109 protein-coding genes and 1 pseudogene (2 of these 110 only partly in view) are annotated in these 112,846 nt (G+C 68.5%); 46 read left to right on the forward strand and 64 right to left on the reverse strand.

Going from position 1 to position 112,846, the window contains the following annotated elements; all coding sequences use genetic code 11:
- From AC5Y5E_RS06250 to AC5Y5E_RS06265, 4 genes are all read left to right on the forward strand, one after another.
- A protein-coding gene (locus AC5Y5E_RS06250; RefSeq protein ID WP_499902119.1) for a PE family protein crosses the window boundary here: on the forward strand, positions 1-525 show its 3' portion. Its footprint begins 411 nt before the window's first position; 525 of the gene's 936 nt are visible here — the last part of the coding sequence; the start codon falls outside the window, past its left edge; it ends in the stop codon at positions 523-525.
- A gap of 89 nt (positions 526-614) precedes the next feature.
- Positions 615-2,444: an acyl-CoA dehydrogenase gene (locus AC5Y5E_RS06255; protein WP_499902120.1), complete on the forward strand. Its 1,830-nt coding sequence runs from the start codon at positions 615-617 to the stop codon at positions 2,442-2,444.
- A 58-nt stretch (positions 2,445-2,502) separates the two neighbouring features.
- Entirely contained in the window at positions 2,503-3,267 is a 765-nt protein-coding gene (locus AC5Y5E_RS06260) for a DUF5666 domain-containing protein (RefSeq protein ID WP_499902121.1), read from the forward strand.
- Positions 3,268-3,279: 12 nt separating this feature from the next.
- The gene (locus tag AC5Y5E_RS06265) at positions 3,280-4,041 is read left to right on the forward strand and encodes a DUF5666 domain-containing protein (RefSeq protein WP_499902122.1); all 762 of its coding nucleotides are present in this window, start codon (positions 3,280-3,282) and stop codon (positions 4,039-4,041) included.
- Here the strand turns inward: AC5Y5E_RS06265 and AC5Y5E_RS06270 are convergent.
- On the reverse strand, positions 4,038-5,192 hold the full coding sequence (locus AC5Y5E_RS06270; RefSeq protein WP_499902123.1) for an alpha/beta hydrolase family protein: 1,155 nt from the start codon (positions 5,190-5,192) through the stop codon (positions 4,038-4,040). The two genes, AC5Y5E_RS06265 and AC5Y5E_RS06270, sit on opposite strands and share 4 nt — an antisense overlap.
- Positions 5,193-5,278: 86 nt before the next feature.
- Here AC5Y5E_RS06270 and AC5Y5E_RS06275 point away from each other — a divergent pair, with 86 nt between their 5' ends.
- Positions 5,279-5,863 carry a TetR/AcrR family transcriptional regulator gene (locus tag AC5Y5E_RS06275; protein ID WP_499902124.1) on the forward strand — a complete coding sequence of 195 codons (585 nt, stop codon included), beginning with the start codon at positions 5,279-5,281 and terminating at the stop codon, positions 5,861-5,863.
- Here AC5Y5E_RS06275 and AC5Y5E_RS06280 read toward each other — a convergent pair.
- From AC5Y5E_RS06280 to AC5Y5E_RS06310, 7 genes and pseudogenes are all read right to left on the reverse strand, one after another.
- Positions 5,860-6,207, reverse strand: coding sequence for a metal-sulfur cluster assembly factor (locus AC5Y5E_RS06280; protein WP_067014712.1), 348 nt, complete (start codon positions 6,205-6,207; stop codon positions 5,860-5,862). The genes AC5Y5E_RS06275 and AC5Y5E_RS06280 overlap by 4 nt on opposite strands.
- Positions 6,167-6,671 (reverse strand): annotated as a pseudogene (gene sufU, locus AC5Y5E_RS06285) (Fe-S cluster assembly sulfur transfer protein SufU). The gene AC5Y5E_RS06280 and the pseudogene sufU overlap by 41 nt, the downstream one beginning before the upstream one ends.
- On the reverse strand, positions 6,668-7,903 hold the full coding sequence (locus tag AC5Y5E_RS06290) for a cysteine desulfurase (protein WP_499902125.1): 1,236 nt from the start codon (positions 7,901-7,903) through the stop codon (positions 6,668-6,670). The pseudogene sufU and the gene AC5Y5E_RS06290 overlap by 4 nt, the downstream one beginning before the upstream one ends.
- A gap of 2 nt (positions 7,904-7,905) precedes the next feature.
- A complete protein-coding gene (sufC, locus tag AC5Y5E_RS06295) occupies positions 7,906-8,688 on the reverse strand; it encodes a Fe-S cluster assembly ATPase SufC (protein ID WP_499902126.1) in 783 nt (260 codons plus the stop codon).
- A complete protein-coding gene (sufD, locus tag AC5Y5E_RS06300) occupies positions 8,685-9,839 on the reverse strand; it encodes a Fe-S cluster assembly protein SufD (RefSeq protein ID WP_499902127.1) in 1,155 nt (384 codons plus the stop codon). Before sufD ends, sufC begins: the two co-directional genes overlap by 4 nt.
- A complete protein-coding gene (sufB, locus tag AC5Y5E_RS06305; protein ID WP_499902128.1) occupies positions 9,839-11,287 on the reverse strand; it encodes a Fe-S cluster assembly protein SufB in 1,449 nt (482 codons plus the stop codon). The genes sufD and sufB overlap by 1 nt, the downstream gene beginning before the upstream one ends.
- Positions 11,284-12,072, reverse strand: coding sequence for a helix-turn-helix transcriptional regulator (locus tag AC5Y5E_RS06310; protein WP_499902129.1), 789 nt, complete (start codon positions 12,070-12,072; stop codon positions 11,284-11,286). The genes sufB and AC5Y5E_RS06310 overlap by 4 nt, the downstream gene beginning before the upstream one ends.
- A gap of 56 nt (positions 12,073-12,128) precedes the next feature.
- On the opposite strand from AC5Y5E_RS06310, the gene mptB reads away from it, so the two are divergent.
- From mptB to AC5Y5E_RS06330, 4 genes are all read left to right on the forward strand, one after another.
- The gene (gene mptB / locus AC5Y5E_RS06315; protein WP_499902130.1) at positions 12,129-13,817 is read left to right on the forward strand and encodes a polyprenol phosphomannose-dependent alpha 1,6 mannosyltransferase MptB; all 1,689 of its coding nucleotides are present in this window, start codon (positions 12,129-12,131) and stop codon (positions 13,815-13,817) included.
- On the forward strand, positions 13,814-14,755 hold the full coding sequence (locus AC5Y5E_RS06320; RefSeq protein ID WP_499902131.1) for an ABC transporter ATP-binding protein: 942 nt from the start codon (positions 13,814-13,816) through the stop codon (positions 14,753-14,755). Before mptB ends, AC5Y5E_RS06320 begins: the two co-directional genes overlap by 4 nt.
- Positions 14,756-14,820: 65 nt before the next feature.
- The gene (locus AC5Y5E_RS06325) at positions 14,821-15,531 is read left to right on the forward strand and encodes an ABC transporter permease (RefSeq protein WP_499902618.1); all 711 of its coding nucleotides are present in this window, start codon (positions 14,821-14,823) and stop codon (positions 15,529-15,531) included.
- A gap of 46 nt (positions 15,532-15,577) precedes the next feature.
- Positions 15,578-16,531: a COX15/CtaA family protein gene (locus AC5Y5E_RS06330; protein WP_499902132.1), complete on the forward strand. Its 954-nt coding sequence runs from the start codon at positions 15,578-15,580 to the stop codon at positions 16,529-16,531.
- Here the strand turns inward: AC5Y5E_RS06330 and AC5Y5E_RS06335 are convergent.
- Positions 16,481-17,122: a DcsG N-terminal domain-containing protein gene (locus AC5Y5E_RS06335; protein WP_499902133.1), complete on the reverse strand. Its 642-nt coding sequence runs from the start codon at positions 17,120-17,122 to the stop codon at positions 16,481-16,483. The two genes, AC5Y5E_RS06330 and AC5Y5E_RS06335, sit on opposite strands and share 51 nt — an antisense overlap.
- Before the next feature lie 19 nt (positions 17,123-17,141).
- Between AC5Y5E_RS06335 and AC5Y5E_RS06340 the strand changes: the two genes are divergently transcribed.
- Positions 17,142-18,116, forward strand: coding sequence for a quinone oxidoreductase family protein (locus AC5Y5E_RS06340; protein WP_499902134.1), 975 nt, complete (start codon positions 17,142-17,144; stop codon positions 18,114-18,116).
- A gap of 4 nt (positions 18,117-18,120) precedes the next feature.
- Here AC5Y5E_RS06340 and AC5Y5E_RS06345 read toward each other — a convergent pair whose 3' ends face one another.
- The gene (locus AC5Y5E_RS06345; protein WP_499902135.1) at positions 18,121-19,047 is read right to left on the reverse strand and encodes a heme o synthase; all 927 of its coding nucleotides are present in this window, start codon (positions 19,045-19,047) and stop codon (positions 18,121-18,123) included.
- Positions 19,048-19,299: 252 nt separating this feature from the next.
- On the opposite strand from AC5Y5E_RS06345, the gene tkt reads away from it, so the two are divergent.
- The 6 genes from tkt to AC5Y5E_RS06375 are packed head-to-tail and all read left to right on the forward strand — an operon-like array spanning position 19,300 to position 26,146.
- Complete coding sequence (gene tkt / locus AC5Y5E_RS06350; RefSeq protein ID WP_499902136.1) at positions 19,300-21,393, forward strand: transketolase; 2,094 nt, start codon at positions 19,300-19,302, stop codon at positions 21,391-21,393.
- 15 nt (positions 21,394-21,408) lie between these two features.
- Positions 21,409-22,530 (forward strand): transaldolase, encoded by a 1,122-nt coding sequence (gene tal, locus AC5Y5E_RS06355; protein WP_499902137.1) that lies wholly within the window; start codon positions 21,409-21,411, stop codon positions 22,528-22,530.
- On the forward strand, positions 22,527-24,092 hold the full coding sequence (gene zwf / locus AC5Y5E_RS06360) for a glucose-6-phosphate dehydrogenase (RefSeq protein ID WP_499902138.1): 1,566 nt from the start codon (positions 22,527-22,529) through the stop codon (positions 24,090-24,092). Before tal ends, zwf begins: the two co-directional genes overlap by 4 nt.
- Positions 24,089-25,000 (forward strand): glucose-6-phosphate dehydrogenase assembly protein OpcA, encoded by a 912-nt coding sequence (opcA, locus tag AC5Y5E_RS06365; protein WP_499902139.1) that lies wholly within the window; start codon positions 24,089-24,091, stop codon positions 24,998-25,000. Before zwf ends, opcA begins: the two co-directional genes overlap by 4 nt.
- Entirely contained in the window at positions 24,997-25,740 is a 744-nt protein-coding gene (gene pgl, locus AC5Y5E_RS06370) for a 6-phosphogluconolactonase (protein WP_499902140.1), read from the forward strand. The genes opcA and pgl overlap by 4 nt, the downstream gene beginning before the upstream one ends.
- A 16-nt stretch (positions 25,741-25,756) precedes the next feature.
- Entirely contained in the window at positions 25,757-26,146 is a 390-nt protein-coding gene (locus AC5Y5E_RS06375; RefSeq protein ID WP_499902141.1) for an ATPase, read from the forward strand.
- A gap of 2 nt (positions 26,147-26,148) precedes the next feature.
- Here the strand turns inward: AC5Y5E_RS06375 and AC5Y5E_RS06380 are convergent, their stop codons facing one another.
- From AC5Y5E_RS06380 to AC5Y5E_RS06390, 3 genes are all read right to left on the reverse strand, one after another.
- The gene (locus tag AC5Y5E_RS06380; RefSeq protein ID WP_499902142.1) at positions 26,149-26,937 is read right to left on the reverse strand and encodes a DUF1206 domain-containing protein; all 789 of its coding nucleotides are present in this window, start codon (positions 26,935-26,937) and stop codon (positions 26,149-26,151) included.
- A gap of 16 nt (positions 26,938-26,953) precedes the next feature.
- Entirely contained in the window at positions 26,954-29,761 is a 2,808-nt protein-coding gene (gene ppc / locus AC5Y5E_RS06385; RefSeq protein WP_499902143.1) for a phosphoenolpyruvate carboxylase, read from the reverse strand.
- A gap of 191 nt (positions 29,762-29,952) precedes the next feature.
- Positions 29,953-31,191: an alpha/beta fold hydrolase gene (locus AC5Y5E_RS06390; RefSeq protein ID WP_499902619.1), complete on the reverse strand. Its 1,239-nt coding sequence runs from the start codon at positions 31,189-31,191 to the stop codon at positions 29,953-29,955.
- 230 nt (positions 31,192-31,421) lie between these two features.
- Between AC5Y5E_RS06390 and AC5Y5E_RS06395 the strand changes: the two genes are divergently transcribed.
- Positions 31,422-33,449: an APC family permease gene (locus AC5Y5E_RS06395; protein WP_499902144.1), complete on the forward strand. Its 2,028-nt coding sequence runs from the start codon at positions 31,422-31,424 to the stop codon at positions 33,447-33,449.
- Here the strand turns inward: AC5Y5E_RS06395 and secG are convergent.
- From secG to gap, 4 genes are read right to left on the reverse strand one after another with little or no spacing between them, the layout of a single operon-like run.
- Positions 33,446-33,679 carry a preprotein translocase subunit SecG gene (gene secG, locus AC5Y5E_RS06400; RefSeq protein WP_499902145.1) on the reverse strand — a complete coding sequence of 78 codons (234 nt, stop codon included), beginning with the start codon at positions 33,677-33,679 and terminating at the stop codon, positions 33,446-33,448. The two genes, AC5Y5E_RS06395 and secG, sit on opposite strands and share 4 nt — an antisense overlap.
- Before the next feature lie 30 nt (positions 33,680-33,709).
- The gene (tpiA, locus tag AC5Y5E_RS06405) at positions 33,710-34,495 is read right to left on the reverse strand and encodes a triose-phosphate isomerase (protein ID WP_499902146.1); all 786 of its coding nucleotides are present in this window, start codon (positions 34,493-34,495) and stop codon (positions 33,710-33,712) included.
- A complete protein-coding gene (locus AC5Y5E_RS06410) occupies positions 34,492-35,727 on the reverse strand; it encodes a phosphoglycerate kinase (RefSeq protein WP_499902147.1) in 1,236 nt (411 codons plus the stop codon). Before AC5Y5E_RS06410 ends, tpiA begins: the two co-directional genes overlap by 4 nt.
- 3 nt (positions 35,728-35,730) lie before the next feature.
- The gene (gene gap / locus AC5Y5E_RS06415) at positions 35,731-36,750 is read right to left on the reverse strand and encodes a type I glyceraldehyde-3-phosphate dehydrogenase (RefSeq protein WP_499902148.1); all 1,020 of its coding nucleotides are present in this window, start codon (positions 36,748-36,750) and stop codon (positions 35,731-35,733) included.
- A gap of 264 nt (positions 36,751-37,014) precedes the next feature.
- Here gap and AC5Y5E_RS06420 point away from each other — a divergent pair, with 264 nt between their 5' ends.
- A complete protein-coding gene (locus AC5Y5E_RS06420) occupies positions 37,015-37,725 on the forward strand; it encodes a beta-xylosidase (RefSeq protein WP_499902149.1) in 711 nt (236 codons plus the stop codon).
- 62 nt (positions 37,726-37,787) lie between these two features.
- On the opposite strand, the gene AC5Y5E_RS06425 is transcribed toward AC5Y5E_RS06420, so the two are convergent.
- From AC5Y5E_RS06425 to AC5Y5E_RS06435, 3 genes are all read right to left on the reverse strand, one after another.
- Positions 37,788-38,669, reverse strand: a complete 882-nt coding sequence (locus AC5Y5E_RS06425) for a L,D-transpeptidase (RefSeq protein WP_499902150.1) — start codon at positions 38,667-38,669, stop codon at positions 37,788-37,790.
- Between the two features lie 102 nt (positions 38,670-38,771).
- A complete protein-coding gene (locus tag AC5Y5E_RS06430; RefSeq protein ID WP_499902151.1) occupies positions 38,772-40,499 on the reverse strand; it encodes a DUF3556 domain-containing protein in 1,728 nt (575 codons plus the stop codon).
- A gap of 66 nt (positions 40,500-40,565) precedes the next feature.
- Positions 40,566-40,985, reverse strand: a complete 420-nt coding sequence (locus tag AC5Y5E_RS06435) for a hypothetical protein (RefSeq protein WP_499902152.1) — start codon at positions 40,983-40,985, stop codon at positions 40,566-40,568.
- Positions 40,986-41,177: 192 nt separating this feature from the next.
- Here AC5Y5E_RS06435 and AC5Y5E_RS06440 point away from each other — a divergent pair, with 192 nt between their 5' ends.
- The 4 genes from AC5Y5E_RS06440 (at position 41,178) to AC5Y5E_RS06455 (ending at position 46,147) form a co-directional block, all read left to right on the forward strand.
- Positions 41,178-41,987 (forward strand): 1-acyl-sn-glycerol-3-phosphate acyltransferase, encoded by an 810-nt coding sequence (locus tag AC5Y5E_RS06440; RefSeq protein WP_499902153.1) that lies wholly within the window; start codon positions 41,178-41,180, stop codon positions 41,985-41,987.
- A gap of 3 nt (positions 41,988-41,990) precedes the next feature.
- Complete coding sequence (gene fadD12, locus AC5Y5E_RS06445; RefSeq protein WP_499902154.1) at positions 41,991-43,610, forward strand: acyl-CoA ligase FadD12; 1,620 nt, start codon at positions 41,991-41,993, stop codon at positions 43,608-43,610.
- The gene (locus tag AC5Y5E_RS06450) at positions 43,610-44,890 is read left to right on the forward strand and encodes an alpha/beta hydrolase (protein ID WP_499902155.1); all 1,281 of its coding nucleotides are present in this window, start codon (positions 43,610-43,612) and stop codon (positions 44,888-44,890) included. The genes fadD12 and AC5Y5E_RS06450 overlap by 1 nt, the downstream gene beginning before the upstream one ends.
- Before the next feature lie 111 nt (positions 44,891-45,001).
- Entirely contained in the window at positions 45,002-46,147 is a 1,146-nt protein-coding gene (locus tag AC5Y5E_RS06455; protein ID WP_499902156.1) for a 3-ketosteroid-9-alpha-monooxygenase, oxygenase component, read from the forward strand.
- A 14-nt stretch (positions 46,148-46,161) separates the two neighbouring features.
- Here AC5Y5E_RS06455 and AC5Y5E_RS06460 read toward each other — a convergent pair whose 3' ends face one another.
- From AC5Y5E_RS06460 to AC5Y5E_RS06470, 3 genes are all read right to left on the reverse strand, one after another.
- On the reverse strand, positions 46,162-47,412 hold the full coding sequence (locus tag AC5Y5E_RS06460; protein WP_499902157.1) for a cytochrome P450: 1,251 nt from the start codon (positions 47,410-47,412) through the stop codon (positions 46,162-46,164).
- A gap of 17 nt (positions 47,413-47,429) precedes the next feature.
- A complete protein-coding gene (hsaA, locus tag AC5Y5E_RS06465) occupies positions 47,430-48,614 on the reverse strand; it encodes a 3-hydroxy-9,10-secoandrosta-1,3,5(10)-triene-9,17-dione monooxygenase oxygenase subunit (protein WP_499902158.1) in 1,185 nt (394 codons plus the stop codon).
- A gap of 175 nt (positions 48,615-48,789) precedes the next feature.
- A complete protein-coding gene (locus AC5Y5E_RS06470) occupies positions 48,790-50,178 on the reverse strand; it encodes a WS/DGAT/MGAT family O-acyltransferase (protein ID WP_499902159.1) in 1,389 nt (462 codons plus the stop codon).
- Positions 50,179-50,469: 291 nt separating this feature from the next.
- Here AC5Y5E_RS06470 and AC5Y5E_RS06475 point away from each other — a divergent pair, with 291 nt between their 5' ends.
- On the forward strand, positions 50,470-50,796 hold the full coding sequence (locus AC5Y5E_RS06475) for a hypothetical protein (protein WP_499902160.1): 327 nt from the start codon (positions 50,470-50,472) through the stop codon (positions 50,794-50,796).
- A gap of 1 nt (position 50,797) precedes the next feature.
- Here the strand turns inward: AC5Y5E_RS06475 and whiA are convergent, their stop codons facing one another.
- Genes whiA through uvrC form a run of 4 tightly spaced genes read right to left on the reverse strand, consistent with a single transcriptional unit; the run spans position 50,798 to position 55,609 of the window.
- A complete protein-coding gene (whiA, locus tag AC5Y5E_RS06480; RefSeq protein WP_499902161.1) occupies positions 50,798-51,775 on the reverse strand; it encodes a DNA-binding protein WhiA in 978 nt (325 codons plus the stop codon).
- Positions 51,772-52,797, reverse strand: coding sequence for a YvcK family protein (locus AC5Y5E_RS06485; protein WP_499902162.1), 1,026 nt, complete (start codon positions 52,795-52,797; stop codon positions 51,772-51,774). Before AC5Y5E_RS06485 ends, whiA begins: the two co-directional genes overlap by 4 nt.
- On the reverse strand, positions 52,794-53,669 hold the full coding sequence (gene rapZ, locus AC5Y5E_RS06490; protein WP_499902163.1) for an RNase adapter RapZ: 876 nt from the start codon (positions 53,667-53,669) through the stop codon (positions 52,794-52,796). Before rapZ ends, AC5Y5E_RS06485 begins: the two co-directional genes overlap by 4 nt.
- The gene (uvrC, locus tag AC5Y5E_RS06495; RefSeq protein ID WP_499902164.1) at positions 53,666-55,609 is read right to left on the reverse strand and encodes an excinuclease ABC subunit UvrC; all 1,944 of its coding nucleotides are present in this window, start codon (positions 55,607-55,609) and stop codon (positions 53,666-53,668) included. Before uvrC ends, rapZ begins: the two co-directional genes overlap by 4 nt.
- A 185-nt stretch (positions 55,610-55,794) precedes the next feature.
- On the opposite strand from uvrC, the gene AC5Y5E_RS06500 reads away from it, so the two are divergent.
- Positions 55,795-56,091 carry a YlcI/YnfO family protein gene (locus AC5Y5E_RS06500; protein WP_499902165.1) on the forward strand — a complete coding sequence of 99 codons (297 nt, stop codon included), beginning with the start codon at positions 55,795-55,797 and terminating at the stop codon, positions 56,089-56,091.
- Positions 56,091-56,402, forward strand: coding sequence for a type II toxin-antitoxin system PemK/MazF family toxin (locus AC5Y5E_RS06505; protein WP_499902166.1), 312 nt, complete (start codon positions 56,091-56,093; stop codon positions 56,400-56,402). The genes AC5Y5E_RS06500 and AC5Y5E_RS06505 overlap by 1 nt, the downstream gene beginning before the upstream one ends.
- 173 nt (positions 56,403-56,575) lie before the next feature.
- On the opposite strand, the gene AC5Y5E_RS06510 is transcribed toward AC5Y5E_RS06505, so the two are convergent.
- From AC5Y5E_RS06510 to AC5Y5E_RS06525, 4 genes are read right to left on the reverse strand one after another with little or no spacing between them, the layout of a single operon-like run.
- On the reverse strand, positions 56,576-57,244 hold the full coding sequence (locus AC5Y5E_RS06510; RefSeq protein ID WP_499902167.1) for a hypothetical protein: 669 nt from the start codon (positions 57,242-57,244) through the stop codon (positions 56,576-56,578).
- An 18-nt stretch (positions 57,245-57,262) separates the two neighbouring features.
- Entirely contained in the window at positions 57,263-57,727 is a 465-nt protein-coding gene (locus AC5Y5E_RS06515) for a PH domain-containing protein (RefSeq protein ID WP_499902168.1), read from the reverse strand.
- Positions 57,724-58,206: a 6,7-dimethyl-8-ribityllumazine synthase gene (gene ribH / locus AC5Y5E_RS06520; RefSeq protein WP_499902169.1), complete on the reverse strand. Its 483-nt coding sequence runs from the start codon at positions 58,204-58,206 to the stop codon at positions 57,724-57,726. The genes AC5Y5E_RS06515 and ribH overlap by 4 nt, the downstream gene beginning before the upstream one ends.
- Positions 58,203-59,480: a bifunctional 3,4-dihydroxy-2-butanone-4-phosphate synthase/GTP cyclohydrolase II gene (locus AC5Y5E_RS06525; protein WP_499902170.1), complete on the reverse strand. Its 1,278-nt coding sequence runs from the start codon at positions 59,478-59,480 to the stop codon at positions 58,203-58,205. Before AC5Y5E_RS06525 ends, ribH begins: the two co-directional genes overlap by 4 nt.
- Before the next feature lie 205 nt (positions 59,481-59,685).
- Here AC5Y5E_RS06525 and AC5Y5E_RS06530 point away from each other — a divergent pair, with 205 nt between their 5' ends.
- Entirely contained in the window at positions 59,686-60,057 is a 372-nt protein-coding gene (locus tag AC5Y5E_RS06530; RefSeq protein WP_499902171.1) for an Mtp family mycobacterial-type pilin, read from the forward strand.
- 209 nt (positions 60,058-60,266) lie between these two features.
- Here the strand turns inward: AC5Y5E_RS06530 and AC5Y5E_RS06535 are convergent, their stop codons facing one another.
- The 4 genes from AC5Y5E_RS06535 to AC5Y5E_RS06550 form a co-directional block, all read right to left on the reverse strand.
- Positions 60,267-60,563 (reverse strand): CopG family transcriptional regulator, encoded by a 297-nt coding sequence (locus AC5Y5E_RS06535; protein WP_499902172.1) that lies wholly within the window; start codon positions 60,561-60,563, stop codon positions 60,267-60,269.
- 181 nt (positions 60,564-60,744) lie between these two features.
- Positions 60,745-61,011 (reverse strand): hypothetical protein, encoded by a 267-nt coding sequence (locus AC5Y5E_RS06540; protein ID WP_499902173.1) that lies wholly within the window; start codon positions 61,009-61,011, stop codon positions 60,745-60,747.
- Positions 61,008-61,304 (reverse strand): hypothetical protein, encoded by a 297-nt coding sequence (locus tag AC5Y5E_RS06545; protein WP_499902174.1) that lies wholly within the window; start codon positions 61,302-61,304, stop codon positions 61,008-61,010. Before AC5Y5E_RS06545 ends, AC5Y5E_RS06540 begins: the two co-directional genes overlap by 4 nt.
- A gap of 178 nt (positions 61,305-61,482) precedes the next feature.
- Positions 61,483-62,100 (reverse strand): riboflavin synthase, encoded by a 618-nt coding sequence (locus AC5Y5E_RS06550; protein WP_499902175.1) that lies wholly within the window; start codon positions 62,098-62,100, stop codon positions 61,483-61,485.
- Positions 62,101-62,184: 84 nt separating this feature from the next.
- Between AC5Y5E_RS06550 and AC5Y5E_RS06555 the strand changes: the two genes are divergently transcribed.
- Together AC5Y5E_RS06555 and AC5Y5E_RS06560 are read left to right on the forward strand one after the other, a co-directional pair.
- Complete coding sequence (locus AC5Y5E_RS06555) at positions 62,185-62,892, forward strand: LppX_LprAFG lipoprotein (RefSeq protein ID WP_499902176.1); 708 nt, start codon at positions 62,185-62,187, stop codon at positions 62,890-62,892.
- On the forward strand, positions 62,889-64,451 hold the full coding sequence (locus tag AC5Y5E_RS06560; RefSeq protein WP_499902177.1) for an MFS transporter: 1,563 nt from the start codon (positions 62,889-62,891) through the stop codon (positions 64,449-64,451). The genes AC5Y5E_RS06555 and AC5Y5E_RS06560 overlap by 4 nt, the downstream gene beginning before the upstream one ends.
- Positions 64,452-64,454: 3 nt before the next feature.
- On the opposite strand, the gene ribD is transcribed toward AC5Y5E_RS06560, so the two are convergent.
- Positions 64,455-65,483 (reverse strand): bifunctional diaminohydroxyphosphoribosylaminopyrimidine deaminase/5-amino-6-(5-phosphoribosylamino)uracil reductase RibD, encoded by a 1,029-nt coding sequence (gene ribD / locus AC5Y5E_RS06565; RefSeq protein ID WP_499902178.1) that lies wholly within the window; start codon positions 65,481-65,483, stop codon positions 64,455-64,457.
- Positions 65,484-65,581: 98 nt separating this feature from the next.
- On the opposite strand from ribD, the gene AC5Y5E_RS06570 reads away from it, so the two are divergent.
- Positions 65,582-66,766, forward strand: a complete 1,185-nt coding sequence (locus tag AC5Y5E_RS06570) for an RNA-guided endonuclease InsQ/TnpB family protein (protein ID WP_499902179.1) — start codon at positions 65,582-65,584, stop codon at positions 66,764-66,766.
- 47 nt (positions 66,767-66,813) lie between these two features.
- Here the strand turns inward: AC5Y5E_RS06570 and rpe are convergent, their stop codons facing one another.
- From rpe to fmt, 3 genes are read right to left on the reverse strand one after another with little or no spacing between them, the layout of a single operon-like run.
- The gene (rpe, locus tag AC5Y5E_RS06575; RefSeq protein ID WP_499902180.1) at positions 66,814-67,503 is read right to left on the reverse strand and encodes a ribulose-phosphate 3-epimerase; all 690 of its coding nucleotides are present in this window, start codon (positions 67,501-67,503) and stop codon (positions 66,814-66,816) included.
- A 37-nt stretch (positions 67,504-67,540) separates the two neighbouring features.
- Complete coding sequence (locus AC5Y5E_RS06580; RefSeq protein WP_499902181.1) at positions 67,541-68,917, reverse strand: RsmB/NOP family class I SAM-dependent RNA methyltransferase; 1,377 nt, start codon at positions 68,915-68,917, stop codon at positions 67,541-67,543.
- Positions 68,914-69,843 (reverse strand): methionyl-tRNA formyltransferase, encoded by a 930-nt coding sequence (gene fmt / locus AC5Y5E_RS06585; protein ID WP_499902182.1) that lies wholly within the window; start codon positions 69,841-69,843, stop codon positions 68,914-68,916. The genes AC5Y5E_RS06580 and fmt overlap by 4 nt, the downstream gene beginning before the upstream one ends.
- Positions 69,844-69,990: 147 nt before the next feature.
- Here fmt and AC5Y5E_RS06590 point away from each other — a divergent pair, with 147 nt between their 5' ends.
- Positions 69,991-70,818 carry a class I SAM-dependent methyltransferase gene (locus AC5Y5E_RS06590; protein WP_499902183.1) on the forward strand — a complete coding sequence of 276 codons (828 nt, stop codon included), beginning with the start codon at positions 69,991-69,993 and terminating at the stop codon, positions 70,816-70,818.
- 6 nt (positions 70,819-70,824) lie between these two features.
- Here the strand turns inward: AC5Y5E_RS06590 and AC5Y5E_RS06595 are convergent, their stop codons facing one another.
- The 3 genes from AC5Y5E_RS06595 to AC5Y5E_RS06605 all read right to left on the reverse strand — a co-directional run bounded on the left by AC5Y5E_RS06595 (position 70,825) and on the right by AC5Y5E_RS06605 (position 74,242).
- Positions 70,825-71,313: a MarR family winged helix-turn-helix transcriptional regulator gene (locus tag AC5Y5E_RS06595; protein WP_499902184.1), complete on the reverse strand. Its 489-nt coding sequence runs from the start codon at positions 71,311-71,313 to the stop codon at positions 70,825-70,827.
- 133 nt (positions 71,314-71,446) lie between these two features.
- The gene (locus AC5Y5E_RS06600) at positions 71,447-73,399 is read right to left on the reverse strand and encodes a primosomal protein N' (protein WP_499902620.1); all 1,953 of its coding nucleotides are present in this window, start codon (positions 73,397-73,399) and stop codon (positions 71,447-71,449) included.
- A 63-nt stretch (positions 73,400-73,462) separates the two neighbouring features.
- Entirely contained in the window at positions 73,463-74,242 is a 780-nt protein-coding gene (locus tag AC5Y5E_RS06605) for a lysoplasmalogenase (RefSeq protein ID WP_499902621.1), read from the reverse strand.
- Between AC5Y5E_RS06605 and lipI the strand changes: the two genes are divergently transcribed.
- Both lipI and AC5Y5E_RS06615 read left to right on the forward strand, forming a co-directional pair.
- Positions 74,241-75,194, forward strand: coding sequence for an esterase LipI (gene lipI / locus AC5Y5E_RS06610; protein WP_499902185.1), 954 nt, complete (start codon positions 74,241-74,243; stop codon positions 75,192-75,194). The two genes, AC5Y5E_RS06605 and lipI, sit on opposite strands and share 2 nt — an antisense overlap.
- A 25-nt stretch (positions 75,195-75,219) precedes the next feature.
- Positions 75,220-76,182, forward strand: coding sequence for an alpha/beta hydrolase (locus AC5Y5E_RS06615; protein ID WP_499902186.1), 963 nt, complete (start codon positions 75,220-75,222; stop codon positions 76,180-76,182).
- 9 nt (positions 76,183-76,191) lie between these two features.
- On the opposite strand, the gene AC5Y5E_RS06620 is transcribed toward AC5Y5E_RS06615, so the two are convergent.
- Positions 76,192-77,217: an AraC family transcriptional regulator gene (locus AC5Y5E_RS06620; protein WP_499902187.1), complete on the reverse strand. Its 1,026-nt coding sequence runs from the start codon at positions 77,215-77,217 to the stop codon at positions 76,192-76,194.
- 76 nt (positions 77,218-77,293) lie between these two features.
- Between AC5Y5E_RS06620 and AC5Y5E_RS06625 the strand changes: the two genes are divergently transcribed.
- Positions 77,294-78,679, forward strand: coding sequence for a cytochrome P450 (locus AC5Y5E_RS06625; protein ID WP_499902188.1), 1,386 nt, complete (start codon positions 77,294-77,296; stop codon positions 78,677-78,679).
- Positions 78,676-80,178 (forward strand): flavin-containing monooxygenase, encoded by a 1,503-nt coding sequence (locus AC5Y5E_RS06630; RefSeq protein WP_499902189.1) that lies wholly within the window; start codon positions 78,676-78,678, stop codon positions 80,176-80,178. The genes AC5Y5E_RS06625 and AC5Y5E_RS06630 overlap by 4 nt, the downstream gene beginning before the upstream one ends.
- Here AC5Y5E_RS06630 and AC5Y5E_RS06635 read toward each other — a convergent pair.
- Positions 80,175-81,800, reverse strand: coding sequence for a GMC oxidoreductase (locus AC5Y5E_RS06635; RefSeq protein ID WP_499902190.1), 1,626 nt, complete (start codon positions 81,798-81,800; stop codon positions 80,175-80,177). The genes AC5Y5E_RS06630 and AC5Y5E_RS06635 overlap by 4 nt on opposite strands.
- 106 nt (positions 81,801-81,906) lie before the next feature.
- Between AC5Y5E_RS06635 and AC5Y5E_RS06640 the strand changes: the two genes are divergently transcribed.
- From AC5Y5E_RS06640 to AC5Y5E_RS06650, 3 genes are read left to right on the forward strand one after another with little or no spacing between them, the layout of a single operon-like run.
- On the forward strand, positions 81,907-83,148 hold the full coding sequence (locus AC5Y5E_RS06640; RefSeq protein ID WP_499902191.1) for an alkane 1-monooxygenase: 1,242 nt from the start codon (positions 81,907-81,909) through the stop codon (positions 83,146-83,148).
- Positions 83,112-83,678: a pyridoxamine 5'-phosphate oxidase family protein gene (locus AC5Y5E_RS06645; RefSeq protein ID WP_499902192.1), complete on the forward strand. Its 567-nt coding sequence runs from the start codon at positions 83,112-83,114 to the stop codon at positions 83,676-83,678. Before AC5Y5E_RS06640 ends, AC5Y5E_RS06645 begins: the two co-directional genes overlap by 37 nt.
- Before the next feature lie 58 nt (positions 83,679-83,736).
- Positions 83,737-85,413, forward strand: a complete 1,677-nt coding sequence (locus AC5Y5E_RS06650) for a PE domain-containing protein (RefSeq protein WP_499902193.1) — start codon at positions 83,737-83,739, stop codon at positions 85,411-85,413.
- On the opposite strand, the gene metK is transcribed toward AC5Y5E_RS06650, so the two are convergent.
- The 5 genes from metK to mihF all read right to left on the reverse strand — a co-directional run bounded on the left by metK (position 85,410) and on the right by mihF (position 89,338).
- Complete coding sequence (gene metK / locus AC5Y5E_RS06655; RefSeq protein WP_499902194.1) at positions 85,410-86,621, reverse strand: methionine adenosyltransferase; 1,212 nt, start codon at positions 86,619-86,621, stop codon at positions 85,410-85,412. The two genes, AC5Y5E_RS06650 and metK, sit on opposite strands and share 4 nt — an antisense overlap.
- Positions 86,622-86,711: 90 nt before the next feature.
- A complete protein-coding gene (gene coaBC, locus AC5Y5E_RS06660; RefSeq protein ID WP_499902195.1) occupies positions 86,712-87,959 on the reverse strand; it encodes a bifunctional phosphopantothenoylcysteine decarboxylase/phosphopantothenate--cysteine ligase CoaBC in 1,248 nt (415 codons plus the stop codon).
- Between the two features lie 19 nt (positions 87,960-87,978).
- Positions 87,979-88,302: a DNA-directed RNA polymerase subunit omega gene (gene rpoZ, locus AC5Y5E_RS06665; protein WP_499902196.1), complete on the reverse strand. Its 324-nt coding sequence runs from the start codon at positions 88,300-88,302 to the stop codon at positions 87,979-87,981.
- An 80-nt stretch (positions 88,303-88,382) separates the two neighbouring features.
- Positions 88,383-89,009 (reverse strand): guanylate kinase, encoded by a 627-nt coding sequence (gene gmk, locus AC5Y5E_RS06670; RefSeq protein ID WP_499902197.1) that lies wholly within the window; start codon positions 89,007-89,009, stop codon positions 88,383-88,385.
- 14 nt (positions 89,010-89,023) lie between these two features.
- On the reverse strand, positions 89,024-89,338 hold the full coding sequence (gene mihF, locus AC5Y5E_RS06675) for an integration host factor, actinobacterial type (protein WP_036355303.1): 315 nt from the start codon (positions 89,336-89,338) through the stop codon (positions 89,024-89,026).
- Between the two features lie 458 nt (positions 89,339-89,796).
- On the opposite strand from mihF, the gene AC5Y5E_RS06680 reads away from it, so the two are divergent.
- Positions 89,797-90,219, forward strand: a complete 423-nt coding sequence (locus AC5Y5E_RS06680; RefSeq protein WP_499902198.1) for a TOBE domain-containing protein — start codon at positions 89,797-89,799, stop codon at positions 90,217-90,219.
- 140 nt (positions 90,220-90,359) lie between these two features.
- On the opposite strand, the gene pyrF is transcribed toward AC5Y5E_RS06680, so the two are convergent.
- The 7 genes from pyrF to pyrR are packed head-to-tail and all read right to left on the reverse strand — an operon-like array spanning position 90,360 to position 98,972.
- Positions 90,360-91,187 (reverse strand): orotidine-5'-phosphate decarboxylase, encoded by an 828-nt coding sequence (pyrF, locus tag AC5Y5E_RS06685; RefSeq protein ID WP_499902199.1) that lies wholly within the window; start codon positions 91,185-91,187, stop codon positions 90,360-90,362.
- Positions 91,184-94,549 (reverse strand): carbamoyl-phosphate synthase large subunit, encoded by a 3,366-nt coding sequence (gene carB, locus AC5Y5E_RS06690; RefSeq protein ID WP_499902200.1) that lies wholly within the window; start codon positions 94,547-94,549, stop codon positions 91,184-91,186. The genes pyrF and carB overlap by 4 nt, the downstream gene beginning before the upstream one ends.
- Positions 94,549-95,667: a glutamine-hydrolyzing carbamoyl-phosphate synthase small subunit gene (gene carA / locus AC5Y5E_RS06695; protein WP_499902201.1), complete on the reverse strand. Its 1,119-nt coding sequence runs from the start codon at positions 95,665-95,667 to the stop codon at positions 94,549-94,551. Before carA ends, carB begins: the two co-directional genes overlap by 1 nt.
- A complete protein-coding gene (locus tag AC5Y5E_RS06700; RefSeq protein ID WP_499902202.1) occupies positions 95,664-96,173 on the reverse strand; it encodes a PH-like domain-containing protein in 510 nt (169 codons plus the stop codon). The genes carA and AC5Y5E_RS06700 overlap by 4 nt, the downstream gene beginning before the upstream one ends.
- On the reverse strand, positions 96,170-97,462 hold the full coding sequence (locus tag AC5Y5E_RS06705; protein WP_499902203.1) for a dihydroorotase: 1,293 nt from the start codon (positions 97,460-97,462) through the stop codon (positions 96,170-96,172). Before AC5Y5E_RS06705 ends, AC5Y5E_RS06700 begins: the two co-directional genes overlap by 4 nt.
- On the reverse strand, positions 97,459-98,403 hold the full coding sequence (locus tag AC5Y5E_RS06710; protein ID WP_499902204.1) for an aspartate carbamoyltransferase catalytic subunit: 945 nt from the start codon (positions 98,401-98,403) through the stop codon (positions 97,459-97,461). The genes AC5Y5E_RS06705 and AC5Y5E_RS06710 overlap by 4 nt, the downstream gene beginning before the upstream one ends.
- Positions 98,400-98,972 carry a bifunctional pyr operon transcriptional regulator/uracil phosphoribosyltransferase PyrR gene (gene pyrR / locus AC5Y5E_RS06715; RefSeq protein WP_499902205.1) on the reverse strand — a complete coding sequence of 191 codons (573 nt, stop codon included), beginning with the start codon at positions 98,970-98,972 and terminating at the stop codon, positions 98,400-98,402. Before pyrR ends, AC5Y5E_RS06710 begins: the two co-directional genes overlap by 4 nt.
- 190 nt (positions 98,973-99,162) lie before the next feature.
- On the opposite strand from pyrR, the gene AC5Y5E_RS06720 reads away from it, so the two are divergent.
- On the forward strand, positions 99,163-99,684 hold the full coding sequence (locus tag AC5Y5E_RS06720; RefSeq protein WP_499902206.1) for a hypothetical protein: 522 nt from the start codon (positions 99,163-99,165) through the stop codon (positions 99,682-99,684).
- A 289-nt stretch (positions 99,685-99,973) separates the two neighbouring features.
- The gene (locus AC5Y5E_RS06725; protein ID WP_499902207.1) at positions 99,974-100,261 is read left to right on the forward strand and encodes an excalibur calcium-binding domain-containing protein; all 288 of its coding nucleotides are present in this window, start codon (positions 99,974-99,976) and stop codon (positions 100,259-100,261) included.
- 220 nt (positions 100,262-100,481) lie between these two features.
- Here AC5Y5E_RS06725 and AC5Y5E_RS06730 read toward each other — a convergent pair whose 3' ends face one another.
- Positions 100,482-100,853, reverse strand: a complete 372-nt coding sequence (locus AC5Y5E_RS06730; protein WP_499902208.1) for a hypothetical protein — start codon at positions 100,851-100,853, stop codon at positions 100,482-100,484.
- 589 nt (positions 100,854-101,442) lie between these two features.
- On the opposite strand from AC5Y5E_RS06730, the gene AC5Y5E_RS06735 reads away from it, so the two are divergent.
- Positions 101,443-102,633, forward strand: a complete 1,191-nt coding sequence (locus AC5Y5E_RS06735; protein WP_499902209.1) for a PE family protein — start codon at positions 101,443-101,445, stop codon at positions 102,631-102,633.
- Positions 102,634-102,751: 118 nt separating this feature from the next.
- Here the strand turns inward: AC5Y5E_RS06735 and AC5Y5E_RS06740 are convergent, their stop codons facing one another.
- Positions 102,752-103,135 (reverse strand): hypothetical protein, encoded by a 384-nt coding sequence (locus AC5Y5E_RS06740; RefSeq protein ID WP_499902210.1) that lies wholly within the window; start codon positions 103,133-103,135, stop codon positions 102,752-102,754.
- Positions 103,136-103,271: 136 nt separating this feature from the next.
- On the opposite strand from AC5Y5E_RS06740, the gene AC5Y5E_RS06745 reads away from it, so the two are divergent.
- The gene (locus AC5Y5E_RS06745) at positions 103,272-103,631 is read left to right on the forward strand and encodes a hypothetical protein (protein WP_499902211.1); all 360 of its coding nucleotides are present in this window, start codon (positions 103,272-103,274) and stop codon (positions 103,629-103,631) included.
- A 20-nt stretch (positions 103,632-103,651) separates the two neighbouring features.
- Here AC5Y5E_RS06745 and AC5Y5E_RS06750 read toward each other — a convergent pair whose 3' ends face one another.
- The gene (locus AC5Y5E_RS06750; protein ID WP_499902212.1) at positions 103,652-104,815 is read right to left on the reverse strand and encodes a hypothetical protein; all 1,164 of its coding nucleotides are present in this window, start codon (positions 104,813-104,815) and stop codon (positions 103,652-103,654) included.
- Positions 104,816-105,106, reverse strand: coding sequence for a hypothetical protein (locus AC5Y5E_RS06755; protein WP_499902213.1), 291 nt, complete (start codon positions 105,104-105,106; stop codon positions 104,816-104,818).
- A 65-nt stretch (positions 105,107-105,171) separates the two neighbouring features.
- On the opposite strand from AC5Y5E_RS06755, the gene AC5Y5E_RS06760 reads away from it, so the two are divergent.
- Both AC5Y5E_RS06760 and AC5Y5E_RS06765 read left to right on the forward strand, forming a co-directional pair.
- Positions 105,172-106,377, forward strand: a complete 1,206-nt coding sequence (locus AC5Y5E_RS06760; protein WP_499902214.1) for a serine hydrolase domain-containing protein — start codon at positions 105,172-105,174, stop codon at positions 106,375-106,377.
- 4 nt (positions 106,378-106,381) lie between these two features.
- A complete protein-coding gene (locus tag AC5Y5E_RS06765; protein WP_499902215.1) occupies positions 106,382-106,921 on the forward strand; it encodes a GNAT family N-acetyltransferase in 540 nt (179 codons plus the stop codon).
- Positions 106,922-106,992: 71 nt separating this feature from the next.
- Here the strand turns inward: AC5Y5E_RS06765 and AC5Y5E_RS06770 are convergent, their stop codons facing one another.
- Positions 106,993-108,192, reverse strand: a complete 1,200-nt coding sequence (locus AC5Y5E_RS06770; RefSeq protein WP_499902216.1) for an MFS transporter — start codon at positions 108,190-108,192, stop codon at positions 106,993-106,995.
- Positions 108,193-108,358: 166 nt separating this feature from the next.
- Here AC5Y5E_RS06770 and AC5Y5E_RS06775 point away from each other — a divergent pair, with 166 nt between their 5' ends.
- Complete coding sequence (locus tag AC5Y5E_RS06775; RefSeq protein ID WP_499902217.1) at positions 108,359-109,153, forward strand: COG4705 family protein; 795 nt, start codon at positions 108,359-108,361, stop codon at positions 109,151-109,153.
- Positions 109,154-109,207: 54 nt separating this feature from the next.
- Complete coding sequence (locus tag AC5Y5E_RS06780) at positions 109,208-109,432, forward strand: hypothetical protein (protein ID WP_499902218.1); 225 nt, start codon at positions 109,208-109,210, stop codon at positions 109,430-109,432.
- Positions 109,433-109,438: 6 nt separating this feature from the next.
- Here the strand turns inward: AC5Y5E_RS06780 and AC5Y5E_RS06785 are convergent, their stop codons facing one another.
- The 3 genes from AC5Y5E_RS06785 to nusB all read right to left on the reverse strand — a co-directional run.
- Entirely contained in the window at positions 109,439-112,273 is a 2,835-nt protein-coding gene (locus tag AC5Y5E_RS06785; RefSeq protein ID WP_499902219.1) for an aminotransferase class I/II-fold pyridoxal phosphate-dependent enzyme, read from the reverse strand.
- 178 nt (positions 112,274-112,451) lie between these two features.
- Positions 112,452-112,838, reverse strand: a complete 387-nt coding sequence (locus AC5Y5E_RS06790; RefSeq protein ID WP_499902220.1) for an antitermination protein NusB — start codon at positions 112,836-112,838, stop codon at positions 112,452-112,454.
- Positions 112,835-112,846: the final stretch of a transcription antitermination factor NusB gene (gene nusB, locus AC5Y5E_RS06795; RefSeq protein ID WP_499902221.1), read on the reverse strand. It continues 447 nt past the right edge of the window; 12 of the gene's 459 nt are visible here — the last part of the coding sequence; its start codon lies off the right edge, out of view; the stop codon is at positions 112,835-112,837. The genes AC5Y5E_RS06790 and nusB overlap by 4 nt, the downstream gene beginning before the upstream one ends.

Here is a 112,846-nt window from a genome sequence, read left to right on the forward strand (position 1 = left end):
TTCGGCAACGGCGGCAACGGTGCGGCCGGCAACGGGTCCGTCCCGGCCGGCGGCAAGGGCGGCGACGCCGGACTGTTCGGCAACGGTGGCTTGGGCGCCGCCGGAGGGCCCGGCGGGACCGGCGGGGCCGGCGGCAACGGCGGGTTCCTGTGGGGCAACGGCGGCGGCGGCGGCGCGGGCTTCGAGGGCGGCGGCGCGGGGGGCAGGGCGTGGCTGCTGGGTAACGGTGGCCTCGGCGGTAGCTCGCTGTCGTTCGGTGGCGGCGGCAATGGCGGAGCCGGCGGGTTCTTGGTCGGCGACGGCGGCACCGGCGGCGGCGGCGGAACGAACAGCAACGGCGGGCTCGGCGGCCAGGCCGGCCTGGTGGGCAACGGCGGGGACGGCGGCAACGGCGGGACGGTGACCGGCACCGGTGGCAACGGCGGTAATGCGCTGCTGGTTGGCAACGGCGGGCACGGCGGAACGCCTGGCGGCACCGGTGGCCAGCGCGGGCTCCTGTTCGGCATGAACGGCGCGAACGGGTAGCGACCCTACTTACGGTTGCGTACGTTTTCCCCACTCGGAGAGACTGAGCCCGACGAACGGGTTGATCGGCCTAAGTGGAGGGGAATGCGTTGGGCCACTACATCGCTAACGTCCGCGATCTCGAGTTCAACCTGTTCGAGGTTCTCGAGCTAGGTGCCGTGCTCGGCACCGGAAGTTTCAGCGACCTTGACGAGGACACCGTCCGAACGATCCTGGCCGAGGCCGCGCGCCTGGCGGAGGGGCCGGTCGCCGAGTCCTTCGCTGCCGCCGACCGCAATCCGCCGGTGTTCGACCCGGCCACGCACTCGATCAGCGTGCCCGACGAGCTGGCCAAGACGGTGCGGGCGATCAAGGAGGCGGGGTGGTGGCGGCTGGGCCTGGCGGAGGAGATCGGCGGCATGCCCGCGCCGCCGCCGCTGGCCTGGGCGGTCAACGAAATGATCCTGTGCGCCAATCCGTCCGCGAATTTCTTCAACTTCGGCCCGTTCATGGCCCAGGCGCTCTACGAGGAGGGCAACGAACAGCAACGCCAGTGGGCGGCGGTGGGCGTGGAGCGCGGATGGCAGGCCACCATGGTGCTCACCGAGCCCGACGCCGGATCCGACGTCGGGGCGGGCCGCGCCAAGGCGATCCAGCAACCGGACGGCACCTGGCACATCGAGGGCGTCAAGCGATTCATCTCCGGCGGCGACGTCGGCGAGACCGCCGAGAACATCTTCCACCTCGTGCTGGCCCGCCCGGAGGGCGCCGGCCCGGGCACCAAGGGGTTGAGCCTGTTCTATGTGCCCAAGTACCTGTTCGACCCCGAAACATTCGAATTAGGTTCCCGCAACGGGGTTTTCGCCACCGGGCTGGAACACAAGATGGGCATCAAATCCTCGCCGACGTGCGAACTGACCTTCGGCGACGGCGACGTGCCCGCGGTCGGCTACCTGGTCGGTGACGTGCACAACGGGATCGCGCAGATGTTCACCGTGATCGAGCAGGCGCGCATGACGATCGGGGTGAAGGCCGCCGGCACCCTGTCCACGGGCTACCTGAACGCGTTGGCCTTCGCCAAGGAGCGCGTGCAGGGCGCCGACCTCACCCAGATGACCGACAAGACCGCGCCGCGGGTGACGATCATGCACCACCCCGACGTGCGTCGCAGCCTGATGACGCAGAAGGCGTACGCCGAGGGGCTGCGCGCCCTTTACATGTATGCCGCCGCGCACCAGGATCCGGCTGTGGCGCAACGGGTTTCGGGTGCCGACGCAGACATGGCGCACCGCATCGACGACCTGCTGCTGCCGATCGTCAAGGGGGTGAGCTCGGAGCGGGCCTACGAGATCCTGACCGAGTCGCTGCAGACGCTGGGTGGCTCGGGCTTCCTGGTCGACTATCCGCTCGAGCAGTACATCCGCGACTCCAAGATCGATTCGCTCTACGAGGGCACCACCGCCATCCAGGCGCTGGATTTCTTCTTCCGCAAGATCGTCCGCGACCACGGCCAGGCGCTGCAGTTCCTGGTGGCACAGATCAGTAAGACCATCGACGCCTGCGACGAGGCGCTCAAACCGCAGGCCGAGCTGGTGCAGGCCGCGCTCGACGAGGTCACCGCGATGACGGGCGCGCTGACCGGCTACCTGATGTCGGCCACCCAGCACCCGACCGAGATTTACAAGGTGGGGCTGGGCTCGGTGCGCTACCTGCTCGCGGTCGGCGACCTGGTCATCGGCTGGCGGTTACTGGTGCAGGCCGGCGTCGCCCAGGCCGCGCTGGCCGGCGCGCCCTCCGCGAGCGACAAGAGCTTCTATGAGGGCAAGATCGCGACGGCGACGTTCTTCGCGAAGAACATGCTGCCCAGGCTGACCGCCCAGCGCAGGGTCCTCGAGTCCCTCGACGACGACATCATGCGGGTCTCCGAAGACGCGTTCTGACACTTCACAGTTCCGGCACAGCTCGAGCGGGTACACCTTTTCGTGGTCCAACTCACGAATGGGGGAAACGTTGATATCAGCAAGCCGATTCGCCATCCTCGCCGTCACGGGCGCCGCCGCGCTGTCCGTCGCCGCCTGCGGTTCTTCGAACCAATCGAGCCCGACGTCGACGTCCACCTCTACCTCGACGGTCACCTCGACGACCACGTCCCAGCCGCCCGCCCAGGGCGAAGCCAAGGTCAGCGGCCTGATCGCGTCGGTGGCGGGCAACTCGATCCGGGTCACCAAGGACGACAACAGCAGCGCCGCCGTCAACTTCACGTCCACGACCAAGGTCACGGAGGTGGGCCCGGCCACGCTGAGCGACGTCAGCCAGGGGAGTTGCGTCACCGTGCGGCCTACCAAGGAGATCCAGAGCGGGCAGCCGACAACCGCGGCGTCGGTCCGGGTCAGCCCCTCCGTCAACGGCACCTGCCCCCCGGCAAAAGGATCCGGGCAAAGTTCCACCAGCACGCCGCCCCCCGGTTCGCCGTCGCCGGCGCCCGCCAAGCCGAAGCCGTTGGTCGGCTCGGTCGCTTCGGTGGCCGGGAACACCATCACCGTCGCGGGCACCGACGCCAGCGGTAACAGCACGCAGACGCCGGTGACCGTCGACGATCAGACCAAGTACTCCAAGCTGGCGACCGCCACGCCCGACGCGATCGCGCAGGGCAAGTGCGTCACCGCGCGCGGCAGCCTGGACAACGGCGGCACGCTGCAGGCGACGAGCATCAACGTGCGGGCGGCCGTCGACGGTAAATGCCCGGGCAAGCCGCGCGGGTGATCCCGGTTGTCGATGTCTGCCAGCACGGTCAAGCCTAGGCTGGCCCAGATCGCGCTCGTCGCGGTCGTCGCTCTGATCGCGTTGAGCCTGGCCATGTGCCACTCGGGTGGCACGGCGAGCAACACCGGCAGCACCGGAAAACCGACCGTGACGGCGACCCCGCCCAGCCCCGCGGCCGGCCGGCCGCCCCCGCCGGTCCCCGCGCCGCCCCCCGCCGCCAAGGACTACGTCGAGGGTCTGGTCCAGTCGGTGTCGGGCGGCACCATCGGGCTCAGGACGCGGACCGGATCGGCCACCGTGGATTTCACGCCACAGACCAGGGTCGTCGAGACCACGCCAGCCCAGCTGACCGATGTCACCCCGGGCAGCTGCGTCAACGTGCGCGCCACCCCGCAGAGCGCGCCCGCCCCCGGCGCCATCACCGCGCAATCGGTGACCGTCACCCCCGCCGTCGACGGCAAGTGCCCGCCACCCGCCGGGTTCTACGGGACGGTCAGCTCGGTCTCGGGTAACACCATCGCCGTCAGCGGCTTGGGTTCCGGAGGCACCCAACCGGCGCCCACGAGCGTAACGGTCGCGAACACGACGTCCTACCAGAAGCAGACAGCTTCAGACTCCCAGGCGATCACGAACGGAAAGTGCTTGGGGGCGCAGGGAACTCAGGACACCGGGGCGCTGCACGCGATGACCATCAGCCTCGAGACATGCCCGCCGATGGGTCACCCGCACCATCACCTGCACCTGCACCTGCCCCATCTCCCCTTCCACCTCTAGCCGACGAGGGTCTCGTCGAGCCAGTCGAACAGCCGCTGATGGAACAGGGCCATCGCGCCCTCGTGGCAGTGTTCCTCGGCGCCCTCGGCGGCGGTGAACTTCAGCAGCGTCTTCGGGCAACGCAGCGCGTCGTAGAGCTTTTGCGGCTGCCCCTGGAAGAACTGGTCTCGTTCGGCCTCGCAGACCAGCGTCGGACAGGTGATCTGGTCAACGACGGTCGTGAGGTCGTACTTGGCGAACGCGTCGGCCAACTCCCCGATGTCCGCGACGCCGAGCGTCCACAGGCCGTTGAGGAGCGCCCAGCGCAAGGAGGTCGGCACTTGGTCGGGGCGGCCGATCGCCGCGTCGATCACCGCGGTGGGCGGAAGCGCCGAGGCGAAGTCGAAGACGCCGTCGTAGGCGACGCACGCGGCGATCCTCTTGTCGAACGCCGCCGCCCGCGGGGCGAGGTAGCCGCCCATGCTCATCCCGAGCAGCGCGATCCGGTGGATGTCGACCCCGGGCAGCGTGACGGCGACGTCGAGCACCGGGGTGACCACGGCCTCCCAATCGTGGCGGAACGGCAATTTGTGGACCCGCAGCGCCGCCCCCTGGCCGGGTCCCTCGAAGATCAGGCAGTTCCAGCCGTGCCTGCGGGCCGCCTCCCCCACAGCGAAGAACATCTCTTCGACCGTCGAGTCGAAGCCGCCGTGCGCGACCAGCGTCGGGCCGGGCTCGTCGCCGCTGACATTGAGGTAGTAGCCGCTCAGCTCGATGCCCTGGTAGGGAATGCCGACCCGCTGCCAGTGCTCCCGGACCTCGGGCGCGGCCCGGAACGCCTTGATCGCGCGTGCCGAGGTGTCCGCCACCCGCGGGTCGTTGACCGGGTCGTCGCGCAGGTAGAACTCGGCAGTCCGGTAGTAGTTCGCGGCCCGCAGGTAGGCGCTGCTGGCGCTGACGGAGTGCCCCTTGGCGGCACAATCGTCGGCGATGCCGGCGATCCGGTCCGCCAGGGCTCTCCATTCCCGGTGCCAGGACTCCCAGTCGCCCGGCGTGATCCGCGCCGCGGTGGCCATCACCTCACCGATGTCCGCCCCGCCGTAGACGGTGTATCCGACGGCCCGCAACGTCTCGAACGAGAACGACTCGTCGGTGTCGAACATGAATCGCATGGCCGTTGCCCTATCGCAAGTTGACTTGCAATAGCCTCCCACTCGGCGTCGCGTAACGCAAGATGAGTTGCGATAGACTCGGGCGCATGACATCGGCTGTGTCGCACCGGCGCGGGGAGCACGTGCGCCAGATCGTGCTGGACGCCGCGTTCGACGAACTCGTCGAGAACGGCGTCGAGGCCGCGACGGTCGCGGGCGTGGCGCGCCGGTGCGGCGTCCACGAGACGACCGTCTACCGACGCTGGACTACCCGGGAAAACCTCTTGGTCGACGCCATGCTGACGCGCGGCGCCCATTCGATCCCCGACCCGGACACCGGATCCACCCGCGACGATCTGCTGGCCGTCGCCCGCTCCCTCGCCGCGTACCTCAACTCCGCGGCCGGGAAGGCGGTGCTCTACGCGGGAACCCTGCGCGCCGATCCCGGCTACGACAGGGCGCGCCTCGCCTTCTGGGAGGGTCGCATCGAGGCGCTCACGCCCGTCGTGCAGCGCGGCGTCGCGCGCGGGGACCTGCGTGCCGAAGCCGACCCGCGGCTGGTGCTGGGGATGTTGCTGACGCCGCTGCAGGGCCGGGTCCTGTTCTCCGACGAGCCGATCCCCGACGACATGCCCGAATGCCTCGTCGACATCCTGCTCGACGGGGCGGCCGCCCGCCCGGGCGGCGCCTAGACGGTGAAGCCGAGGGCGCGCAACTGTTCGCGCCCGTCCTCGGTGATCTTGTCGGGGCCCCATGGCGGGTTCCACACCCAGTTGATCCGCAGGTCGTCGACCAGGCCGCTGCCGACCAGCGCGCTGCGCGACTGGTCTTCGATGACGTCGGTCAGCGGGCAGGCCGCCGACGTCAACGTCATGTCGATCAGGGCGACGGTCCCCTCGTCGCCCTCTTCCACGTTGAGTCCGTAAACCAGCCCGAGATCGACGACGTTGATGCCCAGTTCGGGGTCGACGACGTCGCGCATCGCCTCCTCCACGTCAGCGAGGAACTCGTCGCTCGGTGCGGTGGTTTCGCTCATTTCTGGTCCTCCTCAAAACCCGCACTCGCTTGAGCCAGTGCGTCCTTGAAAGCCATCCACCCCAGCAGCGCGCATTTCACCCGCGCCGGATATTTGGCGACTCCCGCGAAGGCGACCCCGTCGCCCAACACGTCCTCGTCGCCTTCGATCGTGCCGCGCGAGGACACCATCTCGCTGAACGCGGTGACGGTCTTCAGCGCCTCGCCGACGCTGCGGCCGATCACTTGCTGGGTCAGCACCGACGTCGACGCCTGGCTGATCGAACAGCCCTGCCCGTCATACGAGACGTCGGTGACGGTTTCGCCGTCATCGGACAGGGCGACCCGCAGGGTGATCTCGTCGCCGCAGACCGGGTTGACGTGGTACACCTGCGCGCCGAACGGCTCCCGCAGCCCGCGGTGCTGCGGGTGCTTGTAGTGATCGAGGATCACGTCCTGATAGATCTGTTCGAGACGCAACGTCAGTCTCTCCCGAAGAAATCCAGCGCGCGTCGCACGCCGGCCACCAGGCGATCCACCTCGTCGAGGGTGTTGTAGACCGCGAACGACGCCCGCGCGGTCGCCGCCACGCCGAACCTGCGATGCAGCGGTAACGCGCAGTGGTGACCCACCCGCACCGCGACGCCGTCGTCGTCGAGCACCTGGCCGACGTCGTGGGCGTGCACGCCGTCGACGACGAAGGCCACCGGCGAGCCCCGGTTCTCCGTCGACGTCGGGCCGACGATGCGCAGGCCGTCGATGCCGGACAGGCCCTCGATGGTTGCGGCCACCAACTCGCGCTCGTGGGCCTCCACGGCGTCCATGCCGAGCGCGCCGAGATAGCGTGCGGCGGCGGCCAATCCGACCACCTGGGAGGTCATCGGGGTGCCGGCCTCGAAGCGCTGCGGTGGCGCCGCATAGGTGCTGACCTCCATGGTCACCGTCTCGATCATCGACCCGCCGGTGAGGAAAGGCGGCGCGGCCGACAGCAGTTCGCCACGCCCGTAGAGCACGCCGATCCCGTTGGGGCCCAACATCTTGTGGCCCGAGAACGCGCCGAAGTCGACGTCGAGGGCGTGGAAGTCGACCGGCCGGTGCGGCACCGACTGGCAGGCGTCCAGCACGGTCAGCGCGCCCACGGCCTTGGCGCGGCCGACCAGTTCGCCCACCGGCGCGAGCGCGCCGGTGACGTTGGAATGGTGGCTGAACGCAACGACTTTGACCCGCTCGTCGAGCTGCAGCGAGTCGAGATCGATGCGCCCGTCATCGGTCACGCCGTACCAGCGCAACGTCGCTCCGGTGCGCCGGGCCAGCTCCTGCCACGGGACCAGGTTCGCGTGGTGCTCGAGCTCGGTGGTGACGATGACGTCGCCGGGCCCGACGGCACGCTGGAAACGGTTGTCGCCCAGCACGTATGACACCAGGTTGAGCGCCTCGGTGGCGTTCTTGGTGAACACCAATTCGTCGGCGTCGGCGCCCACGAAGGCCGCGATGTCGGCCCGGCCCTGCTCGTAGGCGTCGGTGGCCTCCTCCATCAGCTGGTGCGCACCGCGATGCACCGCGCCGTTGGAGGTCAGCAGGAACTCCCGCTCGGCATCGAGCACCTGCAGCGGACGCTGCGAGGTCGCGCCGGAATCGAGGTATGCCAACTGATTTCCCCCACGCATGATGCGCTTGAGGATCGGGAAATCGGCACGGACGGCCGCGACGTCCAACATGGTCAGGCCCCGGTGGCCGCCGCTTGGGAGAAGCGCACGTACCCGTTCTGCTCCAGCTCGTCGGCCAGCTCCGAGCCGCCGGACTCGGCGATGCGGCCGCCCACGAACACGTGCACGTACTCCGGATGGATGTAGCGCAGGATGCGGGTGTAGTGCGTGATCAACAGGATCCCGCCGTGTTCGGTTTCGGCGTAACGGTTCACACCCTCGCTGACCACCCGCAGCGCGTCGACGTCCAGCCCGGAGTCGGTCTCGTCGAGGATCGCGATCTTGGGCTTGAGCAGTTCCAGCTGCAGGATCTCGTGGCGCTTCTTCTCGCCGCCGGAGAAACCCTCGTTGACGCTGCGCTCGGCGAAGACCGGGTCGATCTCGAGGGCCGTCATCGCCCCCTTGACCTCTTTGACCCAGTGGCGCAGCTTCGGGGCCTCGCCGCGCACGGCCGTGGCCGCCGAGCGCAGGAAGTTGGACACCGAGACGCCCGGCACCTCGACGGGATACTGCATCGCCAGGAATATCCCGGCCCGCGCGCGCTCGTCGACGCTCATCGCCAGCACGTCCTCGCCGTCCAGCGTGATCGACCCGGACGTGACCCGGTACTTGGGGTGGCCCGCGATCGCATAGGACAGCGTCGACTTGCCGGACCCGTTGGGGCCCATCAGGGCGTGCGTCTCACCGGATTTCACCGTGAGGTCCACGCCCTTGAGGATCGGGATCTCCCGCTCCCCCTCGGCGGCGTTCGGGTCGTCGACGCTGACGTGCAGGTCTTTGATTTCAAGGGTCGTCATGAGGTCGTTGTCTTCTCCGTGATGGCCAGTTCGGTTTCGATGGCTGCGGTCAGGCGTTCGCGCACCTCGGGCACCGCGATCTTCGAGATGATCTCCCCGAAGAACCCGCGGATCACCAGGCGGCGGGCCTGATCCTCCGGGATGCCGCGCGAGCGCAGGTAGAACAGCTGTTCGTCGTCGAAACGCCCGGTGGCGCTGGCGTGGCCGGCGCCGGCGATCTCGCCGGTCTCGATCTCCAGGTTAGGCACCGAATCGGCGCGCGCCCCGTCGGTGAGCACCAGGTTGCGGTTCACCTCGAAGGTGTCGGTGCCGGTGGCCTCGGCGCGGATCAGCACGTCGCCCACCCAGACCGTGTGGGCGTCGGGCAGCGCCGAATCCGGATCCCCTTGCAGCGCACCCTTGTACAGCACGTTCGAGCGGCAGTCGGGCCGCGCGTGGTCCACCAGCAGCCGCGACTCCAGGTGCTGGCCGTCGTCGGCGAAGTACAGGCCCAGCAACTCGGCGTCCCCGCCGGGGCCGGAGAACCGCACGTTGGCCGACATCCGCACGACCTCACCGCCCAGCGTGACCGCGACGTGGCGCAGCACCGAGTCCTTGCCCAGCCTGGCGTGATGCGCGCTCACGTGCACCATGTCGTCGGCCCAGTCGGCGATCCACACGACCGTCAGCCGGGCGGCGTCGTCGACGACGAATTCGACGTTGTCGGCATAGGTTCCGCCGCCGCGCTGGTCGATGACCACCACCGCTTCGCCGAGCTCCTCGACGCGGATCTGCAGGTGCCCGTAGGCCACCGCGCCCTCGCCGGGCCCGGTGACGGTGACGTTGATCGGCTCGGCGATCCGGGTGTCCCGGCCGACGGTGACCAAGGTCGCGGAGTTGAACGACGAAAATGCTTGGGCGGCAACCCGATCGGCGGGGGCACCGGCCTGACCGAGCCGCTCGTCGCCGCGGCGGACGGTCTCGACCCGCACGCCCGGCCGCTCGGCCACTTCGATTCCCGCACGGCCCGTGGCGTTCGCGGAACCGTCGTGCAGCCCGCGCAGCCGGCGCAGCGGGGTGAACCGCCACAGCTCGTCGCGTCCATGCGGCACCTCGAACGCGTCAACGTCAAAGGAGGCGAACAGCTCTCCCTTATTCAGAGCGGCAGTCACTACCCGACCGCGCCTTCCATCTGCAGCTCGATCAGCCGGTTGAGCTCCAGCGCGTATTCCATCGGCAGCTCTTTGGCGATCGGCTCGACGAAGCCGCGGACCACCATCGCCATCGCCTCGTCCTCGGTCAGCCCGCGGCTCATCAGGTAGAACAGCTGGTTCTCGCTGACCTTCGAGACCGTGGCCTCGTGGCCCATCGTGACGTCGTCCTCGCGGATGTCGACGTAAGGGTAGGTGTCGCTGCGGCTGATCGTATCGACCAGCAGCGCATCGCATTTCACGCTCGAGCGTGACCCGTGCGCGCCCTTGTTCACCTGCACCAGGCCGCGGTAGGAGGTGCGGCCGCCGCCCCGGGCCACCGACTTGGACACGATGTTGCTCGACGTGTTGGGCGCCAGGTGCAGCATCTTCGCGCCGGTGTCCTGGTGCTGGTCCTCGCCGGCGAACGCCACCGAGAGCACCTCGCCCTTGGCGTGCTCGCCGGTCATCCAGACCGCCGGGTACTTCATGGTCACCTTCGAGCCGATGTTGCCGTCGACCCACTCCATGGTGGCGCCGGCCTCGGCGCGGGCCCGCTTGGTGACCAGGTTGTACACGTTGCCCGACCAATTCTGGATGGTCGTGTAACGGCAACGGCCACCGGGCTTTACGATGATCTCCACCACCGCGGAGTGCAACGAATCCGACTTGTAGATCGGCGCGGTGCAGCCCTCGACGTAGTGAACGTAAGCGTTCTCATCGACGATGATCAGCGTCCGCTCGAACTGGCCCATGTTCTCGGTGTTGATCCGGAAGTAGGCCTGCAGCGGGATGTCGACGTGCACACCCGGCGGCACATAGATGAACGAGCCGCCGCTCCACACCGCGGTATTCAATGCAGAAAACTTATTATCGCCCGCCGGAATAACCGTTCCAAAGTATTTCTTAAATATTTCGGGCTGTTCCCGCAAACCCGTATCAGTGTCGAGAAAAATGACTCCTTGAGCCTCTAAATCCTCTCTGATCTGGTGGTACACCACCTCGGACTCATACTGAGCCGCTACTCCAGCAACCAGCCTTTGCTTTTCAGCTTCCGGAATTCCGAGCCTGTCATAGGTATTCCGAATATCTTCTGGCAAATCATCCCACGTCGCGGCCTGCTTCTCGGTGGAGCGCACGAAGTACTTGATGTTGTCGAAGTCGATGCCCTCGAGGTTGGAGCCCCAGTTCGGCATCGGCTTGCGCTCGAAGATGCGCAGCGCTTTGAGCCGGGTCTGCAGCATCCATTCGGGCTCGTTCTTCTTCGCCGAGATGTCGCGCACCACCGCCTCGGACAGCCCGCGCTGCGCGCTGGCGCCGGCGATGTCGGAGTCCGCCCAGCCGTAGCCGTACCGGCCCAGGGAGGCGATCGCCTCCTCCTGGGTCAGCGGCGCGGCTGCAGTCTTGCTGGCCTCGGGCGTGAGGGTCATAACGACGCTCCTTCGATGCTCGTTTGGTCGCGGCGCGGGCTGGGCGCCGGGGTCAGGGGCACGTGGGTGGTGCAGGCGCAGTTTCCGTTGACGATGGTCGCCAACCGCTGCACGTGGGTTCCGAGCACCTCGGCCATGGCCTGCTGCTCGGCCTCACACAACTCGGGGAATTCCTCGGCGACGTGCGACACCGGGCAGTGATGCTGGCAGATCTGCACCCCGTGGATCGGCCCGCCTACCCGGGTCGTGGTGGCGACGTAACCGGCCTTGGTCAGCGCGCCGGCGACCCGCTCGGCGGCGGCCTCGACCGCGTCGTCGTCGGGACTGTCGGCCGCCTCGACGCCGGCCAGGATCGCGTCGATGCGCCGCCGGGCGAACGTGCGGACGGCGTCCTCGCCGCCGATCTCCCGCAGCTGGCGCATAGCCGCCGCCGCCAGGTCGTCGTAGGCGTGGTCGAGCTTGGCCCGGCCGGCCCCGGTCAACCGGAAGCGCTTGGCGGGGCGCCCGCGGCCCACCTGCTGCCACGGCTCGGCGGCCACCGACTCGGCGTCGCCCGCCTCGATCAGCGCGTCGAGGTGGCGACGCACGCCGGCGGGGGTCAGGCCGAGCCGGTCACCGATCTCGACCGCGGTGATCGATCCGGATTCCAGCAGCAGGCGCACGATGGCGCGGCGGGTGTGACCATCCGGCACCGCGGCGCCGACGGGAGCCGCGGGCGCCTCAGCGAGGCGGGTTCGGATTTTCACAACACCAGTGTGACGCAATTCCGGGGATCGGTCTACCAAGGGTCCCCTGTCCGCACGTTGCGCTGGTCACATATCTGGACGGCTACGCTGCTCTGATGGCAGCCCGCCACCACACGCTGAGCTCGTCGATCGCCAGCCTGCACGGCGACGAGCAAGCGGTGGGTTCGCCGCTGAACGATACCGAGCTCACCGCGCTGCAGCGCACCCGCCTGTTCGGCGCCACCGGCACCGTCCTGATGGCGATCGGCGCGCTGGGCGCCGGGGCGCGGCCCGTCGTGCAGGACCCCACCTTCGGGGTCCGGCTGCTCAACCTGCCGTCGCGCATCCAGACGGTGTCGCTGACGATGACGACGACGGGCGCGGTGATGATGGCGCTGGCCTGGCTGATGCTGGGCCGGTTCGCGCTGGGCAACCGGCGGATGTCGCGTGGCGACCTGGACCGCACCCTGCTGCTGTGGACGCTGCCGCTGCTGATCGCGCCGCCGATGTACAGCAAGGACGTCTACTCCTACCTGGCGCAGAGCCAGATCTCGCTGGAAGGGCTCGACCCCTACAAGGTGGGCCCGGCTTCCGGGCTGGGACTCGGCCACGTGTTCACGCTGTCGGTGCCCACCCTGTGGCGCGAGACCCCGGCGCCCTACGGCCCGTTGTTCCTGTGGATCGGGCGCGGCATCTCGTCGCTGACCGGTGAGAACATCGTCGCCGCCGTGCTGTGCCACCGGCTCGTGGTGCTCGTCGGTGTGGGCCTGATCGTGTGGGCCACCCCGCGGCTGGCCCGGCGCTGCGGCGTCGCCGAGGTGAGCGCGCTGTGGCTGGGGGCCGCCAATCCGCTGCTGATCATGCACCTGGTCGCCGGGGTCCACAACGAAGCGCTGATGCTCGGGCTGATGCTGGCCGGCGCCGAGTTCGCGCTGCGCGGCATCGACTCTCCGCGACTGCTGCCCACCTCGTGGCGCCCGGGCCCGGAATGGGAACCGCTGGGGATGCTGCTCGCGGGCGCGATTCTGATCACCCTGTCCTCGCAGGTGAAGCTGCCGTCGCTGCTGGCACTGGGCTTCGTCACCATGGCGCTGGCCTACCGCTGCGGGGGCAACCTGCGCGCCCTGCTGCTGGCGGGCGGCGGGATGGCGGCGCTGGCGCTGGCGGTGATGGCCCTCGTCGGTTGGGCCAGCGGGCTCGGGTTCGGCTGGATCTACACCCTGGGCACCGCCAACGTGGTGCGCAGCTGGATGTCGCCGCCGACGCTGCTGGCACTGGGCACCGGGCAGGTGGGCATCCTGCTGGGCCTGGGCGACCACACCACCGCGGTGCTGGCGCTGACCCGTGGCATCGGCGTGCTGATCATCATGGTGTTGGTGGCCTGGTTGCTGGTGGCGGTCTTCCGCGGCCGGCTGCATCCGATCGGCGGCCTGGGGGTCGCGCTGGGCATCTGCGTGTTGCTCTTCCCGGTAGTGCAGCCCTGGTATCTGCTGTGGGCGATCATCCCGCTGGCCGCCTGGGCGACGCGTCCGGGCTTCCGGGTGGCGGTGATCGTCATCACCCTCGTCGTCGGCATCTTCGGCCCGACGGCCAACGGCGACCGCTTCGCCCTGTTTCAGATCGTGGACGCCACGCTGGCCAGCAGCCTCATCGTGGCGGTCCTGATCGCGGTGACCTACACCCGCCTGCCGTGGCGCCAACTGCAGCCGAACGGCCGAGAAACCAACGGCGAGGCGGTGATCAAGCTGCCCGGCCCGGCTCCTGCCGAGACCCCGAAGCCCGACGCCTACGCTGATTCCACGTGAGCCCGCTCCCCGAAACGCCCGACACGGTCGTGCGGCTGCGCGGGGTCACCAAGCAATACGGGTCAACCACGGCCGTCGCCAACCTCGATCTGGAGGTGCACGCCGCCGAGGTGCTGGCCCTGCTCGGGCCCAACGGCGCCGGTAAGACCACGACGGTCGAGATGTGCGAGGGCTTCGTGCGCCCCGACGCCGGCACCATCCAGGTGCTCGGCCTGGATCCCATCGGCGACAACGCGCGCCTGCGCGCGCGCATCGGGGTGATGCTGCAGGGCGGCGGCGGCTATCCCGCGGCGCGGGCGGGCGAAATGCTCAACCTGGTGGCCGCCTACTCCGCCGACCCGCTGGACCCCGCGTGGCTGCTGGACACCCTCGGCCTCACCGACGCCGCCCGCACCACCTACCGGCGGCTCTCCGGCGGGCAGCAGCAGCGGCTCGCGCTGGCCTGCGCGCTGGTCGGCCGGCCCGAGCTGGTGTTCCTCGACGAGCCCACCGCCGGCATGGACGCCCACGCCCGGCTGCTGGTGTGGGAGCTGATCGACGCGCTGCGCCGCGACGGCGTGACCGTGGTGCTGACCACCCACCAACTCAAGGAGGCCGAGGAACTCGCCGATCGGCTGGTGATCATCGACCACGGGGTGACGGTGGCGTCGGGCACCCCGACCGAACTGATGCGGGCGGGCGCCAAGGACCAGCTGCGGTTCACCGCGCCCCCGCGCCTCGACCTGTCCCTGCTGGCCGCCGCGCTGCCGGAGGACTACAAGGCCACCGAGGTGACGCCGGGCGAGTACCTGGTCGAGGGCCCGGTCGACCCGCAGGTGCTGGCGACCGTCACAGCGTGGTGCGCGCAGATCGACGTGCTGGCCACCGACATGCGCGTCGAGCAACGCAGCCTCGAGGACGTCTTCCTCGACCTCACCGGGAGGAAGCTACGGCCTTGACCCAGTCGGACACCTTCCCCAAGGGGACCTTCACACCCGATCCGCGCCCCAGCGCCGTGCCGCGGATGCTCGCCGCGCAGTTCGGGCTGGAGCTCAAGCTGCTGCTGCGCAACGGCGAGCAGCTGCTGCTGACCATGTTCATCCCGATCACGCTGCTGGTCGGGCTGACCCTGCTGCCCTTCGGCGACTTCGGCCGCAACCGTGCCGCCACGTTCGTCCCGGTCATCATGGCCCTGGCGGTCATCTCGACGGCATTCACCGGGCAGGCGATCGCCGTCGCGTTCGATCGCCGCTACGGCGCGCTGAAACGGCTCGGGGCCACCCCGCTGCCGGTCTGGGGCATCATCGCCGGAAAGTCGCTGGCGGTGGTCACGGTGGTGTTCCTACAGGCAATCCTGTTGGGCGCCATCGGTTTTGCGCTGGGCTGGCGACCCGTGCCCGCGGCATTGCTGTTGGGCGCGGCGGTGATCGCGCTGGGAACGGCGGGTTTCGCGGCGCTGGGGCTGTTGCTCGGCGGGACGCTGCGCGCCGAGATCGTGCTTGCGGTCGCCAACCTGATGTGGTTCGTCTTCGCCGGCCTCGGCGCGCTGACCGTGGAGATGAAGGTGATCCCGACGGCGGTCAAGTGGGCGGCCCGGCTCACCCCGTCGGGCGCGCTGACCGAGGCGCTTTCGCGGGCGATGACGCTCTCGGTCGACTGGTTCGGGCTCGTCGTGCTGGCGGCGTGGGGCGCGCTGGCCGCGCTGGCCGCGCTGCGCTGGTTCCGCTTCACCTGAGCAGGCCGCTTCTACTACGCGGCGTAGGAGCCCTTACGATCGGGCGGTGCTACGACGAACGCTGCGGCCGTTGGTGGACCTGCTCCCCGACCCCAGCCTGCGCACCCAGCGGGCCGTCGCGGCGCTCGTCATCCTCACCCAGGGCGGCATCGCCGTTACCGGCGCGATCGTGCGTGTCACGGCCTCGGGCCTGGGCTGTCCCACCTGGCCGCAGTGCTTCCCCGGCAGCTTCACCCCGGTCGCCGTGGCCGAGGTGCCGCGGATCCACCAGGCCGTGGAGTTCGGCAACCGGATGATCACCTTCGCCGTGGTGATCGCCGCCGCGCTGGCCGTGCTGGTCGTGACCCGCGCGCGCCGGCGCACCGAGGTCCTGGTCTACGCGTGGCTGATGCCCGTGTCGACGGTGGTGCAGGCGGTGATCGGCGGCATCACCGTGCGCACCGGGCTGCTGTGGTGGACCGTCGCCGTCCACCTGCTGACGTCGATGACGATGGTGTGGCTGTCGGTGCTGCTCTACGTCAAGGTCGGCGAGCCCGACGATGGCGTGGTCCGCGACCGGGTGGCGCGGCCGCTGCGCGCGCTGACGGCGCTGAGCGCGGTGAACCTGGCGGCGGTGCTGGTCACCGGCACGCTGGTGACGGCCGCCGGCCCGCACGCGGGCGACCGCAGCCCCAGCCGGACGGTGCCCCGGCTGAAAGTCGAGATCACCACGCTGGTGCACGCGCATTCGTCGCTGCTGGTCTCCTACCTGACGCTGCTGGTCGGGCTCGGCTTCGGGCTGCTGGCCGTCGGCGCCGGCCGGGCCATCCGGCTGCGGCTGGGCGTGCTGGTCGCGCTGGTGTGCACCCAGGCCGCCGTCGGCACCGCGCAGTACTACACCGGGGTGCCCGCCGCCCTGGTCGCGGTGCACGTGGCCGGCGCGGCGGCCTGCACGGCGGCGACCGCGGCCCTATGGGCGTCGATGCGAGAACGGACCGAGCCCCAGCCGCTCGCAGGCTGACTCCACCGCGAGGGCGAAGTCGCGCTGGGCGCGCGCACGGGTGTCGGTGTCGAGGTGCGACCAACCCAGAGGCGGCGCCACGAGGTCGAGCTCCACCAGCCGGTCCCCCGCCAGGTCGGCACGCGCGTAAAGCAGGTCGCGCGAGCCGATTCCGGCGCGCCCGGCGGCCGCCGCGATGGCGGCGTAGCCGAGGTCCCACCCCTCGAACTCCGGGTCGTCCGGCCATGCGTGCGACCGCTCCCCGCCGAGAAAGACCAACGCCGACTGCGCCGTCGCGCCCGGCGCCACGGGCACCCCGTCGTCCTTGAGGTCGCGCAGGTACCGCTCGTGGAGGTTCCACGCGACCGCGTTGGGCGGGTTGAGCAGGTGGCGCACGCGGCGCATCCAGGCGAGGAAGTCGGCGTGCCGGTCGGGGGCGCGGCGCAGGATCACCAGGTCAGCGCCGACGGTCTGCGGGTCGTCCCAGGACAACCAGCGCGCGTGCAGCCCGCGGCTTCGCAGCGCCGGGACCAGCCCCGCATCGTCGTCGTGTCGCGGACCGCCCGCCAGCACGATGCGCGGATGGAACACGTCCGGCCGGGCCAGCTTCATGCCCGGGCATGATATCCCTATGCACGCAATCGAAGTCAGCGAACACGGCGGTCCCGAAGTCCTGCGCTACATCGACGTCCCCGAGCCCACGCCCGGTCCAGGCGAGGTCCTGATCAAGGCCGAGGCCATCGGCGTCAACTACATCGACACGTATTTCCGCTCCGGGCAGTACCCGCGCGAGGTGCCGTTCGTCCTCGGCCAGGAGACGTCCGGCACCGTCGTCGCCACGGGCGACGGCGTCGACGGTTTCAGCGCGGGCGACCGGGTGGGCACCGCCGCGGCATCCGGCGCGTACGCCGAATTCGCCACCGCCCCGGCGGCTTTGACCGCGAAGGTGCCCGACGGCGTGACGTCCGAGGTGGCGGCCTCGGTGATGCTGAAGGGCCTGACCGCGCACTACCTGCTGACGTCGGTGTATCCGGTCAAGAGCGGGGATACCGTGCTGGTGCATGCTGGCGCCGGCGGCGTCGGGCTGATCCTGACGCAGTGGGCGAAAGCCCTTGGCGTGCGGGTGATCACGACCGTTTCCACGCCGGAGAAGGAGCGAATCTCCCGGCAGGCCGGCGCCGACGAGGTGCTGCCCTACCCTGATGACGCCGCTGAGTTCGGCCAGCGGATTCGCGAGCTGACCGGCGGCGTCGGGGTGGCCGCGGTGTACGACGGCGTGGGCAAGACGACGTTCGACGCCAGCCTGGCCAGCCTGGCCGTCCGCGGCACGCTGGCGCTGTTCGGCGCCGCCAGTGGCCCCGTCCCGCCGTTCGACCCGCAGCGCCTCAACGCGGCCGGATCGGTGTTCCTGGCCCGGCCGTCGCTGGTGCACTTCATCCGCACCGGCGACGAGTTCCATTGGCGCGCAGGCGAACTGTTCGACGCGATCGCCGGCGGCGGCATCACCATCGAGGTCGGCGGGCGCTACCCGCTCGCCGAGGCGGCGCGCGCACACCAGGACTTGCAGGGCCGCAAGACGACGGGCTCGATCGTGCTGCTGCCGTGAGCGGCTAGAGCAGCGTCGGGAGCGCGATCACCGAGTCGACCGCCAACGCGCAGAACACCACCGCCAGGTAGTTGTTCGACTGCAGGAACAGCCGCAGCGGCTTGACCGGCTCGCCGGCGCGCACGCCGGCGTACAGCTGATGGGCCATCGCCAGGAACCAAACGCCGGCCAGGAGGGCGACCGCCGCGTACAACCAGCCGGTTGCCAGCGCCAGGGCCAGTGTCGCGAGCACCGTCAGCCAGGTGTAGATCAGGATCTGCTTGGTGACCTGTCGTTCGGTCGCCACCGCGGGCAACATCGGGACGCCGGCCGCCTTGTAGTCGTCCTTGTAACGCATCGCCAGGGCCCAGGTGTGCGGCGGCGTCCAGAAGAAGATGATCGCGAACATCACCAGCGCAGGCCAGGCGATGGTGCCGGTGACCGCGGACCAGCCGATCATCACCGGCATGCAGCCGGCGGCCCCGCCCCACACGACGTTCTGCGACGTGCGGCGCTTGAGGAACAGCGTGTAGACGAACACATAGAACGCGACGGTCGCCATGGCCAGCAGCCCGGACAGCAGGTTCGTCGTCCACCAGAGCCAGAAGTACGAGGCGGCGGTGAGCACCAGCCCGAATACCAGGGCGTTGCGCGTCGGCACCGCGGCGCGCGCCAGCGGCCTGCGCGCCGTGCGCTTCATCACCTTGTCGATGTCGGCGTCGGCCACGCAGTTGAGCGTGTTGGCGCCGCCGGCTGCCAGCATCCCGCCGATCAGCGTGTTCAGGATCAGCAGCGGATTCACGGTGCCGCGGTGGGCGAGCAGCATCGCCGGTATCGCGGTGACCAGCAGCAGTTCGATCACTCGCGGCTTGGTGAGCGCCAGGTACGCCAAGACCGTGCCTTCTACCCGGCTCGGTACTCGACTCGGCGCGACGCGCCCGCGAACGCTCACGCAATAACTCCTCGGGTCGCAGCAGCGCGCAGCATCTACTACGCACGATGGTAGACCGCGGGCAGGCGGCCGCCTGCCCGGAGGGTCCGAAAGGGATTCTTCCGAGAATTCCGAACTGATTGCAAAGCCCAGGCAACGAGGGCGTAATTTTCACAGCGGCCGGCGTTGGGTACCCGAAACTCTGCACTGCAGGAGCCGGCACTCCCGCATTAGGGTAGGCAATATCAGCTTGATGACCCAAGGACTGAGGCTGTGACGACACTCGAAGAGATCTCCACGCTGACCCAACCGCACCTGCCCGACGACTGGACCGAGATCGATTCGGCCGCGGTCGACACGATCCGGGTGCTGGCCGCCGACGCGGTCCAAAAGGTGGGCAACGGCCACCCCGGAACCGCGATGAGCCTGGCGCCGCTGGCCTACACCCTGTTTCAGCGAGCGATGCGCCACGACCCCAGCGACACCGTCTGGCTGGGTCGCGACCGGTTCGTGCTGTCGGCCGGGCACAGCAGCCTGACGCTGTACCTGCAGCTGTACCTCGGCGGGTTCGGCCTGGAGCTCTCCGACATCGAGTCGTTGCGCACGTGGGGATCCAAGACGCCCGGGCACCCGGAGTTCCGGCACACCAAGGGCGTTGAGATCACCACCGGCCCGCTCGGCCAGGGCCTGGCGTCGTCGGTCGGGATGGCGATGGCGTCGCGCTACGAGCGGGGCCTGTTCGATCCCGACGCCGAGTCGGGAACCAGCCCGTTCGACCACTTCATCTTCGTGATCGCCTCCGACGGCGACATCGAGGAGGGCGTGACCTCCGAGGCGTCGTCGCTGGCGGCCGTGCAGCAGCTCGGCAACCTCATCGTGTTCTACGACCACAACCAGATCTCGATCGAGGACGACACCAACATCGCGCTGTGCGAGGACACGGCCGCGCGCTACGAGGCCTACGGCTGGCACGTACAGCGGGTGGAGGGCGGCGAGAACGTCGTCGGCATCGAGGAGGCCATCGCCAACGCCAAGGCCGTCACCGACCGGCCGTCGTTCATCGAGCTGCGCACCATCATCGGCTATCCGGCGCCCAAGCTGATGAACACCGGCAAGGCGCACGGCGCCGCCCTCGGCGACGAAGAGGTCGCGGCCGTCAAGAAGATCCTGGGGTTCGATCCGGACAAGAACTTCGAGGTGCGCGACGAGGTCATCGCCCACACCCGCAAGCTGGTGGACCGGGGCAAGGAAGCGCACGAGAAGTGGCAGGCGGAGTTCGACGCCTGGGCGCAACGCGAACCGGAGCGCAAGGCGCTGCTTGACCGGTTGACCGCCGAGCAGCTGCCAGACGGCTGGGACGCCGACATCCCCACCTGGACAACGGAGGACAAGCCGTTGGCCACCCGCGCGGCGTCCGGCAAGGTGCTGAACGCGGTGGGCCCGAAGCTGCCGGAGCTGTGGGGCGGCTCGGCCGACCTGGCGGGCAGCAACAACACCACCATGGATAACGTCAAATCGTTTGGGCCCCCATCGATTACGACGAAGGACTACACGGCCGACTGGTACGGGCGCACCCTGCACTTCGGCGTCCGCGAACACGCGATGGGCGCGATCCTTTCCGGCATCGTGCTGCACGGCCCGACCCGCGCCTACGGCGGCACGTTCCTGCAGTTCTCCGACTACATGCGCGGGGCCGTGCGCCTGGCGTCGCTGATGAACATCGACACCATCTACGTGTGGACGCACGATTCGATCGGGCTGGGCGAGGACGGCCCGACGCACCAGCCGATCGAGCACCTGGCTGCGCTGCGCGCGATCCCGAACCTGTCGGTGGTGCGTCCGGCCGATGCCAACGAGACGGCCTTCGCCTGGCGCACGATCCTGGCCCGCGGCAACGGCAGCGGCCCGGTCGGCCTGATCCTGACCCGCCAGGGCGTGCCGATCCTCGAGGGCACCAGCTTCGAGGGCGTCGAACGGGGCGGCTACGTGCTGGGCGGCGGCAACCCCGCCGACGACGCCGACGTCATCATCATCGCCACGGGTTCCGAGGTTCAGCTCGCGGTCGAAGCGCAGAAGTTGTTGGCGGACAAGGATATCGTCGCGTACGTGGTATCGATGCCATGCGTCGAATGGTTCGAGTCGCAGCCCCAGGAATACCGGGACAGCGTGCTGCCGCCCGACGTGTCGGCGCGGGTGGCCGTCGAGGCCGGCGTCGCGCAGTCCTGGCACAAGCTCGTCGGTGACACGGGGCGGATCGTGTCGATCGAGCACTACGGCGAATCCGCCGACTACAAGACTTTGTTCCGTGAATTCGGCTTTACCGCCGAAGCCGTCGCGGCGGCCGCGGAGCAGGTAGTCGACAACTGAGAAAGGGTGATTCACATGGCCAGTCAGAACCCCAACCTCGCGGCGTTGAGCGCAGCCGGGGTGTCCGTTTGGCTGGATGACTTGTCGCGGGAGCGGCTGCAGTCGGGCAACCTGCAGGAGCTGATCGACACCAAAAGCGTTGTCGGCGTGACCACCAACCCGTCGATCTTCCAGAAGGCGTTCGCCGAGGGCGACTCCTACAACGGCCAGATCGCCGAACTGGCCGAGCGCGGCGCCGACGTCGACGCCACGATTCGCACGGTCACCACCGACGACGTGCGCCGCGCGTGCGACGTGCTGGCACCCCAGTGGGAGGGCTCCGACGGGGTGGACGGCCGCGTCTCCATCGAGGTCGACCCGCGGCTGGCCGACGACACCGACAAGACCATCGCCCAAGCCGTCGAGCTGTGGAAGATCGTCGACCGCCCGAACCTGTTCATCAAGATCCCCGCGACCAAGGCCGGGCTTCCGGCCATCACCGCCGTTCTGGCGGAAGGGATTTCGGTCAACGTCACGCTGATCTTCTCCGTCGAGCGGCACCGCCAGGTGATGGACGCCTACCTGGCCGGGCTTCAGAAGGCCCGCGAGGCCGGACACGACCTGTCCAAGATCCACTCGGTGGCTTCGTTCTTCGTCTCCCGGGTGGACACCGAGGTCGACAAGCGGCTGGAAAAGATCGGCTCCGAGGAGGCACTGGCGCTGCGCGGCCAAGCCGGCGTCGCCAACGCCCGGCTGGCCTACGCCGCCTACGAAGAGGTCTTCAAGGGCGGCGATCGCTTCGAGTCGCTCAAGTCCGACGGGGCCCGGGTGCAGCGCCCCCTTTGGGCGTCGACGGGGGTCAAGAACCCCGACTACCCCGACACCCTCTACGTCACCGAGCTGGTCGCCCCGAACACGGTGAACACCATGCCGGAGAAGACGATTGACGCCGTCGCCGATCACGGGGATGTCAAGGGCGACACCGTCAGCGGCACCGCGTCGTCCGCCCAGGAGGTGTTCGACAAGCTGGCCGCGGTCGGCGTCGACCTGACCGACGTCTTCGTGGTGCTGGAAAAAGAGGGCGTGGACAAGTTCGTGGAGTCCTGGACCGAGCTGTTGGAAGAGACGCAGAAGCAACTCGATTCCCTCGGCAAATGAGCCCGTCGGGCTCCAAGGCGAGCTCCCGCGGCGGCGCCGCCCAGTGGCGAAACCCGTTGCGGGACAAGCAGGACAAGCGGCTGCCCCGGATCGCCGGGCCGTGCGGGATGGTGATCTTCGGCGTCACCGGGGACCTGGCCCGCAAGAAGGTGATGCCGGCCATCTACGACCTGGCCAATCGCGGGCTGCTGCCGCCCACTTTCTCGCTGGTGGGTTTCGCCCGCCGGGACTGGCAGACGCAGGATTTCCGCAAGGTGGTCTATCAGGCCGTCAAGGAGCACTGCCGCACGCCGTTCCGGGAGGAGAACTGGGAGCGGCTGGCCGAGGGATTCCGTTTTGTGCCGGGCGCTTTCGACGACGACGAGGCGTTCGCCCGGCTGGCCGAGACCTTGGAGAAGCTCGACGCCGAGCGCGGCACCGGCGGCAACCACGCCTTCTACCTCGCGATCCCACCGAACGCCTTCCCGGTGGTGTGCGAGCAGCTGCACAAGTCCGGTTTGGCCCGCCCGCAGGGCGACCGGTGGAGCCGGGTGGTCATCGAAAAACCCTTCGGCCACGACCTGGATAGCGCCCGCGAGCTGAACAAAACCGTCAACGCCGTCTTCCCGGAGGAGGCGGTGTTCCGCATCGACCACTACCTGGGCAAGGAAACGGTCCGCAACATCCTGGCGCTGCGGTTCGCCAACCAGTTGTTCGACCCGATCTGGAACGCCCATTACGTCGACCACGTGCAGATCACCATGGCCGAGGACATCGGGCTGGGCGGGCGGGCCGGCTACTACGACGGCATCGGCGCCGCCCGCGACGTCATTCAGAACCATCTGATGCAGCTGCTGGCGCTGACCGCGATGGAGGAACCGATCAGCTTCAATCCGGCTGCGCTGCAAACCGAGAAGATCAAGGTGCTCTCGGCGACGCAGCTCGCCGAACCGCTCGACGAGACCACCAGCCGCGGCCAGTACACCGGCGGCTGGCAGGGCGGCGAGAAGGTCGTCGGGCTGCTCGACGAGGAGGGGTTCGCCAAGGACTCCACCACCGAGACGTTCGCCGCCATCACGCTCGAGGTCGACACCCGCCGCTGGGCCGGTGTGCCGTTCTACCTGCGGACCGGTAAACGCCTGGGCCGCAGGGTGACCGAGATCGCCCTGGTCTTCAAGCGCGCACCGTTTCTGCCGTTCGACGCCACCATGACCGACGAGCTGGGCGCCAACGCGATGGTCATCCGGGTGCAGCCCGACGAGGGGATCACGCTGCGGTTCGGCTCCAAGGTGCCGGGCACCGCGATGGAGGTCCGCGACGTCAACATGGACTTTTCCTACGGGTCGGCGTTCGCCGAGGAATCGCCGGAGGCCTACGAAGCGCTCATCCTCGACGTGCTGCTCGGCGAGCCGTCCCTGTTCCCGGTCAACGAGGAGGTCGAATTGGCCTGGGAGATCCTCGATCCCGTCCTGGACAACTGGGCGGCACACGGTAAGCCCGACCCGTACGAGGCCGGCACGTGGGGTCCGGAGTCGGCGTTCGAGATGCTGCGCCGCACCGGGCGGGAATGGCGGCGGCCGTGATTGTCGACCTGCCCGACACGACCACCACCGCCGTCAACAAGAAACTCGACGAGCTGCGTGAGAAGGCGGGCGCCGTCACGATGGGCCGGGTGCTGACGCTGCTGGTCGCGCCGGACAGCGAGGACGTGCTGGAGGAATCGCTCAAGGCCGCCAACGACGCCAGCCACGAGCACCCCAGCCGGATCATCGTCACGATGCGGGGCGACCCCTACGCCGACGAACCGCGCCTGGACGCGCAGCTGCACTCGGGCGGCGACACCGGCGCCAGCGAGGTGGTGATCCTGAAGCTGTCCGGGCAGCTGGCCGGCCACGCCGCCAGCGTAGTCGTTCCGTTTCTGCTGCCCGACATCCCGGTCGTGGCGTGGTGGCCCGACGTCGCCCCGGATAACCCGGCGCAGGACCCGTTGGGCAGGTTGGCAATCCGGCGCATCACCGACGCCACCAACGGCATCGACCCGTTGTCGGCGATCAAGGGCCGCCTGCCCGGGTACACCGCCGGTGACACCGATCTGTGCTGGGCGCGCATCACCTACTGGCGGGCGTTGCTGACCTCCGCCGTCGACCAGCCGCCGCACGAGCCGATCGAGTCGGCGGTGGTGTCGGGCCTGCAGACCGAGCCGGCCCTCGACATCCTGGCGGGCTGGCTGGCCAGCCGGATCGACGGTCCGGTGCGCCGGGCCGTCGGCGACCTCAAGGTCGAGCTGGCGCGCCAGAGCGAGACCATCGTCTTGAGCCGCCCCCAAGACGGCAGGACGGCCACGCTGAGCCGCACCGCCAAGCCGGACGCGCTGGTTCCGTTGGCGCGCAGGGAAACCGGCGAGTGCCTGGCCGAGGACCTGCGGCGGCTGGACGCCGACGAGATCTACCGAACAGCGCTGGAGGGCATCAAGAAGGTGCAGTACGTATGAGCCCCATCGTCGAAGTTTTCGAAGACGGCGACGCCCTCGTCGCGGCCGCGGGCGGACAGCTGATCAAGACCATCCGGGACGCCACCGCGGCACGGGGCCGGGCCCTGATCGTGCTGACCGGCGGCGGCAACGGCATCGGGCTGCTGCGCTACCTCGGCGCGCGGCGTGAGCAGATCGACTGGTCCAAGGTGCACCTGTTCTGGGGCGACGAGCGCTACGTGCCCGAGGACGACGACGAACGCAACGACAAGCAGGCGCGCGAGGCGCTGCTCGATCACGTCGACATCCCATCGAGCCAGGTGCACACGATGCCGGCCAGCGACGGCGAATTCGGCGCGGACCTCGCCGCCGCGGCGCTGGCCTACGAGCAGCTGCTGGCCGCCAACGCCGAGCCCGGGCAGCCGGCGCCGAACTTCGATGTCCACCTGCTGGGAATGGGGCCGGAGGGCCATATCAACTCCCTGTTCCCGGACACCCCCGCCGTGCACGAGACCAGCCGCCTGGTGGTCGCCGTCGAGGACTCCCCCAAGCCGCCGCCGCTGCGAATCACGTTGACGCTGCCCGCGATCCGGCGGTCCCGCGAGGTGTGGTTGATGGTGTCGGGGGCGGGCAAGGCCGACGCGGCGGCCGCCGCCATCGGTGGCGCCTCGCCGGCGTCGGTGCCCGCCGCCGGGGCCGTCGGGCTCGAGACCACGCTCTGGCTGCTCGACCGAGAGGCCGCGTCCAAGCTTCCCGCCTGACCGGTCCGAAGTCATAATGGCCGTCATGGCAGACAGAACCGCGCGCGGGGGGCCCGAGCGAAACCGGATCAAAACCCTCACCCAGGCCGCCCTGAACGCCGACAAGACCGTCGAACAGGTCGAGGACGTCCTCGACGGCCTGAGCACCACGATGAAGGAGCTGAACAGCTCGCTGACCAACCTCAACGCCACGGTCGAGCGAATGGAGGCCGGGCTGGATCACCTGGACGGCACCCTGGGCAGCCTCGACGACCTGGCCAAGCGGCTGATCGTGCTGGTCGAGCCGGTGGAGGCCATCGTCGCGCGGATCGACGACCTGGTGAAGGTGGGCGAGACGATGATGTCGCCGCTATCGGTCACCGAACACGCGGTGCGCGGCATGCTGGAAAGGCTGCGCAATCGCTAGATCTACATTTTGGTGGATCGGGCCATCACGAAGCTGTACAGGCCATAGGTGATGATCCCCGCGCCGGCCGCGATCAATAAAGCCGCCCCGTAGGGCTGGGCGCCGAGGGTCTTCAGTGCCCCGTCGAGTCCGGTGGCCTTCTTCGGTTCCGAGCGGCACGCGGCGACAATTACCAGCCCACCCGTGGCGGCGATGATCACGCCCTTTCCGATGTAGCCCGCCATTCCGAGCCGTCGCACCAGGGCCCCCGACTTGCCTCTGAGGTCGCCGACGAAGTTGCGGCTGGCGCCCTTGTACACGTGATAGCCGCCGATGACGACAATGATCGCGCCGCACGCGATCAGCGTGACCGTGCCGACGGTGGTCTGCATCAGGCGAGCGCTGATGGTCGAATTCTGTTGGTCGGCCGGGCGTCCGGAGCCTCGGGCGAACCCGAAGGCCGAGTAGGCGAACGCCATGTAGACCGCCGCCAGGCCAAAGGCCTTCGCCCGATCGCACCCGCTCGACGACGTGTCCTTCTTCCGGTCGTACGACCGCCCGAGGGCCGTCTCGACGAGCCGCCAGAGGCCCATCGCCAACAGCGCGGCCGCGGCGATCCACAGGGCGAGCGGGCCCCCCGGTTTGGCCGCCAACGTCGCCAGCGCGCCGGTCTGATCGGCGGTACCACCGTCGCCGAAAGCGACACGGAACGCGAGGTAGCCGACGATCAGGTGCAACAGCCCGTTGACCACGTAGCCCGCGCGGGCGAGCCGTTCGAAGACGCCGTTTTGGGCCACTTGCGCCGAGTCCATGGCATCTGAATGCCCGTCAGCCGCTGTTGCGTAACGCGCTCGCCAATCCGTTCATCGTCAGCAGGATGCCGCGCTGCACCAACTCGTCGTCGTCGCCCGAACGGTAGCGGCGAAGCAACTCCACCTGCAGGTGGTTGAGCGGCTCGAGGTACGGGAAGCGGTTGAACACCGAGCGGGCCAGCGCCGGGTTGTCGGCGAGCAGGTCGTCCTGACCGGTGATCAGCTTGTGCATGGCGATGGTGCGCTTGTGCTCGTCGACGATCTTGTCGAACACCCTGTGCCGCAACGCCTCGTCGGCCACCAGCTCGGCGTAGTGCGCCGCCAGGCCCAGGTCGCTCTTGGACAACACCTGCGCCATGTTCGAAAGCACGCTGGCGAAGAACGGCCACCGCTCGTACAGCTCGTGCAGGATCGCCACCCGCTCGGTTTCACTTTGGGGGCCCGCCGCGATCCACTGCTCGAACGCAGTGCCGGTGCCATACCAGCCCGGCAGCATCACCCGCGACTGGCTCCAGGCCAGCACCCACGGGATGGCGCGCAGATCGGAGATGGATTCGGTGGGCTTGCGCGAGGTCGGGCGGCTGCCGATGTTCAGCGACCCGATCTCGCTGACCGGTGTGGACGCCTTGAAGTACTCGACGAAACCCGGTGTCTCGTGCACCAATTCGGCGTAGGCGCGGTGCGCCAGCGCGGCGACCTCGTCGAGCACCGCGTAGGCCGGTTCCGCGGCGTCGCCCAGCCCCTCCACGTCGAGCAGCGTCGACTCGACGGTGGCGGCCACCAAGCTCTCCAGGTTGCGCCGGGCCAGTTCGGGTTCGGCGTATTTGGCGGCGATCACCTCGCCCTGCTCGGTGAGGCGCAGCGAGCCGTTCACCGCGCCCGGCGGTTGCGCCAGGATCGCCTGGTAGCTGGGGCCGCCGCCGCGGCCGACGGTGCCGCCGCGACCGTGGAAGAGCCGCAACCGGATTCCCGTCTTGCGGGCCACCTCGACGAGGGTGAGCTCGGCCCGGTACACCGCCCAATTGGCGGCCAGGTACCCGCCGTCCTTGTTGGAGTCGGAGTAGCCCAGCATCACCTCCTGGCATCCGCCGCGGGCGTCCACCAGCGCCCGGTAGATGGGCAGGTCCAGCATCGCCTGCAGGATCGACGCGCCGTTGTGCAGGTCGTCGATCGTCTCGAACAGCGGCGAAATGCCCAGGGGGCAATAGGGTTCCGGCCCGGACGCGTCCAGCAGCCCGGCCTCCTTCAACAGGATCGCGGCCTCCAGCACGTCCGACACCGACTGGCACATCGAGATGATGTAGTTGGGCACCGCCGCCGGGCCGTAGAGTTCGACCGCACGGGCGCCGGCCGCGACGACGGCGAGCTCGCCGCGGGCCAGGTCGGACAGTTGCGCGCGGTCGCCGACCAACGGGCGGCGGGTGGCGAGCTCCCCCGCCAGCAGCGCGACCCGCTCGTCTTCGGCCAGCGAGCCGTAGTCCGGGTGCACCCCGGCCCAGGCCAGCAGCTCGGCGACCACCTCCTCGTGCACGTCGGAGTTCTGCCGCATGTCCAGGCCGGACAGGTGAAAGCCGAAGGTGTGCACGCTTTCTCGCAGCCGGGCCAGCCGGTCGTCGGCCAGCAGCTCGGCGCCGTGCGTGCGCAGCGACGCGTCGATCACGTCCAGGTCGGCCCGCAGTTCCGCCGGGACGGAGTACGGCGGCAGGCCCAGGTCGAGTTCGTGCTGGGGTCGGCGGTCCAGGATCTCGGCGCCCGTCGCGGTGAGCCGGGCCCGGATCACCCGCAGCGCCCGCCGATAGGGCTCGTCGGCGCGGGCGCTCTCTTCGCCGCCGTCGGCCAGCGCGGTCAATTCGGGGGTGACGGTGATCAGCCGCGCCGACATCGACAGCTCCTGCTCGAGCTCGGTCAGCTCGGCCAGGTAGTGCGCCAGGGCGGTGAACGCGGCGCTGCCGGTGGCCCGCCGGACGACGTCGGCGGTCACGTTCGGGTTGCCGTCTCGGTCACCCCCGATCCAGGACCCGGGCTGCAGAATGGGAGCCGAAAGCAGGTCGGCGTCGGGCCAGCGGGCGCGCAGCGCCTCCCGGACCTCGGCGTTGACCTGCGGGATCACTTTGAACAGCGCGGCCGGGTAGTACCGCAGGCCCACCTCGATCTCGTCGGTGATCTGCAGCCGGGACAGCCGGATCAGCGCGGTCTGCCACAGCGTGAGGACCTGGCGGCGCAGCTCGAGCTCGATGTTGCGGCCGTGGTCGGTCTCGGTGTGCCCGGCCGCGCGCAGCCGCATCAACTCGGTGATGCGGTGCTGGGTGACGAACACGGTGCGCCGGCGGGTTTCGGTGGGATGGGCGGTGATCACCGGGGACACCAGGGCGCCCCGCAGGGCGTTGGTCACCGTGGCCGAATCGAGCTCTGCCAGATCGAGTTTCGCGTACGTCGCGGCCAGGCTGCTGTCCTGCGGTGGCTCGCCGGCAGCGACGTGGACGTCGCGGCGCCGTTCGCGGTGGATGTCTTCGGCGACGTTGGCCAGCAGCGCGAAGTGGCTGAACGCCCGGATGATCGGGATGGCCTGGTGGATGTCGATGCCGTCGAACATCCGCGCCATGTCGGCCCGGTCGATTTCGGAGCGCCGCACCCGGAAGGACTCCACCCGCGCGCGTTCCACGAGCTCGAAGACCTCGTCACCGTTCTGCTCGCGCACGGTGTCGCCGAGGATGGTGCCGAGCAGCCGGATGTCGGCGCGCATCGGCTCGGTCGCCTCGCGACCGACGCGGGTGCGTTGGACGGCACCGATCGGTTCCAGCGCGGTGTCGGGAGCCTCAGCCATGCGTCCTAGTATCGACGCGGATCGCCCGGCCCGCCCGTCGAGCCGTGAGGGTCATCGGCCACCACCGCGAGATCGCGGCGACACAGTAACGGGATGAGCGCAATTGTCAAGACCTGTGGATCAAGCTCTTTGAGCGGCAGCGTTGCCTGTTGAATCAGTCATGGTTCCGCTGAACGGCTTTCACGACCTTGTTACGGGCGCAGCACTCGGTCAGCAAATCCGGCGATTACGTCGGCAACTCTACCCGGGGCGAGCGCGTTCGCCGCGTGGCCCTGCCCGTGCAGAACGATGCGTTCGGTGTTCGGTAGCGCTCGTTCTAATGCATCGAGCCGTTCGCCAAGATGCGTGGCGCTGCGATCGCCGCCCAGCAGCACGGTCGGAACGGTGATCTTCGCGTACGTGTCGAGCCGGTTACCCAGCTGATCGATCGCCGCGCAGTCATCGATCTGGTGGCGAACCATTTGGCGGATCCGCGGCGAGACCGCCACCACCAGCTTGCTGAGTCGTGCCGTCCAGGCTGGCGCGCAAACGATGTCGCGTAGGAAGATCGCCAGCGCAGTCCCCGGCTTGCCGGCGGCGATTGCGGCTTGCGCTTGCGCCAGCGCCTCACCGCCGAGCGGTGGTCCGATCACACACGGCGGCTCGTAGAGCACTGCGCCAGCGAACGCCGTCGGGGTCGCGACCAACGCCTCCAACGCCACGACCGCCCCTGACGAGTGACCGATGATCACCATCGGCTGGCCAATCGCGCGCACCAACGCGGTCACATGCTGGACCTCCTCGGCCATCGTGCAGGCCGATTCGGTCTTCAGGTCGGGTCGGTACTGTCGTCGGTGCAGCCTCAGCACTCGGAACCGCGGCGCGAGCCGGCCTGCGACCCGTCGCCACGAACTGCCGTCATCGATGCCGCCGTGCAGGATGAGCACGGCCGGCCCGTGCCCTTCATCGAACGCTCGCACGCTGCTGCCATCGGCCACCGCGATTATCGCGGCACGTGCGGACATGTGTCGGCGTCCGCGCTCTGCGAGCCAGCGTGTGGCGAACCAGCAGAACAGCGCAAACCCGAGGCTGGAATAGATCAGGTTGATGACCACGCCCGCCGTTGGATCGAACCCGAGCCGGCGCAACTGGCTGGCTTTGCGGGCATCGATACCGTGGCTGAGCTCCCATGCGGTTCCCGCGATCGCAGCGAGCTGCCCGGCGAGCACGACGATGACGACCCGGATCACCCAACGCGTGTCACGCAGCACCATCACCGCGACGCCCGTCAAGGCGATTGCGACCGGGATATAGGCCAGTAGTTGACCCATCTCACGGTGCGTGACGGCGAGGACCAGCGCGATGACGGCCAGCCCGACTCCGGCAAGCATGAGCCCTGCCACGCTGATCGCCAGCGGCCGATGGAACGCACGCCCGTCAGTCCCGAACATCGTCTTCAAGCTGTGGTGCGGTCGCCGTCGCGGTCCACCGAAGCGGAAACGAGCATGGGTCGTCACTTTCCGACCAGCTTTGCAGCGCCGGCCCAGCTTGGAACCTTCAATCGGTCACCCGGGCCTTGTCTCTGGTGCTGATGGAAGCCTTACGCTTGGGCGCCGAACTTTTACGGAATCTCTACGGCTCGGGCCGGTCGCTGGCGCGGATCGGACATTACGCTCCTAGCGTGTCGTCACCGACTTCGCTGGTCAAACGCTTGATCGTGGGCCGGCCGTTCCGCAGCGATCGACTGCACCACACGCTGTTGCCCAAGCGGATCGCGTTGGCGATCTTCGCGAGCGACCCGTTGTCCTCGGTGGCCTACGCAACACAAGAGATCCTGTTGATCTTGACCCTCGGCGCGCTGAGCTACCTGTACCTGACGCCGTGGATTGCCGCCGCGGTGGTGCTGCTGCTGGGCGTGGTGGTGTTGTCCTACCGGCAGGTGGTGCAGGCCTATCCGAGCGGTGGCGGCTCGTACGAGGTTGCCTCCAAGAATCTGGGACCGCGAGCGGGACTGGTGGTGGCGGCCGCGCTCCTGGTGGACTATGTCATGACGGTGGCGGTGTCCGTCGCGGCCGGGGTCGACAACATCATTTCGGCTGTGCCCGAACTGAATCCGTACCGGGTGGCGGTGAATATCGGCTTCATCTTGGTATTGACCGCGATGAATCTTCGCGGTGTGCGTGAGTCCGGGCGGGCCTTCGCCGTGCCGACGTACGCCTTCATCGCCGGCGTGATCCTGATGATCGTCATCGGTTTGGTTCGCACGCTTCTCGGCGACGCGCCGCAGGCCGAGAGCGCTCACTACGGCATTCACGCCGAGCTGTCGGGACTCAACACCCTGGCGATCGCGTTGCTGGCGTTGCGCGCGTTTTCATCCGGCTGCACCGCGCTCACGGGCGTGGAAGCGATCTCCAATGGAGTGCCGGCGTTCCGAAAGCCAAAGGCGCTCAACGCCGCACGGACGATGTCCATGATGGGCGCCCTGGCGATCACGATGTTCGTCGGCGTGACCGCGCTGGCCTTGATCGCGCACACCCGTGTCGTGGAAAACACCTGTGATCTCATCGGCTTTCCCGGCGATTGTCAGCGGGACCCGCAGCGCACCGTCATCGCTCAAATCTCGGCCGCGGTGTTCGGCGACAACAGTGTGATGTTCTATTACCTGCAGGCCGCGACGGCGCTGATCCTGATCCTGGCCGCCAATACCGCCTACAACGGGTTTCCGTTGCTCGGCTCGATTCTCGCCCAAGATCGTTATATGCCGCGGCAACTGCATACCCGCGGTGACCGGCTGGCGTTCTCCAACGGCATCATTCTGCTCGCCGCGATTGCCGGCGCGCTGATCTATGCGTTCGACGGCTCCACGACTCGGCTCATCCAGCTCTACATCCTGGGCGTGTTCACCTCTTTCACGCTGTGTCAGACGGGCATGGTGTGGCACTGGAATCGGGTGCTACGCGACGCCGACAGCCGTGCCGGGCGGCTCAGGGTCCACCGCGCGCGGGCCATCAATGCATTCGGCGCCTGTTTCACCGGCGTCGTCCTGGTTGTGGTGATGGTGACCAAATTCACGCACGGCGCGTACCTGGTAGTGATCGCGATCCCGGTGCTGTGCCTCGTGATGCAGGGCATAAGACGGCACTACGCGGCCGTGGGCTCCGAGCTGCGCGTAGAAGACGAAGACGAACAAGTCCGGCCCAGCCGGGTGCACGCGGTCGTGCTGGTCTCGAACTGGCACAAGCCGACGTTGCGCGCGGTCATGTTCGCGCGGGCCACCAATCCGGACACCTTGACCGCGTTGACCGTCAAGGTTGACGACGTCGACACCACGGCGCTCGTCGAGGATTGGCAGAACCTCAGCGTCAACGTTCCCCTCAAGGTCGTCGAGTCGCCCTACCGTGAGATCACCCGGCCCGTGCTCGACTACATCAAGCGGCTGCGAAACGGCGGACCTCGCGACGTCATCAACGTGTACATCCCGGAATACGTCGTCGGCCGTTGGTGGGAGAACCTGTTGCACAACCAGAGCTCTTGGCGGCTCAAGGGGCGGTTGCTGTTCGAGCCAAACGTCATGGTCACCAGCGTGCCCTGGCAACTGCGTTCATCCGAGCGCCGCGACCTGTCACGCATCGAATACCGGGTCGGCGACGTCCGCAGCGGCATCGACCGCGCCGCGTCGAGCGCAACTCGCGCGGCCCGGGAGGCCTAGCGGTACTTGATCGACAGCGCCATGCCGATGATGCAGACCAGCCAGATGCCGACGATGAACACCGTCAGCCGGTCGAGGTTTTTCTCCACGACCGTCGAGCCGGACAGGCTCGACTGCACGCCGCCGCCGAACAGCGTCGACAGGCCGCCACCCTTGGCGCGGTGCAGCAGCACCAGCAGCACCACCAGGATGCTGGTGACGACCAGGGTGATCTGCAGGGCCAATTGCATGATGTGCAGCTTACCGGCGGCGCGCTGATGTCACGGCAGGGGCCCGCCGGCGGCGATGGCCGCCAGCGTGGCGAACTGCTCACCGTCCAGCGACGCGCCGCCGACCAGCCCGCCGTCGACGTCCTCCTGAGCGACCAGCTCGCCGACGTTCTTGGCGTTCATCGAACCGCCGTAGAGCACCCTGACGCCCTCGGCGACCTTTGACGAGGCGAGGGACGCCAACTCTTTCCGGATCGCCGCGCACACCTCCTGGGCGTCGGCGGAGCTGGCCACCCGGCCGGTGCCGATCGCCCAGACCGGCTCGTAGGCGATCACCACGTTGGCGATCTGCTCGGCCGACAGCCCGGCCAGCGAGCCGCGCAGCTGGTTTTCGCAGTAACTGACGTGCTCGCCCGCCTCCCGGGTCTCGAGATGCTCGCCGATACACACGATCGGGGTGAGCTCGTGCTTGAGCGCGGCGGCGGCCTTGGCGGCCACCAGCGCGTCGTCCTCGCTGTGGTAGGTGCGTCGCTCGGAGTGGCCGACGACGACGAACTGGCAGCCCAGCTTGGCCAGGAACGCGCCGCTGATGTCGCCGGTGTAGGCGCCCGAGTCGTGCGGGGACAGGTCCTGGGCGCCGTAGGTCAGTCGCAGCTTGTCGCCGTCCACCAGGGTCTGCACGCTGCGCAGATCGGTGAACGGCGGGAGCACCGTGACGTCGACCTTGTCGTAGTACTTGTCCGGCAACGCGAACGCGATCTTTTGCACCAGCGCGATCGCCTCGAAGTGATTGAGGTTCATCTTCCAGTTGCCGGCGATCAGTGGCTTGCGGCTCACGAGTCCCCTCCCGCGGGCTGGGGGCGACCAAGCACCTCGATGCCCGGCAGCGTCTTGCCCTCCAGGTATTCCAGCGACGCGCCGCCGCCGGTCGATATGTGCGAGAAATCACCCTCGGGGATGCCGAGCGCGCGCACCGCGGCCGCGGAGTCCCCGCCGCCGACCACGCTGAAGGCGCCCTTGCCGGTCGCAGCCACGATGGCCTCGGCCACGCCCTTGGTTCCGGCGGCGAATGCCGGGAATTCGAACACCCCCATCGGGCCGTTCCAGAAGACGGTCTCGGCGTTGGACAGCAGCGTGGCGAACCGCCTGACCGACTCCGGCCCGATGTCCAGGCCCATCTTGTCCTGCGGAATGCGGTCCGCGGCCACCGTTTCCGCCGGCGAATCGGCGGCGAACTTCTCCGCCACCACGATGTCCACCGGCAGGTGAAGCACGTCGGCGTAGGTCTCACACAGCCGGCGACAGGTGTCGACCATGTCGGCCTCGAGCAGCGATGTGCCGACCGAAACACCATGCGCGGCAAGGAAAGTGAAGCACATGCCGCCACCGATCACGATGCTGTCGGCCTTGGTCGCCAGCGACTCGATCACGCCGAGCTTGTCGGACACCTTCGAGCCGCCCAGCACCACCGCGTACGGCCGGGTGGTCGAGCTGGTGAGCTGCTCCAGGACCCGGATCTCGGCGGCCACCAGCGTGCCGGCGTAGTGCGGTAGCAGGGTGGCGACGTCGTAGACCGAGGCCTGCTTGCGGTGCACCACACCGAAGCCGTCGGAGACGAAAGCGCCGGTCGGCCCGACCAATTCGGCCAGCTGCCGGGCCAGCGCCAGCCGCTCGCCGTCGTCCTTACTGGTCTCGCGCGGGTCGAAGCGGATGTTCTCCAGCAGCAGGATGTCGCCGTCGGTCAGGCCCTCGGCGCGGGCCAGCGCATCGGCGCCGACGACATCGCCGGCCAGCTGCACGTGCCGGCCGAGCTGGTCGCCGAGCGCGGCGGCGACCGGCGCCAGCGACAGCTTCGGGTCGGGCCCGTTCTTGGGACGGCCCAGGTGCGCGGTGACGACGACCTTGGCGCCGGCGTCGAGCAGCGCCTTCAACGTCGGCACCGACGCGGTGATACGGCCGGCGTCGGTGATGGTGCCGTCGTCCAGGGGGACGTTCAGGTCGGAGCGCACCAGCACGCCACGCCCCGAAACCCCCGCGGCCAGAAGGTCTTCGAGAGTCGGAGTGCTCACGGTTTACAGCGACTTGCCGACCAGTGCGACGAGGTCGATGAGCCGGTTGGAGTAGCCCCACTCGTTGTCGTACCAGGACACCACCTTGGCCTGGTTGTCGATGACCTTGGTCAGCCCGGAGTCGAAGATCGAGCTGTGCGGGTCGGTGACGATGTCGCTCGACACGATCGGGGCGTCGTAGTACTTCAGGATGCCCTTCAGCCGGCCCTCGGCGGCGGCCTTGAACGCGGCGTTGATGTCCTCGGCGCTGGCGGCCTTGGCCAACTCGACCGTCAGGTCGGTCACCGAGCCGGTCGGGATCGGCACCCGCAGCGCATACCCGTCCAGCTTGCCCTTGAGCTCGGGCATCACCAGGCCGATCGCCTTGGCCGCCCCGGTCGAGGTCGGCACGATGTTCAGCGCCGCCGCCCGCGCCCGGCGCAGGTCCTTGTGCGGCCCGTCCTGCAGGTTCTGGTCCTGGGTGTAGGCGTGGACGGTGGTCATCAACCCCTTGACGATGCCGAACTCGTCCTGGAGCACCTTGGTCACCGGGGCCAGGCAGTTCGTCGTGCACGAGGCATTGGAGATGATGTTCTGGCTACCGTCGTACTTGTCATCGTTGACCCCCAACACGATCGTGATGTCGGGGTCGGTGGCCGGCGCGGAGATGATCACCTTCTTAGCCCCGGCGTCCAGGTGCCCCTTGGCCTTGGCCGCGTTGGTGAAGATGCCGGTGGACTCAACCACGACGTCGACGCCCAGGTCCCTCCAGGGCAGCGCCGCCGGGCCCTCCTTGACCTCCAGCGCCTTGATCTTGTGGGTGCCCACCACGATGGTGTCGTCGCCCTCGAGGCTGACGTCGTAGGGCAGCCGGCCCAGGATCGAGTCGAATTTCAGCAGGTGCGCGAGGCTGGCGTTGTCGGTCAGATCGTTGACCGCCACCACCTCGATGTCCGCGGTGCCCTGCTCTTGCTGGGCCAGCAGGGCCCGATAGAAGTTGCGGCCGATTCGGCCGAAGCCGTTGATACCTACCCGGACCGTCACTTGTCTTCTCCCTAGTCTTTCTGAGGTCTTCGTGCCGCTGATTAAGCGTTCGCCGTCAGCCTAGATCAGTGACGGGCACCACTGCTTGCTGCGGGGGCAAACGCCTGCGGTAACCGGAGCGTGTCTGGTTTGTATCGGTTCGATAAGCCCCCGAATCGTCGCGTGTCCAATAGCAAAAGCGAGTCATACATTCGACACGGCTGCGGGACAGCTATGCGGTTCTGCTGCCGCATCTGATTGCGAATGCTTAAGGAGTCGACGTTGATGAGGGGCTTTGATCGGTTCAACATCACAGTTGGTGCCATCGCTGGGCTGTGCGGGGCCGCCATAGCGTTGAGCCCGGATGCGGCAGCCATCCCGCTGAAGGCGGGCGGCTACGCGTGCATCCAGGGGCAGTCCGGCGAGGCCGGCGCGCCGGCAGCCGGCGGGCCGGCGGGCGCTGCCGGACCCTTGGCCGCAGGCGCGCCGCTGGCCGGTGCACCGGAAGCGGGCGGCACACCGGTGAGCGGGCCGGGCGGCGGTTCACCGGCACCCGGCGGACCCGCACCGGCCGCCACCGTGTGCACGTCCAGCGCTCCGCTTACCGACATGTCCGGTGTCCCGATAGTGGCGCCCGGACCGGTCCCGGTGGTGCCCGCCGGTGCCCCGCTGATCGCGCTGGGGCCGCCGGTGCCCGTGGGTGCACCGGTTCCGGTGGGCGCGCCGGTTCCCGTCGGCGCGCCGGTGCCGGTGGGTGCGCCGGTCCCGGTGGGCGCGCCGATCCCGGTGGGCGCCCCGATCCCAATCGGCGCCCCAGTCCCGGTGGTGCCGGTCGGCGCTCCGCTGATCGCGCTCGCTGGGGGTCCGCTGGATGTTGCGGCGCCGGCCGCCCCGATCATCGACATGTCCGGGACCGGCAAGGGCGCCCCGACCGGTCCCGCGCCGGCCGGCGGCCCGACGCCCGGTCAGCCGACCGCACCCGGTCCCGCGCACTGACGCGGATCCCTTGCACTTACGCGAAAAACCCGCCGGGCCAAGCCCGGCGGGTTTTTCGCAGCTCAGCTGGGCGGGGCCTCCCACAGCAGCGGCGGCTGCGGCCGTGGCTGTGGCTGTGGCTGCGGTTGTGGCTGCGGCGAGTCCTGCACGATCACCGGGTCACCGACGTGGACCGTGTTGAAGTACCACTCCGCGTCCTCGGGGCTCAGGCTGATGCAGCCGTGGCTGACATTCTCCAGGCCCATCGCGTTGACGGCCCACGGAGCCGAATGGACGAAGAGGCCGTGGCCGGTGATGCGGACGGCGTAGTCGACCGGGATCCGGTATCCGTCGGGATCGTCGACGGGGATGCCGACGCTGCTCGAGTCCATGATCACCGTGCGTTCCTTGGACAGCACGGTGTACGAGCCGACCGGCGTCGGGTACTCGGGCCTGCCCATCGAGGCCGGCAGCACGCCCGCTTCCCCCCAGTGGGGCCGGTGATGCGGCGCGGGCAGCGTGGGCGGCGGGCCCGACTCGACCCCGTCGATGGTGACCGTGAAGGTGTGATCCGGGATGTTGGCGACCCCGACGACCGCCGGACCCGTGGCAAATTCCGTTGCCAGGCCGCCCACTGCGAGCGCCACCGTGCGGTGCGCCGGCCAGTAGTGGTCCGGCACCCATTGCACGACCTCGTTGTCGAGCCATTCGTACTTGCCGGTCATCGGGGGCTCCGTCGTGACCCGGGCGGCGCGCTCGGCGGCGCGCCGGTTGGTGACGGGTGCGCCGAACCTCACCACCACCGGATGGGCCACGCCCACCACCTCGCCGCGCGTGGGCAGCACCGACGCGACGGCGGATCCGTACGGCTGGGTGAGCGCGGCCAGGCGTATGTCGGTCGGCGCGGCAACCACACTCACAGCCGCAGCACTTACCGCAAGAACACACCGAACGACCGCTCGCATGGCTCCAGTCCCTGTTTAACTGACGTGGTTGTAATAGCCATGGTACGGGCGGCGTGAAGAGCGGAAGTGCAAGGGCGCGTTAGCGATTCGATCAAGCCTGGGTCACGTTTCGGCTACGGCGCGCGCGGTGACTTGGACCGGGAACTCGTCGCCGGGCTCGGGCCACGGCTGGCGGGTCAGCATGTCGGCGACCTCGACGTAGCCCGCCTCGATCACCCCGGTCTTGGCGTCGAGGATGCGGTACCACTGCTTTTGGATGTGGATCGGTTGGCCCTCGAGCACGATCACGCGGACGTCGCCCTCTTCGAATTGGCAGCGCCGCTGCACCGCCTCCAGCAGCTGCTCGTTGTGCAGGTGGCCCTCACCGAAGTTCCACCCCACCAGCGGACCGGCGACCACTTCGCCCTCGCGGATGCTGTAGTCGGCCTCGTTGGCCTCTCCCCCGAGAGCGCGGGGCAACAGGCCGTTGAGCGCCCGGCCGTGCGTGTGCATCGCCCGGAACGCCGCCACCTTGTCGGACATCACTTCGGCGGTCCCGGCGCCGTAGAGCTTGGCCAGCTGATTCACCACGAGCGCAGAGCTTTTCACGATGTCGGCCTCGATCTTGTCCTCGGCGCCCGCGCGGAAGCACCACACGCTGGTGGCCCAGTTGCCCGCGTAGTAGCGCATCGCGGGCAGGAACGAAATCTTTTCGGGGAACATGTTTCCCGCGATCACGACGGCGACCGCGACAAGGATGAGGGCGAGCAGCAGGGGTGACCGCAGGTCGGTGGCGCGGATCGCGCCGTAGTGCCCGAACAGATAGAACAGCGAGAAGATGAAGAACACGTTCCACTCCAACGGGACCCCCATCGGGAGGTTGGAAATGATGTTGAGGTGGAAGATCACCATGAACGCGATCAGGAACCATCGCCACGGCTGATCGCCCGCGACGAACACCAGAACCGTGGGAACCACGAATTCCGCCGTGGTTCCGCCGACGTGGGCCATCACCTTCGGCAACCACGAGGGTCGCAGGTCGTTGACGTGGTCGAGGTACATCGCGCGCTTGAAGGGACTGAACAGCTTGGGCCGCAGCAGCGCGTTGTTGCTCGTCATCACCGACACGACGTACGGGAAGTGATGGTTGAGCTTCGAGGTCGCCGCTCCCCACCACAGGCACAGCATGATGATCTTGTAAGCCGCGATCTGGTCGGTGAACGGGAAGAAGAATACGAATAGTTTCAGCCAGTAGTGTTCGCCGCGGGCCGCGAGAAAGATGGTCTTGTCGCGCAGACCCAGCACCGCCAGCGCCACGATCGTCGGCACCACCCGGACGGGGTCGATCAGAGGGCCCGGCGCCCACAGCGCCCACACCCCGCCGGCCAGCACGACGGCATAGAGCGCGACGTCGACGACGGTGCGGGTGTCGCCGCTCGTCAGCGGCACCTTGCCCGGCCAGGCGGGCAACCGAATCGTGTTGGGCCGCAACCAATATAGGAATCCGCCGACCGGCGGCATGAACCGCCCGGTCAGCGGTCCGGACCCACAGCCGAGGCCCAGGACCTCGAACAGCAGCGTGAAGACGATGAACTTCTGGTACACGATCGGCTGCGTCCACCATTCGCCGATGCGGCCCAGCCCGCCCAGGCCGGGGGTCAGCGAGATGATCGCGGCCGGGACCGCGACGTACAACGCGATCTTGAACAGGTACAGCAGATACACCGCATACGGGGTTCCGAAGCCGTGTTCCGCCCAGTGCCGGGTCACGATCTGCAGTCGCGTCGCCCGTGGCTGCGCCCGCCACGTGTCGGGGTCGACGTCCGGAAGCTCCGGTGACATGAATCCCATGGGCGGCCTCATTCCCGTCGCAGGTGAAACCAGCTGGCACGCAGCGTGATTGAACCTCCGCAGCCCCTACCGGACCCCGGCCCCGTTGCGGGGCGGAAATCGGCGCTGCAGCTTTTCGATCAATCCATCGAGGGTTTGGCGTTCCTGCTCCTCGACGCGCGCCATCCGGCGCAGGCCGGCGGCGCCTTCGGCGTCACCGGCGGCGTCCGCGGTCGCGATCGCCTTCTGGTACTCGGTGAGCCGGTGGTCGATGTGGCGACGGTTCTGGATGAGCACCCGCCGGAAGTACTCGGCCTGGCGGCGATCCGCCGTCGCGGCCGCCGCCGTCGGCGACTCCGCCCGGGTCGCCGGTTGGCGGACATTGACCGGGCCGGGGCGGACCGCGCTGCTGCGGGGCGGGCGGCCGCGGCGGTCACGAACGCTATTGGAACCGTGCCCAGCGACCGAGCGAGTACCGCGCTCACCGGACAAACCAGCGACGTCCATCTTCGCCTCTTTTCGCTGGGCAGGGTCATCGGCGGAGGTAACAATACCCCCCGATCCGACCGGCGCCATAGGCTTCGACAACTGGATACCTCGGTCGCGGGCTGGATCAAAACGTTCGTCCGGGTATCCGGTCGCTACCATCATGGGACTCGACGCGGCAATGCGGCCCCGCCGGCACCACAAGGGAGAACTGTGACCGACACCGACAGCGCAGACATCGAGGACATCGACAAGTTCGATCCCGGTCTGACCCAGCGCGTGATGGGCCTCATGCGCCCGTTCCTGAAGACCTATTTCCGGTCCGAGGTGCACGGCTTGAATTCATTCCCGCCGGGCGGGGCGCTGGTGGTCGGCAACCACTCCGGCGGCATGTTCCCAATGGACGTACCGATTTTCAGCGTCCACTTCTACGAAAAGTTCGGCTACGACCGGCCGGTCTACACGCTGAGCCACGACATCCTGATGACCGGCCCGACGGGGCAATTCTTCCGGCGGACCGGCTACATCCGCGCCAATAGGGAGAACGCGGCCAAAGCCCTGCGGTCCGGCGGCGTGGTGGTCGTCTTCCCCGGCGGCGACTACGACGCCTACCGGCCGACGCTCGCGGAGAACGTCATCGACTTCAACGGCCGCAAGGGATACGTCAGCACGGCGATCGAGGCCGGCGTGCCCATCGTGCCGGCGGTGTCCATCGGCGGCCAGGAGACCCAGCTCTACCTGTCGCGCGGCACGTGGCTGGCGGAGCGGCTGGGCGTCAAGCGCCTGCTGCGCAGCGCCATCCTGCCGCTGTCGTTCGGCTTCCCGTTCGGGTTCAGCGCCGTGATCCCGCCCAACGTGCCGCTGCCCACCAAGATCGTGACGCAGGTGCTCGAACCGATCGACATCGCCGCGCAATTCGGCGACGACCCGGACGTCGACGAGGTGGACGAGCACGTGCGGGCGGTGATGCAGCAGGCCCTGCGCGACCTCGCCGCCAAGCGCCGTTTCCCGATCCTGGGCTGAGCCATGGCATCCCGAATCGACGAGGCCCTCGGCATCTTTGGGACGTTGCGGCGCGCCGGCATGATCGCGCCGATGCGGCCCGACCGCTATTGGAAGATCGCCACCGCCATGCGCCGCGAGGGCATGGGCATGACGGTGGGATTTGCCGGCGCGGCCCAGCGCTGCCCGGACCGTCCCGGCCTGATCGACGAGCTCGGCACGCTGACCTGGCGGCAGCTCGACGAGCGGATCAACGCGCTGGCGGCCGCCCTGCAGGGCTTGCCCTCGGGGGCTCCCAAGGTGGTCGGCATCATGTGCCGCAATCACCGCGGTTTCGTCGAGTCCGTGGTGGCCGTCAACCGGATCGGCTCCGACGTGGTGCTGCTGAACACGTCGTTCGCCGGGCCGGCGCTGGCCGAGGTGGTCAGCCGCGAAGGCGTCGACGCCGTCATCTACGACGAGGAGTTCACCGAGACGGTGGACCGCGCCCTGGCCGACCGGCCGGACGCCACCCGCATCCTGGCGTGGACCGGCGGGCAGCACGAATTGACGGTCGAGAAACTCATCACCGACCACGCCGGCCGCCGGCCGCACCGCACCGGCCGCAAGGGCAGGATGATCCTGCTCACCTCGGGTACCACCGGAACGCCCAAGGGCGCCAACCAAACCGGCGGCAACGCGGGGATCGGAACGCTCAAGGCCATCCTCGATCGCACGCCGTGGCGGGCCGAGGAGAATGTCGTGATCGTGGCGCCGATGTTCCACGCCTGGGGCTTCTCGCAATTGGTATTCGCCGCGTCGATGGCCTGCACGGTGATCACCCGGCGCAAGTTCGACCCGGAGGCCACGCTCGATCTCGTCGACCGGCATCAGGCGACCGGTCTGGCGGTGGTGCCGGTGATGTTCGACCGGATCATGGAGCTGCCACCCGAGGTGCGGAACCGGTACAGCTGCAAGTCATTACGCTTCGCCGCGGCCTCCGGTTCGCGGATGCGCCCCGACGTCGTCACCGCGTTCATGGACCAGTTCGGCGACGTCATCTACAACAACTACAACGCCACCGAGGCCGGCATGATCGCCACCGCCACCCCGCAGGACCTGCGGGCGGCCCCCGACACCGCCGGCCGGCCGGCGGGCGGAACCGAAATCCGCATCCTGGACTCCGAATTCAACGAGCTGCCCACCGGCGAGGTCGGCACCATCTACGTCCGCAACGACACCCAGTTCGAGGGCTACACCTCGGGCACGACGAAAGACTTCCACGCCGGGTTCATGTCGTCCGGCGACGTCGGATACCTCGATGAGGCCGGGCGCCTGTTCGTCGTCGGGCGCGACGACGAGATGATCGTGTCCGGCGGCGAGAACGTCTACCCGATCGAGGTGGAGAAGACCCTCGCGGCGCACCCCGAGGTCGCGGAGGCGGCGGTGATCGGCGTGGACGACGAACAGTACGGCCAACGGCTAGCGGCCTTCGTGGTGCTGACCCCGGGCGGGTCCGCCACGGTCGACACGCTCAAGCAACACGTGCGCGACAACCTGGCCAACTACAAGGTGCCCCGCGAGATCACCGTCCTCGACGAGCTCCCCCGCGGCAGCACCGGCAAGATCCTGCGCAACGAACTACTGTCCCGGGTCAACGGCTGATGCGGCTCGCGCGGAGGCTTCGAAAGCCCCGGCCGTTGGCGCGCGCCGCGGTCGAACTCGTCAACGCCGCCAACGGTTTACACCCGATAAGCCGGCATCCCTACGCCTCGGTGCTGGTGTTCTGGTTCGGTTGGCCGGCCTCGGAGGTGCCGGGCGTCTACGCCGCCGCCTCCATGCTGGATGCCCTCCGCCGCGGCCGCCGGGGTGATTTCGCCGGACGAAAAGGAAAGCTGGCGCTGGCCCTCACCGTCGCGTCCTGGCCGATCCTGGGAATGATCGCCTACCGCGGCGCGACGACGCCCGGCCCGGTGCTGGAAACCGGACTGACCGAAGAGCTCGGAGGAGACTACGCGGAAGAACTGGCCAAGCTGCCCGCGGCGACGACCAGCCAAAAGGGCAGGGGTCGGCGCAATCCGCCGCTGCGCACCACGGTGGCCCGGCGGCGCTTCGTCGACAAAGAAAACATCGTGTCCTACGGTCCGCACGGGCGTGCAAACCTGGCCGACATCTGGCGGCGCAGCGACCTGCCGCGCGATGGCAAGGCGCCGGTGCTGTTGCAGGTGCCCGGGGGCGCCTGGATGATCGGGTGGCGCCGCCCCCAGGCGTATCCGTTGATGAGCCACCTGGTTTCGCGCGGCTGGGTGTGCGTGTCGATGAACTACCGCGTTTCTCCGTGGCACACCTGGCCCGACCACATCGTCGACGTCAAGCGCGCGCTGACGTGGGTCAAGGAGAACATCGCGGCCTACGGCGGGGACCCCAATTTCGTTGCGATCAGCGGCGGGTCGGCCGGCGGTCATCTGTCCGCGCTGGCGGCCCTGACCGCCAATGACCCCAAATTCCAGCCGGGCTTCGAGGAGGCCGACACCTCGGTGGTGGCGGCCGTGCCCTATTACGGGCGCTACGACTGGTATTCCACCGAGGCCGACGGGCGGGCCGAGTTCGTGGAGGTGCTCGAAAGGCTGGTGGTCAAACACAAGCTCAGCACCCACCGGCACATCTACCTCGACGCCTCGCCGATCCAATACGTACGGCCGGACGCGCCACCGTTTTTCGTCCTGCACGGAAGTGACGATTCCCTGATCCCGGTCGTCGAGGCGCAGGAGTTCGTCGCCGAACTCCGGGCGGTGTCGAAGTCCCCCGTGGTCTACGCCGAATTGCCTTACGCGCAGCACGCTTTCGACATCTTCGGTTCGCCGCGCGCGCACAAATCCGCGGAGGCGGTGGCCCGGTTCTTGTCCTGGGTCTACGCGACCACCTATCTCGACCGCGACGCCTGACTAGGGCCATAAGTCACATATGTAGTGGCTTTAGCCTGCATATATACCGGCCCACATGGGACCAAACTATAACGTGTTCTAGTTTGGCCGGTTGGCGAGTGGAGGTCCGAAGTGAGTATCGATACCGCTGGGGTCGGCGTCCGGGAAATCGACGTCGGGGCGTTGCCGACCCGGTTTGCCCGCGGCTGGCACTGCCTGGGCGTGGCCAAGGACTTCCGCGACGGCCGGCCGCACCCGGTCCACGTTTTCGGCACCAAGCTGGTCGTCTTCGCCGACGCCGAAGGCAACCTGCGGGTGCTCGACGCGTACTGCCGGCACATGGGCGGGGACTTGTCGCAGGGCACGATCAAGGGCGACACCGTCGCGTGCCCGTTCCACGACTGGCGGTGGGGCGGCGACGGCAGGTGCAAGGAGGTGCCGTATGCCAAGCGCACCCCACGAATGGCGCGCACCCGCACCTGGCCCACCGAGGTGCACAACGGCCTGCTGTTCGTCTGGCACGACCACGAGGGCAACCCGCCGTCACCGGAACTGCAGATCCCCGACATCCCCGAGGCCGCCAGCGCCGACTGGACCGGCTGGCGCTGGCGCAGTCAGCTCATCGAGGGTTCGAACTGTCGCGAGATCGTCGACAACATCGTCGACATGGCGCACTTCTTCTACATCCACTACGGCTTCCCGACGTACTTCAAGAACGTTTTCGAGGGGCACATCGCGTCGCAGTACCTCAGCACGGTCGGCCGGCCCGACGTGCTGCTCGGCGGATCGCATTACACCGGTGAGCAATTGCTCGATTCCGAGGCTTCCTATTTCGGCCCGTCGTTCATGATCAACTGGCTACACAACAGCTACGGCGGCTACAAGGTCGAGTCGGTCCTCGTCAACTGCCACTACCCCGTCACGCAGGACTCCTTCATGCTGCAGTGGGGTGTCATCGTGCGGAAGCCCGAGGGCATGGACGACGACGCCACCGAGAAGCTGTCCAAGGCGTTCGCCGACGGCGTCAGCATGGGCTTCTTGCAGGACGTCGAGATCTGGAAGCACAAGACCAGAATCGAAAACCCGTTGCTGGTCGAAGAGGACGGCCCCGTCTATCAGCTGCGCCGCTGGTATCAGCAGTTCTATGTCGATGCCGCCGACGTGACGCCGCAGATGACCGACCGCTTCGAGTATGAGGTCGACACCACCGCGGCGAACAAGCACTGGCACGCCGAGGTGGAGGAGAACCTGCGGCCCAAAGTCGGGCAGCCCCAATAGGATTGGCCCCGCGGTCAGTGCCCGACCGGGCACCGACCGGTGTAGTCGACCTGCCAGTGCTTGATGCCGTTGAGCCACCCGGACCGAATCCGCTCCGGTTTCGAGACGGGAGCGAGGTCGGGCATGTGGTCCGCGATGGCGTTGAACATGAGGTTGATCGTCAGCTTGGCCAGGTTGGCGCCGATGCAGTAGTGCTCGCCGGTGCCGCCGAATCCGACGTGCGGGTTGGGGTTACGCATGATGTCGAACGAGAACGGGTCGGCGAAGACCTCCTCGTCGAAGTTGGCCGAGCGGTAGAACATCAGCACCCGCTGGCCCTTCTTGATCGTGACCCCGGACAGTTCGGTGTCCTGGTTGGCGGTGCGCTGGAACGCGGTAACCGGTGTGGCCCAACGGACTATCTCGTCCGCGGCGGTCTCCGGGCGTTCGTTCTTGTAGCGCTCCCACTGGTCGGGGAAGTCGGCGAACGCCATCATGCCCTGGGTGATCGAGTTGCGCGTGGTCTCGTTACCGGCGACCGCCAGCATCATCACGAAAAACCCGAACTCCTCCTCCGAGAGCTTCTCCCCGTCGATGTCCGCCTCGATCAGCGTGGTCACGATGTCGTCGCCCGGGTTCTCGGCCTTGGCCTCGGCCATCTTCATCGCGTAGGCCAGCACCTCCGCCGACGAGACCTTGGGATCGACGTGGGCGTACTCGGGATCCTCGGCACCGGTCATCTCGTTCGACCACCGGAACAGCTTGCTGCGGTCCTCCTGCGGCACCCCGAGCAAGCCCGCGATGGCCTGCAGCGGCAGTTCGCACGCCACCTGCTCGACGAAATCGCCAGCAGTCTCGGCGGCGGCCGCCTGGGCGATGGCCTGCGCGCGCTCGTTGAGCTCGTCGCGCAACCGGCCGATCGCGCGAGGCGTGAATCCGCGGGAGATGATCCTGCGCAGCCGGGTGTGATGCGGGGGGTCCATGTTGAGCAGGACGAACCGCTGCAGGTCGATGTCTTCGCGCGCCATGTCGTCGCCGAACCGCGGGATGGCGCCGTTGAGCCAGCTGGAGAAGACGTCGTTGCGCAGCGAAACCTCCTTGACGTCCTTGTGCTTGGTCACCACCCAGAAGCCGCCGTCATTGAAGCCACCCTTGCCGACGGGCTGGTCACACCACCAAATCGGTGCGTTGTGACGCAGCTCGGTGAGCTCCTCGACGGGTAAGCGCTCCGCGTAGATGTCCGGGTCGGTCGGGTCGAAGCCGGACGGAAGGTGAGGGCAGGGCATCAATCGCTCCTTTGGAATCAGACCATCGTGTCGCCGGGCGGCAGCCCGAATTCGTGGTTGCCGAAGATCATGTAGGCCCGCTCGGGATCGTTGGCGGCGTGCACCCGGCCGGCGTGCGCGTCGCGCCAAAACCGTTGAATCGAACCGCTACTCGCCAACGCGGTGGCACCCGAGGCGTCAAACAAGCGGTCTATCGAGGCGACCGCTCGGGCGGTGGCGCGCACCTGGTCACGACGGGCCCTGGTTCGCAGCTCGAACGGGACCTCCCGACCCGCAACCAAACACGAGTACTCGTCGCCGACGTTGCCCATCAGCTGCCGCCAGGCGGCGTCGATGTCGCTGGCCGCCTCGGCGATGCGAACCTTGGCGAAGGGGTCGTCTTTGGATTTCTCGCCCGCGAACGCCGCGCGCACCCGCTGGCCCTGATGCTCCACGTGGGATTCATAGGCCCCGTATGCCATGCCGACGATGGGGGCGGTGATCGTGGTGGGATGCATTGTGCCCCAAGGCATCCGATAGACCGGATCGGTGTTGGTCGCCAAACCCGGGGCGGTGTGGTCGTTCATCGACTTGTAAGACAGGAACCGGTGCCGGGGCACGAACACGTCCTTGATGACCAAGGTGTTGCTGCCGGTGCCCTTCAGGCCGACGACGTGCCAGACGTCGTCGATGCGGTAGTCGCTGATGGGGATCAGGAAGCTGCCGAAGTCGACCGGCTGGCCGTCCTTGATCACCGGGCCGCCGACGAAGGTCCACGTGGCGTGGTCGCAACCCGACGACCAGTTCCACGAGCCGTCGACCAGATAACCGCCGTCGACCACCCGACCGGCGCCCATCGGGGCGTACGACGAGGAGATCCGGACGCCTGCGTCGTTGCCCCAGACGTCCTGCTGGGCCTGTTGGTCGAACTGCGCGGCGTGCCAGTTGTGCACCCCGAGGATCGATGCCACCCATCCGGTGGACCCGCACGCACTGGCCAGGCGCCGGACGGCCTCGAAGAACACCGTCGGATCGCACTGCATGCCGCCCCACTGCCCCGGCTGCAGCAGCCGGAAGAAGCCGATTTCCTGGAGCTCGCTGACGGTGGCATCCGGCAGTCGCCGCAGTTCCTCGGTTTCCTGGGCCCGCTGCCGCAGCTTGGGCAAGAGATCATCGATGGCGACCAGAACCGACTGGGCATCGCATTGGTGAATCGACGTCACCGGCCTACCTCCAGACGTGCGCACTCGTGACTAGACTGAGTTGCAACTGTGGCTGAGCATTTTGTTGTTTCCGCTGTACAAGGCCATAAATCAAGACCTGTAACTTGTTCTAATTATGGCCAGACGGAAACCCGCCACTAGGGCAGAAAGTCCCACAAAAAGCCGGTCTAGCCGATCACTCCTGCGCCGCGGCCTTCTCGAGCTCGGTCAGCGCCGGCTCGATGGCGCGGGCCATCTCGTGGATGTCATTGGCGACTTCGGGGGTGGTGACAAAGCCGAAGTCCAGGTATTTCTCGTAGGAGAAGCAAGTGATGTTCAGGGCGATGTCCATGACGGGCGGGCCGAGCGGGACCAGCGACTCCAATTTGGCGCCCGCCATGTACAGCGGCATCGGCGGGCCCGGGACATTGGACACGACCAGATTGAGCGGGGCCAGGTTGCGCGAGAGCCCGGTAGCGGTGTAGGCGCGGGCGGCCAGCTGCAGCAATCCCGGCGGCGTGGTCTCGGTAAGGCCCATGATCTGGTGTGCCGACAGCGCCTTGGCCATCCCTTTGGCGCTCTGGGTGCTTTCGTGGATGGCCCTCAGCCGATCAGCGGGGTCTTCGATGTCGGTGGCCAGCGACGCGGTCATCGAGCTGATCTTGTTGCCGACGTCGCTCTTGCTTTCGTCGGTGCGCGTCGAGACCGGGATCTGCGCGATGAGCGGTTTGGCCGGCAATTCATCGTGCTTCATCAAGTACGTTCGGGCGGCCCCGGCCACGAGCGCCAGCACCACGTCGTTGAGCTTGACGCCGAAGGCGTCCTTGACGGCCTTGGCGCGGTCCAGCTCGACGCGGCAGCCGGTGATCCGCCGGTGTGGAGACACCGGTGCGTTGAAGCGCGTCTTGGGCGCTTCGAAGTAACGCGGCGGCCGACTGCTGACCCCCAGCGCGGCGACCTGCTGACGCAGAGTCTGCTCCACCAGCCGGGCGATGCGGAAGGGCGTCTTGACGCCGACGTTGATCAGCGCGCCGATCGCGCGCCGCTCCAGCCCCGGAAGCTGGAATCCCACCAACGATCCGACCGTCTCCGTTTGCGGCGGACGGGGTTCGGGCGTGACGTCGAGCAGGATTTCGCCGAGCCCGGCGCCCGAGACGCCGTCGACAATCGCGTGGTGCATCTTGGTCAGCGTCGCGACCCGGTTGCCCTTGACGTTCTCGATTACCCAGAGCTCCCACAATGGTCGGGAACGGTCCAGCTTGTAGGACATCAGCCGACCCACCAGCTCGTCGACCTCGCGCCTGCCGCCCGGGGCGGGGACGGCGATGCGACGGATGTGGAAGTCGACATCGAGCTCTTCGTCCTCGACGAACCACGGCCGGTCCAGCCCGAGGGGCGCGCCGGTGACCCGCCACCGCAGCTGCGGCAGCTCGGGCAGCCGCTCGATGATCAGCTCGCGGACGCGTTCAAAGCTGTATTCGGGGGCATCGGTGAGATCGCAGATCGCGAGCGCACCCACATGCATATGCCAGCCCGCGGTTTCCGCAGACCAAAACGCCGCATCGACACTCGAAAGCCGCTTCATGCGATGACCGTAGCCCTCCCCCACCCGCCAAGCCCAGCAATTTGCTGGACGGGCTTCCCCAGGCAAGTAGTTTAGGGGTCACCTTCCCAGGAGGCATCGAACATGTCGGATATCGGGTCCACAGGGGAACTCAACGCCGATGACATCCCCGTGGCCCACACCCCACCCGGAGGTTATGGCGATGAATTCCCGCCGCTGATACTGGCCGGATGCACCGAGCCTTTGGTGGATGGAGCGCCTGACCTGAGGGGTACTTGGCGAGTCATCTCGGCCACCCGCGGAGGTGCGCCGGTGCCGGACGGCGACCCTTTATTGGGGTATACCGAGCGGATTGAACAGTGCGGCAACCGAATCGTCGACTGCGGTGGCGGGACCATAGCCGATGCCCGCGCGGACGGAACCGCGGAACACGGTGTCCACGACGTGTCGGTGTTCGACTTCACGACACCCATCCACGTAGTCGCCTCCTACGAGGACGGCGTGTTCGTGCTGCGACCGGTCGGCCTGCCTGGCATCGAGGTCACCCGGCGCCTAGACGAGGATGGGCGCATGATCTGGACGCGACCCGACATGGGTGGCGTGCGAGTCGTGCTGGAGCGGATCAGCACCGCGCGCTGAATTAGGCATCCTCCAGCAGGTCGGGCGTCACCGCCGACTCGGTGTCGGGAATGCCTTCGACCTTCGCCTTGCGGTCGGCCATCGACAGCAGGCGCCGAATGCGGCCGGCCACAGCGTCTTTCGTCATCGGCGGGTCGGCCAGGCGACCGAGCTCCTCCAGCGACGCCTGCCGGTGCTCGACGCGCAGCCGGCCGGCCGACGCCAAATGGTCCGGGACCGTGTCGCCGAGGATCTCCAGCGCCCGCTCCACCCGGGCGGCCGCCGCGACCGCCGCGCGCGCCGACCGGCGCAGGTTGGCGTCGTCGAAATTGGCCAGGCGGTTGGCCGTCGCGCGGACCTCGCGCCGCATCCGACGCTCCTCCCAGACCAGCCGGGTGTCCTGGGCCCCCATCCGGGTCAGCAGAGCGCCGATCGCCTCGCCGTCGCGCACCACCACCCGGTCCGCGCCGCGCACCTCGCGCGCCTTCGCGCTGACCCCGAGCCGGCGCGCGGCCCCGACCAGCGCCAGCGCGGCCTCCGGGCCGGGGCAGCTGACTTCCAGGGCCGACGAACGTCCCGGCTCGGTCAGCGACCCGTGCGCCAAAAAGGCCCCCCGCCACGCCGCCTCGGCGTCGCCGACGCTGCCGCCGACGACCTGGGCCGGCAGGCCGCGCACCGGGCGCCCCCGCATGTCGAGCAGGCCCGTCTGGCGCGCCAGCGCCTCGCCGTCGTTGGCCACCCGCAGCACGTACCGGGTGCTCTTGCGAATCCCGCTGGCGGACAACACATGCACGACGGCGTTGTACCCATACAGCTCGAAGATGTCCTTACGCAGCCGGCGCGCGACGTTGCCCAGATCCACCTCGGCCTCGACGACCACCCGGCCACCCACGATGTGCAGCCCGCCGGCGAACCTCAGCAGGGACGTGACCTCCGCGCGCCGCGCGCTGACCGATTTCACCACCAGGCGACTCAGCTCGTCCTTGACTTCGGTCGTCATCGCCACGCGTCGTCACCCCTCGTCTCAACGTCGACCGGCAGCTGCGCGGTGGTCCGATCCAAAGGGGCTCCTTGACCTTTGTGACCCGCTCGGACCCCGTCCAGCGCCGCCGCGAGCTTGCCCGGGTCATGTAAAGGTGTACCAGGTCGGGCCACGTCAGCGAAGTGGACCTCGGCTTGTAGCAGCGTCGCGGTGCGGCGCAGTTGCTCGCGCTCGCGTTCGCTGGGCACCCGTTCGGAGTCGATGATGATGTCGTGCACGGTGAAACCGGGTGCGTGCTGGGCCAGCACGTGCAGATGGCGCTCCACCGAGAAGCCGGCCGTCTCCCCCGGCTCCGCCACCAGGTTGAGCACCAGCGCGCGCCGGGCGGTGGTGGCCCGCAACGCCGTCGCCAGCCCCGGGACCAGCACGTGCGGGATGACGCTGGTGAACCACGAGCCTGGGCCCAGCACCACCAGGTCCGCCGCCATGATCGCGTCGACGGCCTGCCGGGTCGCCGGCGGGTCGGGCGGCAGCAGCCGCACCCGCCGCACCTTGCCGGGCGTGGTCGCGATCGCCACCTGGCCGCGGATCACCCGGAACATCCGTGGGTCGGCCTCCAGGCCGGCCACGTCGGCCTCGATCTGCAGCGCGATCGGGCACATCGGCAACACCCGGCCCTTGACGCCGAGGATGCGGCCCAGCTCGTCGAGGGCGGCGACGGGATCGGCCAGCACCTCATTGAGTCCGGCCAGCAGCAGGTTGCCGATCGGGTGCCCGGCCAGGGCGCCGGTGCCGCCAAATCGGTGCTGCAGGATGGTCGCCCACAGCCGCCCGTAAGGGCTGTCAGATGCCAACGCCGCCAAGGCCATTCGCAGATCGCCGGGCGGGACGACGTCCAGTTCGCTGCGCAGCCGGCCCGACGAGCCGCCGTCGTCGGCGACCGTGACCACTGCGGTGACGTAGGGCGTCAGCCGGCGCGCCGCGGACAGCGTCGCATACAGGCCGTGTCCGCCCCCCAGCGCAACGATGCCTTCACTCATTCGCGACCCAGATCCCGGTGCAGCACCCGCACCGTCAGCTGCGGGTTACCCCCCAAGCGCTGCATCAACGCCTCGGCGATCGCGACGCTGCGATGCTTGCCGCCGGTGCAGCCGATCGCGACCGTCATGTAGCGCTTGCCCTCCCGGCGGTAGCCCTCGACGACCAGGTTTAGCAATCGATGGTAAGCGTCGAGAAACTCGCCCGCGCCGGGCTGGCCCAATACGTAGTCGCGCACCGCGGGGTCCTGGCCGGTGAGTGGGCGCAAATCGTCGACCCAGTGCGGGTTGGGCAGGAACCGGACGTCCATCACCATGTCGGCGTCCATCGGCAGGCCGTATTTGAAGCCGAAGGACTCGAAAGTGACGCTGGTCGTTCCGGCGCCGTTGCCGCCGAACGCGCGCTCGATGCTCTCCCGCAGGCCCCGCACCGACAGCGTGGACGTGTCGATGATCAGGTCGGCGGTGGCGCGGACCGGGGCCAGCATCCTGCGCTCGGCGGCGATGCCCTCGGCCAGGGTCTGGTCGCCCTGCAGCGGGTGGCTGCGCCGGTTCTGCTCGTAGCGGCGCACCAGCATGTCGTCGGACGCCTCCATGAACACCACGCGCGGGGTGATGCTGCGGGTGGCCAACTCGTTGCGGACCTCGTCGAGGTCGCCGGTGAAGCCGCGCGACCGCACGTCCATCACCACCGCCAGCTGGGTGATGCGCGAACCGGCGGCCAGCCCGAAATCGACCATGCGCGTGATCAGCTGGGGTGGCAGGTTGTCGGCGACGTACCAGCCGAGGTCCTCGAGCACCTTGGCCGCGGTGCCCCGCCCGGCCCCCGACAGCCCCGTCACCAGGACGACGTCGATGCCCGCGTCGCCCGTCATTGCGGGTCCCCGGATTGTTCGGGTCGCAGCGCCTCGAGGACGGCCGTGGCCGTGGCCACGCCGATGCCCGGAACGGCGGTGATCTGGTCGACGGTGGCCTCCTTGAGGCGGGCTATCGATCCGAAATGCGTTACCAGCGCCTTGCGGCGGTGTTCGCCCAATCCTGGCACCGAATCGAGCGCCGAGGCGGTCATTCGCTTGGATCGCTTGCTGCGATGGTAGGCGATGGCGAACCGGTGCGCCTCGTCACGCACCCGCTGCAGCAGGTAGAGGCCCTCGCTGTTGCGCGGCATGATGATCGGGTCCGGCTCCGAGGGCACCCAGATCTCCTCCAGCCGCTTGGCCAGTCCGATCACCGCGACGTCCGTGACGCCGAGCTCGTCGAGCACGGCGCTGGCCGCGTTGACCTGCGGTGCGCCGCCGTCGACGACGTAGAGGTTGGGCGGGTACGCGAAGCGGCGCGATTTCCCTTCCGGGGAAAGCATATTGGGGTCCTGCTGCTCGCTGAGGTGGCGCGCGAAGCGGCGGCGGGTCACCTCGGCGATGGAGGCGACGTCGTCCGAGCGCCCCTGGCCCGCGGCCTCCCGGATCCCGAAGTGGCGGTAGTCCGATTTGCGGGGCAGGCCGTCCTCGAAGACCACCAGCGAGCCCACCACGTCGGTGCCCTGCACGTGGCTGATGTCGACGCATTCGATGCGCAGCGGCGCGTCGGCCAGGCCCAGCGCATCCTGAATGTTCTGCAGCGCGGCGGATCTCGCGTTGAAGTCGCCGGCGCGCTTCAGCTTGTGTTGTTGCAGGGCCTCTTTCGCGTTGCGCTGCACGGTTTCGGCCAGGGCGCGCTTGTCGCCGCGCCGCGGCACCCTCAGGGTGACGCGCGAGCCGCGCAGCCCGGACAGCCAGCTGGTCAGCTCCTCGGAGTTGGACGGCAGGCACGGGACCAGCACCTCGCGGGGAACCGGGTTGGCCGCCTCATCGGCCGAGCCGCCCAGCTCGGCCTGCTCGCCGTAGAACTGCGTCAGGAACTGCTCGACCAGCCGCTCCTCCCCGGAATCGCCGGGCTCCCCGGACTTTTCGACGATCCAGCCGCGCTGGCCGCGGACCCGGCCGCCACGCACGTGGAACACCTGCACCGCCGCTTCCAGCTCGTCGTCGGCGAAGGCGACCACGTCGGCGTCGGTGCCGTCGCCGAGCACCACGGCCTGCTTCTCCATGGCCCGCTTCAACGCCGACAGGTCGTCGCGAAGCCGCGCGGCCCGTTCGAAATCGAGCTGCTCGGCCGCGGAGTTCATCTGCTGCTCCAGGTCGCGGGCGAAGCGATCGGTCTTGCCGGACAGGAAGTCGCAGAAGTCCTCCACGATCTGGCGGTGCTGCTCGGCGCTGACCCTGCCGACGCACGGCGCCGAGCACTTGTCGATGTAGCCGAGCAGGCACGGGCGGTCGATCTGCTTGTGCCGCTTGAACACTCCGGCCGAGCACGTGCGTGCCGGGAAGACGCGGGTGAGCAGGTCCAGCGTTTCGCGGATTGCCCACGCGTGCGAGTAGGGGCCGAAATAGCGCACCCCCTTGCGTCGCGGGCCGCGGTACACCATCAGCCGCGGGAACTCCTCGTTGAGGGTGACGGCCAGCACCGGGTACGACTTGTCGTCGCGGTAGCGGACGTTGAAGCGCGGATCGAATTCCTTGATCCAGTTGTATTCCAGCTGCAACGCCTCGACTTCGGTGTTGACCACCGTCCACTCGACCTTGGCCGCGGTGGTCACCATCTGGCGGGTTCGCGGGTGCAGGCCGGCGACGTCGGCGAAGTAGGACGTCAGCCTGCTACGCAGACTCTTGGCCTTGCCGACGTAGATGACGCGCCCGTGCACGTCCCGGAACCGGTAGACGCCTGGCTCGACCGGGATGGACCCGGGCGCGGGGCGATACGTTGCGGGATCTGGCACGTACTCAGGCTAGTAGGCGGGTCGGACGGCAGTGACTCGTCGGCATCGGGTGTCGGCGGCCCCGCGTGGCTAGATAGGCCTTCGGGTCGCGCAGCCTCCAGATCGGTAAGTTCCGCGATCTTTCACCTACGTCCAGCCGAGGCAGTCAGTGCCGTTCTCGCGGCGTCGCCCGTTCCCACCAGTTGATGGGTTGGCTATCGGCAGCCACGATAAGAGATGCATACCAAACTGGTACCATCTGTGAAGTGAGCACACAGATTGCGGTCCGATTACCCGACGAGATCGTCGCCTTCATCGATGACGAGGTCAAGGGCAACCATGCTCGCAGCCGTGCGGCCGTTGTGCTGAGGGCGCTGGAACGGGAACGGCGCCGCCGTCTCGCCGAACGCGACGCGGAGATTCTCGCGGCCGGTACGTCAGCGCCGAGCGATCTGGATGCGCTGGCCGGCCACTCTGCTCGCACCTCCCTCGACATCGGCTGATGCGACCTATCCACATCGCCAGGCTCGACAAAGCCAGACCGGTCGTGATTCTCACCCGCGAGGTGGTGCGTCCACACCTCAGCAACGTCACCGTCGCCCCGATCACGACGACCGTCCGTGGACTGTCCACCGAAGTTCCGGTAGGCACGGCGAACGGGCTGAATCAACCGTCGGTGGTCAGCTGCGACAACGTTCAAACGATCCCGGTGTCTGACCTTGGTCGCCGAATCGGCTACCTCCTCGCGTCGCAGGAGCCAGCCCTTGCCGACGCCATCGGCAACGCGTTTGACCTCGATTGGGTCGTGTCATAGCCGAGAGCCAGCAAGACGCCGAAATGCATGGCTGAATAGCCGCATCGACCGCATCGACCGCATCGACCGCATCGACCGCATCGACCGCATCGACCGCATCGACAGGAATCGTCGCCGATTCTGCGAAGTCGGGGCGGAACCGGTGCCGTACGGCCGATTGAGTCACGGGCTCGTCAGGCGGTCCGCCGGTCGAGCTGCGCCTTGCGCTTCGACGCCCAGTCCCTCATCGGGAATCCCGGCTTGTCGTCACAGGCCGACAGCATCAGGGCCACCCGCGCAACCACCGCCAGCCCGTAGTCGCAGGTCCAATCCTGACGTGTCATGGTCCAGACGAGCACGCCGTCGTCGGTGGTACCGAAGAAGCTGAGCCGCATCGGCCGAAACGGCCCGGCGGGCGACATCCCCACGGCTTCACCATGGCATTTGGCGATGGCGGCGAAGCCCTTCGACACCGCGTCGTGCGCCTTCACCGCCTTGTCGTAGACGTCGACCGACTCGGCGTATTGCGCCGCGCCGCCGACACGGTAGGCCGACTCGGCGTGCTCCGCCGAGCCGGGAGGCAACAGCGGGGAACCCTTGAACAGCAGCGCCGCCGAGCATTCCGGTGGCCGCGCGCTGGTGAAGTAGTTGTCGCCTAGCGGATTCGCGGTCGCCGGGCCGAAAGGCGTGCTATCCCCGTCGGGCAAGAGCAGCTCGCGCGCCGGGATCGCCAGGTGCGCATTCGCGAGGATCCCCGGCTGACCGGGGGCCCGCACCGCTCGACCCGCCACCGAGGTTGCGCAAGAGCTCACCAGCACCGCGGCGATGACCAGCGCGGCAGCCGCTCGCACGTGACGTGCCATCGGGCGATGGTACAGCGCTCAGCTGGCGTCTGCGCGATATCGCGCGAGCAGCGACCGCACGGTGTCCATCGCTTCCACGGCGCGCTCCTTGTCGACGGCCTGGATCGCCATCAGCGGAACGTACTCGTCGTCGGGCAGGTCGATGCGGGCCCACCGCCGGCCGGCGGGAAACGACACGCCGACCACATCCGACCAAGGAATCAGCTTGTACCCGAGGAGGTTTCGCACCGAAAGCCCGGCCGGTCCCACCCGCAGCCGTGGGCGCGCGAACAGCAGCACGCCGCCGGCGATCACCAGCCCAAGGGCGGCTATCGCCACCTGATCGGAGGGGTGAAAGATCACCCCGCTGGACTGGATCGTGAGCAGCAGGCCCACCACGATGTGCGCCGCGGCGATCAGAAACGCGGCGATGTAAACGAATAACGGCGTGCGGTGGGGACGCAGCTCGACATCCCAGACCTCTCGGCTCGGCGGCGACGTCACGACCGAGCGCGCAGGTCACGCAATGTCAGGGCGGTGGCGAGGGCCGCCCCGGTGGCCTGGGCGCCCTTGTCCTCGGCCGATTCCGGAAGGCCGGCCCGGTCCAGCGCCTGCTCCTCGGTGTCGGTGGTCAGCACCCCGTTGGCCACCGGCGTCGAAGAGTCCAGCGACACCCTGGTCAGCCCCTGCGTCACGGCGTCACAAACGTAGTCGAAATGCGGTGTCTGGCCACGGATTACGACGCCCAGCGCGACGACGGCGTCGTGATTGCGGGCCAGCTCCTGCGCGATCACCGGGATCTCGATCGCCCCGATCACCCGGACCACCGTCGGATCGTCGATACCGGACTCGGATGCCACCTTGCGGGCACCGTCCAGCAGCGCGTCGCAGATTTCCGCGTGCCAGGTACTGGCCACGATTGCCAGCCGCAGGCCGGACGCCTGCAGCGGCGGCACGTCCGGGACGCCGGCCGCAGGGCTCACAAAGCACCGCCGAATTCGCCTGGCAAGTGCACGGATTCATGGAAGTCGTCGAGCCCGGCCAGGTCGTGACCCATCTTGTCGCGCTTGGTCATCAGGTAGCGGATGTTCTCGGCGTTGGCCCGCACCGGAAGCGGCACCCGCTCGATGATGTGCAGCCCGTACCCGTCCAACCCGACCCGCTTGGCCGGGTTGTTGGTCAGCAGCCGCATCGAGCGCACGCCGAGGTCGACCAGGATCTGCGCGCCGATCCCGTAATCCCTTGCGTCGGCTGGCAATCCGAGCTTGAGGTTGGCGTCGACAGTGTCGTCCCCGGCGTCCTGCAGTTGGTAGGCCTGCAGCTTGTGCATCAGCCCGATGCCGCGGCCCTCGTGGCCACGCATGTACAGCACCACGCCGCGCCCCTCGCGCGCGACCATCGCCATCGCCGCGTCCAGCTGGGGCCCGCAGTCGCAGCGGCGCGACCCGAACACATCACCGGTCAAGCATTCGGAGTGCACGCGCACCAGCACGTCGTCGCCGTCGGCGTTGGGGCCGGCGATCTCGCCACGGACCAGCGCCACATGCTCGACGTCCTCATAGATGCTGGAGTAGCCGATGGCGCGAAACTCCCCGTGCCGGGTCGGGATCCGCGCTTCGGCGATGCGCTCGATGTGCTTCTCGTGCTTGCGCCGCCACTCGATGATGTCGGCGATGGTGATCAGCGCGAGGTCGTGCTCGTCCGCGAAGACCCGCAACTCGTCGGTCTGGGCCATCGAGCCCTCGTCCTTCTGGCTGACGATCTCGCAGATCGCGCCCGCGGGTTGCAGCCCCGCCATCCGGGCGAGGTCGACGGCGGCCTCGGTGTGGCCGGGCCGGCGCAACACGCCGCCGTCCTTGGCGCGCAACGGAACCACGTGACCGGGGCGGCTGAAATCCTCGGCGACGCTGGCGGGGTCGGCCAACATCCGCATCGTGGTGGCCCGATCGGAGGCCGAAATCCCGGTGCCCACACCTTTTCTCGCATCGACGGTGACGGTGTAGGCGGTCCCGTGCTTGTCCTGGTTCACCGCGTACATCGGCAGCAGCCCAAGCCGGTCGCAGATCGCTCCGTCCAGCGGTACGCACAGGTATCCCGAGGTGTAGCGGACCATGAAGGCCACCATCTCCGGCGTCGCCTTCTCGGCCGCGAAGATCAGGTCGCCTTCGTTCTCGCGTTCTTCGTCATCGATGACGACGACGGCCTTACCGGCCGCAATGTCGGCAACCGCCCTCTCGACGGAGTCCAACCTCGTCATCTGTGCTGCCTTGCTGTCGTAGGGGCCATGGGAGCGGCCCAAGTGTTGCATCCAGTATGAACCACCACGGAAGCGCCGTTATTGCCACGGCTTTTCTGCCCGAAACCGGCCCTGGCGTAAGCCGCGTGTAAGCCCCGGCTATGAGCCACGTGTGAGGGACGGCGGATGCCGTTTTGGCCACATTCATAAGGGAAATCTGCGAGACATGAATACAAACACGCAAACCAAGACATGGGTTCGCCTGTGCACCGGTGCGTTGGCGGCCGGCGGAATGGCCGCGGCCGCGCTGGGGCTGACGTCGGGGACCGCCCAGGCGGCACCTCCCCCCGCACCCGTGAAGCACTACCACTGGTGCCCGGGCGACCAGTGGAACCCGGGTTGGGGTCCGTACCAGCACTGGAACAACTGCCGTGACTGGGACGACAACTACGGCGGACCTGCGGGGTACGGCGCCCCTCCGCCGTGGGCGCGGCCGATGCCCCCGCCGCCGCCGTGGGCGCCGTGGGCCCAGGTCGTCTGGAATGCCCAGTTCAACGACTGGGGCTACTGGGACGGCCCTGTGTGGCGCGGGCTGTAAACCAGCACACAACCACCTGATCTGAGAGCAGGCCGCTGCAGCGGCACCACACCACCGCTGCTAGCGGTCTGCTTTCGTCAGCCACTCAACGTATTTGGCGATGACGCCTCAACCTCCACTTCAGGGTTGCTGGGAAAACACCGCTGGTCGCACCCTGGTGTAGGCCAAATATGTTTGAGCGGCAGGGTATCCGCCGGTCCTTCGTGGTGTCACTTGGCGAGGTACTCGATTAGCGCGCGACGGATCGTCTCCCCCCGGCTCACACTGTCGATCCGCGAACGCTCGTCGGCGAGGGTTATCAAGTCCTCGGGCAGCCGAATCGAAAACGCCCTCGCCGCTTCACCGCCAATCGCAGGACGCCCGCGACGACGCAACTTCCCCGCAGGAATCCCATCCTCAGCTTCGGCAATCAAACGGGCGATGATTTCCTCGTCCACCGACTCCGGCAATGGGCGCTCGTCGCCCGCGTCATTGTTCGGCTCCTGCGGCCTGACGGTCCGAGGCATGCTCCTCACCTCAGGGCGCCGCACCACCTGGAAACGCCCAGACTTCGCCGCGTTGGCGACCCTCCGGCGCCCGCGCTTACTCGCGGCCTGCGCCAGATCAGACGCAGCGACGGACTTGCCCCCTTTGCCCGATCTGAGCACATTCGCGGCGCGCGCCGCGTCTTTTTTAGAAGTTCCCATTTCAGTACCTACCTCCCGTGATGCGAAGGGCTTTGTCTAGTTCCGCCTTCCGGGCCTTCATGCAATGGATCACGAGGTCTTCCTTGGCCTTGTGAAGCACGATCAGCTCGATCAAGACCGCCCCGGCCGTGAAGCCAAATACCCAGGTCCGAGGCGGATCGTCGTCGATCACGTCGTAAGAAATGTGTATGTTCTCGAGAGCGTGTCGTATGTCGTCCTCGGTGTACTCGCGCTTGAGGGCCGAGTCGTGGACCGTCAGTGGCCTCACTTGATTAACGTAACACGAAATTCCGGAGTTCCGCGTCGCAGCTTCTCGTGGGCTGCCGCCGACCGTTCCTCGGCGGCAGCGGAGCGGTCGGCGGCCGCCGCCGCTCGCTCGGCGGCCGTCGTGGCGCGGTCAGCCTGCTCTCTCGCCCCACGTTCCGCAGCCGCAGACCGGCGCGAAGAGTGCCACGACAGCCAGCCGAACATCGCGGCCACGATGACCGCCAGCCATGCCGGCACCACGTCGCCCCAGTGGACAGACAGCCAGCACAACAGCGTATGAACCCAATGCGGCACGAAAAGAAGGCTAGAGGGACAGGCCCTGGATTTGCCGTTACCCACGGCGATAGGGCCGGCGTATGGCGGACGACTGGGCTGACGAGGTGACCAGGGCCGTAAAGCAATACGTCCACGAAAACATGCCCGCTGGGGGCAGCGTGACCAGTGCTAAGAATAGGGTTGAGAAACTCGGACTTTATGCGCTTGAACTGGGATTATGCGTAATCAGCCGCTCAACATATTTGGCGATGACGTCGACCTCGAGGTTCACCTGGGTTCCGACGGGGGCACGGCCGAGGGTGGTCAGTTCCAGCGTCGTCGGGATCAGCGAGACCTCGAACCAGTCGCGCGGCTCAGCGCCCAGCCCGGACACGGTCAGGGAGATTCCGTCGACGGTGATCGACCCCTTCTCGACGACGTAGCGGGCCACCGCCGCGGGCACCTCGATCCGCACGACCTCCCAATGCTCCGACGGGGCGCGGGACACCACCTGGCCGGTGCCGTCCACGTGCCCCTGCACGATGTGTCCGCCGAGGCGGCTGTTGACGGCCGCGGCACGCTCGAGATTGACGCGGCTGCCGACCTGCAACTCGCCCAGGTTCGACCGGCTCAGGGTCTCGCCCATCACGTCGGCGGTGAACCGGCCGTCCGGCAGCAGCTCGGCGACCGTGAGGCACACGCCGTTGACGGCGATCGAATCGCCATGCCCGGCATCGCCGGTCACCAGCGGCCCGCGGATGGTCAACCGCGCGGCGTCGGCGAGCATCTCGCGGCCGGTCACCTCCCCGAGCTCCTCGACAATTCCGGTGAACATTGCACCAGGTTATCGGGCCGATACGCGGCCGGGCGGGCCCCGCGTTCGAAGAGCCGGTCACGGGCACCCTCTACGATGCAGGGTATGCCGACTCGCCACCGTCTACTGGCCGTCCTCGCTTCCCTAACCCTCGCCTCCGCCCTGATCGCCGGATGCTCGTCGGGCCCGAAGGTGAGCGGCGGGCCGCTGCCCGACGCCACGAACCTGGTCAAGCAATCCGCCGCATCGACCAAGAACGTCAAGAGCGCCCACCTCGTTATAAAGGTGAACGGCAAGATTCCGGGGTTGCCCATCAAGGTGCTGACGGGTGACCTCACCAACGCACCGGCCACCGCGGCGTCCGGAAACGCCACGCTCACCGTCGGGGGGTCCGACATTCAAGCTGACTTCGTCGTCGTCGACGGCGACCTGTACGCGACGCTCACGCCGAACAAGTGGAGCGACTTCGGCAAGGCGTCCGACATCTACGACGTCTCGGTGATCCTGAACCCGGACACCGGGCTGGCCAACGCGCTGAACAACTTCACCAACGCCAAGGCCGAGGGGCGCGACAACATCAACGGGCAGGAAGCGGTCAAGATCAGCGGGAACTTCTCCGCGGACGCGGTGAACAAGCTCGTTCCGCAGTTCACCGCATCGGGACAGGTGCCGGGCACCGTGTGGATCCAGGAGAACGGCGACCACCAACTGGTGCAGGCCAGCCTGGAGAAGAGCTCGGGCAATTCCCTGCAGATGACCATGTCCAACTGGGGCGCACCGGTCACCGTCACCAAGCCCCCGGTGATCTCGTGAGCACTCGGGCGGGACGCCGCGTCGCGATCAGCGCCGGCAGCCTTGCGGTGCTGCTGGGGGCCCTCGACACCTATGTCGTGGTCACCATCATGCGCGACATCATGTCCGACGTCGGCATCCCGGTTAACCAGCTGCAGCGGATCACCTGGATCGTGACGATGTACCTGCTGGGCTACATCGCGGCGATGCCCCTGCTCGGCCGGGCGTCCGACCGGTTCGGCCGCAAGATGCTGCTGCAGGCCGCCCTGGCCCTGTTCATCGTGGGGTCGGTGGTCACCGCGCTGGCCGGTCAGTTCGGCGACTTCCACATGCTGATCGCGGGCCGGACCATCCAGGGCGTGGCCAGCGGCGCGCTGTTGCCGGTCACCCTCGCGCTGGGCGCCGACCTCTGGTCGCAGCGCAACCGCGCCGGCGTGCTGGGCGGCATCGGCGCCGCGCAGGAGCTGGGCAGCGTGCTGGGCCCGCTGTACGGCATCTTCATCGTCTTCCTGTTCCACGACTGGCGATACGTGTTCTGGATCAACGTCCCGCTGACGCTGATCGCGATGGTGATGATCCAATTCAGCCTGCCCTCGCGGGATCGCACCGAGGCGCCGGAGCGGATCGACCTGGTGGGTGGCCTGCTGCTGGCCGTCGCGCTTGGCCTCGCGGTGATCGGCCTGTACAACCCCAACCCCGACGGCAAGCAGGTGCTGCCGAGCTACGGGTTGCCGCTGGTGATCGGCGCGATCGTCGCCGCGACGGGCTTCGTGGTGTGGGAGCGGTTCTCGCGCACCCGGCTGATCGACCCGGCCGGGGTGCGCTTCCGGCCCTTCCTCGCGGCGCTGGGCGCCTCGTTGGCGGCGGGCGCGGCGCTGATGGTGACGCTGGTGGACGTGGAGCTGTTCGGGCAGGGCGTGCTGCAGATGAACCAGAACCAGGCGGCCGGGCTGCTGCTGTGGTTTCTGATCGCGCTGCCGATCGGCGCGGTGCTGGGCGGCTGGATCGCCACCCGCATCGGGGACCGGATCATGATCTTCGTCGGGCTGCTGATCGCCGCCTACGGGTACTGGCTGATTCACTACTGGCGCGAAGACATCATGGGGCACAAGGTCAATGTCTTCGGGTTGTTCAGCGTGCCGACGATCCACGCCAACCTGCTGGTGGCCGGCCTCGGCCTCGGCCTGGTGATCGGGCCGCTGTCGTCGGCGGCCCTGCGGGTGGTCCCGGCCGCGCAACACGGCATCGCCTCGGCGGCGGTGGTGGTGGCCCGCATGACGGGCATGCTGATCGGTGTCGCCGCGCTGACGGCCTGGGGCTTCTACCGGTTCAACCAGATCGTCGCCGGGTTGACGGCGGCGATCCCGCCGGATGCCACCCTGCTGGAACGCGTGCTCGCGCAGGGCACGATGTACATCAAGGCGTTCGCGGCGATGTACGGCGACATCTTCATGGTCACCGTCGGCATCTGTGTGGTGGGCGCGCTGCTGGGCCTGCTGGTCAGCGGCCGCAAGGAGCACGCCGAGGAACCGGAAGTCACCGAGGAGCCGGCCGAGGTCAACCCGGCGCCCACCCCCTAAGCGCTACCCGCCCTGCGGCACCAGGCTGAGCACCAGATCGGGCCCCGCCCGGTCGACCCCGTCGAAGTGCCAGCGCAGCGCGCGCGCGATGGTGGGCACCCCCACGTCGTCGACGGCCGTGATCGAGCCACCCACCAGCATGGGCGCCATGTAGGCCAGGATGCGGTTGACCGCCCCCGCGCGCAGGAAGGCGCCCGCGAGGGTGGGGCCGCCTTCGAGCAGGACGTCGGTGCGATCCGACAGCGCCTTGATGACCTCCATGGGATCGTGGGTGCGAATCACCATGGTGCGCGAATCGTCGTTGAGAACCTTTGCCTCCGGCGGTATTTCGCGCATGCCCACCACCACTCGCAACGGTTGGCGGTTGGCCAGCGAGCCGTCGGCCAGCCGCGCGGTGAGCGCCGGGTCGTCGGCCAGCACCGTGCCGGTGCCGACCACGATGGCGTCGGCGATGGCGCGCCGGCGATGCAGGTCCAACCGGGAAGCCTCGCTGGAGATCCACTGGCTGGTGCCGTCGGCGGCGGCGCTGCGTCCGTCGACGCTGCTCGCGTACTTCCACGTCACGTGCGGCAGCCCGGTCCGCACCTTGTGCAGCCACTCGCGCAGCGGCCCGGAGGCCACCTGATCCGCCAGCACCCCCGACCGCACCTGCACCCCCGCGGCCTGCAGCCGGCCCGCGCCCCCGCCCGCGACCGCGTTGGGGTCGCCGACGGCGTAGATGACCGTGCCCACCCTGGCCTCGATCAGGGCGTTGACGCACGGCGGCGTCTTGCCGTAGTGGTTGCACGGCTCGAGGGTGACGAACGCGATGCCGCCGGCGGCCAGACCGCCGGCCCGCCGCAACGCCAGCACCTCGGCGTGGTCGCCGCCGGCGGGCTCCGTGGCGCCGACGCCGACGACGTGGCCTTCGGGGTCGACGATCACGCATCCGACCGGCGGATTCGGGTAGGTGGTGCCCTTGACCTGGTAGGAATGTTCGATCGCCAGGCGCATGGCCGCGTCGAGGCTGTCGACCGACTGGGGCTGGTTCATAAGGTTGTTGCGGTGTGGAAACCCCTGGCTTGAGCCGGGGGAGGGAACGCCGCGTCTCTTTTCGGTGAGTTGTCGGTGGTGGCGGTTAGGTTGCGGGGGTGTCGCGTTATCGGTTGTTTCCGAGTGCTGAGCAGGCGGTGGTGTTGGTCGAGCATTGTCGCCACGCCCGGTATGTGTGGAACCTGGCGGTCGAACAGCAGCAGCACTGGCAGCCGGGTCGCCGAGCGCCTGGCTACAACGAGCAGTGCGCCCAGCTGACCGCGGCCCGCGCCGAATACGAGTGGCTGGCAGCCGGCTCTCAGACGGTGCAACAGCAAGCGTTGCGCGATTTCGCCGAGGCGATGCGCAACTTTTTCAACGGCACCCACCGCCGCCCGACGTGGCGCAAAGCCGGTGTGCATGAGGGCTTTCGGCAGGTCGGGTTGAAGGCCCACCATGTGAAGCGTCTGAACCGTCGGTTCGCTCGGGTGTGGGTGCCCAAGGTCGGCTGGATCCGGTTTCGCCTGTCGCGGCCGGTTCCCGAGGGTGTCAAGTCCTACCGCGTCACCTGCGATCGGGCCGGGCGCTGGCACATCGCGTTCGCCCACGCACCGCAACCCATCCCGGGGCCCGCTGACGGCTCGGTGGTGGGCATCGACCGTGGCGTCACCGTGGCGGCCGCCTTGTCGACCGGCGAACTGCTGCATGCGCCCGGCCTGAGCCGCGGTGAGGCCAAGCGCCTGACGGTGCTGCAGCGGCGCCTGGCCCGCGCCAAGGGTGGCTCCAACCGGCGCGCTCGCACGAAACACGCCATCGCGAAACTCAAGGCTCGCGAGGCCGACCGACGCAAGGACTGGGTCGAAAAGGCCACCACGGATCTCGCACACCGGTTCGAAACGATCCGCATCGAAGCCCTCGACGTGCGCGCAATGACCCGCTCTGCGCGAGGAACCGTGCAGCAGCCCGGGGTGCATGTTGGCGCCAAACGCGACCTGAACCGCGGAATCCACCGCAGCGGTTGGGGCCTGCTCGCTGCGCGCTTGCAACATAAAGCCGTTGGTCGGGTCGAGCAGGTCCCGGCCGCGTACACGTCGCAACGATGCGCCGTGTGTGGGCACGTTGCTCCCGCAAACCGCAAGAGCCAAGCGGTTTTCGACTGCGAAGCCTGCACCGCGGGTCCGTGCAACGCCGACGTGAACGCCGCGCGCAACATCGCCGCCGGACGGGCGGTGACAGCACGGGGAGACCTCGGCATTAGCCGGTCTACGAACCGTGAACCTCAACTCTGCGCTCCTGCCGCATAGGTAGTGGGACGGGGTTGGAATCCTCTGCCTTCAGCCAGAGGAGGACGTCAAGCGCGCAGGTGCGCTGATGCGGTGACGGCCTGCCGCCGCAACGCCTCGACCGCGGCCTCCGGGTCTGCCGCCCCGTACACCGCCGACCCCGCGACAAAGCAGTCGACGCCGGCCTCGGCGGCCTGCTCGATGGTGTCCTCGTTGATGCCGCCGTCGATCTCGACCAGGATCGTCAGCTCCCCCGCCTCGATCAGCTTGCGCGCGGCGCGGACCTTCGAGAGCACCTCGGGGATGAAGCTCTGGCCGCCGAAGCCGGGCTCGACCGACATGATCAGCAGGGTGTCGAAGTTCGGCAGGATTTCGAGGTAGGGCTCCAGCGGGGTGCCCGGCTTCACGCTGATCCCGGCCTTGGCGCCGGCGGCGCGGATGTCGCGGGCCACCCCCACCGGATTGTCGGTGGCCTCGGCGTGGAAAGTGACGTTGTAGGCGCCCGCCTCGGCGTAGGGCGGCGCCCACCGGTCCGGGTCCTCGATCATCAGATGGCAATCCATCGGGATGCTGGTCGTTTTCAGCATGGCCTCCACCACGGGCAGCCCGATGGTCAGGTTCGGCACGAAATGGTTGTCCATCACGTCGACGTGCAACCAGTCGGCGCCGCGCACGGCGGCGGCTTCGTCGGCCAGTCGGGCGAAATCGGCGGCCAGAATCGACGGGGCGATCAGCGCTTTACCGCTATTGCCAGGCATGTGCGCCACATTACTGAGCCGAACGGCCATCATCACTTCAGGCGCGGCGCAGCGCGGCGGCGAACATCGCGTCGGTGCCGTGCCGGTGTGGCCACAGCTGCACTGTGTTCTCTGCGTGGCCCTGCCCCGCTAGCCCGGTGACGGGCTCGAACAGCGGCCGGGTGTCCAGTTCGGACACCGGATGGCGGCGCAGCGCGTCGGCCACCACCCCAACGGTTTCCGCGAGGTGCGGCGAACAGGTCGCGTACAGCACCACGCCGCCGGGCCGGGTCAGCGCGATCGCGGCGCCCAGCAGCTCGCGTTGCAGCTTGGCCAGCGCCGGCACGTCGGCCGGCCGGCGCCGCCACCGGGCTTCCGGACGGCGGCGCAACGCGCCCAGCCCGGTGCACGGCGCGTCCACGAGCACCCGGTCGAAGCCCGGCTCGAGACCGCTTTGGCGTCCGTCGACCCGCAGCACGTCGACCGGGAGCCCGCGGGTGTTCTCCTCGACCATCTCGGCGCGATGCGGCGACGGCTCCACCGCTGTGACGCGGGCCCCGGACTCCGAACCCAGCGCGGCCAGCAGCGCGGTCTTGCCGCCCGGCCCGGCACAAAGGTCCAGCCACCGCCCGGTGTCGCCGTCGACCGGCGCCAGCGTGAGCGCGCGGGCCACCAGCTGACTGCCCTCGTCCTGGACCAGCGCGGTGCCGTCGCGCACCGGCGCCAGCCGCCCGGGATCCCCGCCCGGCAGGTACACCGCGTACGGCGAGTACCGGCCGACGGTGCCACCCACCGCTTGGGCCAGCTCGGCGGCGGTCAGCACCCCGGGCCGGGCCGCCAGGTGCACCTGGGGCCGGGCGTCGTCGCTGGCCAGCACCGCGTCGAGTTCGGCGGCGGCGGCGCCGAGCGCGTCGGCGAAGGCCTGCGCGATCCAGCGCGGGTGTGCGTGCACGAACGCGGCGTGCCCGACCGGATCCCGCGCCGGGTCGGGGGCCAGCTCGTCGACCCACGACTTCTCGTCCCGGGCGGCGATGGTGCGCAGCACACCGTTGACGAATCCCGCTCGGGCGGAATCGAATTCGATGCCGGCCTGATCGACCGTGGTGGAAAGCGCGGCGTGCGCGTCGACCCGGGTGCGCAGCAGCTGATAGGTGCCGAGCCGGAGCAGGTCGAGCAGCACCGGGTCGATGGCCTCCGGCGATCGCCCGGCGGCCGCGCCTATGACCGCGTCGAGCAGGCCCCGGGTGCGGCAGGTGCCGTAGGTCAGCTCGGTGGCGAAAGCGGCGTCGCGGCCGGTGATTCCGCGTTGGCGCAGCAGCGCGGGCAGGGCCAGGTTGGCGTACGCGTCGCGCTCGCTGACCGCCCGAAGCACCTCGAACGCGGCGGCGCGCGCTGGGTCCAGCGGCCGGCGCGCCTTGCGCGGTTTGCCGCTCACGACGCCCGGACGGCGGCGTCGAGGCGGGCGCCGCGGGCCCAGTCGGCGGCGTTCATCAGCTTCTTGCCGGGCGGCTGAATCTGGCCCAGCCGCACGGGTTCCGAGCCGGTGCCGATCCACACGTTCTTGCGGTCGGCGTGAATGGCGCCAGGCGCCAGCGGCATCGGGGCCTCTTCGATTTGCACGGGTCCGAGCTTGACCCGCAGGTCGCCGATGAGAGTCCAGGCGCCCGGGTTGGGCGTGACGGCGCGGATCCGGCGCTCCACCACCGGCGCCGGCAGCTCCCAGCGCACCCGGGCAGCTTCCACGCTGATCTTCGGTGCCATGCTGATCCCGTCGGCGGGTTGCGGCCGCGGCTTCAGCGTCCCGTCGGCGATGCCGTCCAGCGTGGCCGACAACAGCGCCGCCCCCGAAACCGCTAGGCGCTCAAGGAGATCGCCCGCGGTGTCGGTCGGCCGGATCGTCTCGGTCACCACCCCGTACACCGGTCCCGAGTCCAGGCTCGGTTCGATCCGGAAGGTGGTCGCCCCGGTGATGGTGTCCCCCGCGGCGATCGCGGCCTGTACCGGGGCCGCGCCGCGCCAGGCCGGCAGCAGCGAGAAGTGCAGGTTGATCCAGCCGTTCGGGGGAACCGCGAGCAGGTCGTCGCGCAGCAGCGCGCCGTAGGCCACCACCGGGCAGCAGTCCGGCGCCAGCTCCGCGAGCTCGGCGACGAACTCCGGCGAATTGGGCCGCGCCGGACGCAGCACCGGGATGCCGCGGTCGAGCGCCTCGCGGGCCACCGGCGACGGCTGCGGCTTGCCGTGCCGGCCGGCGGCGGCGTCGGGCCGGGTCAGCACCGCGACCACCTCGTGCCGGGACGAGTCGACGAGGCGGCGCAGCGCGGGCAGCGCGGGTTCGGGGGTGCCGGCGAAGACGAGGCGCACGTGCACAAGTCTAGGAACCACCGGATCTCCGCAGGACATGCCCAGGTTTCACACAGTTGCGTCAGTATATTGTTTCCTATTGCTATTATTTCTAGCGGTAAGAGTCAACGACTGCCCCTGCCGCGCCCGCGACCTTGAGGAGGTCCGATGACTCTCGACACCGTCGACGCCAACACCCCCGACGATCTTGCGGCCGCACATCGCGTGATGTGGGCGCTCGGTGACTACGCCCTGATGGCCGAGGAGGTGATGGCCCCACTGGGGCCGGTCCTGGTCGCCGCGACCGGCGTCGGCCCGGGCACGCGGGTGCTCGACGTCGCCGCCGGCTCGGGCAACATCTCGCTTCCCGCCGCCGCGACCGGCGCCGACGTCGTCTCCACCGACCTCACGCCCGAACTGCTGCGGCGGTCCCAGGCGCGGGCGGCGGCGCGGGGGCTGACGATCGATTACCGGCAGGCCAACGCGCACGCGCTGCCGTTCGGCGACGGCGAGTTCGACACGGTGATCTCGGCGATCGGCGTGCAGTTCGCGCCCGACCACCGGCGCGCCGCCGACGAGCTGGTGCGGGTTTGCCGGCCGGGCGGGACGATCGGCGTGATCAGCTGGACCCCGGAGGGCTTCTTCGGCCGGATGCTGGCCACCATCAGGCCATACCGGCCGAGCCTGTCGCCGGCGGTGCCGCCGGCGGCGCTGTGGGGTCGCGAGGGGTATGTCGGCGGGCTGCTGGGTGATCGCGTCAACAGCGTCACGATGCTGCGGCGCAATCTCTGGGTGAACAGATTCGACGACCCCGAGGCCGTGCACGCGTACTTCAAGCATCACTACGGCCCGACGATCGAGGCGTACGCGAACATCGGCCACAACCGGGTGCTGGCCGCCGAACTCGACGCCCAGCTCGTCGAACTCGCGCGCCGGTACCTGGTCGACGGCGGCATGCGGTGGGAGTACCTGCTGATGACGGCCGAAAGGCGGTGAGCCAGGCTACAAGTCGAGGTCGGCGTCCACGTGGACGTCGGGCTCGCCGCCGGCGGCGGTGAACGCGGTCAGGGCCCGCACCAGCCCGTGACGCTCCGGCGGCGGCATCTTCTCGACGATGACGGCGATCTCGGCGCGCCGGTGGGCGGTGACCCGGCGGACGACCTCGCGCCCGCGCTTGGTCAGCGCGGCGAGCAGCTCGCGGCGGGACGTGGGGTGCGGGAGGCGGTCGATCAGCCCGGCGGCGACGAGCCGGTCGACCATCCGGCCGGTGGCCGAGGGTTGCACACCCAGCAGGCTGGCCAGCGTCGCCAGGTTGACCGGGCCCCGGTTGGACAGGATGACCAGGGTCCGGAACTGCGGAATGGTGATGGTCTCGTCGACCTGGCTGATCGAGCGCGCCGAGATGGCCACCAGCAGGCGGGATGCCGTCAGCAACGCGTCCGTGATCACGTCCAATGACTCGTCCGCTTCCGTCGCGTTGTCCGCCGCCATTGCGCCCCTTTCCGGGCCTCCCCGAGCATCCGCGGGCCAAAGAGTAGGAAGTGTAACAACCCTCAATATCGAGGTCAGGCATTATTTCCCACACATACTATCGCCGCAGCGGAGCATTTGCCTACGCCCTCGGCTACCCGATGTGCAGCGGATCGATCTGCACCCGCGCCGGCTCGTGATTCTGCCGAGCGCTGAGCACGCCGACGCCGCTGCGCAACGCGGCGGCGAGCGCCAGACCCTCCGCGCGCGGGACCCGCACCAGCATGCGGGTCACGGGCGCGCCGGCGGGGGTACCGGCCGGGCGGCGCACGCCCGCCGGCAGGTCGACGGGGCCCAGCAGCTCCGCTCCCTCGGGCAGGCGGGCCTGCTCCAGCAACGCCGCGACGGCGCCGGCCGTCCCGTCGATGGCCGCCATGTGCACGCTGGGCGGCAGCCCCACCTCGGCCCGCGCCGTTAGTTCGGCCTCCGCGTGGCCCACCGGATCCCACCGGATCAGCGATTGCACGGTGGGAATGGACGATTCGGCGACCACCGTCACCACGCCGCCGTCGCCGCGGGCCCGCACCAGCGCGGCGGCGCTCATCCACCGCCACAGGGCGTCCTCGGCGGCGCGCAGGTCTTGGCGGCCCAGCAGGGCCCAGGTGTCCAGCAGGAGCGCCGCCCCGTACCCGCCCGCCGCGCGGGGTTCGGCCCCGGGAGTGGCGACCACCAGGGCCGGGCGCGCGGCGACCTCCGCCACGATGGCGTCGCCCGCCGAGGTGACCACCGGCGTGCCGGCAAACGCGCGGCCGAGTTCCTCGGCGGTGCGGCGCGCCCCGACGACGACCGCGCGCACCGCGTCCGATCCGCACCGCGCACACCGCAGCGCCGGTTCGGCGCGGCCGCACCACCGGCACACCGCCCCGGGGCCCCGCTCCTGCAGCGCCAGCGGACCCGTGCACTGCCGGCAGCGGGCGATGGCCCGGCAGCGTCCGCAGGCCAGCGACGGGACGTACCCCCGCCGCGGCACCTGCACCAGCACCGGCGCACCCGCCTCGAGCGACGAGCGGGCGGCGCGCAGCGCGATGGACGGAACGCGCGCGGTGCGCGCCGCCGGGTCGCGCTCGTCGGCGTATCCCGTGTCGTCCAGGGCGACCACCCGCGGGGTGCGGGCCCGCACCACCGGCCGCGCGGCGACGATGTCGTGCGCCCACCCGCTGCGCACCAGCGCGTGGGCCTCGGCGGTCCGCGCGTAGCCGCCGATCAGCGCCGCGCAGCGGGCCTGATGGGCCCGCAGCATCGCCACCTCCCGGGCGTGCGGGTACGGCGCCCGCGGCTCGGCCAGGCTGTCGTCCGCGTCGGCCCACACCATGACCAGGCCCAGGTCGCTCAGCGGCGCGAACACTGCGCTGCGGGTGCCGATCACCAGGCGCGCCGAGCCGCGCAGCGCGGCCAGCCAGCGCCGGTAGCGTGCGGCCGGGCCCAGGCCCGCCGACAGCGCCACCACACACTCCTTGTCGATCCGGGTCGTCGCGGCCGCCCACAGGGTGTCCAGGTCGCGCTGGTCGGGAACGATCGCCAGCACCGCCCGTCCCGTCCGGATGGTCTGGGCGGCGGCCTCGGCGAAGCGGTCCGCCCAGGGCTCGCCGGGCAGGGCCTGCCAGACCGCCCGCGCGGCGCGGGATTCGGCGAGCGCCCCCAGGAACTGCCCGCCGCGGCCGTAGGCCCCCCACGCCACGGGGTCGACGGGCGCGGGCAGCGACGGCGCGGGCAACGAGAGCGTCGCCGCGGGCTCGCGCTCGACGCGCGCGTGCCGGGCCGGCACGGCCAGGCGCAGCACGTCGGGCCGGGTCCCGGCGTAGCGGGCTGCCACCGCGTCGACCAGGCGCCGGATCTCTGCCGTCAGCACGGGTTCGGCCGACACGACGCGGCCCAGCCAGCCCAGCTTGCCGGCGTGATCGGTGTCGTTGCGGCGCTCCAGCAAGAACCCGTCGACCAGCCGGCCGTGGAACCGCACCCGCACCCGGACCCCCGGCTGCGCGTCGTCGGACTGCTCGGCCGACACCAGGTAGTCGAACTCGCGGTCCAGGTGCGGCACCGAAAGCATGGGCAGCACTCGGGCGATCGGCTCGACCTCGGGAGTTGCCTTGCCAGCCAACGGGATCGACAACTAGCCTTCGTCGGACCCGGGCTCGTAGTCGGTCTCGTACTCGGCCTCGTAATAGTCCGTTTCGTAATCCGTTTCGTAATCCGGTTCCTCGCGACCGAAGAAGAACCCGGCCGTGATCAAGATCTGGGCCGCGGCGTACAACCACCAGATCGGGACCGCCAGCGCGTCGTTGTACAGGATGAACCGGCCGATGGCGATCATCGTGTCCGACGCGGCAAAACACACCGCCCCCACCGCGGTCCAGATCGTCGGCAGCTCGGCCAACAGCGCCATGCAAACCATCGCGGTCAGCGCGACCATGTACAGCGTCACCGGAATGGTCAGCTTGTCGCGGGCCAGGTGCGGCCAGAACCACGCCAACAACGACACGGAGACCAGGCACATGAAGGCGACGGCGGCGAGGCGGACCCGGGAGGGGTGCGCCAGCGGAATGAGGGCGCCCAGGAAACACAAGTGCGCCAACAGGAATGCCGCCAGCCCCAACCCGAACGACATCGTCCACCACGGGATCGCCAACAGCCAGTCGCCGACGGCCGACATCAACAGCGCGGGCATCAGCCAGCGCCGCTCGCGGACGATGGGATGCGCCACCGCGGCGACGGTGAGCAGCAATGCCATCGACGCCTTGAACGGCGGCTGCAGGACCCAGTGCCCGGTCAAAGCCGTTCCCGGCGGCGACCGCAACGCGACCACCGTCAGGTAGACCCCGTAGGCGAGGCCCGCCCAGCCGGCCACCACCCAGCCGCCGGACACCAGGCGGGGTGCGTACGGTACTTCCATGCCCAGCTTGGAAACCGCCGACGAGAACCCTGGTATCGACCCCATCCTGCTGAAGGTACTGGATGCGGTTCCGTTCCGGTTAACAACCGACGATGGTGTCGCCGCGGCGCGCCAGCGGCTCCGCGACCTGCCCCGACGGCCGCTGCACCCCGAGTTGCGGGTCGAGGACCGCGCCATCCCCGGTCCGGGCGGCGCGATCGGCATCCGGATCTATTGGCCCTCAGCCGATCCGGGCGGGGATGCGCCGGTGGTGCTGTTCTTCCACGGCGGCGGCTTCGTCGTGGGCGATCTCGATACCCACGACGGCACGGCGCGCCAGCACGCGGTGGGCGCCGAGGCCATCGTGGTGTCCGTCGACTACCGGTTGGCGCCCGAACACCCCTATCCCGCCGCCGTCGAAGACGCTTGGGCCGCAACGCTGTGGGTGGCCGAGCGCGGCGCCGAGCTCGGCGCCGACACCACGCGCATGGCGGTGGCCGGGGATTCGGCCGGCGGCACCATCGCCGCGGCCACGGCGCAGCAGTGCCGCGATGACGGCGGGCCGCCGATCGCGTTTCAGCTGTTGTGGTATCCCTCCACGCTGTGGGACGCGTCGCTGCCGTCCTTCACCGAGAACGCGACCGCGCCGATCCTCGACGCCAACGCCATCGCCGCGTTCTCGCGTTGGTACGCAGGCGAAGTCGACCTGTCGGACCCGCCGTCGCGGATGGCACCCGGACGCGCGAAGAACCTGGCGGACCTGCCGCCGGCCTACATCGGTGTCGCCGGTCACGACCCGTTGCGCGACGACGGCATCCGCTACGGCGAGCTGTTGGCCGCCGCCGGGGTGCCGGTCGAGGTGCACAACGCCGAGACGATGGTGCACGGCTACCTGGGCTACGCGGGTGTGGTGCCGGCGGCCACCACCGCGCAGGACAAGGGGCTCGCGGCGCTGCGGAATGCCCTGCATTAACGGCCCGGAAGCGTACGGTGAACGGATGATTGAGCCGATCACCGCCCGACCGAGCATCGACCCGACGTTGAAGATGTTGCTCGACGCCTTCACGGTCACTTTCAATGCCGCCGACGGCGTCGAGGTCGCGCGCTCGAGGCTCCGTCAGCTCAAGGTGCCACCCGAGCTGCTGCCGGACCTGCGGACCGAGGAGCGGACGATCGGTTACGGCGAGCTGACCGACATTCCCGTTCGGATCTACTGGCCGCCCGGCGACGGTGGGGTCATGCCCGTCGTCGTCTTCTATCACGGCGGCGGATTCTCGCTCGGCGACTTGGAGACCCACGATCCCGTCGCCCGCGCCCACGCCGTCGGCGCGGAGGCCATCGTGGTGTCGGTCGACTACCGGCTCGCCCCCGAGCACCCGTTCCCCGCCGGCGTGAACGACTGCTGGGCCGCGCTGCAATGGGTCGCCGAGAACGCCGCCGAGCTCGGCGGCGACCCGGATCGCATTGCCGTGGCCGGGGATTCGGCGGGCGGCAACCTCGCCGCCGTGATGGCGCACCTCGCCCGCGACAATGGCGGCCCTGACCTCGCGTTCCAGTTGCTGTGGTACCCGACGGTCACCGCCGACCTGTCGCTGCCGTCGCATACCGAGAACGCCTACGCGCCCATCCTGGACCGCGACGTCATCGAGGCCTTCCTGTCCTGGTACCTGCCCGACCTCGACATCAGCGACCCGAAGGCGCTGCCGACCACGCTGGCGCCGGCCAACGCGGAGGACCTGTCCGGTCTGCCGCCCGCCTTCATCGGGACCGCCGAGCACGACCCGCTTCGCGACGACGGCTCCCGCTACGCCGAGCTGCTCAACGCGGCGGGCGTGCCCACCGAACACAGCAACGAACCCGACATGGTGCACGGGTACGCCAGCTTCTCCCTGGTGATCCCCGCGGCGGCCAAGGCCACCAGCCGGGGGCTCACTGCGCTGCGCAAGGCGCTACACCCCTAGCGCTAGCCGCTAGCCCCGGCGGGAATACTCGCTGGGCGCAACCCCGTACCAGCGCTTGAAGGCGTGCGAGAACGTCGAGACCTCGGTGTAGCCCAGCCGCGTCGAGACCTCCTCCACGGTCAGCCCGACGTTGCGCAACAGGTCCACGGCCACGGTGGAGCGCGCCTCGTTCAGCAGGGCCCGAAACGACGTGCCCTCGTCGCCGAGCCGGCGGCGCAGCGTCCGCGGGTGGATGTCGAGTTCGCCGGCGATGTCGGCAAGCGTCGGGAACACACCCGAATCGCGGAACAGCTTGCTGCGCACCAGCGCGGTGATGCCCTGGCGGCCCTGGCTGCTCTGCATCAGCACGTCGCACTGCGCCATGCACATCTCCAGCGTGTGGCGGTCGGCCTGCGGCAGCGGCTCGTCGAACATGGCGCGCGGGAAGTGCAACCGGTTGTGCGCCCGGCCGAACCGGACGTCGTGCACCGGCACCAATTCGAGCAGCGGCCGCAGCAATGCCTCGTCGACGGCCAGGTCCGCGGATACCTCGTCCGCATACTTCTCGGCCACCGGCAGCGCGAAACTGACTGTGGTCGAGATGATTCCGGCGATGTCGCGCTCGATGAAGAACCCCCGCACGTCGGCGGGCAGGTGGCTGGCGTCGAGCTCGATCACGCACTCCTCGGCGGTTTCGAACAGCGTGAGGCGGATGTGCATCGTGGTCAGCGCGAAATAGCGCATCGCGATGGAAAACAGTTCGCGCAGGGTGCCGCACGACATCACGGCGAACCCGAAAAGGCCAAGGTGGGTGAGGGTGGACCGGCTGCCGACGTCCACGCCGACGCCGGCTTCGGACGGAAGCCGCGCCAGTAGCCGGCGCACCGCCGCGATCTCGTCGACCGCGCTGACCATGGTGTCCGGCTTGTCGAGATCGGCCGGCTCGATCGCGGTGCCCGCCAACACGTCGGCCGTCGAAACCCCGCGTTCGTTGGCCACCTCGCACAACACCCGGGTGGCGTGCACCGGGTGACTCAGCGTCGGAGGTTGTCCCATGGCGTGTCCTAAAATCCCAACTCCCTGTCCGATAATCTCATTACCGGCCGCCCGCGTCATCCATACAGTTGGAGTCATGGCGACCCTCAGCGCTGAGCGTCCCGCCGCGGGACCGGCGACCCGGCTGAACTCCTGGACCATGACCCGCGAGGCCCTCACCATCGGATTCGACGTGAGCAACGGGTTCATGGGCCGGGTACGCGGCAGTGACATCGCCCGGTTCCGTTGCGCCGGAAGGCGATTCGTCTCGATCAGCCACCCCGATTACGTCGATCACGTGCTGCACGGCGCCCGCCTGAAATACGTCAAGTCGAACGAATACGAGCCGATCCGGGCCACCGCGGGCATCAACCTGCTCACCGACGAGGGCGATTCCTGGGCGGCCCACCGCGGCGTGCTGAACCCGACCTTCGCCCGGCGCCACCTCAACGGCATCGTCGACCTGATGATCGACCCGATCATGGGCGTCGCCGACGCGCTGGAAGCCGGTGTGCGATTCGACATCCACGAGACGATGGTCGAGGCGACCCTGCGCGTGGTCGCCAACTCGCTGTTCAGCCAGGACTTCGGGCCGTTGGTGCAGAGCATGAACGACCTCGCGACGCGCGGGTTGCGCCACGCCGAGCGGCTGCAGCGGCTCGGGCTGTGGGGCCTGATGCCGCCCGCGGTGTACGACGTGCTGCACCGGTTGGCCTTCTCGGGCGTGCGGATGCCACCGCCGTTGCGGGACATGCAGGACATCACGCTGACGCTGGACCGCGCGGTCAACGACGTGATCGACCACCGGCTGCGCCACCCGACCGGGTCCCCCGACCTGCTCAACGTGTTGCTGAGCGCCGACGGCGGAAGTTGGCCGCGCCAGCGGGTCCGCGACGAGGCCCTGACGTTCATGCTCGCCGGGCACGAAACCACCGCGAACGCGATGTCGTGGTTCTGGTACCTGATGGCCCTGCACCCCGACGCCCGCGACCGGATGCTGGCCGAGATCGACGACGTGCTGGGCGCCCGCCGCCCCGAAGCCGGGGACCTGGGCCGGCTGCCGTGGACCACCGCGTGCCTGCAGGAGTCGCAGCGCTACTTCTCGGCGGTGTGGATCATCGCGCGCCGGGCCGTCGAGGACGACGTCATCGCGGGGCATCGCATCCGGCGCGGCACCACCGTCGTCATCCCCATCCACCACATCCACCACGACCCGCGCTGGTGGCCCGACCCGGAAACCTTCGACCCCGACCGGTTTTACCGGCCGGCGGACCGACCCCGCTCCGCGTATCTGCCGTTCGGCGGTGGCCGCCGCATCTGCATCGGGCAGAGCTTCGCCCTGATGGAGATGGTGCTGATGGCGGCCATCATGAGCCGGCGCCTCACCTTCGACCTGGCGCCCGGCGCCGCGATCGACCTCGAGGCAACGCTGACCCTGCGGCCCAAGAGCGGGGTACCCGTCATCGGAAGCGAGCGCGGATGAACCCCGACTACGAAACCCTGATCGTCGGCGCCGGATTCTCCGGCATCGGCGCCGCGATCAAGCTGGACAAGGCGGGCCTGTCCAACTACCTGGTGATCGAGGCCGGCGACGGGGTCGGCGGCACCTGGCACTGGAACACCTATCCCGGTATCGCCGTGGACATTCCGTCGTTTTCCTATCAGTACTCGTTCGAGCAGAGCCCGCGCTGGTCGCGAACCTACGCGCCGGGCGGCGAGCTGAAGGCGTACGCCGAACACTGCGTCGACAAATACGGCCTCCGGTCGCGAATCCGGTTGAACACCAAGGTGCTGTCCGCCGAGTTCGACGACGACAACCACCTGTGGCGGGTGCAGACCGATCCGGGCGTGGGGGCACCTCCCGCTTGCGGGGGAGAACTCACGGCCCGCTTCCTGATCAGCGCCAGCGGCGTGCTGACCGTGCCGAAGCTGCCCGACATCGACGGCGTGGACTCCTTCGCCGGCATCACCATGCACACCGCGCGCTGGGACCACAGCCGGGACCTCACCGGCAAGCGCGTCGCGATCATCGGCACCGGCGCCTCGGCCGTACAGGTCATCCCCGAGATCGCGCCGATCGTCTCCCACCTCACGGTCTTTCAGCGCACCCCGATCTGGTGCTTCCCCAAGTTCGACGTGCCGCTGCCCAAAGCTGCCCGGTGGGCGATGCGGATTCCGGGCGGCAAGGTGCTGCAGCGGCTGCTCAGCCAGGCCTTCGTCGAGCTCGGCTTCACGATCGCGGCGCAGTACTTCACCCTGTTCCCGATCGCCAAGAGGATGGAGTCGGCCGGGCTCGCCTATCTGCGCCAGCAGGTCACCGACCCGGCGCTGCGCGAAAAGCTGACCCCGCGTTACGCCGTCGGCTGCAAGCGGCCCGGCTTCCACAACGACTACCTGGCCACGTTCAACCGCGACAACGTGCGGCTGGTCACCGAGCCGATCGACAAGGTCACCCCCGCCGCGGTGGCCACCACCGACGGCGAGGCGCACGAGATCGACGTGCTCATCCTGGCCACCGGCTTCAGGGTGATGGACACCGACAACGTCCCCACCTTCTCCGTCACCGGGAGCACCGGTAAGTCCCTGAGCCGGTTCTGGGACGAGAACCGGCTGCAGGCCTACGAGGGCGTCAGCGTCCCGGAATTCCCCAACATGTTCAGCGTTTTCGGTCCGTACGGCTACGTCGGCTCGTCGTACTTCGCCCTCATCGAGACGCAGACGCACCACATCGTGCGGTGCCTCAAGCGGGCGCGCCGCGACGGCGCGACCCGCGTCGAGGTGACCGCGGAGGCCAACGACCGCTACTTCGCCGAGATGATGCGCAAACGGCACCGGCAGATCTTCTGGCAAGACAGCTGCAAGCAGGCCAACAGCTACTACTTCGACAAGAACGGCGACGTGCCGCTGCGTCCGGCGACCACGCTGGAGACCTACTGGCGCAGCCGGCGGTTCGACCTCGACGACTATCGCTTCACCGCTTAGTGGCGGCCCTGCAGGATCCCCTCGATGTTGCGCTCGGCCAGCGCGGTGATCGACATGAACGGGTTGCAGCCCAGGTAGCCGGGCAGCAGCGACGCGTCGTTGACGTACAACTTGTCGTAGCCCTTCACCCTGCCGTAGCCGTCGGTGGCCCGGCCCCGGACCACCCCGCCCATCGGGTGAACGGTGTTGGGCGCGAACGCCGTTCCTTCGAAGAGGTCGTCGCGGTAGTCGACGCCGTTGGCCTGGGTGACCTTGTCGAACACGAACTGGGCCTTCTCGCGCAGGTGATCCGTGTGGCCCTCCGGCCAGTCGATGGCGATCGAGTCCTTCGTCCGGTCGTAGCTGATCTCCGCGCGGTCACCGGTGCGCACCATGACGTAGTAGCCCAGCGCGAGCGTCTCCACCGGAAGCGGTAGCGAAAACATGCTGGCGTACACCGGGTTGTCCGGGTCGTCGCGGCCGTCGAGGTTGATCATCCCCAGCAGCGACTGCTGGGTGCCCGCCGGATCGTCGGGGCTCAGCATGTGCGAGACCATGATGTCCCCGTTGTTGCCGTATCCGCGGCCGACCTCGTCGCTCAGGTGGGGCAGCGTCCCCTTCTCGCGGGCGCGCAGCAGCAGCTCGGTGGTGCCCAGCACGCCGGCGCCCAGATGCAGCTCGTCGCAGCCGATTTCGGCGCGTGCCAGCTCCTTGCCGAAGCGGTCGATCTCGCGGGTGGACACCACGTATTCGCCCGAGCGCTCGCGCCGGATGCCGGTCACCTCGGTGAGCGGCCGCAGCGTGGCCTTGCCCGTCGCCAGCGCGGCGGCGATGTACGTCGCATCGACGCTGCCGACCCTGCCGAAGTTGTTGCCGTACTGCTGCTCGAAGTTCAGCGCCGAACGCGGAACCAGTTCCGCCTCTTCCTGTTGCATGTAGTCGAACGAGTAGGCGCTACCGTTGTAGTCCACCTTGTAGCCGGCCGCCTCCGCGTACTGCCGGCCCACCCGCGCGTACTGGAACCACGGCGTCTGCTCGAACCAGTCCATGTCGCGATAGCTGATCCGCAGCATCGACTTGGCGCGTTCGATGTACGTCCCCAGGAAGGCGTCGGGGTCGATGTCCGGGAAGGCGGTGCGGACCTGGTCGGGCGTCGGGATCGCGGCGATCGCGGCGTTGACCATCGAGCCCCCACCGACCGCCGTGCCGCGGAACACCGCGTGCGCACCGTGCACCACCTTTTCGCAGATTCCGGCCTGGACCGGTTGCGTAGACGGCGAGTGCTTGGCCACCTGGGCGATCGACACGCCCCGGTACGACGGCACCAGGCTCGGCGGGACCGACGTGAACCAACCCGCCCGGTTATCCGCCGGCACCATCCGCGAGAAGCGCTTGCCGTCCGCGTCGGGGGTGTTCCACCACCTGCCCTTCTCCAGGATCAGCGTCTGGACGCCGGCCTGGGCGAGGCGCAGCGCCGAAACGCCGCCGCCATACCCACTGCCGACCACAATGGCCTGGTAGTGAGGCCGTAGCGCGGCGGTCGCGGAGGCGTTCCGAGTGCCGAACTCCACCGCCCCCGCGCCGAGCGCGCCTGCCGCGACACCCGCGGCGGCACCCAGGAAACGTCTCCGCGAGAAAGCCATTACCTGAGATGCCTCTCCGATCATGCGGGTTTATAACGAACTGTGATTTAACTAACTCGGGTCTAAGCATACCTTAGGTACGTTAAGTGCGCTACTGTACTTATCCATGACAGGTTTTCCGTTGCGAATTGGACTTCCTGCATGTTCTGGTACGGTTGTACCAGTTCGGTCCGCGGGCTGGAAGAAGCCCAAGCGCTACCTCTGGCTGCTCGCGGCGGCCGTCCCGGCACTGATCTTCCCGTCCTCGCATGCCGTGCGCGTGACCGGGCTCGGCGCGTTCTGGTGGAGCGTTCCCATCCTGGCGTTCGTGATCATTCCCATCGTCGATCACCTGGTCGGGCCCGACTCGCAGGCCCCCGGCGAGAGCGTGCTCGCCTGGCTGGCGACCGACCGGTTTTACCGCTGGGCCACCTACCTCTACCTGCCCAACCAGTACCTGTCGCTGGTGTTCGCCTGCTGGCTGTGGACTGGCGCCGGTGGGCTCCCAATGGGTTTCGTCGACAAGGTGGGGGTGATGGCGACCGTCGGCCTGATCGGCGGCCTGGCCATCAACGCCGCGCACGAACTCGGACACACCCGCGAGCGGTCCGAACGACTGCTCAGCAAGGTCGCGCTGGCACAGACCTGCTACGGCCATTTCTACGTCGAACACAACCGCGGACACCACGTCCGGGTGGCGACCGCCGAGGACCCCGCCAGCGCCCGATTCGGCGAGGGCCTCTACGCCTTCCTGCCGCGGTCGGTGACCGGCGGCCTGCGCTCCGCGTGGCGGCTCGAGGCGACCCGGTTGGCCGGACTCGGCAAATCCCGATGGAGCCTGCACAACGACATATTGAATGCATGGCTAATCAGCGCGGCGCTGTTCACCGTACTTTCGGTATGGTTCGGTCCCGGCGTGCTGCCGTGGCTGATCCTCCAGGCGATCGTCGGCTTCAGCCTGCTCGAGACGGTCAACTATATGGAGCATTACGGGCTGCGGCGCCAGCAGCTGCCCAACGGCCGCTACGAACGGGTCCGGCCGGCGCACAGCTGGAACAGCAGCACGGTGATCACCAACGTCCTGCTCTTCCACCTGCAGCGGCATTCCGACCATCACGCGAATCCGCTGCGCCCCTACCAGGTGCTGCGCCACGTCGACGACGCGCCGCAGCTGCCCAGTGGCTACAGCGCAATGTTGTTGCTGGCGTTGGTCCCGCCGCTGTGGCGACGGGTGATGGACCCGCGGGTGCTCGACTTCTACGGCGGCGACGTCCGATTGGCCGCGCTAAAACCGCGCGACAGCGCGGGGCCGGCGACGCTACGCTCTGGCGCGTGGCCAAAGAGTTTTCGCGCATCGATGAGTCGCTGACCGAATTCATTTCGGACCAGGCCGTATTCTTCGTGGCCACCGCCCCCTCCGAGGGTGGCCGAATCAACCTCTCCCCCAAGGGCTATCGCGACACCTTCGCGGTGCTGGACGAGCACACCGTGGCGTACCTCGATCTGTTCGGCAGCGGCGTGGAAACCATCGCGCACCTGCGCGACAACGGCCGCATCACCGTCATGTTCTGCTCGTTCACCCGCAACTCGCGGATCCTGCGGCTGTTCGGCACCGGCCGCGTCGTGCGCCCCGACGACGCCGAATTCCCGGGCCTGCTAACGCATTTCGGCGCTCAGCACGACGGCGTGCGGGCCGTCATCGTCGTCCATCTCGAACGGATCGCCGACGCCTGCGGATTTGCGGTGCCCTACTACGAGCTCGTCGGCGAACGGCCGGTGCTCGACGCCCATCACGCGCAGGCCTCCGACGAGAAGTTCGCGCACCTGGCCGAGCGCAACCGGCGCAGCATCGACGGCCTGCCCGCGCTCGACGCCGACCACCCGCCGCCCCGACCGTAACGCTTTGCCCGCGCCGAGCGATTGTTGAGCAAGCGGGGGTGACGGAAAGGGACCGACGATGTCGTTTGTGTTCGTCACACCGGAGCTCATGACAGCGGCGGCAACGGACTTAGCCGGCGTCGGATCGACGATCACCGCCGCCAACGCCGCCGCGGCGGCGCCGACCACCCGGGTGCTGGCCGCCGCCGCCGACCAGGTGTCCGCGGCCGTCGCGGCGCTGTTTTCCGGTCATGCCCAGGAGTATCAGGCCGTCAGCGCCGAGGCGGCGGCGTTCCATCAGGGGTTCGTGCAGAACCTGGCCGCCGCCTCGGCCGCGTACGCCGGCGGCGAGGCGCAGAACCTGCTGGGGCTCGGCAACAAGGGCGCTGCCGACGTCGGGCTCGGCAACAACGGCGGCAGCAACCTGGGCGGCGGCAACGTCGGCGACGGAAACCTAGGCGCAGGCAACCTCGGCGTGGGCAACGTCGGCAACGGCAACTGGGGCAGCTCGAACCTTGGCATGGGGAACCTGGGCAACAACAACTTCGGTGTGGGCAACGCCGGCAACAACAACATCGGCATCGGGCTCAATGGCAACAACCTCGTCGGCATCGGCGGCCTCAACGCCAACGGCAGCCTCGGCAATCTGGGCTGGGGCAACACCGGCAACAACAACATCGGCTTCGGGCTGACCGGCAACAACCAAATCGGCATCGGCAGCACCTATTACGACACCGCGACGGGTCGCTTCAGCCTCGGCGCGTTCAACTCCGGCAACGGAAACATCGGCTTCGGCAACTCGGGCTCCGACAACATCGGCCTGTTCAACAGCGGCTCCCACAACTGGGGCCTGTTCAACTCGGGCCACGGCGACACCGGCGTCGGCAACACGGGCAACACCAACACCGGGTTGTGGAACGCCGGCTACTCCAACGCCGGCATGTTCAACTCCGGCCTCCAGAACGTCGGCGTCGGCAACCCCGGCGACAGCAACGTGGGCTCGTGGAACGCCGGTCAAAACAACATCGGCGATCTCAACGGGTCAAACGGCAGCATCGGCTACCTCAACGGCGGCTACAACAACATCGGCGTCGGCAATTCCGGCGCGTACAACATGGGCAGCTTCAACAGTGGCGACCAGAACGTCGGCGACTTCAACGCGGGCTGCGACAACACCGGATCGTTCAACGCGGGCAACACCAACACCGGGTTCTTCAACTCGGGCAACACCAACACCGGCCTGTTCAACACCGGCAACCTGGATACGGGCTGGGGCCGCGCCGAGGATCTGACCGGCGTAGTGAGCAACTCGGGCTTCGGCAACACCGGCACGGGCAATTCGGGCTTCTTCAACACCAGCGATTTCAACTCGGGCTTCTACAACACGGCCAGCGGCGGCCTCAACTCGGGCTTCGGCAACAGCGGCGCGGGCGGCAACGACATGGGCTTCTTCAACTCCGGCAGCGGTCAATTCGCCGTGGGCTTCCAAAATTCGGGCAGCGGCAGCTTCTACACCGGCATCGGCAATTTCGGCACGGGCGACTACAACACCGGCATCGGCAATTCCGGCGTCAACGGCAACCACACCGGCTTCTGGAACACCGACACGGGCATCGGCGGCAACACCGGGTGGTTCAACACCGGCCTCGGCAACAACACCGGCTTCTTCAACTCCGGCGGGGGCTACCCCTTTGACCTGGGAAACTCGGGCTTTGCCAACACGGGCACCGGCGAGGCCGGCTTCTTCCAGGTTTAGATCGCGCGCTTGAGCTCGTCGACCATGTTGAGCTGCTCCCACGGCAGCTCGATGTCGGTGCGGCCGAAGTGCCCGTAGGCGGCGGTCGGCGCGTAGATGGGGCGCAGCAGGTCCAGGTCGCGGATGATGGCGCCGGGGCGCAGGTCGAACACCTCGGGCACGATCTTCTCGATCTTGACCGGGTCGACGGTGGCGGTGCCGAACGTCTCGATGAACAGCCCGACGGGCGCGGCCTTGCCGATGGCGTAGGCCACCTGCACCTCGACCCGCTCCGCGAGCCCGGCGGCGACGATGTTCTTGGCAACCCAGCGCATCGCGTACGCCGCCGAGCGGTCCACCTTGGACGGATCCTTGCCGGAGAAGGCGCCGCCGCCGTGGCGGGCCCAGCCGCCGTAGGTGTCGACGATGATCTTGCGGCCGGTCAGGCCCGCGTCGCCCATCGGCCCGCCGACGACGAACTTGCCGGTCGGGTTGACCAGCACCCGGGTCGACGACGAGTCCAGGGTGTCGTGGGCCAGCTCGTCCAGCACGGTCTGCAGCACGTGCGTGCGGATGTCGGGGTCCAGCGTGTTCTCCAGGTCGATGCCGTCGGCGTGCTGGGTGGAAACCACCACGGTGTCCAGCCGCACCGGAACGTCGTCCTCGTAGGCGATGGTGACCTGGGTCTTGCCGTCCGGGCGCAGGTATCCCAGCGTCCCGTTCTTGCGGACCTCGGTCAGCTTGCGCGACAGGCGGTGCGCCAGCGCGATCGGCAGCGGCATCAGCTCCGGGGTGTCGTTGATCGCGTAGCCGAACATCAGGCCCTGGTCACCGGCGCCCTGGGAATCCAGCGGGTCCGCGGCGCCCTCGACGCGCGTCTCGTGCGCGGTGTCCACACCCTGGGCGATATCCGGCGACTGACGGCCGATGCCGATGTTCACCCCGCACGACGCCCCGTCGAAGCCCTTGTCCGACGAGTCGTAGCCGATGTCGAGGATGCGGGCGCGCACCGTGTTGGTGATGTCGGCGAACGCCTCCTTGGCCGACGTCGTCACCTCGCCCACCACGTGCACCTGCCCGGTGGTCACGAGCGTCTCGACCGCCACCCGTGAACGGGGGTCCCCCGCGAGCAGGGCGTCGAGGACCGAGTCGCTGATCGCGTCACAGATCTTGTCGGGATGCCCTTCGGTCACCGACTCACTGGTAAACAGACGACCCTTTTCGCTCACAGTCCCGATCCTTCCAATAATTAGTTAGTCGAATTATATCTTCTGGCGTCATCCGGCACCCGTGCGGGCGCCGTAGCGAAGTAAACCCTGCTACCCGCTGTGGCCGTGCAGGAACGCGACGATTGCATCCACGATACGACTGGCCATCAGCGTCTTCGAGCCGTGCGCCAGCGCCGACTCGGTGCCGTCGGATGCCAGCAGCCAGCCGTCGTTGCTGTCCACCTCGAACGCTTTGTTGTCGCCGACCGCGTTGACGACTAGGAGGTCACAACCCTTGCGCCGCAGCTTTTCTCGCGCGTGGAACAACACGTCGCCGTTGGCGTCGCCCGTCTCGGCGGCAAACCCCACGATGGCCCGCATGTTGGGCAGCTGCCCGTGCGCGCGGGCGCGGACCGCGCCGGCGAGCACGTCGTCGTTGCGGACCAGCTCGATCGTCGGCTCCTCGGCGACGTCGGGGCCTTTTTTGATCTTGGCGGTGGAAACCTGCGCGGGCCGAAAGTCGGCGACGGCCGCGGCCATGACCAGCACGTCCGCCCCGGGGGCGTGCTTGGACACCGCCTCGCCGAGCTGCTCGGCCGAGCTGACGTGCACCACGTTGACGCCGGCGGGGTCGATCAGACCGGCCGTGTGCCCCGCGATCAGGGTGACCTCGGCGCCCCGCTGGGCGGCGACCCGCGCCACCGCGTAGCCCTGCTTGCCGGAGCTGCGGTTGCCGATGAAGCGCACCGGGTCGATCGGTTCGCGGGTGCCGCCGGCGGTGACCAGCACCCGGCGGCCGGCGAGGTCGTAGGGCAGCGCGTCGTGGCGCTCGAGCAGCAGCTGGGCCAGCGTGGTGATCTCCTCGGCCTCCGGCAGCCGTCCCGCGCCGCTGTCGGCGCCGGTGAGCCGTCCGTAGGCGGGTTCGAGCACCACGGCGCCGCGACGCCGCAGCGTGGCCACGTTGTCGACGGTGGCCGGGTGTAACCACATCTCGGTGTGCATCGCCGGCGCGAACAGCACCGGGCACCGCGCGGTCAGCAGGGTCGCGGTGAGCAGGTCGTCGGCCCGGCCGGAGACGGCCCTGGCCAGCAGGTCGGCGGTGGCCGGCGCCACGAGGACCAGGTCGGCCTCCTTGCCGAGCTGGACGTGCGGCACCTCGGGCACGTCGTCGAAGACGCCGGTGCGCACCGGCTGGCCCGACAGCGCCTCGAACGTGGCGGCGCCGACGAAGCGCAGCGCGGACTCGGTGGGGATGACGCGGACCTGGTGGCCCGCCTCGGCGAGCTGACGGACGACGGTGCATGCCTTGTAGGCGGCGATGCCCCCGGAAACGCCTATGACGATCCGCTTGCTGTCCACAGCGCGCCCGGCCCGCCCGTTACTCGCCCTCGGTGTGCTCGAGCAGGTCGGCGTGGATCTCGCGCATCGCGATGGACAACGGCTTTTCCTGCAGCCCCGGCTCGACGAGCGGGCCCACATACTCGAGGATGCCCTCCCCGAGCTGGTTGTAGTAGTCGTTGATCTGACGGGCCCGCTTGGCCGCGTAGATGACCAGGGCGTACTTGCTGGACACCCGGTCCAGCAGCTCGTCGATGGGCGGGTTGGTGATGCCCAGCGGGGTGTCGTAGGCGCCCTGGCCGCCTGCCGACGGGTCGAACTGGTCCACGGCGGTCAGCGACGCGTCGGACTGGGGAATGCTCACGTAGGTCAGTCTCCTGGCGGATAGAGCCGTGCGGGACGGCTAAAGAACTTCGATGCTTGAATCTGGTCTGGTCAGGCGGTTCATGCCGGGCCCGGCGCAGTTCCCACCAGCAAGGATACCAATTCGGCGCACGCAGACTCCAATCGACTGTTGACCACGATCTCGTCGAAGTCGTTTTGGGCCGCCATTTCGGTGCGGGCGGTGTCCAGGCGGCGCCGGATGGCCTCCGGCGTCTCGGTGCCCCGGCCCACCAGCCTGGCTTCCAGGTCCTCCCAGCTGGGCGGGGCCAGGAACACGGTCAGCACCTCGGGCATCGCTTTCTTGACCGCCCTGGCACCGGCCAGGTCGACCTCGATGAGCACGGGCAACCCGGAGGCGGTGGCGGCCCGGACCGGCTCGGCCAGCGTGCCCGACCGGTGCAGCCCGCCGTGGATCTCGGCCCACTCCAGCAGGGCGCCCTCGTCGATCAGCTGCTGGAAGCGGGCGGGGGTGACGAAGTGGTAGTCGACGCCGTCAACCTCGCCGGGCCGCGGGGCCCGGGTGGTAGCCGAAACGCTGAACTGCAGGTTGGGAATCCGCTCCCGCAGGCACCGGACCACCGTCGACTTGCCGACCGCGGAGGGACCGGACAGCACGACCACACGCCCCCTGCCTGATGGCTCGGGACGTGCCCCCCGTGCGACGTCCGGCCCCCCGCCGGCGCTCACCGGCGCTCCGGGGTTTAGGAGCCGAACTTTTCCAGCAGGGCCTTGCGCTGCCGGTCCCCGAGGCCGCGCAGGCGGCGGGTGGGGGCGATTTCCAGCTCGGTCATGATCTCCTGCGCCTTGACCTTGCCCACCTTCGGCAAAGCCTCGAGCAGCGCAGACACCTTCATCTTGCCGAGGACTTCATCGCTTTCGGCGTCCTTGAGCACCTGGGTGAGGTTGGTGCCACCGCGCTTGAGGCGATCCTTGAGCTCTGCTCGCGCTCGACGTGCGGCGGCCGCCTTCTCCAACGCGGCAGCGCGCTGCTCGTCGGTCAACTGGGGAAGGGCCACGATTCCTCCGTATCTGATCAATCGGTAATCGATCTCGTTTTGTCTCTGCCGGGTACTTCAGCCAGCCGAAATGACCGTACTCAGCCTTCCTGACGAAATCTAACCCGACCCCCTGGTTAATTGTGCAAATGTGCAGCGTGGGCGCCCCGGACGGGCCCCGCCGACCAGCGCCGAGACGGGCCGCACGCCGCCCCGATCCGGTGCCGACGACGCCGCCGAGGCGCCCCGAATAAGGCGTTCTAGCTGCGGTTATGTGCTTTCGCGACGGTCCGGGGCGGGACGGCCGCGGCCGGGGCGGGCGGGCGTGGCGGACGGCCCCGTGCCCGGGTGCGGCGGATCACGAGATTTTTCGTCACGCGTCGCGCGTGTCGCGCCCCCGGTCGCGTCCCCGGTCCGGCGGCGGCTACGCAGCGATGTGCCAGCTAACACCCAGCCAAATATCAGTTACGATCAAAATCGTGCCGAACCTGCGCATCCGTCAGGCGGCTGAACTGCTGGGAGTCAGCGACGACACCGTCCGCCGCTGGATCAACCAGGGCACGTTGTCGGTCACCCACGACGCGGCGGGACGCAAGGTCATCGCCAGCGAGGATCTGGCCGAGTTTTCCCGGGCAAACGCGCCCGCCCCCCCGCCGGACCCGCTGAGCATCGGCAGCTCGGCGCGCAACCGGTTCGTCGGCCTGGTCACGAGGGTGATCAGCGACACCGTGATGACCCAGGTCGAGATGCAGTGCGGCCCGCACACCGTGGTCTCGCTGATGAGCACCGCCGCGGCCGAGGAGCTGAAACTGCGGCCCGGCAGCGTCGCCGTGGCCGTCATCAAGGCCACCACCGTCATCGTGGAGACCGCCAGGCCCAGCTCGGCCGCGGCGTTGGACTAGCGGCGCGCGCTGACGGCATTGAGTGTGCACTGAGGGCTTCGCGTGTGCGCTCAGGGCTTTGCGAGTGCGCTAAGGGCGGAAAACCAGCCGGATCAGCGCCCCCAGCTCACACTGAAAGCCAAGGATTCACACCCAAGCGGCTACAGCGCGGACAGGTACGCGACGGCGTCCAGCATCCGCTCGCCGGCCGCGCGCAGGTCCGACACGCTGGGACCGGCCCGCAGCACCTCCCGCGCCACCGCGGGCAGCAGCTGGCCCGGGGCGGCCCCGCCCAGGCCGCCGAGCGCCTCTGGCCGCCCGCCCTGCGCCCCGACGCCGGGCACCAGCACCGGTCCGCCCAGCTCGCTGACGTCGGGCGCCTCGAACACGGTCGCGCCGAGGACCACGCCGACGTAGCCGGGCTCGGATCCGGTAGCCGAGCGGTTGACCACCGCCGCCTGGTCGATGATCAGCTGGGACACCGTGCGGCCGTCGAATTCGGCGCGCTGCACGGTGCCTCCCTCCGGGTTGGAGGTCGCCGCCAGCACGAACACCCCGCGGTCGTTCGCCGCCGCCGTCTCCAGCAGCGGCCGCAACGAACCGAACCCCAGGTAGGGCGAGGCGGTTACTGCGTCGGCGGCCAGCGGCGAGTCGCCCGCCCACGCCGCGGCGTAGGCCGCCATCGTCGTGCCGATGTCGCCCCGTTTGGCGTCGGCCAGCACCAGCACCCCGGCCGAACGTAGCGCGGCGATGGTGCGTTCCAGGACCGCGTAGCCCGCGGCGCCGTAGGCCTCGAAGAACGCCACCTGCGGCTTGACGACCGCGAAGCCGGCGAACGCCTCGATGCACACGTCACAGAACGCGGCCAGGCCGTCGGCGGTGGTGGGCAGGTCCCAGGCCCGCAGCAGCTCGGGATGCGGGTCGATACCCAGGCACAGCGGCCCGCGCCTGGACTTCGCCTCGGCCAGCCGGGCGCCGAACCCGGTCACCGGGAACTGCCCGCGGGCCCGATCGCGCTGTGCAGCTCTTGCAGCGATCGCACGCCGATGTCGCCGCGGATCCCCGCCTCGATGCCCTGCACGGCGGCGGACGCCCCCTGCACCGTCGTGACGCAGGGGATGTTGACCGACACCGCGGCCGAACGGATTTCGTAGCCGTCGATGCGCGGGCCGGAGTTGCCGAACGGCGTGTTGATCACCATGTCGACCTCGCCGGCCTTGATCGCGTCGACGGCCGACATCGCGGGGCGGCCGGGCTGCGGCGGCTCGAAGTGCTTGCGGACCTCGTCGCAGGGAATCCCGTTGCGGCGCAACATCTCCGCCGTCCCCTCGGTGGCCAGCACCCGGAAGCCCAGATCGGCCAGCCGCTTGACCGGGAACACCAGCGACCGCTTGTCCCGGTTGGCCACCGACACGAATATCGTCCCCTGCGCCGGCAGCGACCCGTAGGCGGCGGTCTGGCTCTTGGCGAAGGCGCTGCCGAAGTCGCGGTCGATGCCCATCACCTCGCCCGTCGACTTCATCTCCGGGCCGAGCAGCGAATCGATCGCGGCCCCGTCGGCGCGGCGGAAGCGGTGGAACGGCAGCACGGCCTCCTTGACCGCGATCGGGGCCTGCGGCGGCGCGTGGGCGCCGTCGCCGGTCGCGGCCAGCAGGCCCTCACCGCGAAGCTCGGAGATGGTGGCGCCCAACATGATTCGGGCGCACGCCTTGGCGAGCGGGATCGCGGTCGCCTTGGACACGAACGGCACCGTGCGGCTCGCCCTCGGGTTCGCCTCCAGGACGTAGAGCACGTCGTCCTTGAGGGCGTACTGGACGTTGAGCAGCCCGACCACGCCGATGCCGTGGGCGATGGCCTCGGTGGCGCGGCGCACCTTCTCGATGTCGCTGCGGCCCAGCGTGACCGGGGGCAGCGCGCACGCCGAGTCGCCGGAGTGGATACCGGCCTCCTCAATGTGTTCCATGATGCCGCCGATGTAGACCTCGGAACCGTCGCACAGGGCGTCGACGTCGATCTCCACCGCGTCCTCGAGGAAGCGGTCGACGAGCACCGGGTGCTCGGGCGACAGCGCGGTGGCGCGGGTGATGTAGCCCTCCAGCGTCTCCTCGTCGTAGACGATCTCCATGCCGCGGCCGCCCAGCACGTACGACGGCCGCACCAGCACCGGGTAACCGATGTCCTCGGCGATCCGGCGGGCCTGCGCGAAAGTTGTTGCCATGCCGTATTTCGGCGCCGGCAGCCCGGCGGCGGCCAGCACGTCGCCGAAGGCGCCGCGGTCCTCGGCCAGGTCGATGGCCTCCGGCGGCGTGCCCACGATCGGGACCCCCGCGTCGAAGAGCCGTTGCGCCAGCCCCAGCGGCGTCTGCCCGCCGAGCTGCACGATCACCCCCACCACACCGGGGCCGCCGCTGCCCGACTGCGTTTCGGCGTGGAACACCTCGAGCACGTCCTCGAACGTCAGCGGCTCGAAATACAGCCGGTCGGCGGTGTCGTAGTCGGTGGACACCGTCTCCGGGTTGCAGTTGACCATCACCGTTTCGAAACCGGCCTGGCTCAACGTCGTTGCCGCGTGCACGCAGCTGTAGTCGAATTCGATGCCCTGGCCGATGCGGTTGGGGCCCGAACCCAGGATCAGCACCTTGGGCTTGTCGGTCTGTGGGGCCACCTCGGTCTCGGCGGCGGGGTCGAGCTCGTAGCTGCTGTAGTGGTACGGCGTCTTGGCCTCGAACTCGGCCGCGCAGGTGTCCACCGTCTTGTACACCGGGTGGATGCCGAGGCGCTCGCGCAGCGAGCGCACCCCGTTCTCCCCCGCCAATTCCGGTCGCAGGGCGGCGATCTGGCGGTCCGAGAGCCCGCTGTGTTTCGCGCGCCGCAGCAGCTCGGCATCGAGCACCGGGGCGGCGACCAGCTGGGCGCGCAGTCCGATCAGCTCGCCGATCTGCGCGACGAACCACGGGTCGACGCCGCTGGCCTCGGCGACCCGCTCGACCGAGGCGCCTAGCCGCAACGCCAGCTCGATGTCGTAGAGCCGGCCCTCGGTCGGGGTGCGCAGCCGGGTCAGCACCTCGTCAACGTCTACTTGCGTCCCCTCCGGGCCGTCCGGCGTGGTCCAGAAGCCGGCCCGGTCGGTCTCCAGGGAGCGCATCACCTTGCCGAGCGCCTCGATGAAGTTGCGGCCCAACGACATCGCCTCGCCGACGGACTTCATGGTGGTGGTCAGGGTGGGGTCGGCGCCGGGGAACTTCTCGAACGCGAACCGCGGCGCCTTGACGACGACGTAGTCCAGCGTCGGCTCGAAGCAGGCGGGTGTCTCCTTGGTGATGTCGTTGAGGATCTCGTCCAGGGTGTAGCCGATGGCCAGCTTCGCGGCGATCTTGGCGATCGGGAAGCCGGTGGCCTTGGACGCCAGCGCGCTGGACCGCGACACCCGCGGGTTCATCTCGACGACGATCAGCCGGCCGTCGCGCGGGTTGACCGCGAACTGGATGTTGCAGCCGCCGGTGTCCACACCGACCTCACGCAGGATCGCGATGCCCAGGTCGCGCATCCGCTGGTATTCCCGGTCGGTCAGCGTCATGGCCGGCGCGACGGTGACCGAGTCGCCGGTGTGCACGCCCATCGGGTCGACGTTCTCGATGGAGCACACCACGACCACGTTGTCGTGGGCGTCGCGCATCAGCTCGAGCTCGAATTCCTTCCAGCCGTAGATCGATTCCTCGATGAGCACGTTGGCGCTGGGCGACGCGGCCAGCCCGGCGCCGGCCATCCGGTCGACCTCCTCGGCGGAGTGCGCCATGCCCGAGCCCAGGCCGCCCATGGTGAAGCTGGGCCGCACCACCACCGGCAGGCCGACCTCTTCGACGGTCTCGCGGACCTCGTCCATGGTGAAACACACTCGGCTGCGGGCGGATTCGCCGCCGACTTTGGCGACGATGTCCTTGAACCGCTGCCGGTCCTCGCCGCGCTGGATGGCGTCGAAGTCGGCGCCGATCAGCTCGACGCCGTAGCGCTCCAGCGCCCCGTTCTCGTACAGCGCCACCGCGGTGTTCAGCGCCGTCTGCCCGCCCAGGGTGGCCAGCAGGGCGTCGATCTTGTTGCCGCGCTCGGCCTGCTGGGCGATCACCCGCTCGACGAACGCCGGCGTGATCGGCTCGACGTAGGTGTGGTCGGCGAACTCGGGGTCGGTCATGATGGTGGCCGGGTTGGAGTTGACCAGACTGACCTGCAGGCCCTCGGCGCGCAACACCCGGCACGCCTGGGTGCCCGAGTAGTCGAACTCGCAGGCCTGCCCGATCACGATCGGCCCCGAGCCGATCACCAGCACGTGGTTGAGGTCGGTGCGACGCGGCACTAGCGGCCCCCTGCCATCAGGTCGACGAATTGGTCGAACAGGTACTCCGCGTCGTGCGGACCGGCGGCGGCCTCGGGGTGGTACTGCACCGAAAACGCCTTGCCGTCGGCGAGTTTGACGCCCTCCACCACCCCGTCGTTGGCGCAGGTGTGGCTGACGATCGCCGGGCCGAACGGCGTGTCGAAGGACTGGCCCGCCTCGCCTTCTAGCGCGAAGCCGTGGTTCTGCGCGGTCACCGCGACCCGCCCGGTGGCGTGGTCGATGACCGGGACGTTGATGCCGCGGTGGCCGAAGACCATCTTGTAGGTGGACAGGCCCAGCGCCCGGCCCAGGATCTGGTTGCCGAAACAGATTCCGAACAACGGGATTCCGGCGCCCAGCACCTCGCGGGTGAGCGCGACGACGTGGTCGGCGGTGGCGGGGTCGCCGGGACCGTTCGACAGGAACACGCCGTCGGGCGCGATGTCGGCGATCTGCTCGAAGGTCGCCGACGCCGGCAGCACGTGGCTGCGGATGCCGCGCCTCGAGAAGTTGCGGGGCGTATTGGTCTTGATTCCCAGGTCGAGGGCGGCCACCGTGAACCGGTGCGGCCCTTCGGATTCCACGACATAGGCGCCGTCGGTGCTGACCTCACCGGCCAGGTCGGCGCCCAGCATCGACTGCTGGCCGCGCACCCGGTCCAGCAACTCGGCCGGCTCGGCCAGCGCGTCGCCGGAGAACACCCCCGCCTTCATCGAGCCGCGGCTGCGCAGGTGCCGCACCACTGCCCGGGTGTCGATGCCGGCGATCCCGACGATGCCCTGCCGGGCCAGCTCGTCTTCCAGCGTGCCGGTGGCGCGCCAGTTGGAGGCGCGCGGCGACGGGTCGCGCACCGCGTAGCCGGCGACCCAGATCTTGTCGCCCCGGCTCTCGGCGTCCTCGTCGTTCCAGCCGGTGTTGCCGATCTGCGGCGCGGTGGCCACGACGATCTGGCGGTGGTAGCTGGGATCGGTCAGCGTCTCCTGATAGCCGGACATGCCGGTGGAGAACACGGCCTCCCCGAGCGTCTGGCCGACCTTGCCGAAGGGCGTTCCGGTGAAGACGCGGCCGTCTTCCAGAACCAGTAAAGCTTTACTCACGCGGCTCCCTTCTCCTGGGATTCCAGCCAGGGGTCATAGTCATCGCGATGGTTCGCCCGAAACCCGGTGTCGATCTCGACGCCGGACGGCAGGCGCCACCGGATCGCCAGGATCCCGGTCCGATGCGCGACCCTGCCCGCCATTCGGCGCTCCATGCGGATGCCCTTGATCAAGGATTGCGGAATCCAAATCGGTTGGGCCCGCATCCTTTCCACCAAGATCCCCTCGTGATAGCGGGTTAGCACCGCCTTGCTACGGAAGCCCAGATCGCCGGCGGCGATCCGCTCGCTCCAGTCGGGAGCAATCATCGAACCGCAGTACTGGCCGCGGGTGCTGATGGTCGCGGCGCCCACCTGGTCGGGCAGGTCGGGCAGCTGACCGATCAACTCCTGCTGGCGCTGCGCGCGCCGCTGCCAGGAGCGCATTATCAGCTGGATGAGCACCGTTATCACGATCACCAGCACGGCCGCGAAGACCAGCGACCCCACCAGCGTGCCCGAATTCATGCCGGGCTCTTCCCGTCCCGCGCGGTGACCTTGCCGCGCAGCAGGGTCGCGGTCACGGTGGCGGGCAACGTCATCGACTCGTACGGCGTGTTGGCCGACCGGCTGGCCAGGTCCGACCCGGCGACCGTCCAGGTGGTGTCCGGGTCCACGACGGTGAGGTTGGCCGGCTCGCCCACCTCCAGCGGGCGGCCGTGGTCGGGCAGCCCGACGATGCGCGCCGGGTTCTCGCTCATCACCCGCGCGACATCGCGCCAGGTGAGCAGCCCGGGTGTCACCATCGTCTGCACCACCACCGACAGCGCGGTCTGCAGCCCCAACATGCCGGGACGCGCGGCCGAGAACTCGACGCACTTCTCATGTTCGGCGTGCGGGGCGTGGTCGGTGGCCACACAGTCGATTACGCCGTCGGCCAGCGCCTGACGCAGGGCGACGGCATCGGCGGCCTCGCGCAGCGGCGGGTTGACCCGGTTCACCCCCTCGTAGGAGGCCAGCCGGCCATCGTCGAGCAGCAGGTGGTGCGGGGTGACCTCGGCGGTTATCGAAATCCCTTGTTCCTTGGCCCATTTCACGATCTCGACGGTGCCCGCGGTGGAGGCGTGGCAGATGTGCACCCGGGCACCGGCGTCGCGGGCCAGCAGCGCGTCGCGGGCCACGATGGATTCCTCGGCGGCCCGGGGCCACCCCGCGAGGCCCAGCCGCGCCGCCGTCGGGCCCTCGTGGGCGACGGCGCCGACGGTCAGCCTCGGCTCCTCGGCGTGCTGTGCGATCAGCACCCCCAGGCCGGTGGCGTACTCCAGGGCGCGGCGCATGATCAGCGGGTCGTGCACGCAGATGCCGTCGTCGGAGAACATCCGCACCTGCGCGGCGCCGGCGGCCATCATGCCCATCTCGGTGAGCTCGGCCCCGGCCAGGCCGACGGTGACGGCGCCGACGGGATGCACGTCGACGAGGCCGACCTGCTGGCCGCGGTGCCAGACGTGGTCGGTGACCACCGGGCTGTCGGCGACGGGGTTGGTGTTGGCCATCGCGAACACCGCGGTGTAGCCGCCCAAAGCAGCCGCCGCCGAACCGGTTTCGATGTCCTCGGCGTATTCGCGGCCCGGCTCGCGCAGGTGGGTGTGCAGGTCGACGAACCCGGGCAGCAGCACCTGGTCGGTCGCGTCGATGACGTCGGCGGTGTCGGGGATCTCGAGTTTCGGCCCGATCTCGGCGATCTGCCCGTCGTCGACGAGGACGTCGACCCGCTCACCTTCACCGTAGAGCCGCACGCCGCGGATCAGCACGCTCATGCCGCGATGTCCTCCGCCCCGACCAGCACATGGAACAGCACCGCCATCCGCACGTGCACTCCATTCGAAACCTGTTGCAGCACCGCCGATTGCGACGAGTCCGCCACCGAGGACGAGATCTCCATGCCGCGTACCATCGGCCCCGGGTGCAGCACCACCGCATGGCCGGGCAGCATCGCCTGGCGCCGCTCGGAAAGGCCGTACCGAACCGAGTATTCGCGCACCGACGGGAAGAAGCCGCCGTTCATCCGCTCGGCCTGCACCCGCAGCATCAGCACCGCGTCGGCGGCCGGCAGCTCGGCGTCGAAGTCGTAGGAGACGGTGGCCGGCCAGCCGTCGACCCCGACCGGCAGCAGCGTCGGCGGGGCGACCAGCACGACCTCGGCGCCGAGGGTGGCCAGCAGCATGACGTTGGAGCGCGCGACCCGGCTGTGCAGGATGTCGCCGACGATCACGACGCGCCGGCCCTCGATGCTGCCGAGCCGCTGGCGGACGGTCAGCGCGTCCAGCAGCGCCTGCGTCGGGTGCTCGTGGGTGCCGTCGCCGGCGTTGATCACCGACGGGCCGTCGTCGTTGGTCCCGGTCCAATCGGCTAGCAGGTGCGCGGCGCCGGAGGCGGGGTGGCGGATGATCAGCGCGTCGGCCCCGGCTGCGCGCAGCGTCAGCGCCGTGTCGCGCAGCGACTCCCCCTTGCCCACCGACGATCCGGCGGCGCTGACGTTGATCACGTCGGCGCTCATCCACTTGCCGGCCACCTCGAAGGACACCCGGGTGCGGGTGGAGTTCTCGTAGAACATCGTGACGACGGTGCGGCCGCGCAGCGTCGGCAGCTTCTTGATCTCGCGGCCGACCAGTGCCTGCGCGAACCGGTCCGCGTCGTCGAGGATCGCGGTGGCGTCGTCGCGGCTCAGGTCGCCCGCGGCCAGCAGGTGGCGCGTCATCGCGAGATCACCACCCCGTCGCGGCCGTCGTGCTCGCCGAGCAGCACGTGCACGCTCTCGGTGCGCGAGGTGGGCACGTTCTTGCCGACGTAGTCGGCGCGCAGCGGCAGTTCGCGGTGGCCGCGGTCGACGAGCACCGCCAGTTGCACCGCGCGCGGCCGGCCGACGTCGCGCAGCGCGTCCAGGGCGGAGCGCACCGAGCGGCCGGAATAGAGCACGTCGTCGACGAGGATCACCAGCGCGTCGTCGACGCCGCCGGCCGGGATGGAGGTGGCCGCCAGCGGTCGCGGCGGCTTTTGCATCAGGTCGTCGCGGTAGAGGGTGATGTCGAGGGCGCCGTGCGCGACGTCGACGCCGCTGAACTCGGCGATGTTGGTGGCCAGGCGTTCGGCGAGGAGGACGCCGCGGGTCGGGATTCCCAGCAGCACCACCCGCGGCGCGTCGGGACCGTCGAGCGCGGTCTTTTCGATGATCTGATGTGCGATACGGGAGATCGTGCGACCCACGTCGGCCGCCGACATCAACTCCCGGGATTCACTGCCTAATGCGGCATCCCCCGCGGCACCCATGCGAGAACTTGACCTCCTTCTCCGCCTCTCCGGACGGATCGTTAAAGGGGGTTTGTAGAACACTCTCATGCCCTACCCGCTAGGAGGGTATCAGGCGCTCAGTTGTCAGGTCGTCGCGCAATGCCGCGCCCAGGCCCCTGGGTTTGCTGCGGGGGGCCAGGTTGTCCAATCGCGCACATACTATTAAGCCGTGCAGTGGGTGTTGACCACGCTGGCGGTCGCCACCGGCGTTTCAACGCTGTTGGCGACGTTGGTGAGTCTGCCCTTCACCCCGGCCCGATTCTGGTCTTGGCGTCTCCGCAAGCACATGCAGACGGTGAAAGCCGTGGATGCCGATCGTCAGCCAAACCACCATGAGGTGCTGATGAGGCATGCTGACTACCTGTCAAACAAGGTCGCCGCCGCATATCACATCCCAACCGACTGGGGACGTTTCAGCCATGTCGTTATCCAAGTCGGCTTCGTTGGGGGTGTGGTTTTCACAGCCATCTTTCAACTGGTCCTCCGCGGACCCGAGTCATTTCTGGAAGACCGAATCTTGTTGGTAATTGCGCCGTTTCCTCTGGTGATTTGGGCAAGTGAGTCGATCGCGCTTTTTGCAAGCTTCCGGATCACGCGGGACGCGCGAGCCCGATTCATTCGGAGGCGTTGTCCCCCCGGATTTTCCCGTGCCAGCGTCTTACGGGGCGTTTACCCGACGCGACCCGAGTAACCGCATTTACCACGCAGTTCAGCGGAGCCGCAGGCTACGAGATACCGGCATGATGCCAGCCGAATGGCGACCACGCTCCAAGGCGGCCGCGTTTAGACGGAAGCTTTTGGCATGGCGGCGGAAGCGGGGCTTGGTGTATGGGCGGTTTACTGCCGAGATTTATCGGCTGCCTGCAGAGCGGTCGCACGACACGGAGCGGAGGTGAGCCGCCCAGCCGGAAATCGCTTGATTCCAACGTGGGGCATAGCCCCTCGTCGTAGGCTGCCCCCACACGAAGGGGTGTGCAACGGTGGCGATCAGTAGAGAGACGAAGATTCGCATCCTGGTGGTGGCGACGATCGTAGTCATCACGGTGGTCTTGGTCGTCTTCTTCCACACCAGCCCACGCCTTCCGCCGGGGCCGGGGCCATCGCCGGGAACGACGGCGGAAGTCACATCGCCGCCGGCCCACAAAGGGCCGCCGTACAGCAATTGCGAGGAAGCCCACGCGGACGGTCGCTACAACATCCCCAGAGGGGACATCGCCTACAACCCCGCGCTGGACCGCGACGGCGACGGAATTGCTTGCGACCGTTAGCGGTTGATCAGGAACAGTCCCGACACGTGTTCAGGTCGGGCATGCCGGGCGTAATCGGTACGTCAAATTCGCTGCCGGGCAGGATCTTCCGGCAGCCGCCACTTGGCGGCTGTGTGGAACGGTCGGTTGCTCGGTTTCCAGAGGAGCCGCTGCTTGAAGTAGTCGGCCGTAGTCGGCCCAGCCGCAACCGATTTGGTCGGCTTGCGTCGCTTCCCAGGTCTCATCTCCATCGCCCTTCTACTCCTCGGCGCCCGAAGTCGGACGCTGTCATCATCTCGTCGTCCAGCCGTATCGACTTCAGCATCGACAGCAGCAACGCCTGCGTCTTGCGGAGGTCATCAACCTCTGGCATCGACGTGATCTGTTTGTTGTAACCGAGCACGCGGGTGTCTGCCCCCGCTGCCCGGACGATCCGGCGAAGCCGGTCCAGCTCATCGGCCAGGAAACACGCCTCCTCGATCACCAGCACCGTCTCCGGCGCATGGTCGAACTCCGCCGACGCGTGCAGCTCACGCCACAGCCGCCTGCCACGGGCGCGCAGGCCTGTTGGCGGCCGTGGTAGGGCGGCCTCTTCTGGCTCGCTTTGAGCCATTTTTGGCCCCCTTCCGTTGTGTCACGCTGGCCGCTGACCAGCGTCTTGTCTTGTTTTGCCTGGAAAAAATCAGCTATGCCCGCATCGAGCCACGCGGGCGCATTACGTACCGGTCTAACGGGCGCACCGGAGGGGTACCCCCCCTGGGCTGCCCCAGGGGGCCTGTGCCGGGTGTGTGCCCTCCCACCACCCCCGAGGGGTGTGTGCCTGCTAGGGCACGCAGTGCCCGACGCCCGAGGGGCAGGCCGTACCTGCCCCGTATGCCTGTGTGCCCCAAGCCCTCCCAGGGCCAGGGGCCTGCCCACCCACCGCGTGGGGCGAGGGGTACCCATACCCCATACCTGCCTGCCCCTACCTCAGGGCAGGGCAGCCACCCCCCGAGGGGCAGGACAGGGCCTACCCCACTAGCCCAGCGCCCCACTCCTGTCTGGCCCGGCGCCCGTGTACGCCAGCCTGACCGGTGCGGTGGGCGGGTCAGCGACATAACTAAAACACCCGATAAGAAATTTGAGAATCACTAGTTTCAAGTGTGAGCATTCCTTGTAAACTCCGGTGACCGCCGCTCGGTGCTGGCGAGGAGGAGCCGGTCATGTCGTTGCTCAATGTGGTGCCTGACATCGTTACGGCAGCAGCAGGGAATCTGCAGGATATTGGCTCCGCCGTAAGAACTGCGACCGCCGCAGCAGCGGCTCAGACGACGGCCATAGCGGCACCCGCTGCTGATGAGGTGTCAACGGCGATCACGGCCCTGTTTGGCGCAAGCGCCCAGGAGTTTCAAACCGTCAGTGCCAAGGCGGCAGCGTTTCACGACGAGTTCGCGAACTTGCTGAATGGCGGCGCAGCTCAGTACGTGCACACCGAGATCGCTAACGCCGAGCAAATGTTGGTGAACACGTTGAACACACCCGCCGTGGCACCGCTGCGTCACCCGCTAATCGGAACCGGCCAATGGACCGCAGCCGCCGCGAGCCCTGCGGGCTTTTGGAGTAATTTGGCCGGAAGTTTCGCAGGCAGCGATATCGGTAAATCGATCTACAATGCCGTAGTTACCGCTGAAACTAGACTTGCTATTTCCGGGGAAACAGCTGCGGTCGGCGCTTTAATTGGTGGTGCTATTGGGACGTTTCTTGAGCCGGGAGGCGGCACCGTGATTGGTGCCGAGGTTGGTTCCGAGGTTGCCGTAGAGGCCACCGCCCTTTGGGAAGGGTCCGCCGCTATTCTTGAGGAAGCATACGCAGGATTTGCAGAAGTTCCTACACTCTCCGAAAACCTAAGCGCTATCGGTGGTTTGCTTGGCGGACTTGCACCGGGCTTTGTCGTGGGGAACGCCTTTAACTACGTGACGGGTGCTGGACAGTTCATCGGAAACGCTATAGCCGACTTCCCGTCGAACATTAGCTATCTCATAAATAATATTAACTATTTGTTCCCAACACAGTCGCTTTCTTCGCTAAGCCAGCTGTCAAATTGGGGATTAGGTCCGAGCATCGCCATCACCAGCGACGTAGTCGGGCCGTGGGGCGCCGACGGAATCCAGCAAGACGTGACAGGGGTATTTGATTTCGGAGCCGGCCCGTTCAGCGTGCAGGTCGGCTCTTTCTCAGGGATGTCGGCAGCCGATATGTACGGAGGCATGGCATCGGTAAACGCAACCGCTTTTGGCATTAGGGAGTCAGGCTCCGTATACAGCTCGAATGGGGGGGCTCCCCAATTTTCCTTCTCGGTCGACGTCCCCGCCGTGACGGGTCTACTGCAAGATTTCGCACCATACCTCCCCTGATCTCTCATTTAACCCCCTAGGTCGAGTTCTTTTATAGGTGCAGCCAGGAAAGCCCGGAGTTTGGCGCCTCCGGGCCTTTCCCTCAAGGCGTTACGAAGTGGTACCCATGGGGGTTGGATCACGGGGTGGCATCCCAGATCCGCACGATCCCAGCGGGGTTCAGGGTGTCCCAACCGGCCCGCATGATGCCCCGGACCCACTGCCCGTCATTGGTAACCGACGGGAAGCGCTCCACCTTGGTGCCGTTGCGGACGACGAACCGCTGTTGGGTCTTGTCGATACCCCAGACCAGCGTTGCGCTATCGACGTGGGTCGACGTCAGAACCGGCAGTCCGGCGATAACGATGCCGTCCTCGACAAAGGACAGCAGCGCCTCGTTGGAGCCGCTGGACAGCTTCTTGAGGTTCGATAAGGCCTCGGCCACAGTCGGGTCAATCAGCCAGTGAGTCAGCTTGGCGCCGTGGGCTTCCGCAGCGAAGCGGGCAGACACGAACTTGTCCAAGTTGGTCAGCGAGGCGCCCGCCGAGTCGACACTGTTGGCCTATGTGCACCGGCTGGTTGCAATCCGTGTAATTTGGAGTTTCAGACCCGGAGTCGTCTGTTGCCAACCCATTTCGGCCTGAGAAAGCATGGGAAGTATGACGGTCGTTCGCGCCGAATTGGCTCGGCAGTTTTACTTTGGCGACGACGCGGTCTTGTTGATCATGGACACCGATGGAGTGACAACTCTTCTATCGACCTTGGTTCGTGCGCAAGAACAGGGAACGTCACGGCTGGAGAGCGACGGAACGGTTCACGATTTTCTGATTGAGCCCGGTGCCGCCGACATCGAACTGCACGGTGACCGCGTTACATGGCGGCTCGATCATGCCAAGGCCACCGAGATCATCGAATTGTTGACCGCGATGACGCAGAGCGCCACCGATTCAGGTCATTTCTACGTCGACATCTCGACGCCCGCCCAGACGCTGGTGCTGTCACGCAACGAGCACATATAGCGATCGGTGCTGCGAAGTCGCTACTCGAAGTCCCGGGCACTTTCCCAAGGATCGTCTTCCCCCAGGACAGGGATGTGATGCGGGATGCTGTGCGGCGGGTGAACGACGTGGGGCCCGATCGGCGTTGCGGGTCCGCCCGGAATCATCGGCGTTCCTCCGCCTTTTGGCAGTACAGGTTTGGGAGCCGGCGGCGCTTCAACCGGCGGTGGCGGACGCGGCGCGGGTGGGGGCTGGGGGGCCGGCGCAGGCGATGCAGCGGGTCCCGGCGCGGGCGCCTTAGGTGCCGCTTCAGCGGTGTGTGGTGAAAGCTCACCAATCTGGATGTTCTGCCATTGCGAGAACTTGGTGTCGTGTGGGTTGTAATCCCAGTGTGGGTTGTGCCACTGGTTAGTGCCCGGGTCGTATCGCCACTCACCACCGCGGTCATCCCACAGACTCAGGCCGCCCTTGGCTTGTTCGCTCGGGCGACTGGCCGGTCCTGCAGTCACGTTCCCCGCGACCGGAGGATGAACGCCGTCCGGCGGCAAACCGCGTGCCGGCGGCGGCGGATCGGGTTCGGGATTCGGCGCGTCCTTAAAGGTGTGGTTATCGACGGCCTGGATTATGTTGTGCTCGTCGCTACCGGCGATGGCGCCCTCCGCGCCGGGCTCCTCGAACGTCAGCGTATCGATGTCCTTGGTAGCGGTCGTGATTCGCGCCGCGAGGTCGCGATCGCTGGCAACCAGGGCGGCTAGACGGTGTCGAATAAACGAAGCGTGTCCCTGAGCGACGGCGAGTCGCGCGGCCCGGAACTCGGAGGTGCCGCCACGCATGCGATCCGTGACGGAATAATCCTCGCCGACGCTAAAGAGGTCGGCGCGCGCCTCTTCGACCGCCTCCAGCACGGCTTCTTTGCATGCTTGCAGTTGCTGGCCTCCGCGAACGGCGACTGCAGCGGCCCCATACAGCTGATCCGACGCGCCGCGGACCTTCACCAAATCGACGTAGGAGCGTTCGTGCGCCGCGATCGCGGCCTGCCCTTCCCACGGGACCCCGCCAGGCGTGGACACGCGCTCGTGGACTTCGCTGAAGGCCTGCTCCCACCGATCGCCGGTGCGCGTCCAATGGTCGGCGGCAAGGCGCAAATACGCCGTGTCCAACGCTTGCACTTCCGACAACGTCGGCAGGGCTGTGCCGGCCGCCATCTAGCAAACCTGCACCGAACCGAGGGACCGAAGGTCGGCCGCCGAACGAGCTTCGTTCTCGCCGAAGCCGGCTGACGCCACCACCAGTTTGGTGGCCATGGCTTGAATGCGGGCACCGCACCTGGTCCCGGCCGCGGTGATCTGCGCATGCGCACCGTTCACCGCCACCGCGCTGGCCAGCGCGGACGGCGCAGCTACCGTCGGCGCGCTGCCGCCCGCGAGGCTCACCGCCAATGACTCACACCAGCCAGTTTCGGCAAGCAGACCATCCTCGGTGACCCGCAACTCCACGCGCGCAAGTTTAGGACCGATGCCCTATTCGCACAGTTCAGCCCGGCGCCCATTACCCTGAACCGGTGAATCTGGACGTCAATCAGGCCTCCATCCGCGAGGTGTGCGACGCGGGCCTGCTCGCGGGTGCGCTGACGATGGTCTGGCAGCGCGGAGAACTGCTGCAGGTCAATGAGATCGGCTACCGCGACATCGACGCGGGCCTGCCGATGCAGCGGGACACCGTGTTCCGCATCGCGTCGATGACCAAGCCGGTCACGGTCGCGGCGGTGATGAGCCTGGTCGATGAGGGCAAGCTGGCGCTGAAGGACCCGATCGTGCGGTGGGCGCCGGAGCTGGCCGACGTGCGGGTGCTCGACGACCCGCACGGCCCGCTGGACCGGACGCACCCGCTGGGCCGTGCCATCCTGATCGAGGACCTGCTCACCCACACCAGCGGCCTGGCCTACGGCTTCTCGGTGTCCGGGCCGATCGCCAAGGCCTACGTGCGGCTGCCCTTCAACCAGGGTCCGGACGCCTGGATGGCCGAGCTGGCCAAGCTGCCGCTGGTGCATCAGCCCGGTGACCGATTGACCTACAGCCATTCCATAGACCTCCTGGGCGTCATCGCTTCTCGTATCGAGGGCAAGCCGTTCAACGAGGTCCTCGACGAACGGGTCCTGGGCCCGGTGGGCATGCCCGACACCGGATTCTTCGTCTCCCCGGAAGGGCGCCGCCGCGCCGCGACCATGTATCGGCTCGACGGGCAGGGCCGGCTGCACCATGACGCGATGGGCCCGCCGCACATCAGGCCACCGTCCTTCTGCAACGCCGGCGGCGGGTTGTGGTCGACGGCCGACGACTACCTCCGGTTCGTGCGGATGCTGCTCGGCGACGGATCGATCGACGGCGTGCGGGTGCTCTCCCCCGAGTCCGCCCGGCTGATGCGAACCGACCGGCTCACCGACGATCAGAAGCGGCACTACTTCCTGGGGGCGCCGTATTGGGTCGGTCGCGGCTTCGGACTGAACCTGTCGGTGGTGACCGACCCGGCCCGGAGCGCACAGCTGTTCGGGCCGGGCGGGCTCGGAACGTTCAGCTGGCCCGGCGCATACGGCACGTGGTGGCAGGCCGACCCGACCGCCGATCTGGTTCTGCTGTATCTGGTCCAGAACCTGCCCGATATGTCCGCGGACGTTGCCGCGGCCGTCGCGGGCAACACGTCGTTGTCGAAACTTCAATCGGCACAACCGAAATTCGTCCGCCGCACCTATCAGGCGCTCGGGCTCTAGGGCCATGGTCGACTACCCGCCCGTCCGCATCACCGGGCAACGGCTGGTGTTGCGCCCACCGATGCTGGACGACGCGGGCGCGCTGTTCCAGCGGATCGCCCGCGATCCCGAGGTCACCAAGTATCTGCTGTGGGCGCCGCACCCCGACGTGGGGGCGACGCGGCGGGTCATCACCGAAAAGCTGAACGTCAGCGACGAGGAGCGGACCTGGGCGATCGCGCTGAAACACAGCGGCGAGCTCATCGGGCTGACCAGCTGCCGGCGCCCGGTGCCGCACTCGGTCGAGATCGGTTACTGCCTGGGACGGCGGTGGTGGGGCAAGGGTTACATGTCCGAGGTGCTCGACCTGCTGCTGACCGCGCTGAAAGCCGATCGCGGGGTGTATCGCGTCTGGGCATCGTGCAGCGTCGAAAACGCGCGCTCGGCACGACTATTGGAGCACGCCGGTTTCGTCCTGGAGGGCCGGCTCGGCCGCTACGCCGTCTTCCCCACCATGGGCCCCGAGCCGCAGGACAGCCTGCTCTACGCCAAGATCCTGCGCTAGATGGTTAATCGGCGCGAGCTATTGCGCCACCCGGGGAAGGGCGACGTCTTTGGGATCCCGGTGGGCAAAAATTACGGTCGCGCGGCCTCGGCCATTTCCCGCTGCGGCGGTGGCGGCGGTCGGTTGTCCAGGCCGGGCGGCAACAACCCGGTGGGCACCAACGGCGCCGCGGCCAGCGGGAACAAGCCGCACAGCGCCCAGGCGGCCGGGTACTCGGCCGCCGCGATCAGCGCACCGAACACCGGCGGTCCGGCTGCGGCCATCAGCCGCTGCGTGGTGTTCTGCAGGCCCAGCGCACGTCCGCTCCAGAACGGCCCGGCGAACTCCGTGATCGCGGTGGCCTCCAACCCGTTGTCGAGGACTGCGAGCACCGCGACGGCGAGCATCAGCAACACGGCGTACCCCGAACCCGTGCCGTCAGTGAGGGCGAGCACGAACAGGGTCAGGGCCGCGGCGATGGCGATGGTGCGGACCGGGCGCATACGCGAGCCGACGCGATCGGACCAGCGGCCCACCGCGATTCGGCCCACGGCGCCCAGCACCTGGGAGAGGGTGACCAGGCCGCCGGCGGCCGCCACCGACCAACCATGGCGATCCATCAGCCACACGAGCATGAACGTCACGGTCACCGTCTGCGGGATCATCAGCAGGCCGGCCACCGCGTGGATCCGCCACAACACGAACGAGCCGCGATACGGGCTGGCCAGTTCCTCCGCGGCCGCCGCCTTGCGGGATTTCCTTGGCGGATCGACGATTCCGATCACGCTAGCGACCGCCGCCACAGTGCACATCACCGCGAGGAACATCAGTCCCCGGTGCGGGCCGCTTTCGGCCAGCTCGGGAATAACCAACGCGCCCAAGGCGATTCCCAGCGGCTGCGCGGTTTGGCGGATGCCCATCGCCAGGCCGCGTTGCCGCGGCGGGAACCAGGCGGACACCAGTCGGCCGCCGGCGGTGTTGCAGCTCGCCGCGGCCATCCCGCCGATGAACAAAAAGACACCGATCATCGGCACCGAATGGGCCGACGCGGCGGCGTAGGCCGCGGTCGCGGTAAACACCGAGCCCGCCGTCAGCACGGTGCGCTCGCCGACCCGGTCCAGCACGTAGCCCCAGAAGACGAGCGTGACCACCATGCCCCAACTCGGCATCGACGACAGCAGGACGGCCACGGTCAGCGACATGCCGCGGCGCGCCTCGAACGAGGGAATCAGGAACGCCACACCGTTGATGAAAAGAAAAGAACTCGCCGTCACCCCCAACGAGACGGCCATGATTGACCACCGCGCACCCATTCAACAATGTTGCCACAGTGTTTGGCGGGCACCGGAAATCGCAGCGCCCGAAACTTATTGATTTCTAAGGTAATTCATAACCGTTATCTAATGTTGACGCGCAATGCGCCGGTACCTACGCCGGGTGCCGTGGGAGGATCACTACGTGACCGATGACGCGGCCAAACAAGCTTTGACGAAGGTGCCGGCGGTCACCCTGGGCTTTTGGGTGATCAAGATCCTCGCGACGACCCTGGGCGAGACGGGTGGCGACACCGTCACGATGACGCTGAATTGGGGCTACGCCGCCGGCGTCACGCTGTTCGGCGTCGCGCTCGTCGTCCTGGTCGCGGCGCAGATCTTCGCCGAGCAATTCCACGCGAGCCTGTACTGGGCCACGATCGTGGCGTCGACGACGTTCGGCACGACGCTGGCCGATTTCGCCGACCGACAACTGGGCATCGGCTACACGGGCGGATCGCTGCTGCTGTTGGGTCTCCTGCTGGCGACGCTGGGGCTTTGGCGCTGGTCGCAGGGAACGGTGTCGGTGAGCACCGTTTCGACCCCGAAGGTCGAGGCGTTCTACTGGGCGACGATCACGTTCTCCCAGACGCTGGGCACCGCGCTCGGCGACTGGCTCGCCGACACCCGCGGTTTCGGCTACGAGCGCGGTGCGCTGGTGTTCGGCGCGGCCCTGCTGGTGGTCGTGGCCCTGTACTACTGGACCGGCGTGTCGCGGGTGGTCCTGTTCTGGGTCGCCTTCATCCTGACCAGGCCGCTGGGCGCGACCGTCGGCGACTTCATCGACAAGCCCGTCGCCGACGGCGGGCTGGCCCTAAGCCGTCCGCTGGCCTCGGCGGTCATCGCCGCGATTCTCGTCGCGCTGATCGTCATCCTGCCGCAGCGTCCGGGGCGCCATCCCGGCCAGCCGCACGACGGCGCGGCGGCGGAAACCGCCTGATTCACAGGGCTTCCCAGCGGATTCCCAGCGACGCGCGCCTAGGCTGGACTCGTCATGGGAAAGTTGACGAAATTCATCAGCAAAATCCTGATCGGCGTTGCCATTTGCGTGGGCGCCGGCGTCGTCGGATCGGCCACGGCCGGCGCCGACCCCAGCGTCTTCAGCGCCCTCAGCTGCAGCTGCCAACAGGCGGCACCCACCGGCAGCCCGGCCCCTCAGGACGCGATAGCCCGGGGAATCCGGCAGGGCCTGTCCGACTTGCCGGCCGTGTCCGGCTAGAGCCGCTCAGGCGCCCCCGGTCACCGGCTGCGCGACGGCATCGCCGTTGCGCGCTGCAGCGTCGGCCGGCAGCTCGAAGACCGGGTACGCCGAACCGACCGCGGCCGTCGCCGCGTTGCGCTGGGCCTCCATTCGCGCCAGCGCGGCGTCGGTGAAGACCGACAGCCCCAGGTCGGGGTTGTAGCCGTGGATCTCCTTGACGTCGAGCTGGGCCAGGAAATAGACGATCTCCTTGGACACCACCTGACCCGGGACCAGCACCGGGAAGCCGGGCGGGTAGGGCACCACGAACGTGGTGGACACCAGCGTCCGGCCCTCCGCGAGCCGCCGGCCCGCCATGCCGATCAGCACGTGTTCGCGGTCCGACTCCTCGTATCCCGCATAGAAGGCCGACCGCATGTCCCCGAACATGCAGGCGTCGACAGGGCGGAACGCCATGTCGAATTCGCTGAAGTCCGGCAGGTGCGGCAGGTCCTCGGTGATCTCCTCGACCCGGCGCTGCTGCAGGGCGCGGTCGTCCTTGCCGCCGATGCTCTGGCTGCGCTCGAAGTCGGTCGCGATGCGGCGCAGCACGTCGAGCAGGTAGTGCACGCTCGACCAGGTGACCCCGATGGTGAAGATCAGCAAAACGCTGTTGATGGACGTTTTGTTGATCTGAATTCCGAACCGCTCCATCAGGATCTTCTCGCGGAAGTCGTAGCCGTTCATGCCGGTCTTGCCGATGAACAGCGTGACGCGCGTCGCGTCCAGCACGAACTGGTCCGACCGCCACGCCTCGTTCCACTCGGCCAGGGCGCCCTGCCGGACCTCGCGGTACGAGCTGACGCACGACGCGCGGAACTCGTCGGGGACGAGGTCCGACTCGTCGAGAATGCGGAACCACTTGCCGATCAGGCGGTCCTTGCGCACGCGGTGCCGGAAGACCAGCGCCATGTTGTAGGTGTTGCGCACCAGCTCGAAGCCCTCTATGTCGACCTGCCGGCGCGCCAGGTCCAGCGACGCCAGCAGCTGCTGGTTCGGCGACGTCGAGGTGTGGGTCAAGAACGCCTCGACGAACGCGTCGCGGGTGAGCGCCTTGAAGTCCTGGTCGCGGACGTGCACCATCGACGCCTGCCGAAACGCCGAAAGCGACTTGTGCGTGGAATGCGTGGCATAAACCCGGACCCGCGCCTTCGCGGGGTCGGGGAGCAGCGGCCGATCGACCCACTCCGAGCGGTCGACCCCTTCCATCTCCGCGGCCCAATTCCGGTATTCCGCAGCGTATTCCGGCGACGCCAGCATCTGCTCGAGGCGTTCCGCGGACACCATCGCGGTGCGCTGCCGCGCCCACGGCACCGCCGTCGCGAACGCGTACCACGCCTCGTCCCACAAGAAGCAGATGTCCGGCTTGATCGCCAGCACCTCCTCCATCACCCGGCGCGGGTTGTAGACGACGCCGTCGAAGGTGCAGTTGGTGAGCAACAGCATTCGGACCCGGTGCAGCTGGCCGGCCGCCTCGAGGTCCAGCAGCGCCTTCTTGATCGTGTGCAGCGACACGGCACCGTAGATCGCGTACTCGGGCAGCGGGTAGGCGTCCAGGTACAGCGGGTAGGCCCCGGCGAGCACCAGCCCGTAGTGGTGCGACTTGTGGCAGTTGCGGTCGATCAGCACGATGTCGCCCGGGCGCGTGAGCGCCTGCACGACGATCTTGTTGGCGGTGGACGTCCCGTTGGTGACGAAGTAGGTGTGGTTGGAGTTCCAGGTCACCGCGGCCTTGTCCATCGCCTTCTTGATGTTGCCGTGCGGGTCCAGCAGCGAGTCCAGGCCCCCAGAGGTGCTCGAGGTCTCGGCCATGAAGATGTTGCGGCCGTAGAACTCGCCCATGTCCTGCAGGGACTTCGAGTTGAAGATGCTGGCGCCGCGCGCGACGGGCAGCGCGTGGAACTGGCCGACCGGTGCCCCCGCGTAGGCGCACAGGGCATCGAAAAACGGTGTGGCGAAACGGTTTCGCAGGCCGGCGAGCACGGTGCTGTTCAGGTCGGTGACGTCGTTGAGCCGGTAGAACGTTCGGTCGTAGACGTCGGGTTCGTCCTCGGTCTCCGCGGCGATCGACTCGTCGGTGAGCAGGTACAGGTCGATGTGCGGCCGCAGCTCCCGCATCCATTCGGCGCACTCGACCCAGTCCTGCGTGTCCGTCGTCAGGGCATCCTCGCAGGCGGCGCCCAGCAGCGTGGTCATCAGCGGCACCCGGTCGTGCGAGCGCAGCGGCAGGTCGTGGCGGATGATCGCGGCCTGGATCTCGCCGTTCAGCGCGACCGCGGTGATGGCGTCCTCGATGCTGCCCACCACCAACAGCTCGTACTGCACGTCGTCGGACGGGGTGCGCAGCGCCCGCAGGCACTCCGCCAGGCTGTCGGGCGCCGTCGACGGGGCGTCGTCGGCGAGCAGCACGGTGTAGAACTGCTGCTGCTTGGCGCGGGCCACCAATTCCTGCTCGGCCAGCGGCGCGGAGGTGTCGAAGAGCCCGGCGCGGTCGCCGTATTCACTCAACAGGCGTACCGCCAGCGACACCTCCTCGCTGAGGCGCACCGTCGAAAGGCCCTCGAGGTGGGCGCGAAACGTCGCGAGGTTGGCCGCGCCGGGGTACAACCAGTACCGCTCGTAGGCGGCGATGCGGTCCATCAGGCGCTTCACCCGGGCGATGTCGTGGGTCTTGTCCAGCCCGGCGAGGTCGACGTCGCGCAGGTGACGGCACGCGTCGTCGAGCAGGTTCCAGGTGTCGACGCGCGTGTACGACGGGTTGGCGACCGCCGCGAGCGCGGACACACGAAGTCGTCGCGGCCGGGCAGTTTCTGGACTCATCTCGTCACCCTCTTCACATCAGTGCAGCTCGTACCGTTGTCCGTGTGTGTGTGGCAAGACATTTGGGGCGCGCTGTCCTGCCGCATGCTGACGCGATCGCCCCGTTCGCGGATCTCGGTGGTTCGCCTCATAGCCAGCAGCATCCCATCGGTAGCCGCTATTGTGGCCCGTTTCGAGGTCAGGGATCCAGCTCGTCGTCGGCATCAACGACGCGCCGATTTGCCCTGGAGTCCATCCAGCGCAGCACCGGAAGCTCCCGGCTGCGCGCCGGCAGTTCGGTGACGTCGGTCAGCGAGCGCACCACGGCCTGCGTCAGGCCCATGATGGCCGCCATCACCGGCAGCAGCGGCTGCAGCGGCCGGGCCGCCGACCGGACGGTGCTGATGCGCCGGGCCACGATCAGGCGTTCGATCGAGTGATACAGCCAGGCGCCGACGCCCAGCGCGTAGATCGCCAGCGCCGAGGCGACGACGGTCCACCCGTAGGCGGCGCACACGATGGCGCCCAGCACCACCGTCGCGGCCAGGAAGGCGGCGACGGCCACCCGCAGCTCCAACCGGGTCATGGTTCTTT

This window comes from Mycobacterium sp. NGS54 (assembly GCF_059812465.1).

Excerpts from the sequence above, each read along its gene's own strand:
- AC5Y5E_RS06605 (WP_499902621.1), bottom strand. The coding sequence starts at position 74,242 with ATGGAAGTACCGTACGCACCCCGCCTGGTGTCCGGCGGCTGGGTGGTG.
- AC5Y5E_RS06600 (WP_499902620.1), bottom strand. The coding sequence starts at position 73,399 with ATGCTTTCGGTGCCGCACCTGGACCGCGAGTTCGACTACCTGGTGTCG.
- lipI (WP_499902185.1), top strand. The coding sequence starts at position 74,241 with ATGCCCAGCTTGGAAACCGCCGACGAGAACCCTGGTATCGACCCCATC.
- tal (WP_499902137.1), top strand. The coding sequence starts at position 21,409 with ATGGCCAGTCAGAACCCCAACCTCGCGGCGTTGAGCGCAGCCGGGGTG.
- AC5Y5E_RS06625 (WP_499902188.1), top strand. The coding sequence starts at position 77,294 with ATGGCGACCCTCAGCGCTGAGCGTCCCGCCGCGGGACCGGCGACCCGG.
- pyrR (WP_499902205.1), bottom strand. The coding sequence starts at position 98,972 with ATGGGTGCCGCGGGGGATGCCGCATTAGGCAGTGAATCCCGGGAGTTG.
- AC5Y5E_RS06595 (WP_499902184.1), bottom strand. The coding sequence starts at position 71,313 with ATGGCGGCGGACAACGCGACGGAAGCGGACGAGTCATTGGACGTGATC.
- AC5Y5E_RS06770 (WP_499902216.1), bottom strand. The coding sequence starts at position 108,192 with ATGGCCGTCTCGTTGGGGGTGACGGCGAGTTCTTTTCTTTTCATCAAC.
- rapZ (WP_499902163.1), bottom strand. The coding sequence starts at position 53,669 with ATGACGGGCGACGCGGGCATCGACGTCGTCCTGGTGACGGGGCTGTCG.
- secG (WP_499902145.1), bottom strand. The coding sequence starts at position 33,679 with ATGCAATTGGCCCTGCAGATCACCCTGGTCGTCACCAGCATCCTGGTG.
- AC5Y5E_RS06530 (WP_499902171.1), top strand. The coding sequence starts at position 59,686 with ATGAATACAAACACGCAAACCAAGACATGGGTTCGCCTGTGCACCGGT.
- AC5Y5E_RS06450 (WP_499902155.1), top strand. The coding sequence starts at position 43,610 with ATGCGGCTCGCGCGGAGGCTTCGAAAGCCCCGGCCGTTGGCGCGCGCC.
- AC5Y5E_RS06555 (WP_499902176.1), top strand. The coding sequence starts at position 62,185 with ATGCCGACTCGCCACCGTCTACTGGCCGTCCTCGCTTCCCTAACCCTC.
- AC5Y5E_RS06280 (WP_067014712.1), bottom strand. The coding sequence starts at position 6,207 with ATGAGCGAAACCACCGCACCGAGCGACGAGTTCCTCGCTGACGTGGAG.
- AC5Y5E_RS06735 (WP_499902209.1), top strand. The coding sequence starts at position 101,443 with ATGTCGTTGCTCAATGTGGTGCCTGACATCGTTACGGCAGCAGCAGGG.
- AC5Y5E_RS06505 (WP_499902166.1), top strand. The coding sequence starts at position 56,091 with ATGCGACCTATCCACATCGCCAGGCTCGACAAAGCCAGACCGGTCGTG.
- AC5Y5E_RS06765 (WP_499902215.1), top strand. The coding sequence starts at position 106,382 with ATGGTCGACTACCCGCCCGTCCGCATCACCGGGCAACGGCTGGTGTTG.
- AC5Y5E_RS06325 (WP_499902618.1), top strand. The coding sequence starts at position 14,821 with ATGCTCGCCGCGCAGTTCGGGCTGGAGCTCAAGCTGCTGCTGCGCAAC.
- AC5Y5E_RS06470 (WP_499902159.1), bottom strand. The coding sequence starts at position 50,178 with ATGAAGCGGCTTTCGAGTGTCGATGCGGCGTTTTGGTCTGCGGAAACC.
- AC5Y5E_RS06265 (WP_499902122.1), top strand. The coding sequence starts at position 3,280 with ATGTCTGCCAGCACGGTCAAGCCTAGGCTGGCCCAGATCGCGCTCGTC.
- AC5Y5E_RS06745 (WP_499902211.1), top strand. The coding sequence starts at position 103,272 with ATGACGGTCGTTCGCGCCGAATTGGCTCGGCAGTTTTACTTTGGCGAC.
- AC5Y5E_RS06430 (WP_499902151.1), bottom strand. The coding sequence starts at position 40,499 with ATGGGATTCATGTCACCGGAGCTTCCGGACGTCGACCCCGACACGTGG.
- AC5Y5E_RS06790 (WP_499902220.1), bottom strand. The coding sequence starts at position 112,838 with ATGACCCGGTTGGAGCTGCGGGTGGCCGTCGCCGCCTTCCTGGCCGCG.
- AC5Y5E_RS06290 (WP_499902125.1), bottom strand. The coding sequence starts at position 7,903 with ATGTTGGACGTCGCGGCCGTCCGTGCCGATTTCCCGATCCTCAAGCGC.
- AC5Y5E_RS06260 (WP_499902121.1), top strand. The coding sequence starts at position 2,503 with ATGGGGGAAACGTTGATATCAGCAAGCCGATTCGCCATCCTCGCCGTC.
- mptB (WP_499902130.1), top strand. The coding sequence starts at position 12,129 with ATGGCAGCCCGCCACCACACGCTGAGCTCGTCGATCGCCAGCCTGCAC.
- ribD (WP_499902178.1), bottom strand. The coding sequence starts at position 65,483 with ATGAACCAGCCCCAGTCGGTCGACAGCCTCGACGCGGCCATGCGCCTG.
- AC5Y5E_RS06710 (WP_499902204.1), bottom strand. The coding sequence starts at position 98,403 with ATGACGCGCCACCTGCTGGCCGCGGGCGACCTGAGCCGCGACGACGCC.
- AC5Y5E_RS06460 (WP_499902157.1), bottom strand. The coding sequence starts at position 47,412 with ATGCCCTGCCCTCACCTTCCGTCCGGCTTCGACCCGACCGACCCGGAC.
- AC5Y5E_RS06700 (WP_499902202.1), bottom strand. The coding sequence starts at position 96,173 with ATGAATTCGGGCACGCTGGTGGGGTCGCTGGTCTTCGCGGCCGTGCTG.
- AC5Y5E_RS06425 (WP_499902150.1), bottom strand. The coding sequence starts at position 38,669 with ATGCGAGCGGTCGTTCGGTGTGTTCTTGCGGTAAGTGCTGCGGCTGTG.
- AC5Y5E_RS06705 (WP_499902203.1), bottom strand. The coding sequence starts at position 97,462 with ATGAGCGTGCTGATCCGCGGCGTGCGGCTCTACGGTGAAGGTGAGCGG.
- AC5Y5E_RS06510 (WP_499902167.1), bottom strand. The coding sequence starts at position 57,244 with ATGGCACGTCACGTGCGAGCGGCTGCCGCGCTGGTCATCGCCGCGGTG.
- AC5Y5E_RS06640 (WP_499902191.1), top strand. The coding sequence starts at position 81,907 with ATGACAGGTTTTCCGTTGCGAATTGGACTTCCTGCATGTTCTGGTACG.
- AC5Y5E_RS06785 (WP_499902219.1), bottom strand. The coding sequence starts at position 112,273 with ATGAGTCCAGAAACTGCCCGGCCGCGACGACTTCGTGTGTCCGCGCTC.
- zwf (WP_499902138.1), top strand. The coding sequence starts at position 22,527 with ATGAGCCCGTCGGGCTCCAAGGCGAGCTCCCGCGGCGGCGCCGCCCAG.
- AC5Y5E_RS06390 (WP_499902619.1), bottom strand. The coding sequence starts at position 31,191 with ATGTTCGGGACTGACGGGCGTGCGTTCCATCGGCCGCTGGCGATCAGC.
- AC5Y5E_RS06275 (WP_499902124.1), top strand. The coding sequence starts at position 5,279 with ATGACATCGGCTGTGTCGCACCGGCGCGGGGAGCACGTGCGCCAGATC.
- AC5Y5E_RS06620 (WP_499902187.1), bottom strand. The coding sequence starts at position 77,217 with ATGGGACAACCTCCGACGCTGAGTCACCCGGTGCACGCCACCCGGGTG.
- AC5Y5E_RS06500 (WP_499902165.1), top strand. The coding sequence starts at position 55,795 with ATGGGTTGGCTATCGGCAGCCACGATAAGAGATGCATACCAAACTGGT.
- AC5Y5E_RS06650 (WP_499902193.1), top strand. The coding sequence starts at position 83,737 with ATGTCGTTTGTGTTCGTCACACCGGAGCTCATGACAGCGGCGGCAACG.
- AC5Y5E_RS06435 (WP_499902152.1), bottom strand. The coding sequence starts at position 40,985 with ATGGACGTCGCTGGTTTGTCCGGTGAGCGCGGTACTCGCTCGGTCGCT.
- AC5Y5E_RS06375 (WP_499902141.1), top strand. The coding sequence starts at position 25,757 with ATGGCCGTCATGGCAGACAGAACCGCGCGCGGGGGGCCCGAGCGAAAC.
- AC5Y5E_RS06485 (WP_499902162.1), bottom strand. The coding sequence starts at position 52,797 with ATGAGTGAAGGCATCGTTGCGCTGGGGGGCGGACACGGCCTGTATGCG.
- AC5Y5E_RS06750 (WP_499902212.1), bottom strand. The coding sequence starts at position 104,815 with ATGGCGGCCGGCACAGCCCTGCCGACGTTGTCGGAAGTGCAAGCGTTG.
- sufC (WP_499902126.1), bottom strand. The coding sequence starts at position 8,688 with ATGACGACCCTTGAAATCAAAGACCTGCACGTCAGCGTCGACGACCCG.
- AC5Y5E_RS06335 (WP_499902133.1), bottom strand. The coding sequence starts at position 17,122 with ATGAAGCTGGCCCGGCCGGACGTGTTCCATCCGCGCATCGTGCTGGCG.
- rpe (WP_499902180.1), bottom strand. The coding sequence starts at position 67,503 with ATGCCTGGCAATAGCGGTAAAGCGCTGATCGCCCCGTCGATTCTGGCC.
- AC5Y5E_RS06590 (WP_499902183.1), top strand. The coding sequence starts at position 69,991 with ATGACTCTCGACACCGTCGACGCCAACACCCCCGACGATCTTGCGGCC.
- fadD12 (WP_499902154.1), top strand. The coding sequence starts at position 41,991 with ATGGCATCCCGAATCGACGAGGCCCTCGGCATCTTTGGGACGTTGCGG.
- AC5Y5E_RS06420 (WP_499902149.1), top strand. The coding sequence starts at position 37,015 with ATGAGGGGCTTTGATCGGTTCAACATCACAGTTGGTGCCATCGCTGGG.
- AC5Y5E_RS06270 (WP_499902123.1), bottom strand. The coding sequence starts at position 5,192 with ATGCGATTCATGTTCGACACCGACGAGTCGTTCTCGTTCGAGACGTTG.
- AC5Y5E_RS06630 (WP_499902189.1), top strand. The coding sequence starts at position 78,676 with ATGAACCCCGACTACGAAACCCTGATCGTCGGCGCCGGATTCTCCGGC.
- AC5Y5E_RS06340 (WP_499902134.1), top strand. The coding sequence starts at position 17,142 with ATGCACGCAATCGAAGTCAGCGAACACGGCGGTCCCGAAGTCCTGCGC.
- AC5Y5E_RS06550 (WP_499902175.1), bottom strand. The coding sequence starts at position 62,100 with ATGTTCACCGGAATTGTCGAGGAGCTCGGGGAGGTGACCGGCCGCGAG.
- sufB (WP_499902128.1), bottom strand. The coding sequence starts at position 11,287 with ATGACCCTCACGCCCGAGGCCAGCAAGACTGCAGCCGCGCCGCTGACC.
- AC5Y5E_RS06380 (WP_499902142.1), bottom strand. The coding sequence starts at position 26,937 with ATGGACTCGGCGCAAGTGGCCCAAAACGGCGTCTTCGAACGGCTCGCC.
- AC5Y5E_RS06535 (WP_499902172.1), bottom strand. The coding sequence starts at position 60,563 with ATGCCTCGGACCGTCAGGCCGCAGGAGCCGAACAATGACGCGGGCGAC.
- pgl (WP_499902140.1), top strand. The coding sequence starts at position 24,997 with ATGAGCCCCATCGTCGAAGTTTTCGAAGACGGCGACGCCCTCGTCGCG.
- AC5Y5E_RS06780 (WP_499902218.1), top strand. The coding sequence starts at position 109,208 with ATGGGAAAGTTGACGAAATTCATCAGCAAAATCCTGATCGGCGTTGCC.
- AC5Y5E_RS06635 (WP_499902190.1), bottom strand. The coding sequence starts at position 81,800 with ATGGCTTTCTCGCGGAGACGTTTCCTGGGTGCCGCCGCGGGTGTCGCG.
- AC5Y5E_RS06525 (WP_499902170.1), bottom strand. The coding sequence starts at position 59,480 with ATGACGAGGTTGGACTCCGTCGAGAGGGCGGTTGCCGACATTGCGGCC.
- AC5Y5E_RS06730 (WP_499902208.1), bottom strand. The coding sequence starts at position 100,853 with ATGGCTCAAAGCGAGCCAGAAGAGGCCGCCCTACCACGGCCGCCAACA.
- whiA (WP_499902161.1), bottom strand. The coding sequence starts at position 51,775 with ATGACGACCGAAGTCAAGGACGAGCTGAGTCGCCTGGTGGTGAAATCG.
- AC5Y5E_RS06615 (WP_499902186.1), top strand. The coding sequence starts at position 75,220 with ATGATTGAGCCGATCACCGCCCGACCGAGCATCGACCCGACGTTGAAG.
- ppc (WP_499902143.1), bottom strand. The coding sequence starts at position 29,761 with ATGGCTGAGGCTCCCGACACCGCGCTGGAACCGATCGGTGCCGTCCAA.